This window comes from Cupriavidus sp. GW822-FHT03E04 (assembly GCF_058801495.1).
The window spans coordinates 111132-222367 of the sequence record NZ_JBXANI010000007.1 but is presented as its reverse complement, the minus strand read 5'-3'; the positions used below and the strand labels follow the sequence as shown (position 1 = coordinate 222367).

The 111236-nt window shown below is 66.5% G+C and carries 105 protein-coding genes and 3 pseudogenes (2 of these 108 cut by a window edge); 58 read left to right on the top strand and 50 right to left on the bottom strand.

Annotated features, from left to right (window positions below; all coding sequences use genetic code 11):
- The 9 genes from AC1RQC_RS11995 to AC1RQC_RS11955 form a co-directional block, all read left to right on the top strand.
- Positions 1-2754 carry the 3' portion of a tetratricopeptide repeat protein gene (locus AC1RQC_RS11995; protein ID WP_492883453.1) on the top strand. Its footprint begins 1473 nt before the window's first position, so 2754 of the gene's 4227 nt are visible here — the last part of the coding sequence; its start codon lies off the left edge, out of view; it ends in the stop codon at positions 2752-2754.
- Positions 2755-2813: 59 nt separating this feature from the next.
- On the top strand, positions 2814-3371 hold the full coding sequence (locus AC1RQC_RS11990; protein ID WP_492883451.1) for a penicillin-binding protein activator LpoB: 558 nt from the start codon (positions 2814-2816) through the stop codon (positions 3369-3371).
- A 13-nt stretch (positions 3372-3384) separates the two neighbouring features.
- The gene (locus tag AC1RQC_RS11985) at positions 3385-4830 is read left to right on the top strand and encodes a PelD GGDEF domain-containing protein (protein ID WP_492370552.1); all 1446 of its coding nucleotides are present in this window, start codon (positions 3385-3387) and stop codon (positions 4828-4830) included.
- Positions 4823-5809 carry a tetratricopeptide repeat protein gene (locus tag AC1RQC_RS11980; RefSeq protein ID WP_492808308.1) on the top strand — a complete coding sequence of 329 codons (987 nt, stop codon included), beginning with the start codon at positions 4823-4825 and terminating at the stop codon, positions 5807-5809. The genes AC1RQC_RS11985 and AC1RQC_RS11980 overlap by 8 nt, the downstream gene beginning before the upstream one ends.
- A complete protein-coding gene (gene pelF, locus AC1RQC_RS11975) occupies positions 5806-7407 on the top strand; it encodes a GT4 family glycosyltransferase PelF (RefSeq protein ID WP_492883449.1) in 1602 nt (533 codons plus the stop codon). Before AC1RQC_RS11980 ends, pelF begins: the two co-directional genes overlap by 4 nt.
- 1 nt (position 7408) lies before the next feature.
- A complete protein-coding gene (pelG, locus tag AC1RQC_RS11970; protein ID WP_492370549.1) occupies positions 7409-8779 on the top strand; it encodes an exopolysaccharide Pel transporter PelG in 1371 nt (456 codons plus the stop codon).
- Between the two features lie 202 nt (positions 8780-8981).
- Positions 8982-9737, top strand: coding sequence for a response regulator transcription factor (locus AC1RQC_RS11965; RefSeq protein ID WP_492826036.1), 756 nt, complete (start codon positions 8982-8984; stop codon positions 9735-9737).
- Between the two features lie 4 nt (positions 9738-9741).
- Positions 9742-11484: a FecR domain-containing protein gene (locus tag AC1RQC_RS11960; RefSeq protein ID WP_492883447.1), complete on the top strand. Its 1743-nt coding sequence runs from the start codon at positions 9742-9744 to the stop codon at positions 11482-11484.
- Between the two features lie 52 nt (positions 11485-11536).
- Positions 11537-13930: a CHASE2 domain-containing protein gene (locus AC1RQC_RS11955; RefSeq protein WP_492883524.1), complete on the top strand. Its 2394-nt coding sequence runs from the start codon at positions 11537-11539 to the stop codon at positions 13928-13930.
- 15 nt (positions 13931-13945) lie between these two features.
- On the opposite strand, the gene AC1RQC_RS11950 is transcribed toward AC1RQC_RS11955, so the two are convergent.
- Entirely contained in the window at positions 13946-14158 is a 213-nt protein-coding gene (locus tag AC1RQC_RS11950; protein WP_492883445.1) for a hypothetical protein, read from the bottom strand.
- Positions 14159-14387: 229 nt separating this feature from the next.
- On the opposite strand from AC1RQC_RS11950, the gene AC1RQC_RS11945 reads away from it, so the two are divergent.
- Positions 14388-15365 (top strand): helix-turn-helix domain-containing protein, encoded by a 978-nt coding sequence (locus AC1RQC_RS11945; RefSeq protein ID WP_492883443.1) that lies wholly within the window; start codon positions 14388-14390, stop codon positions 15363-15365.
- 140 nt (positions 15366-15505) lie between these two features.
- Here the strand turns inward: AC1RQC_RS11945 and AC1RQC_RS11940 are convergent.
- Positions 15506-15742, bottom strand: a pseudogene (locus tag AC1RQC_RS11940) (GPW/gp25 family protein); the annotation flags it as partial.
- A 71-nt stretch (positions 15743-15813) separates the two neighbouring features.
- On the opposite strand from AC1RQC_RS11940, the gene AC1RQC_RS11935 reads away from it, so the two are divergent.
- Positions 15814-16083, top strand: coding sequence for a type VI secretion lipoprotein TssJ (locus AC1RQC_RS11935; RefSeq protein ID WP_492883441.1), 270 nt, complete (start codon positions 15814-15816; stop codon positions 16081-16083).
- Between the two features lie 108 nt (positions 16084-16191).
- Entirely contained in the window at positions 16192-17373 is a 1182-nt protein-coding gene (locus AC1RQC_RS11930; RefSeq protein ID WP_492883439.1) for an XAC2610-related protein, read from the top strand.
- A gap of 66 nt (positions 17374-17439) precedes the next feature.
- Here AC1RQC_RS11930 and AC1RQC_RS11925 read toward each other — a convergent pair whose 3' ends face one another.
- The 7 genes from AC1RQC_RS11925 to AC1RQC_RS11895 form a co-directional block, all read right to left on the bottom strand.
- On the bottom strand, positions 17440-18897 hold the full coding sequence (locus AC1RQC_RS11925; RefSeq protein ID WP_492883522.1) for an amidase: 1458 nt from the start codon (positions 18895-18897) through the stop codon (positions 17440-17442).
- Positions 18898-19198: 301 nt separating this feature from the next.
- Positions 19199-19684 carry a cytochrome C gene (locus tag AC1RQC_RS11920; protein WP_492883437.1) on the bottom strand — a complete coding sequence of 162 codons (486 nt, stop codon included), beginning with the start codon at positions 19682-19684 and terminating at the stop codon, positions 19199-19201.
- A gap of 1 nt (position 19685) precedes the next feature.
- The gene (locus AC1RQC_RS11915; protein WP_492883435.1) at positions 19686-20141 is read right to left on the bottom strand and encodes a c-type cytochrome; all 456 of its coding nucleotides are present in this window, start codon (positions 20139-20141) and stop codon (positions 19686-19688) included.
- Complete coding sequence (locus AC1RQC_RS11910) at positions 20138-20659, bottom strand: methylamine dehydrogenase light chain (RefSeq protein ID WP_492883433.1); 522 nt, start codon at positions 20657-20659, stop codon at positions 20138-20140. Before AC1RQC_RS11910 ends, AC1RQC_RS11915 begins: the two co-directional genes overlap by 4 nt.
- 19 nt (positions 20660-20678) lie before the next feature.
- Positions 20679-21266, bottom strand: coding sequence for a methylamine dehydrogenase accessory protein MauD (gene mauD / locus AC1RQC_RS11905; protein WP_492883431.1), 588 nt, complete (start codon positions 21264-21266; stop codon positions 20679-20681).
- Positions 21267-21273: 7 nt separating this feature from the next.
- A complete protein-coding gene (locus AC1RQC_RS11900) occupies positions 21274-21897 on the bottom strand; it encodes a MauE/DoxX family redox-associated membrane protein (protein ID WP_492808295.1) in 624 nt (207 codons plus the stop codon).
- Positions 21894-23111, bottom strand: a complete 1218-nt coding sequence (locus tag AC1RQC_RS11895) for an amine dehydrogenase large subunit (RefSeq protein WP_492883429.1) — start codon at positions 23109-23111, stop codon at positions 21894-21896. Before AC1RQC_RS11895 ends, AC1RQC_RS11900 begins: the two co-directional genes overlap by 4 nt.
- Positions 23112-23556: 445 nt before the next feature.
- Between AC1RQC_RS11895 and AC1RQC_RS11890 the strand changes: the two genes are divergently transcribed.
- Positions 23557-23733, top strand: a complete 177-nt coding sequence (locus AC1RQC_RS11890) for a hypothetical protein (RefSeq protein ID WP_170301757.1) — start codon at positions 23557-23559, stop codon at positions 23731-23733.
- Between the two features lie 62 nt (positions 23734-23795).
- On the opposite strand, the gene AC1RQC_RS11885 is transcribed toward AC1RQC_RS11890, so the two are convergent.
- The 4 genes from AC1RQC_RS11885 to AC1RQC_RS11870 all read right to left on the bottom strand — a co-directional run bounded on the left by AC1RQC_RS11885 (position 23796) and on the right by AC1RQC_RS11870 (position 27871).
- Positions 23796-24158, bottom strand: coding sequence for a translation initiation factor Sui1 (locus tag AC1RQC_RS11885; protein WP_492370536.1), 363 nt, complete (start codon positions 24156-24158; stop codon positions 23796-23798).
- 130 nt (positions 24159-24288) lie between these two features.
- Positions 24289-25155, bottom strand: coding sequence for an isocitrate lyase/PEP mutase family protein (locus AC1RQC_RS11880; protein WP_492826050.1), 867 nt, complete (start codon positions 25153-25155; stop codon positions 24289-24291).
- Between the two features lie 882 nt (positions 25156-26037).
- Positions 26038-26736, bottom strand: a complete 699-nt coding sequence (locus tag AC1RQC_RS11875) for a YceH family protein (protein ID WP_492370535.1) — start codon at positions 26734-26736, stop codon at positions 26038-26040.
- Positions 26737-26839: 103 nt separating this feature from the next.
- Complete coding sequence (locus AC1RQC_RS11870; RefSeq protein ID WP_492883427.1) at positions 26840-27871, bottom strand: LysR family transcriptional regulator; 1032 nt, start codon at positions 27869-27871, stop codon at positions 26840-26842.
- 91 nt (positions 27872-27962) lie between these two features.
- Here AC1RQC_RS11870 and AC1RQC_RS11865 point away from each other — a divergent pair, with 91 nt between their 5' ends.
- The 3 genes from AC1RQC_RS11865 (at position 27963) to AC1RQC_RS11855 (ending at position 31891) form a co-directional block, all read left to right on the top strand.
- Positions 27963-28967 carry a Bug family tripartite tricarboxylate transporter substrate binding protein gene (locus AC1RQC_RS11865; protein ID WP_492883425.1) on the top strand — a complete coding sequence of 335 codons (1005 nt, stop codon included), beginning with the start codon at positions 27963-27965 and terminating at the stop codon, positions 28965-28967.
- A gap of 7 nt (positions 28968-28974) precedes the next feature.
- A complete protein-coding gene (locus AC1RQC_RS11860) occupies positions 28975-30087 on the top strand; it encodes a CaiB/BaiF CoA transferase family protein (protein WP_492370532.1) in 1113 nt (370 codons plus the stop codon).
- 196 nt (positions 30088-30283) lie between these two features.
- A complete protein-coding gene (locus AC1RQC_RS11855) occupies positions 30284-31891 on the top strand; it encodes an alpha/beta hydrolase family protein (protein WP_492883423.1) in 1608 nt (535 codons plus the stop codon).
- 70 nt (positions 31892-31961) lie between these two features.
- On the opposite strand, the gene AC1RQC_RS11850 is transcribed toward AC1RQC_RS11855, so the two are convergent.
- Complete coding sequence (locus AC1RQC_RS11850) at positions 31962-33308, bottom strand: MFS transporter (RefSeq protein WP_492370530.1); 1347 nt, start codon at positions 33306-33308, stop codon at positions 31962-31964.
- A 147-nt stretch (positions 33309-33455) separates the two neighbouring features.
- Between AC1RQC_RS11850 and cyoA the strand changes: the two genes are divergently transcribed.
- The 5 genes from cyoA (at position 33456) to AC1RQC_RS11825 (ending at position 38500) form a co-directional block, all read left to right on the top strand.
- A complete protein-coding gene (gene cyoA, locus AC1RQC_RS11845) occupies positions 33456-34535 on the top strand; it encodes a ubiquinol oxidase subunit II (protein WP_492370529.1) in 1080 nt (359 codons plus the stop codon).
- A gap of 78 nt (positions 34536-34613) precedes the next feature.
- Positions 34614-36617 (top strand): cytochrome o ubiquinol oxidase subunit I, encoded by a 2004-nt coding sequence (cyoB, locus tag AC1RQC_RS11840; protein WP_492370528.1) that lies wholly within the window; start codon positions 34614-34616, stop codon positions 36615-36617.
- The gene (gene cyoC, locus AC1RQC_RS11835; RefSeq protein ID WP_492370527.1) at positions 36610-37266 is read left to right on the top strand and encodes a cytochrome o ubiquinol oxidase subunit III; all 657 of its coding nucleotides are present in this window, start codon (positions 36610-36612) and stop codon (positions 37264-37266) included. Before cyoB ends, cyoC begins: the two co-directional genes overlap by 8 nt.
- The gene (gene cyoD / locus AC1RQC_RS11830) at positions 37263-37676 is read left to right on the top strand and encodes a cytochrome o ubiquinol oxidase subunit IV (protein WP_492370526.1); all 414 of its coding nucleotides are present in this window, start codon (positions 37263-37265) and stop codon (positions 37674-37676) included. Before cyoC ends, cyoD begins: the two co-directional genes overlap by 4 nt.
- Positions 37673-38500, top strand: coding sequence for an SURF1 family protein (locus AC1RQC_RS11825; RefSeq protein ID WP_492883421.1), 828 nt, complete (start codon positions 37673-37675; stop codon positions 38498-38500). Before cyoD ends, AC1RQC_RS11825 begins: the two co-directional genes overlap by 4 nt.
- 15 nt (positions 38501-38515) lie before the next feature.
- Here the strand turns inward: AC1RQC_RS11825 and AC1RQC_RS11820 are convergent, their stop codons facing one another.
- The 6 genes from AC1RQC_RS11820 to AC1RQC_RS11795 form a co-directional block, all read right to left on the bottom strand.
- Positions 38516-39700 carry a dipeptidase gene (locus AC1RQC_RS11820; RefSeq protein WP_492883419.1) on the bottom strand — a complete coding sequence of 395 codons (1185 nt, stop codon included), beginning with the start codon at positions 39698-39700 and terminating at the stop codon, positions 38516-38518.
- Positions 39701-39856: 156 nt separating this feature from the next.
- Complete coding sequence (locus AC1RQC_RS11815) at positions 39857-40210, bottom strand: copper-binding protein (RefSeq protein ID WP_492808280.1); 354 nt, start codon at positions 40208-40210, stop codon at positions 39857-39859.
- Positions 40211-40245: 35 nt separating this feature from the next.
- Positions 40246-43389, bottom strand: a complete 3144-nt coding sequence (locus tag AC1RQC_RS11810) for an efflux RND transporter permease subunit (RefSeq protein ID WP_492883417.1) — start codon at positions 43387-43389, stop codon at positions 40246-40248.
- Positions 43386-44954 carry an efflux RND transporter periplasmic adaptor subunit gene (locus tag AC1RQC_RS11805; RefSeq protein WP_492808277.1) on the bottom strand — a complete coding sequence of 523 codons (1569 nt, stop codon included), beginning with the start codon at positions 44952-44954 and terminating at the stop codon, positions 43386-43388. Before AC1RQC_RS11805 ends, AC1RQC_RS11810 begins: the two co-directional genes overlap by 4 nt.
- Complete coding sequence (locus AC1RQC_RS11800) at positions 44951-46252, bottom strand: TolC family protein (protein ID WP_492883415.1); 1302 nt, start codon at positions 46250-46252, stop codon at positions 44951-44953. Before AC1RQC_RS11800 ends, AC1RQC_RS11805 begins: the two co-directional genes overlap by 4 nt.
- 71 nt (positions 46253-46323) lie before the next feature.
- Entirely contained in the window at positions 46324-46854 is a 531-nt protein-coding gene (locus AC1RQC_RS11795; protein ID WP_492808274.1) for a copper resistance protein, read from the bottom strand.
- A 136-nt stretch (positions 46855-46990) separates the two neighbouring features.
- Here AC1RQC_RS11795 and AC1RQC_RS11790 point away from each other — a divergent pair, with 136 nt between their 5' ends.
- Positions 46991-48292, top strand: coding sequence for a UDP-N-acetylglucosamine 1-carboxyvinyltransferase (locus tag AC1RQC_RS11790; RefSeq protein WP_492370521.1), 1302 nt, complete (start codon positions 46991-46993; stop codon positions 48290-48292).
- Between the two features lie 72 nt (positions 48293-48364).
- Here the strand turns inward: AC1RQC_RS11790 and AC1RQC_RS11785 are convergent, their stop codons facing one another.
- Together AC1RQC_RS11785 and AC1RQC_RS11780 are read right to left on the bottom strand one after the other, a co-directional pair.
- Complete coding sequence (locus AC1RQC_RS11785) at positions 48365-49084, bottom strand: Crp/Fnr family transcriptional regulator (protein WP_492883520.1); 720 nt, start codon at positions 49082-49084, stop codon at positions 48365-48367.
- A gap of 210 nt (positions 49085-49294) precedes the next feature.
- On the bottom strand, positions 49295-49654 hold the full coding sequence (locus AC1RQC_RS11780; RefSeq protein WP_492883413.1) for a hypothetical protein: 360 nt from the start codon (positions 49652-49654) through the stop codon (positions 49295-49297).
- 97 nt (positions 49655-49751) lie between these two features.
- Here AC1RQC_RS11780 and AC1RQC_RS11775 point away from each other — a divergent pair, with 97 nt between their 5' ends.
- Positions 49752-49967 (top strand): hypothetical protein, encoded by a 216-nt coding sequence (locus tag AC1RQC_RS11775; RefSeq protein ID WP_492370519.1) that lies wholly within the window; start codon positions 49752-49754, stop codon positions 49965-49967.
- Between the two features lie 108 nt (positions 49968-50075).
- On the opposite strand, the pseudogene AC1RQC_RS11770 reads toward AC1RQC_RS11775, so the two are convergent.
- Positions 50076-50276 (bottom strand): annotated as a pseudogene (locus AC1RQC_RS11770) (PRC-barrel domain-containing protein); the annotation flags it as partial.
- Positions 50277-50440: 164 nt separating this feature from the next.
- Positions 50441-51736: an NRAMP family divalent metal transporter gene (locus AC1RQC_RS11765; RefSeq protein WP_492370598.1), complete on the bottom strand. Its 1296-nt coding sequence runs from the start codon at positions 51734-51736 to the stop codon at positions 50441-50443.
- Positions 51737-51932: 196 nt separating this feature from the next.
- Between AC1RQC_RS11765 and AC1RQC_RS11760 the strand changes: the two genes are divergently transcribed.
- The 3 genes from AC1RQC_RS11760 (at position 51933) to AC1RQC_RS11750 (ending at position 54368) form a co-directional block, all read left to right on the top strand.
- Positions 51933-52880, top strand: a complete 948-nt coding sequence (locus AC1RQC_RS11760; protein ID WP_492370518.1) for a DnaJ C-terminal domain-containing protein — start codon at positions 51933-51935, stop codon at positions 52878-52880.
- A gap of 4 nt (positions 52881-52884) precedes the next feature.
- Positions 52885-53202: a chaperone modulator CbpM gene (locus AC1RQC_RS11755; protein WP_253930597.1), complete on the top strand. Its 318-nt coding sequence runs from the start codon at positions 52885-52887 to the stop codon at positions 53200-53202.
- Positions 53203-53366: 164 nt separating this feature from the next.
- Positions 53367-54368, top strand: a complete 1002-nt coding sequence (locus tag AC1RQC_RS11750) for a tripartite tricarboxylate transporter substrate binding protein (RefSeq protein WP_492808270.1) — start codon at positions 53367-53369, stop codon at positions 54366-54368.
- Positions 54369-54437: 69 nt separating this feature from the next.
- Here AC1RQC_RS11750 and AC1RQC_RS11745 read toward each other — a convergent pair whose 3' ends face one another.
- The gene (locus AC1RQC_RS11745) at positions 54438-55619 is read right to left on the bottom strand and encodes an MFS transporter (RefSeq protein ID WP_492808269.1); all 1182 of its coding nucleotides are present in this window, start codon (positions 55617-55619) and stop codon (positions 54438-54440) included.
- 213 nt (positions 55620-55832) lie between these two features.
- On the opposite strand from AC1RQC_RS11745, the gene AC1RQC_RS11740 reads away from it, so the two are divergent.
- The gene (locus AC1RQC_RS11740) at positions 55833-56330 is read left to right on the top strand and encodes a cupin domain-containing protein (protein WP_492883411.1); all 498 of its coding nucleotides are present in this window, start codon (positions 55833-55835) and stop codon (positions 56328-56330) included.
- Here the strand turns inward: AC1RQC_RS11740 and AC1RQC_RS11735 are convergent.
- Positions 56327-56827 (bottom strand): GAF domain-containing protein, encoded by a 501-nt coding sequence (locus AC1RQC_RS11735; RefSeq protein WP_492370513.1) that lies wholly within the window; start codon positions 56825-56827, stop codon positions 56327-56329. The two genes, AC1RQC_RS11740 and AC1RQC_RS11735, sit on opposite strands and share 4 nt — an antisense overlap.
- A gap of 76 nt (positions 56828-56903) precedes the next feature.
- Between AC1RQC_RS11735 and eno the strand changes: the two are divergent.
- A pseudogene (eno, locus tag AC1RQC_RS11730) lies at positions 56904-57203 on the top strand (phosphopyruvate hydratase); the annotation flags it as partial.
- A 42-nt stretch (positions 57204-57245) separates the two neighbouring features.
- On the opposite strand, the gene msrA reads toward eno, so the two are convergent.
- From msrA to msrB, 3 genes are all read right to left on the bottom strand, one after another.
- A complete protein-coding gene (msrA, locus tag AC1RQC_RS11725; protein WP_492883409.1) occupies positions 57246-57986 on the bottom strand; it encodes a peptide-methionine (S)-S-oxide reductase MsrA in 741 nt (246 codons plus the stop codon).
- Between the two features lie 88 nt (positions 57987-58074).
- On the bottom strand, positions 58075-59892 hold the full coding sequence (locus tag AC1RQC_RS11720; protein ID WP_492883407.1) for a cytochrome c biogenesis protein DipZ: 1818 nt from the start codon (positions 59890-59892) through the stop codon (positions 58075-58077).
- A gap of 47 nt (positions 59893-59939) precedes the next feature.
- Complete coding sequence (gene msrB / locus AC1RQC_RS11715; RefSeq protein ID WP_492883405.1) at positions 59940-60452, bottom strand: peptide-methionine (R)-S-oxide reductase MsrB; 513 nt, start codon at positions 60450-60452, stop codon at positions 59940-59942.
- Positions 60453-60677: 225 nt separating this feature from the next.
- Between msrB and AC1RQC_RS11710 the strand changes: the two genes are divergently transcribed.
- Both AC1RQC_RS11710 and AC1RQC_RS11705 read left to right on the top strand, forming a co-directional pair.
- The gene (locus AC1RQC_RS11710; RefSeq protein WP_492370597.1) at positions 60678-61400 is read left to right on the top strand and encodes a response regulator transcription factor; all 723 of its coding nucleotides are present in this window, start codon (positions 60678-60680) and stop codon (positions 61398-61400) included.
- Complete coding sequence (locus AC1RQC_RS11705; protein WP_492370509.1) at positions 61397-62914, top strand: sensor histidine kinase; 1518 nt, start codon at positions 61397-61399, stop codon at positions 62912-62914. The genes AC1RQC_RS11710 and AC1RQC_RS11705 overlap by 4 nt, the downstream gene beginning before the upstream one ends.
- Before the next feature lie 12 nt (positions 62915-62926).
- Here the strand turns inward: AC1RQC_RS11705 and AC1RQC_RS11700 are convergent, their stop codons facing one another.
- Entirely contained in the window at positions 62927-63826 is a 900-nt protein-coding gene (locus tag AC1RQC_RS11700; protein WP_492808260.1) for a LysR family transcriptional regulator, read from the bottom strand.
- A gap of 189 nt (positions 63827-64015) precedes the next feature.
- Between AC1RQC_RS11700 and AC1RQC_RS11695 the strand changes: the two genes are divergently transcribed.
- Entirely contained in the window at positions 64016-64468 is a 453-nt protein-coding gene (locus tag AC1RQC_RS11695; RefSeq protein ID WP_492370507.1) for a DoxX family protein, read from the top strand.
- Here the strand turns inward: AC1RQC_RS11695 and AC1RQC_RS11690 are convergent.
- Genes AC1RQC_RS11690 through AC1RQC_RS11680 form a run of 3 tightly spaced genes read right to left on the bottom strand, consistent with a single transcriptional unit; the run spans position 64465 to position 67437 of the window.
- On the bottom strand, positions 64465-65808 hold the full coding sequence (locus tag AC1RQC_RS11690; protein ID WP_492808258.1) for an MFS transporter: 1344 nt from the start codon (positions 65806-65808) through the stop codon (positions 64465-64467). The genes AC1RQC_RS11695 and AC1RQC_RS11690 overlap by 4 nt on opposite strands.
- The gene (locus tag AC1RQC_RS11685) at positions 65805-66902 is read right to left on the bottom strand and encodes an MBL fold metallo-hydrolase (protein ID WP_492883403.1); all 1098 of its coding nucleotides are present in this window, start codon (positions 66900-66902) and stop codon (positions 65805-65807) included. Before AC1RQC_RS11685 ends, AC1RQC_RS11690 begins: the two co-directional genes overlap by 4 nt.
- Before the next feature lie 31 nt (positions 66903-66933).
- Positions 66934-67437 (bottom strand): ester cyclase, encoded by a 504-nt coding sequence (locus AC1RQC_RS11680; protein WP_253930605.1) that lies wholly within the window; start codon positions 67435-67437, stop codon positions 66934-66936.
- Positions 67438-67849: 412 nt separating this feature from the next.
- Here AC1RQC_RS11680 and AC1RQC_RS11675 point away from each other — a divergent pair, with 412 nt between their 5' ends.
- Positions 67850-69031, top strand: a complete 1182-nt coding sequence (locus AC1RQC_RS11675; protein ID WP_492883401.1) for a collagen-like triple helix repeat-containing protein — start codon at positions 67850-67852, stop codon at positions 69029-69031.
- Between the two features lie 236 nt (positions 69032-69267).
- Here AC1RQC_RS11675 and AC1RQC_RS11670 read toward each other — a convergent pair whose 3' ends face one another.
- Complete coding sequence (locus AC1RQC_RS11670) at positions 69268-70587, bottom strand: DUF2325 domain-containing protein (RefSeq protein ID WP_492883399.1); 1320 nt, start codon at positions 70585-70587, stop codon at positions 69268-69270.
- A gap of 223 nt (positions 70588-70810) precedes the next feature.
- Between AC1RQC_RS11670 and AC1RQC_RS11665 the strand changes: the two genes are divergently transcribed.
- The 3 genes from AC1RQC_RS11665 (at position 70811) to AC1RQC_RS11655 (ending at position 72272) form a co-directional block, all read left to right on the top strand.
- Positions 70811-71167 (top strand): gamma-glutamylcyclotransferase family protein, encoded by a 357-nt coding sequence (locus tag AC1RQC_RS11665; RefSeq protein ID WP_459374363.1) that lies wholly within the window; start codon positions 70811-70813, stop codon positions 71165-71167.
- Positions 71168-71305: 138 nt separating this feature from the next.
- Positions 71306-71734, top strand: coding sequence for a TOBE domain-containing protein (locus tag AC1RQC_RS11660; protein WP_373887609.1), 429 nt, complete (start codon positions 71306-71308; stop codon positions 71732-71734).
- 211 nt (positions 71735-71945) lie between these two features.
- A complete protein-coding gene (locus tag AC1RQC_RS11655; RefSeq protein WP_492808417.1) occupies positions 71946-72272 on the top strand; it encodes a winged helix-turn-helix domain-containing protein in 327 nt (108 codons plus the stop codon).
- Between the two features lie 9 nt (positions 72273-72281).
- Here AC1RQC_RS11655 and AC1RQC_RS11650 read toward each other — a convergent pair whose 3' ends face one another.
- Positions 72282-72779: a hypothetical protein gene (locus tag AC1RQC_RS11650; RefSeq protein ID WP_492883397.1), complete on the bottom strand. Its 498-nt coding sequence runs from the start codon at positions 72777-72779 to the stop codon at positions 72282-72284.
- Between the two features lie 187 nt (positions 72780-72966).
- Here AC1RQC_RS11650 and AC1RQC_RS11645 point away from each other — a divergent pair, with 187 nt between their 5' ends.
- The 7 genes from AC1RQC_RS11645 to arsH all read left to right on the top strand — a co-directional run bounded on the left by AC1RQC_RS11645 (position 72967) and on the right by arsH (position 77175).
- Positions 72967-73470, top strand: a complete 504-nt coding sequence (locus AC1RQC_RS11645) for a GyrI-like domain-containing protein (protein WP_492370499.1) — start codon at positions 72967-72969, stop codon at positions 73468-73470.
- Positions 73471-73501: 31 nt separating this feature from the next.
- Positions 73502-73897: a hypothetical protein gene (locus tag AC1RQC_RS11640; protein ID WP_492370498.1), complete on the top strand. Its 396-nt coding sequence runs from the start codon at positions 73502-73504 to the stop codon at positions 73895-73897.
- A 147-nt stretch (positions 73898-74044) separates the two neighbouring features.
- A complete protein-coding gene (locus AC1RQC_RS11635; RefSeq protein WP_416051034.1) occupies positions 74045-74425 on the top strand; it encodes a VOC family protein in 381 nt (126 codons plus the stop codon).
- Between the two features lie 113 nt (positions 74426-74538).
- Positions 74539-74892 carry an ArsR/SmtB family transcription factor gene (locus tag AC1RQC_RS11630; RefSeq protein ID WP_492370497.1) on the top strand — a complete coding sequence of 118 codons (354 nt, stop codon included), beginning with the start codon at positions 74539-74541 and terminating at the stop codon, positions 74890-74892.
- Positions 74879-75973 (top strand): ACR3 family arsenite efflux transporter, encoded by a 1095-nt coding sequence (gene arsB, locus AC1RQC_RS11625; RefSeq protein WP_492370496.1) that lies wholly within the window; start codon positions 74879-74881, stop codon positions 75971-75973. The genes AC1RQC_RS11630 and arsB overlap by 14 nt, the downstream gene beginning before the upstream one ends.
- A 6-nt stretch (positions 75974-75979) precedes the next feature.
- Entirely contained in the window at positions 75980-76405 is a 426-nt protein-coding gene (arsC, locus tag AC1RQC_RS11620; protein ID WP_492370495.1) for an arsenate reductase (glutaredoxin), read from the top strand.
- Positions 76402-77175: an arsenical resistance protein ArsH gene (arsH, locus tag AC1RQC_RS11615; RefSeq protein WP_492883395.1), complete on the top strand. Its 774-nt coding sequence runs from the start codon at positions 76402-76404 to the stop codon at positions 77173-77175. Before arsC ends, arsH begins: the two co-directional genes overlap by 4 nt.
- A gap of 50 nt (positions 77176-77225) precedes the next feature.
- On the opposite strand, the gene AC1RQC_RS11610 is transcribed toward arsH, so the two are convergent.
- From AC1RQC_RS11610 to AC1RQC_RS11580, 7 genes are all read right to left on the bottom strand, one after another.
- Complete coding sequence (locus AC1RQC_RS11610; RefSeq protein WP_150984336.1) at positions 77226-77663, bottom strand: ester cyclase; 438 nt, start codon at positions 77661-77663, stop codon at positions 77226-77228.
- 98 nt (positions 77664-77761) lie between these two features.
- On the bottom strand, positions 77762-78739 hold the full coding sequence (locus tag AC1RQC_RS11605) for a Bug family tripartite tricarboxylate transporter substrate binding protein (protein ID WP_492826094.1): 978 nt from the start codon (positions 78737-78739) through the stop codon (positions 77762-77764).
- A gap of 63 nt (positions 78740-78802) precedes the next feature.
- Entirely contained in the window at positions 78803-79609 is an 807-nt protein-coding gene (locus AC1RQC_RS11600; protein WP_492883393.1) for an SDR family NAD(P)-dependent oxidoreductase, read from the bottom strand.
- Positions 79610-79833: 224 nt separating this feature from the next.
- On the bottom strand, positions 79834-80931 hold the full coding sequence (locus tag AC1RQC_RS11595) for a LacI family DNA-binding transcriptional regulator (protein ID WP_492883391.1): 1098 nt from the start codon (positions 80929-80931) through the stop codon (positions 79834-79836).
- A gap of 92 nt (positions 80932-81023) precedes the next feature.
- Entirely contained in the window at positions 81024-81644 is a 621-nt protein-coding gene (locus AC1RQC_RS11590; RefSeq protein WP_441636324.1) for a flavodoxin family protein, read from the bottom strand.
- Positions 81645-81776: 132 nt separating this feature from the next.
- Positions 81777-82304: an Rv1443c family protein gene (locus tag AC1RQC_RS11585; RefSeq protein ID WP_492370489.1), complete on the bottom strand. Its 528-nt coding sequence runs from the start codon at positions 82302-82304 to the stop codon at positions 81777-81779.
- A gap of 83 nt (positions 82305-82387) precedes the next feature.
- Complete coding sequence (locus tag AC1RQC_RS11580) at positions 82388-82936, bottom strand: P-loop nucleotide/nucleoside kinase family protein (protein ID WP_492883389.1); 549 nt, start codon at positions 82934-82936, stop codon at positions 82388-82390.
- Between the two features lie 344 nt (positions 82937-83280).
- Between AC1RQC_RS11580 and AC1RQC_RS11575 the strand changes: the two genes are divergently transcribed.
- The 10 genes from AC1RQC_RS11575 (at position 83281) to AC1RQC_RS11530 (ending at position 95510) form a co-directional block, all read left to right on the top strand.
- On the top strand, positions 83281-84561 hold the full coding sequence (locus tag AC1RQC_RS11575; protein ID WP_492808236.1) for a S1 family peptidase: 1281 nt from the start codon (positions 83281-83283) through the stop codon (positions 84559-84561).
- Positions 84562-84686: 125 nt separating this feature from the next.
- On the top strand, positions 84687-87107 hold the full coding sequence (locus AC1RQC_RS11570; protein ID WP_492370486.1) for a penicillin-binding protein 1A: 2421 nt from the start codon (positions 84687-84689) through the stop codon (positions 87105-87107).
- A gap of 305 nt (positions 87108-87412) precedes the next feature.
- Positions 87413-88081 carry a CDP-alcohol phosphatidyltransferase family protein gene (locus tag AC1RQC_RS11565; protein WP_492808235.1) on the top strand — a complete coding sequence of 223 codons (669 nt, stop codon included), beginning with the start codon at positions 87413-87415 and terminating at the stop codon, positions 88079-88081.
- 8 nt (positions 88082-88089) lie between these two features.
- Entirely contained in the window at positions 88090-88932 is an 843-nt protein-coding gene (locus AC1RQC_RS11560; protein WP_492370484.1) for a HalD/BesD family halogenase, read from the top strand.
- A complete protein-coding gene (locus AC1RQC_RS11555) occupies positions 88929-89936 on the top strand; it encodes an HpnL family protein (RefSeq protein WP_492370483.1) in 1008 nt (335 codons plus the stop codon). The genes AC1RQC_RS11560 and AC1RQC_RS11555 overlap by 4 nt, the downstream gene beginning before the upstream one ends.
- A 32-nt stretch (positions 89937-89968) precedes the next feature.
- Positions 89969-90733, top strand: a complete 765-nt coding sequence (locus AC1RQC_RS11550; RefSeq protein WP_492370482.1) for a phosphocholine cytidylyltransferase family protein — start codon at positions 89969-89971, stop codon at positions 90731-90733.
- 53 nt (positions 90734-90786) lie between these two features.
- On the top strand, positions 90787-92436 hold the full coding sequence (gene aepX, locus AC1RQC_RS11545; protein ID WP_492883518.1) for a phosphoenolpyruvate mutase: 1650 nt from the start codon (positions 90787-90789) through the stop codon (positions 92434-92436).
- Positions 92433-93614 (top strand): phosphonopyruvate decarboxylase, encoded by a 1182-nt coding sequence (aepY, locus tag AC1RQC_RS11540; RefSeq protein ID WP_492370481.1) that lies wholly within the window; start codon positions 92433-92435, stop codon positions 93612-93614. The genes aepX and aepY overlap by 4 nt, the downstream gene beginning before the upstream one ends.
- Positions 93615-94679, top strand: a complete 1065-nt coding sequence (locus AC1RQC_RS11535) for a 2-aminoethylphosphonate aminotransferase (RefSeq protein WP_459374330.1) — start codon at positions 93615-93617, stop codon at positions 94677-94679.
- 318 nt (positions 94680-94997) lie between these two features.
- Entirely contained in the window at positions 94998-95510 is a 513-nt protein-coding gene (locus tag AC1RQC_RS11530) for an MlaC/ttg2D family ABC transporter substrate-binding protein (RefSeq protein ID WP_492370595.1), read from the top strand.
- Between the two features lie 38 nt (positions 95511-95548).
- Here the strand turns inward: AC1RQC_RS11530 and AC1RQC_RS11525 are convergent, their stop codons facing one another.
- The 5 genes from AC1RQC_RS11525 to AC1RQC_RS11505 all read right to left on the bottom strand — a co-directional run bounded on the left by AC1RQC_RS11525 (position 95549) and on the right by AC1RQC_RS11505 (position 102260).
- Complete coding sequence (locus AC1RQC_RS11525) at positions 95549-97633, bottom strand: putative bifunctional diguanylate cyclase/phosphodiesterase (RefSeq protein ID WP_492370479.1); 2085 nt, start codon at positions 97631-97633, stop codon at positions 95549-95551.
- A 201-nt stretch (positions 97634-97834) separates the two neighbouring features.
- Positions 97835-99160: an MFS transporter gene (locus AC1RQC_RS11520; RefSeq protein WP_492826104.1), complete on the bottom strand. Its 1326-nt coding sequence runs from the start codon at positions 99158-99160 to the stop codon at positions 97835-97837.
- 101 nt (positions 99161-99261) lie between these two features.
- On the bottom strand, positions 99262-99477 hold the full coding sequence (locus tag AC1RQC_RS11515; protein ID WP_492370477.1) for a DUF2783 domain-containing protein: 216 nt from the start codon (positions 99475-99477) through the stop codon (positions 99262-99264).
- Positions 99478-99512: 35 nt separating this feature from the next.
- Entirely contained in the window at positions 99513-101246 is a 1734-nt protein-coding gene (locus AC1RQC_RS11510) for an FAD-dependent oxidoreductase (protein ID WP_492883386.1), read from the bottom strand.
- A gap of 54 nt (positions 101247-101300) precedes the next feature.
- Complete coding sequence (locus tag AC1RQC_RS11505) at positions 101301-102260, bottom strand: MBL fold metallo-hydrolase (protein WP_492370475.1); 960 nt, start codon at positions 102258-102260, stop codon at positions 101301-101303.
- 302 nt (positions 102261-102562) lie between these two features.
- Here AC1RQC_RS11505 and AC1RQC_RS11500 point away from each other — a divergent pair, with 302 nt between their 5' ends.
- A complete protein-coding gene (locus AC1RQC_RS11500; RefSeq protein ID WP_492883384.1) occupies positions 102563-103390 on the top strand; it encodes an IclR family transcriptional regulator in 828 nt (275 codons plus the stop codon).
- Between the two features lie 11 nt (positions 103391-103401).
- Positions 103402-104274: an IclR family transcriptional regulator gene (locus AC1RQC_RS11495; RefSeq protein ID WP_492883382.1), complete on the top strand. Its 873-nt coding sequence runs from the start codon at positions 103402-103404 to the stop codon at positions 104272-104274.
- A 7-nt stretch (positions 104275-104281) separates the two neighbouring features.
- Here AC1RQC_RS11495 and AC1RQC_RS11490 read toward each other — a convergent pair whose 3' ends face one another.
- On the bottom strand, positions 104282-105277 hold the full coding sequence (locus tag AC1RQC_RS11490) for a LysR family transcriptional regulator (protein WP_492883380.1): 996 nt from the start codon (positions 105275-105277) through the stop codon (positions 104282-104284).
- A gap of 290 nt (positions 105278-105567) precedes the next feature.
- On the opposite strand from AC1RQC_RS11490, the gene AC1RQC_RS11485 reads away from it, so the two are divergent.
- From AC1RQC_RS11485 to AC1RQC_RS11475, 3 genes are all read left to right on the top strand, one after another.
- Positions 105568-106605, top strand: a complete 1038-nt coding sequence (locus AC1RQC_RS11485) for an aromatic ring-hydroxylating dioxygenase subunit alpha (protein ID WP_492883378.1) — start codon at positions 105568-105570, stop codon at positions 106603-106605.
- 6 nt (positions 106606-106611) lie between these two features.
- Positions 106612-107577, top strand: a complete 966-nt coding sequence (locus AC1RQC_RS11480; protein WP_492883376.1) for a PDR/VanB family oxidoreductase — start codon at positions 106612-106614, stop codon at positions 107575-107577.
- A gap of 84 nt (positions 107578-107661) precedes the next feature.
- Positions 107662-108819, top strand: a complete 1158-nt coding sequence (locus AC1RQC_RS11475; RefSeq protein ID WP_492883516.1) for an ABC transporter substrate-binding protein — start codon at positions 107662-107664, stop codon at positions 108817-108819.
- A 124-nt stretch (positions 108820-108943) separates the two neighbouring features.
- Here AC1RQC_RS11475 and AC1RQC_RS11470 read toward each other — a convergent pair whose 3' ends face one another.
- Both AC1RQC_RS11470 and AC1RQC_RS11465 read right to left on the bottom strand, forming a co-directional pair.
- Positions 108944-109786, bottom strand: a complete 843-nt coding sequence (locus tag AC1RQC_RS11470; RefSeq protein WP_492808216.1) for a transporter substrate-binding domain-containing protein — start codon at positions 109784-109786, stop codon at positions 108944-108946.
- A gap of 74 nt (positions 109787-109860) precedes the next feature.
- On the bottom strand, positions 109861-110880 hold the full coding sequence (locus AC1RQC_RS11465) for a succinylglutamate desuccinylase/aspartoacylase family protein (protein WP_492370467.1): 1020 nt from the start codon (positions 110878-110880) through the stop codon (positions 109861-109863).
- Positions 110881-111172: 292 nt separating this feature from the next.
- Between AC1RQC_RS11465 and AC1RQC_RS11460 the strand changes: the two genes are divergently transcribed.
- On the top strand, positions 111173-111236 hold the 5' portion of the coding sequence (locus tag AC1RQC_RS11460; protein WP_492883374.1) for a MetQ/NlpA family ABC transporter substrate-binding protein. Its footprint extends 749 nt past the window's final position; only the first 64 of its 813 coding nucleotides appear in the window; it begins with the start codon at positions 111173-111175; its stop codon lies off the right edge, out of view.

The window sequence follows — 111236 nt, the reverse complement described above, 5'->3', positions numbered from 1 at the left end:
CGCCTGGCACCCGGCCTGAACGACGACCGCGCCTACCTGGCCGCGCTGCGCCACCGCGCCGGCACGGGCGATCTCGCTACCGTCGACCAGGTGGTCGCCACCTACGAACGGCTGGGCGAGCCCGAGCAAGGCCTGGCCTTCCTGCAAAGCCTGAGCCACGGCCCGAACGCGCGCCCGATCATGGAGCGCCAGGCGGAGCTGGCCGAGCGCGCCGGCAAGGATGCCCGCGCCTTCGAGCTTTACACCGAATTGCAGCAGCGCTTTGGCCCGCGCCCGCAATACGCGCTCAAGCAAGCCAACCTGCTCTATGTGCGCGGCAAGCTGGCCGAAGCCCTGCAGGCCATGGTGCCGTCCATGCGCACCGCGCGTTCCACCGACATCGAATTCTGGCGCACGCTGACCGAGCTGGCGCGCCTGAACCAGCGCAGCGACCTGCTCGAGCAAGGCTACCGGCAATTGATGCTGGCCATGGCCGAGTCGCATGACGACCACTGCATGGCCATGCCCCCCGGCGCCGGCCGCAACGACTGCCTGGCCGAAGTGCGCGATACCGAGGAATCGGATTTCTCGAACCTGATGGATTTCTACGACAGCTCGCCCATCGATGCCGGGCGCATCGCCGAAGCCAGCTGGCGCAAGGGCGGCAAGCTCGTGTCGCTTGAGCTCGCCATCAATTACTACACCCGCGCGCGCGCCTACGGCCGCGTCGCCACGCTGCTGCAAGGCATGACCCCTGCCCAGCTGAAGCAGGCCGAGCAATCCAGCCGCTTCCTGGCCATGCGCGCCGAGTACCAGCGCGCCCGTGGCGAGCGCGAACTGGCCCTGGCCGACCTGCGCCGTGCCGCCGGCATGCCCGACGCCGGCAGCGAGACGCTGGCCGCGCTGATGTGGGCGCTGGTCGATCTCGGCTCGGATACCGAAGTGCGCGCCATGATGCTGCGCCTGAAGGGCGAGGCCGAGGGCAACCCGGACTTGTGGGGTGCCTTTGCCGCCGGCAGCATGCGCTTCCAGGACGGCCGCGCCGCGCTGCATTACCTGCGCAAGATGGCCGACGGCAAGAACGCCGATCCGCTCTGGCTGGGTCTTGCCGCCGATGCCTACGACGCCATCGGCCAGACCAGCACCGGGTGGCGCCTGCGCCGCCAGGCCTGGGTCGACCTGCACAAGGACCAGTCCGCGGCCGGGCGCCGCGCCTCGGATCCCCGCAGCGTGGATCCGGCCGCCGAGGAGGAGGACGCGCAGGGCGGCCCCGCCCCGGCCGAGCTGCGCCGCCAGACCGTGGCGCTCGGGCAGATCTTTGCCTCGGGCGATGTGTCCCAGCGCCTGGTGATCGAGATGCTGCGCGCTGACCGCACCGTGATGGCCGGCACCAATGCCGCGAACTGGACCGGTCCCACCAATCCGGCGTCGCGGCTGGGCGAGATTCCCGGCCTGCCGGCGCTCGATCCCAAGACGCCGCCGGGCGTGGCGCAACGCGAGGCGCGCCAGCAGGCCGTGGTCTCGTCCGCTTCCAAGGAAGTGGCGCTGGCCTGGGCCCTGTCGAACGAATCCAACGAACTGGCGCGTGCCTGGCTGGCCCGCCAATATGCCCGCCAGTTGCTGCGCCCGGCGTATGCCGAGATCACGCTGGCGCTGGCCAACCAGGACCTGGCCGCGCTCGACCGCGTGCTGGAGCGCCAGGCTGGCCGCATTCCGGTGGACAACCAGATCGAAGCCAACGTGCAGCTCGACCGGCTCGGTGCCGCGCAGACGCTGGCCTACGAAACCCAGGAGACCACCCGTACCGACGACAGCCTGCAGGAAACCCTGCAGGACACGCTGCTGTTCAACGCGCAAGCCATCGAGCCACGCGTGACGTACCAGCGCCAGAGCCCGCTGAGCTATTTCGACTACAGCCTGGCTGGCGGCGTGCGCCTGTGGGATGGCTACGACCTTAACCTGCGCGGTGCCTGGCGCACCCAGCGCAGCGTGGACCAGACCCAGCTCACCGGCGTGCCTTCGTCCGACAAGCGCGGCGAGCTGTCGCTCGGCTACCGCGACCAGCACCTGCGCTGGCGCCTCGGCGTGGGCCGGCGCGACGGCCTGGATAGCGTGACCACCGCGCGCTTCACCGGCGAGTGGCGCGAGAGCAGCCGCTTGAGCTTCACCACGCTGGCCGGCATCAACCAGAGCGCCGACGAATCGGCGGCGCTGCGGGTCGGCGGCGTCAAGGATGTGCTCGGCCTGGGTGCGACCTACAACTTCAGCCTGCGCGAATTTGCCGGCGCTCGCATCGAGTACGACCGCTTCCGCGGCCAGGACGGCTCGCAGCTGGGCCACGGCCTGGTGTACGACCTGGAACTGGGCTACCGCATCCGTACCGCGTACCCGGACTACACGGTGCGCCTGGTGGGCACCCATGCCACCTACAACGCGCGCGGCGGCACGCTCGGCAACAAGCTGGCCACGCTGGTGCCTGCCGACGACGAAGCCACGCCGGGGTTCTACATGCCCCAGGGCTTTACCCAGGCCGGCGTGACATTCGGCTTCGGCACCGAGCTGATCGACGACTACACGCACAAGTGGCGGCCGTTTGCCGAAATCGGCCTGCTGCACGACACCCGCGCCGGGCAGAACTTCCGGGCGCAACTGGGCGTGGCCGGCAAGGTGTTAGGCAACGATCACCTGTCCATGTATGTGCAGCACGAAACCGCGGCGCGCAATGGCGGCACGCCGCTGACCGAAGTGGGTGTTCGGTACAGATGGCTTTTTTAATCCGGGCAGGCACGCGGGCGTGCCGGTTCACTGTATGCAATCGAGAAGGGGAGAGAGTCATGGAAACAACTAGCACGAAGCAGAACCGCGCAGCACGACTGCTGGGCTGGTGCGGTGCGCTGGGCGCAGCGCTGTGGCTGGCCGGATGCGCGGTGACCGATATTGGTCGCGCGCCCGCGCTGCCGGCCGGTGAGTCGGTGGCGATACTGCCGATCGTCAACTACACCGAGACGCCGCAGGCAGGCCTGCGCGCCGAGGCGATCGCGGAAAGCCTGCTGAAGACCGGCGGCATTGCCAACGTCAAGCGCTATCCCGCCAACCTGAACCCGGAAACGCTGTTCGAGCCCGCCGAGCGCGAGTCGGTGGGCAAGGCGCTGGAGTGGGCACGTACGCAGAAGATGCGCTACGCCCTCACCGGCGCGGTGCAGGAATGGCGCTACAAGGTGGGCGTGGATGGCGAGCCGGCCGTGGGCATCTCGCTGCAACTGCTGGACGTGAGCACGGGCGAAGCCATCTGGTCCGCCACCGGCAGCGACAGTGGCTGGAGCCGCGAGTCGCTGTCGGGCACCGCGCAAAAGTTGCTGCGCCGCCTGCTGGCGCCGCTGCGCCAGGGTTGAACTGCAGGAGAGCATGATCGTGGCCAATACAGCCGACAAGATTCGGGAAGGACAGGGCATTGGCGCGGGCGGCCGCTATTTGCGGTTGCTTGCGCCCGCCACGAGCGGACCGGTCTCTGCGGTCGAGCTGGTGGTGACGATGGCGCTGGCGATGGGGCTGGGATACCTGCTCCTGCCCAACAACCCCCTGCTGCTGGGACTGGGCTTTCCCTGGGCATGGCTGCTGCCGGTCATCCTGGCGCTGCGCTATGGCACGTTGATTGGCGTGGGCAGCGTGCTGATGATGCTGGGCGGCTGGTTCTTCTTCCACCAGATCGGTGCGCAGCCGGGTGAGTTCCCGCGCCTGTTCTTCCTGGGCGGGCTGCTCATGGTGCTGGTTGCCGGGCAGTTCGGCGATGTCTGGGGCACGAGGCTGGCGCGCGCGCGCGCCGTCAACCGCTACCTGGAAGAGCGCCTTGCGGCCCTGACCAAGAACCACTACCTGCTGCGCGTGTCGCATGCGCGGCTGGAGAACGACCTGCTGGCCAAGCCCACCACGCTACGCGACACGCTGTCGCAAATGCGGGCGGTGACGCTGGAAGATGCCGCACCGGGTGGCGTGCTGGTGGGCGCGCGCCCCATGCTGCAAGTGGTGGCGCAGGCGTGCCAGCTCGAAGCGGCCGCGCTCTACGCTGTCGATGGCGAGACGGTATCCTCCACGGCGTCGGCGCAGATCGGCCCGGCATTCGAGTTCGATCCCGACGATGTGCTGGTGCGCCACTGCCTGGAGACGCGCCAGCTGGCGCACCTGCAGGCCGACGGATTGTCGCGCCAGTCGCCGGACTATCCGCAGACCCGCTACGTAGCGGTGGCGCCGGTGCTGTCCGGGGCCGACAAGCTGGTGGGCCTGCTGGTGGTCGAGCGCATGCCGTTCCTGTCGCTCAGCTACGAGAACCTCCAGTTGCTGATGGTGCTGATGGGCTATTACGCCGATGGCGTCGAGCACGCCGTGTCCACGCGCGCCATCGCTGCCGCGATTCCCGGCTGCCCTTACGACTTCTCGCTGGACTACGCCCGCCTGTCGCGCCTGCGCCGCGACAGCGGCATCGACAGCACGATCGTGGCGCTGGTGTTCGATCTCGACGAATCGCGCGATGCGCTGTTCGACCAGGTCATCCGCAGCCGCCGCGCGCTCGACGTGGCCTGGCCGCTGACCAGCGCGCACCAGCGTGCCCTGCTTACCTTGATGCCGCTGTCGGGCAACGAGGCGGCCTCGGCCTACCTGGTGCGTATCGAAGACATGCTGCGGGCCCAGTTCGGTACCGATTTCGAAGCGGCGCGCATTGGCGTGCATACGCTGGCCGTGCCTGCCAACGCGCCGGTGGAGCCGTTGATCCGCCTGCTGCATCGCTGCCATGTGGATGTTCAGCCGGCGCCGGTACCGGTGCCGGTGGCACTAGGCGAGGTTGGCCGTGGGTAAGCTCGGCATCGGCGGCATCGCCGCGCAAATCGCCGCCCTGGCGCTGCTGGCCCGCGCCGGGAACAGCACCGCGCTGCTGCTGACCTTCCTGATGATGCAGGGGCTCGCCGCGGCGATGATCGCGATGGTGCTGTGGCGCCTGCTGCCCCGGCGCTTTCGCGTGCCGTTCGCGTGGAGCTATGGCTACCTCTTCGTATTCTGCTTCCTGGTGCCGCTGGCCGGCGGCATGATCTGCGTCGGCAGCCTGCTGATCGCGCGCTTCTTTCCGGGGCGCCGTCCCACGGCCGGCATCGGCCTGGTCGGGCTGCCGGTGTTCGTCACCCACCTGATCTCGCGCGTGACCCACGGCGGCGGCGCGCGCTTGCGCGCCCAGTTGGGCAACACGCGCGCGCCGTTGCCCGAGCGCATGACCGCGCTGGTGGCCATGCAGTCGATGCCGGCGCGCACCTCCAGCCCGGTGCTGCGCGACCTGCTGGCCGACAGCGCCGACGACGTGCGCCTGCTGGCCTACGGCATGCTGGACGGCGCGGAGAAGCAACTGACGCAGAAGATCCTTCTCGAGCTGCCGCGCCTGGAAGCCGCGCAGGACGATCGCGAGCGCGGCGAGATCAACAAGCGCCTGGCCGACCTGTACTGGGAATTGATCTACCAGAACCTGGTGCAAGGCGACGTCTATCGCTACACCGCCGACCAGGTGGAGCGCCATGCGCGCGCCGCGCTGGAGGTTGACGCCGACCAGGCCGGCTTGTGGTACATGCGTGGCCGCCTGGCCCTGACCCGCGACGAGCCCGCGCAAGCGCGCGGGTGGCTGCAGCGGGCCGAGGCGCTTGGTTTTGCGCGCGAGCGCACGCTGCCGCTGCTGGCCGAAGCCGCCTATCTGGAGCGCGACTACGCCGCCGTGCGCGCCATCTTGCTGTCATTCGACAGCCCATCGCCGCTGCCATTGGTACGGCCCCTGCTGCGTTACTGGCAATCATGAGCGATACCCCTTTGCCCCGCGCCGACTCCGCCGATGTGGCCCTGCTGCTAGAGGGCACCTTTCCGTATGTGAGCGGTGGGGTGTCGAGCTGGGTCAACCAGATGATCCGGGCGTTTCCGGACGTCCGCTTCGCCATCGTCTTCATCGGCAGCCGCCGCGAAGATTACGGCGACATGGTCTACGCGCTGCCCGACAACGTCGTGCACCTGGAAACGCATTTTCTCTACGATTTCCCGCCGCCTCCGCTGGTGCATGGCAGCGACGGCGATCCCGTCACCTTCGCCGCCTCGGCGCAGTTGCACGAGGTGCTGCGCCAGCCTGGCCGCGAGCAGGAAGCCGGCGAGCTGATCCGCGAGCTGATGCCCGAGTTGACCGATGGCGGCAGCCTGTCGGAAGACGCGTTCCTCTACAGCCGCAACGCGTGGCGGACCATCACCGAGCAGTACCGCCAGTACTGCACGGACCCGTCCTTCACCGATTACTTCTGGACCGTGCGCATCATGCATAAGCCCCTGTGGCAGCTCGCGCGCATTGCCGAGGGGCTGATCCCGGCCAAGGTCTACCACACGGTGTCCACCGGCTATGCCGGTTTCCTCGGCGCCATGCTGCACTACCGCACGGGACGCCCCTTGCTGGTGTCCGAGCACGGCATCTATACCAAGGAACGCAAGATCGACCTGTTCCAGAGCCAGTGGATCCGCGACAACCGCAACGTGTTCGAGCGCGACATCTCGCAGATCAGCTATTTCCGCGAGCTGTGGGTGCGCTTCTTTGAAACGCTGGGCCGCGTCTGCTACGACGCCGGCGACACCATCGTCGCGCTCTACGAAGGCAACCGCCTGCGCCAGGTTACGGACGGTGCCCGCGCCGAGCGGACCCGCAATATTCCCAACGGCATCAACCTGCCACGGCTGGCCGCGCTGCGCGCGCAGCGCGCACCCGGCGTGCCGCCGGTGCTGTGCCTGATCGGCCGCGTGGTGCCGATCAAGGATATCAAGACCTTTATCCGTGCCATGCTGACCGTGGTGCGGCATTACCCCGATGCCCAAGGCTGGATCGCCGGTCCGGAGGACGAAGATCCGGAATACGCACGGGAATGCCGCAGCCTGGCCGAAAGCCTGGGCCTTGCCGACAAGGTGAAGTTCCTGGGCTTCCAGCGCATCGATGAACTGCTGCCCAAGGTGGGCGTGCTGGTGCTCAGCTCCATCAGCGAGGCATTGCCGCTGGTGGTGCTGGAAGGCTTTGCCGCCGGCGTGCCGTGCGTGACCACCGATGTCGGCTCGTGCCGGCAACTGATCTTCGGCCTGCCCGGCGAGGATGCGGCGCTGGGCGCGGCGGGCGACGTGGTGCGCATCGCCGACCCGGCCGCGCTGGCCGAGAAGGCGATCGGCCTGCTGGGCTCGCCCGACGCATGGCATGCCGCGCAGCAGGCCGGCATCCGGCGCGTGGAGCGGTATTACACGCAGGAGATGATGGTGGGTAGCTACCGTGACCTGTACACGCGCCTGATGGCGCAGCCACGGGTGGAATCGTCCGCCGGCGGATCCCCCGCCAGGGCGGCGCAGGCCGCGGGCTGCCCCATGAAGGGAGGTCGCTGAGATGGCGGGGATTGGATTCGAACTTCGCAAGATGTTGCGGCGGGACAACCTGTCGGGCATGCTCGGCGCGTACGCCTATGCGGGCATCATCAGCTCCGGGCCTTGGGTCCTGTCGATCGTCGGCATCTTGCTGATCGGTGTGCTCAGCCTGCCGTTCGTGGTGCCGGGCAGCCTGGTGACGCAGTTCCAGGTCTCGGTGACCTACCTGATTGCGGTCAGCCTGATCCTGACCGGGCCGATGCAGCTGGCCTTTACCCGCTTTACGTCGGACCGCCTGTTCGAGAAGCGCGATGGCCTGGTGCTGTCGAACTACCACGCGGTGGCCCTGCTGGTCACCGCGCTCGCGGGCACCATCGGCATCGGCTGCGCGCTCTTTGCGTTCCCGGCGCAGTCGGTGCTGTATCGGTTGTTGATGACCGCGGGCTTCGTGGTCATGAGCAATATCTGGATCGCGGTGATTTTCCTCACGGGCATGAAGCAGTACAAGGCCATCGTCTGGACCTTCCTGCTGGGCTATACGCTGACGGTGGTGGCGGCGCTGGCGCTGCGCAACTATGGCCTGGAGGGCCTGCTGCTGGGGTTTGTTGCCGGCCAGCTGTGCTTGCTGACAGCCATGGTGGTACTCATTTACCGCAACTACACCAGCCAGCGGTTCATTTCGTTCGAGGTGTTCCAGCGGCGCTATGCCTATCCGAGCCTGATGCTGATCGGGCTGCTGTACAACCTTGGCATCTGGCTCGACAAGTTCATGTTCTGGTACTCGCCGTCCACGGGGCAGCAAGTCATCGGGCCGCTGCACGCGTCGATCATCTACGACATCCCGGTGTTCCTGGCCTACCTGGCAATCATCCCGGGCATGGCGGTGTTCCTGGTGCGCATCGAGACCGACTTCGTCGAGTACTACGACGCCTTCTACAACGCCGTGCGCGGCGGCAGCTCGCTCGAGCATATCGAGGATATGCGCAACACCATGGTGCAGACGATCCGCCTGGGACTGTACGAGATCGTCAAGGTGCAGGCCATTGCGGCGCTGGTGCTGTTTGTCCTGGGCAGGTTCGTGTTGGCGGCGCTCGGCATTTCGGAGCTCTACCTGCCGCTCCTGTATGTGGACGTGATCGGCGCCAGCCTGCAGGTGGTGCTGCTGGGGGTGCTCAATATCTACTTCTACCTGGACCGCCGGCGTGAAGTGCTGCTGCTCAGCGGCTTGTTTGTGATCCTCAACCTGGTGTTCACTGCCGTGACCCTGCAACTGGGGCCGGCCTGGTATGGCTACGGATTCGCGGTATCATTGCTGATCGTCGTGGCCCTGGCGATCTACCTGCTGGACCGCAAGCTGGACCGCCTCGAGTACGAAACCTACATGCTGCAGTAAAGGCGCGCGCGCCGGCTTTTGCGCCGGCGCGCTGCAATACCCTCCCGCACCGTCCTTGGCGCGGCGACGCCGGATTCTGTACCATTCCCCTTTTGCGTACCTGGCGCCCGGCCTGCCCGGGTTATTGCGCGTTGCCTTTGCGGCGGCGCAGGAAGCGCGCGGTGGCATCTGGAAGAGAAGACGTGGCAAGCAAGAGGTAAGTATGAGAATCGCTTCGGTGGAAGACGACAAGAGCCAGTCCGAGCTGATCCAGCAGATCCTGGTCTCGGCCGGCCATGAGTGCGAGTGCTTCGCCAGTGGCAGCACGTTCCTGCGGGCCCTGCGCGAGCAAGCGTTCGACCTGCTGGTGGTGGACTGGCAACTGCCCGATACCAGCGGGCTTGAGGTGGTGACCTGGGTGCGCCAGAACTCCGGCCGCAATCCCCCCATCCTGTTCCTGACCAGCCGCTCACAGGAAGAGGACATTGTCGCCGGGCTGGGCGCGGGCGCCGACGACTACATGATCAAGCCGATCCGCCGCGCCGAGCTGGTGGCGCGCGTATCCGCGTTGCTGCGCCGCACGTATCCGCAGGCGCAGCAGGACAGCGCGCTGATCCGGGCGGGCAACTACGCTGTCGATCCGCAGGCGCGCACCGTGACCTGCGGCGAGAGCCGGGTGGACGTGTCGCCGCGCGAGTTCGACCTGGCGTTGTTCCTGTTCCGCAACCTGGGGCGCCTAGTGTCGCGCGAGGTGGTCGAGCAAGCCGTGTGGGGCCGCGCCATCGGAATCGGCTCGCGCACGCTCGATACCCATATCTCGCGGCTGCGGATCAAGCTGGCATTGCGGCCCGAGAATGGTGTGCGCCTGACTTCCGTGTATGCGCACGGTTACCGGTTCGAAGCCGCGGGCGACGGGGATATGCAGGGCCAGCAGGATTCGCAGGATTCGCAGGATCTGCAGGACAAGAAGGAAGACTGAGTTTATGAAGCGGTTCGACATGGCGGCAGGCAGGAAGGCAGGCGTTGGAGCGCACTCGCGCGCGGCATGCACGAGGGGCGCGAGGGGTGCGATGGGTGTGGCCGGCACGATCGGCATGGCCGGATTGGTTGGCGTGCTGGGTGCCGCATGGTCCGCCAGCGCTGTGGCGCAGGCTGCAGGCGCCGAGGGCGCCAACTTCATCTACCAGGTGCGCCCGGGCGACACGCTGATTGGCGTGGCGGACCGCTTCATGGCCAATCCCGCCGGCTGGCGCGAACTGCAGGCACTGAACAAGGTGGCCGATCCTTACCGGCTGCCGCCCGGCATGCGCCTGCGCATCCCGCTGGCGCGCATCCCGGTGACCGAAGGCACCGCCCGCGTGGTCTTCGTAACGGGGCAGGCGAGCGCCGATGGCCGCACGTTGCAGGCTGGCATGGAGCTGCGCGAAGGCGCCCGCATCGAGACTGGCGCCGGCGGCACCGTCACCATGGAACTGGGTGACGGCTCACGCGTGACGTTGCCGCCGGTGACAGCCGTGGAAGTCAAGCGGCTGCGCGCGTTTGCCCGCACGGGCCTGACCGATGCCGTGATCGGCATCGGCCAGGGCGAGGTGGAGTCCCGCGTGGCGCCGCGCGGCACCGGCGTAGGGCGGTTCGAGATCCGGACCCCGTCGCTGGTGACCGGTGTGCGCGGCACGCGCTTTCGCGTGGGCACCGAGGACGGCGCCAGCCAGAGCGCCGTGCTCGAAGGCCAGGTGCAGGCCCGCTCGCGCCGCGGCCAGCAAGCGGTGGTGCATGCCGGCTACGGCGTCAGCGCATCGGCCACGGGCGCCCTGACGCGGCCCGCCGCGCTGCTGCCGGCGCCGGCGCTGGTGCCGCTGCCCCAGCCGCTGCTGGCAAGCCATGCCACCGTGAGCTGGGGGCCGGTTGCACGGGCCGCCAGCTACCGCGTGGTGGTCTCGCGCGATGCAGCCCAGACGGAGTTGCTGTCCTCCCAGGCCGTAGGCGGCACGCAGGCCGCGCTGCAAGACCTGCCCGAGGGCGAGCTCTACGTGGGCGTGAGCGCGCTCGATGCCCGGCACATTGGTGGCGCGGGCGCGGTGATGCCGTTGGTGGTGCGCTTGAATCCGCCCGCGCCCTTTACGCTGGCGCCCGAGCGCGATGGCACCGCCTACGGCGAGACGCCGATGTTCACCTGGGCCGAAGTCGCAACCGCGGCGCAATATGAATTCGAAGTGGCGGCCAATGCGGATTTCACGCAAGGCCTCATGCAAGTGCGCGGTGCGGCGCCCTCGGCCAGCCAGGCGCTTGCGCCCGGCCGCTGGTGGTGGCGTGTGCGCTCGGTTGACGCCGGCGGGCAGCCGGGCCCCTGGAGTGAACCGGTGGCGTTCGCGCTCGAGCCGGCACCGCCGCAGCCGCGCCTGGAGGACGATGGCGGCGACGCCTTGCGGCTCGCATGGCCGGCCGCCGGCGCAGCCAGCGCCAATGGCGCGGCGCAAGCCTACCGCGTGCAGATGGCATCCGACGCCGCCTTTACGCAGATCGTGGCCGACGTCAGCACCGAGACCAATGCGGCCCGCCTGCCGCGGCCCGGCAGCGGCACGTATTTTGTGCGGGTGGCTCGCCAGGACGCGGCCCGCGAGCCGCATTTCTCAGCGCCCCAGCGCATCGAGGTGGTGCAGTACATCCGCGATTCGCAGGGCCAGCCCGTGAGCGCCGGCTCACGCTGGCTCAATCGTGCCAACTAGCCTGGCGCAATTCGCCGCGCGCGCTCGCTCGTTGCGCCGGGTGCCCGGACGCATGATGGCCGGCTACCAGCGCCGTACGCTGGTCGAATGGGGCCTGTTGACGGCCGCCGTGCTGGCGCTGGTGGCGGCGTGCGCCGTGCTGGGTTGGAGCGAACGCGCCGACAAGGCGGTCTACGACCTGTCGGTCGCGGCCCAGCATCACGCGCCCAGCGACGAGATCGTGATCGTCGCTATCGACGACCCCAGCATCTCCGCCATTGGCCGCTGGCCCTGGCGCCGCTGGGTGCTGGCCGACCTGATCGATCGCATTGCCGCCGACGCGCCGCGCGTGATCGGGGTTGACGTGATTCTCTCCGAGCCGGACGCCTTGCATCCCGAGGACGACCGCGCGCTGGCAGGCAGCATGGCGCGCGCCGGCAACGTCGTGCTGCCCGCGCTGGCCGAAGCGGGGCGGGGCGGCTTGCTGGTGCGCTATCCGCTGACGGGCCTGGGCAGCGAGGTGGGGCACATCAATATCGCGGTGGACCTCGACGGCATTGCCCGCCAAGTGTTCCTGCAGGAAGGGCTGCCGGGCCGCCAGCTCAACCATTTCTCGGCTGCGATGGTCGGCTTCGGCAAGCCGCCGCGGCCGGTGTCCGCCTACCGTCACGACGGTCCCGCGGATGACAGCGGCGCCGACGGCTGGACCCGGGACTACCGGTTGCGCATTCCGTTTGCCGGGCCACCGGGGACGTTCCGGCAGGTCTCGGTACTCGACGTGCTGGGCGGCACGTTGCCGCGCGACTTCTTCCGCGGCAAATCCGTGCTGGTAGGCGCCACGGCGAGCGGGCTGGGCGACGTGTTCCCCACGCCGGTATCGCGCAACGGCCATGGCATGAGCGGCGTGGAAATCATCGCCAACACCATGCAGACGCTGCAGCGCGACACGGCCATCGTCACCCTGCCGGCGCCCTGGTTCTGGCTGTGCACGTTGCTGCCGGTGTTGCTGGCGAGCCTGGCCTCGCTGATGCTGACGCCGCGCAACGCGCTGTTGGTCACGGTGGTGCTGCTGGCCGGCACGCTGGCCGCCAGCCTGCTGCTGGTCGTGTTTGGCCACTTCTGGTTCGCGCCGGCCAGCGCCGTGCTGGGTTGCAGCCTGCTCTATCCGCTGTGGAGCTGGCGGCGCCAGGAAGCGGCGCTGCAGTTCCTCACCGACGAGCTCGCACAGCTCGAGCAAGAGCCCGGCCTGCTGGCCATGCCTGCAGGCGAGGGCGAGTCGGGCCGCAATTCGGGCCGCAATTCGGGCCGCAATTCGGGCCGCAAATCGGGCCGCAACCTCGATACCCGCATGCGTGCGGTCTACCGCATGACCACGCGCCTGCGGGACTTGCGGCAATTCCTGGCGGACGGGCTCGAAGGCTTGCCCGAAGCCACCGTGATCTGCGACCCCGGCGGCCGCGTGCTGCTGGCCAATCGGCGCGGCCTGCTGCTGGCGCCGCGCACGCTCGGGTCGCTGGGCGACATGAACGCACCGCGCCCCGGCATTCGCGAACTGATCAACGAAGTATTCGTCCAGCCCAAGGCCGGGCTGGACTATTGGGACCAGTTGCGCAGCGTCTATGCCGAGGGCGAGGCCGACGCCGCGCACCCGGTGCAGGCACCGCCCGGGGTGGAGCTCGAAGCGCGCGACGAACACCCGATGCTGCTGCGCGGCGCGCCGCTGCGCAGCGACACCGGCGGTGTCGCCGGCCTGATCGTCAGCGTCATCGATATCACCCAGGTGCGCATGGCAGAGCGGCGCCGCGAGGAGTCCCTGCGCTTCATCTCGCACGACATGCGGTCCCCACAGTCCTCCATCCTTGCCCTGATCGACCTGCAGAACGAGCCTGGCCGGGCGCTGCCGGAGGCAGCCCTGCTGGCCCGCATCGGCGAGCATGCCAACCGCACGCTGGACCTCGCGGACGACTTTATCCGGCTGGCCCGTGCGGAAGCGACGCACCTCAACTTCATCGAGGTCGACCTGGCCGGCGTGGTGCTGGATGCCACCGACGAGCTATGGGCGTTGGCCAGCGCCGCACGGATCGAACTGAAGGTGGAAGTCGACGTGGAAGAGGAGCGGTCGCAACTCCTGGCCGAGCCGGTGCTGCTGGTGCGGGCGATTGCCAACCTGGTGAGCAATGCCATCAAGTTCAGTCCGCCGCAAACGACCGTGACGGTGCGCCTGTATCGCGTGCCGCAGGGGCTGGCGATCGATGTGGCGGACCAGGGCCGGGGCATCGCCGAGGAAGACCAGGGCCGCCTGTTCCAGCCCTTCGCGCGCCTGCGCGACACCGAGCAGGATGCGCCCGCCGGCAGCGGGCTGGGGCTGGTGTTCGTCAAGACCGTGGTGGAGCGTCATGGCGGAGAAATCAAGCTGACCAGCGCCGCGGGTGCCGGCGCCACCTTCACGATCTTCCTGCCCTGCTGATCCGCTCGCTGGCGCTCAGCGTGATGCGCGCGTGGCCGCTGGTTGTCCAGCGTGACCTGCTGTGGTGACGGTGGCCGTGGCGCGGCTGTCCATCTGGCGGACCTTGCGCGCCGCGCGCTGCTCGTTGTCGTCCTGCAGCGTCACGCATAGCACGGTGATGAGCGCGAACGCCACCATGCAAAGCGCGACGTAGCCCAGCAACCTGTACCGTTCGGATCGCGATCCCATATCTAAGCCTGCAATGAATAGCGCAGCATTCTATGGCGAGGCCGCGTCGGCTACTGTCAACAAATGCAAGGACGCTCACCCAAGGTCCGCCGGACCTGCTGCGCCGCGCATCGACGCTGGTCAGGCCTGGCGATACAATCAGCGCGCAGTGCCTGCACAAGAGCCCTTGCGCGCCGGGCCACGCCCACCCGCCGCCGATGGTGTCAATCGCCCCAACAGGCTGCCACCGATGCATAGCAACACCGAGCCCCTCGACACAGGCGCCAGCGGGCGCCCGGTACGCCACTTGGTCGTCACCGAGGCCGCCATGGCGGCAGCGGGCCTGGACGGCTGGCAGCAACGCTACCAGCAGCTCACGCCCGGGCATTTTCTTGCGCAAGTGCAGCAGGCTACCTATGGCGACGTCCACGTCTTCCGCGAACGCACCAACCAGGCGTTGCTGGAGGAAGGCGAGGCACGGCGCGGCTATCTTTCCATCGCCTTGCCCCACCGCGAGTGTGCCGATGGCTGGTTCTCCGGCTACCGGATGAGCGGCGACACCGTGCTGCGCGCCGGCAACGGCCAGCCGCTGGCCATGCGCACCCCGCCGTCGCTGGACCTGCTCGGCGTGACGTTGCCGCTGCCCGCGCTGCAACGCGTGATGGAGCGCGAGGGGGTTCCGGAGCTGATCGCGCGCTTGCAGCCGGCCACGGAGGTGAGGCGCGCCGCGTCCGAGGATTTCCGGGCGGCGATGCTGGCCGTGCTGGCTGCGTCAGCCATGCAGAGCGAAGTATTCAACCAGCGCTTTGTCGAGAGCGCCATGCGCGATGCGTTGCTGATGGCGGTGGTGTCCACGCTGACCCATGACATTGGGGATGCCCTGCTGCCTACGCCGCCTGCGCGGCGGCGGTTGGTCGCACAGGCGTATGAGATGGTGCGCGCTGCGCCCGAGGCACCCTGGAGTGTTCTGGCTCTGTGTGACCGGCTTGGGGTTTCAAGGCGCACGCTGCAATACAGCTTCAATGAAGTGACCGGGTTGGCGCCGCTGGAGTTTGTTCGGGCCTTGCGGATGAATGGGGTGAGGCAGGCGTTGGGTGGACGGCAGGCGCAGGAGCCGGTGGGCGTGGTGGCGGCACGGTGGGGGTTTAACCATCTGCCGCGGTTTGCTGCGCAGTATCGGGCGTTTTTTGGGGAGTTGCCGTCAGAGACCGCGGGCAGGGGGAGGTGAGTCGTTGAAGGGGTTGAGGGAGCCGGATCTGGATCTGGATCTGGGACTGGAACCGCACGATGCCATCGGTTGTGGCGCGATTGCCTCTGACGGCCGTCATGTTCGTGGCCAGGATTCCATGACAGGCCGCTATGCCTCGGTCACTCACGGTCACGTTCGGCTTTCAGCAGCTTGAGGCGCGTCTGCCCATCGGGCGTGAAGTGGGTGCCGAATCGCACCAGCCCGGCCTGATGCAGCTGACAACTCATGGTAAAGCTGAGCAACATGCCCGGTTCGGTTTCTTCGATCGTGATGTCGATGGATTTCAGCCTCGGCTCATAGCGCAGCAGCGTCGTTTCGAACCATTCAGCCGCGAGACGGTGTGGGCTTCTTGGTATTCGGACAGGTTGATGGTGACAAGTGAACGCTCGCCGCCGAACATCAGGTCATCCTGCGCCCCGATGCGAGCGTGAGCCTGAGCGAGCCGATGCATGCCGAGGCGGAGTATGTCGGGGTCATCGCGCTCTTCCGCAGTCCCGGCAAGGATACGGTCTGGAAGCTGGTGGTGCCGAAGAAACAGTGGAAGAAGACCGATCCGGTGAGGATCGAGGTGCGAGGCAGCACGCTGGAGCTGGCGGGGGCCAGCTTTGACGGTCCTGGCGCCGTGGATGGCGCTGTCATTGTGCGTTTCGCCAGCACGCTCCGCAATAGTGAGTACGTTGCACCACATGTAAGTTAAGCTGCGGCTTGCATTCCTGCAATTTCCTGACATATCGCTGTGCTACTCCCCATTCGCTATAAGGCCACTTCTGCCGCTTCCGCCGCTCTGGCCCTTGCTCTCGCGTGCATGCATTCGGCTTTCGCGACTGACTTCCTGGCGCCAGGCATTTATCGTGTCGAGCCAGACTCCTATCTGAGCCCGCCCAACAGAGTGCCGGAAGCCGAGACAAGCCGCTTCAAGGAGCGTTTCGAGCACGCCCTGCCCAAGTCGGCGGATATCACCTATGCGGTGGTGTCGCACGAACCCGGTTCGGGCGGCAACAGGGTGCACTTTCTTGTAGACAAGGACTACAGAAACTACAGGACCGACGTGAACTCCGCGAACAAGCTATGCGTGGCCTACGCCTTTCCGGGCTGGAACGACTACTCGGCATCCCAGCCGTTCTGCCGAACCAACATCAGTAACGAGTCTGAGGCACTGCTGAAACAGCGGACGGCGGCGGCGTTCACCGTGACCTGGCAGCCCAGGAAGACGTACCTGAGCACCGAGACCATTCGGCCGCAACGCAAGCCAACGGCCGACGAGGTCGGCGCTTGCGCGCTTGGCGTATGCAGCCCCGAGGCGTATGGCAAGGGGGTCAACCATTATGAGATGGCTTACTACGCGGATCGCTTTGCCCTCGACAGGGTCCGGCCTTACCAGACAATCTTGTATCTCACCAAGGCGGTGCCACTGTTTGCCCGAGCCGATCGTGAGACGATCCTGACCCGTCTCGACGCGGGGACTTATGTTCCTGTCCTCTCCACGGATGCGCAATGGTACGAAATCGAGCGCGTCGGGCGGGACGGCTCGATCACCCACGGCTGGGTCGACCGGGACGATGCTGTCGCGGTGAATTGGGTTGCGCAACGCGCCAGAACGCGCAATTTCCTGTTTCGCGTCGCATTTATCGAAGGCGAGCTCACATCCGACTCTCCGCACGCGGTCGCCATTGAAATCATCGATCGGAAATCCAGCGTTCGTACTCAGGTCATTCGTGACTTCGATTCCGATCCCGGCTTTGCGGCGCCCGCGGACGCCTTGCGCGTGGTCGACGCCAATTTCGACGGCCATCCGGACATTGCGATTTTTGGCATGTCGGGAGGTGCCGGGCCGAACAGCACCGAGAATTTCTTCTTGTTCGACGCCGCCCGGCGACGGTTCGTTTTTGATGAGACCTTGTCGGGACTGTCGCAGATCGTCACCGACTCCCGCTCGCGCAATGGGAAGCTGAATTACCAGACACGACGAACAAAGCCGGAGCGCTGATACAGCAGAGGCGGCGTGGCGCACCCCGCCTGCGGTTTGCGGGATGGCCAGTTGAATACGCAATCCTCAAGCGGTCCTTGACCCCATCATCGCCGACGGCAACCGCTTGCCCACCCAATCCCGCTCTTCTTCATAGGCCCGCGCCAGGCGCAACACCGACAAGTCGTCCCGCGGCCGCCCAATCAACTGCATCCCCATTGGCAACCCCTGCGGCCCAAATCCCACCGGCACGCTGATTGCCGGACATCCCGACAGCGTCCAGGGAAACACCACTTCCATCCAGCGGTGATAGGTATCCATCTCGCGGCCGGCGATCTGCTTCGGCCAGGGCTGGTTCACATCGAATGGGAAGACTTGCGCCGTCGGCACCGCGATGTAGTCGAACTGCTTGAACACGCCTAGCAGCGCTTGATACCAGGCGCTGCGCTCCATGCTGGCGGCGTAGATGTCGCTTGCGCTGAGCTTGAGCATGCCTTCGATCTCCCAGATCGCGGAGTCCTTGAGCAGCGCGCGCTTGGACGGGTCCTGGTAGAAGGGCAGCATGCCGTTGCCGACCAGGAAATGACGGTGCACCAGCCAGGTCTTCCAGAGCCGTTCCGGCGAGAACGGGGGCTTGATGGCTTCCACCTGCACGCCAAAGGCCGGAAAAGTGTTGAGGGCATCCTCGCACAGCGGCAGGATGCCGGCTTCCATGGGCAGGTAGCCGTCCCAGTCGCCCAGCCAAGCCACGCGCTTGCCCTTGAGGTTGGTCTTCAGCACGTCGGCCACATTGGCCGGGGTGAGCGTGGCCAGCACCGGGTCCTGCGCGAGTGCCTGCGGCGTGCGCGCATCGGGGCCGGCCTGCGTGGCCAGCAGCAGGGCCACGTCGGCGACGGTGCGTGCCATGGGCCCTTCGTAGCCGAGTTGCTGGATAAAGACTTCCGGGGCCGGGCCGTAGGGCACGCGCCCGGCGCTGGGGCGCATGCCATAGACGTTGCAGAAGCCGGCAGGGTTGCGCAGCGAGCCGCCGAAGTCGCTCCCATCCGCTACCGGCAGCATGCGCAGCGCCAGCGCGGCGGCCGCGCCGCCGCTGCTGCCGCCGACGGTGCGGCTGGCGTCATAGGGATTGCGGGTGGCGCCGTAGACAGGGTTGAAGGTTTGCGAGCCCAGGCCGAACTCCGGCGTGTTGGTCTTGCCGAGCAGCACGGCGCCGGCGGCGCGGGCGCGCTCCACGATGATGGCGTCCGTCGTGGGCACGTTGTCCCGAAAGATGGGTGAGCCGAAGGTGGTGCGGATGCCGCGCGTGAGCGCCAGGTCCTTGGGGGCTTGCGGCATGCCGTGCATCCAGCCGGCGGAGCCGCCGGCGGCGAGGGCCTGGTCGCAGGCGGTGGCTTCCTGCAGCAGCACTTCGGGCTCACGCAGCGCGACGATGGCGTTGGCGCCGGGATTCACCCGTGCGATGTGGTCCAGGTAGGCCGCCATGACTTCGCGGGCCGACAGCCTGCGGGCATGGATCTCGCGCGAGAGTTGCCAGGCCGGCATCATGACGATGGGATTCGGGCCGCCAGCCGTGGTGGTGGGGCCGGATGCGTCCGGTGCCCCATTCTTGCCGGCGGGAGGCGCCGCGCTGGCGCTGCTGGCAGCGACGCCCGCGGCGATGCCGGCTAGCGTGGCGCCTGCCAGGTGGCCCAGCAAATGGCGCCGCGAAGGTTGTCCGGGGGCGGGGCCATTGACGGCGTTGCGCGCATTGCCGCTATCACGGTCACGGTCTGTGTTGCCTGTGGGGGTCATCGTGTCGTTCCTTGTTCCGGTTTTTTTGTCCCGCGTATTTGTTTGCGTGAGTTTGTCACATTGGCCCGGCGCTCGCGCGGGCGGTCTTGTCGGGCGTCGGCGTTGCGCCACTGCCCAGGATCGCCGCGCGGTGCGCGCTCACGTCGTCGAGCGGCTGGCGGCGATAGCGGCCCACCTCCTCGGTGCTGAACGCCTGCACGTCGTTGTGGCCGGTGAGCGCGGGCATCAGCCAGTTCATCAGCCCTGCGATCTCTGCGTCGCTCAGGGCTGAGGCGGAGGTGCCTGGCACCTGGATCAGGAACGCGCGCCCGGCCGGCGTGGCAAGCAGCAAGGGCACGGTCTCGCGCATGTCGGGGATGCCGGCCGAGGGCTTGCCGCGCGCATCGGGCTGGTGGCAGCCGGAGCAGTGCAGCAGGTAGTTGTCGCGCGCGTGGCGCAGCTCGGCCTGTGCGCTTGCGGTCGTGGCCAGCGTGGCCAGCGCCAGCAGGCACAGCCCGCGCCGCGCGGCCGCGCGCAAGGTGCGTGCTCTGCGCGATGCCATGCTACTGCCCCGCCTCGCGCAGCTTGCGCACGGCGCCCGGGGTCTTGCGCTCGGCGCGTGCGCGGGCCAGCGTATCGGTGTTCACGGCCTGCTCGGGCGCGCCGTTGCTCACCGCCAGCCACGACAGCACGGCGGCCAGCGATGCATCCGGCAGTGTGGCGAAGCTGGGCATGACGCCGTTGAACGACTGGCCCTGCGACTGGATCGGGCCAGCGAGGCCGTGGGTCAGCACATTGGCCAGGTAGTCCTGGCCCGCCGGCGTGGCGAGCCGCTCGCGCAGCGCGCCGGCCAGTGGCGGCGCCACGCCGGCGATGCCGGAGGCATCGGCATTGTGGCAAGCGGCGCAGTGCGTGCCGAACAAGGCCTTGCCCTGGTCAACCAGCGACTCGGCAAGGGCGATGCTTGCAGGCGCCACGCATGCCAGGCACAGCGCTAGATGTGAGAGAGACCGCTTCATTCCTGGACTCCGAGAATGATCGAGGTGGTGCAATGGAACATGGTGCTGTCGTTGCTCATGCACCAGTTCACATCGTTGTGCACGCCCAGCCGGTAGCCCGGCCGTTCGCGCTCGTTGGTGTTGCACTCGCAGCGCCCGCACGTGGTCTTGCCGCAGCAATCGTTGTAGCTGACCATGTAGTTCCTGCCGTCGGCCGGGTTGTGGCAGGTGCCGACCCACGACACGCGCGAGGGCTCGGTGCCGGGCGGGCAGGAGGTGGAAGTGCCGCCGCAGCATGCGCACAGAAAGCCATCCACCGCGCAGTACTTCCAGTAGTCGCAGGCGGTTTCGTCCTGCGCTTGCGCGCCGGCGGCCTTGCGGCCGTGTGCTCCCGCCGCGTGCGCGCTGCGGTCGAAGGGCAGCACCGGCAGCGCCATCGTCCCCACCATGACCTTGCCGAGCGTGGCCAGCACGCTGCGCCGGCCCGTGCGCTGCGCCGCGCGCCGGGTCTGGTGTTCGAAAAATCGGTCAATCCACATGGGTTTTCTCTCCCTGCCTTCAGGCACGCGTTTCCAGGAACTGCTGCACCGAGCCCACGTCAAGGTCCATCGCGGTGAACAGGCTCTCCAGCTGCTCGCGCGAATTCACCAGGCCCTTGGCGCGCAGCGTACCGCGCTCGTCCATCAGCACGCCGTACGGCAGCTTGCCGATCTGCAGGTGCATGCCGAGCTCGGGCGATAGCACATAGGGGAAGGCTTCCAGCCCTGCCTGGCGCAGGAAGGCCAGGTGCTCGGGCTGTTCGCCGTCGGAGGCGAGCACCACGCGCAGCCAGCCAGCCTCGCTGGCCTGCATCGACTTGAGTACCGGCAGCAGCTTCTTGCAGACCGGGCAGGTCGGCGAGAGAAAGAACAGCAGCGTGCTGCGCGGCTGCGCGCCGCCCACCGCCACCGGGCCGCCGCGCACATCCTGCAAGGCAAAGGGCGGCAGCGCCTCGCCCACGCGTGGGCCGGCGTCGATCACCAGCGCGCCCATCGGCGCGACGCGCTCGAACAGGATGCCGACCTGGCGGGCCAGGGCATAGAAACCGAAGAGCAGCGCCAGCACGGCGATCCACAGCACGATATTGGCAATCACAAGGGCAGTCATGGGAGTCTCACGAGAGGGGGGAATGCGTAGGGTGGCTGGAAGCCCGGTGGCCGGTGCGGTGGGCAGCGCGGTCGGCATTGACCAGCAATTGCGTGGCGCCGAGCCAGAGCAGCAACAGCGCGAGCGCGCAGAAGCCGGCGGCGAGGGTGTCGAGCAGGTTGAACGCCCGGGGTGCCGTGCCCGCCGCCAGTCCGGCAGCAGCGATCGCGGCCAGCACCAGCACCGCGAGCAAGCCAAGGTTGCGCAGCAGCAGGCCGTGGGATAGCCGCAGGTTGTCGGCGTCGCTGCCGCAGCCGCAGCGGATGTCGCGCCGCCCGCGCAGCAGGTTGATGCCCACTGCACCGCTGGCTGCCGCCACCACGCATGCCGCCAGCAGCGCCGCGCCCGGGTGCAGCGGCGCGGCAACCAGCGCCGCCACGCTGGCCGTCTCGGCGCCCAGGTAGGCAAGCGCAACCGGGCGCGACCATGCGTCGGGCACCAGCCGGTAGGCGCTGACGGCGCCCCAGAAGCCGGAGAAGTCGCGCAGCTTGGGCCACAGGGCGTGCGCCAGTACCAGTGCGGCAGCGGCGGAACATGCCGCTGCCACGACCGGATCGCGCAGCACGTCGGAGACCACGGCGGCGGCGCTCATTGATGCAGCTCCAGCTGCACCGCGTTCTCCGCCACCTGGTCCAGGCGCGCCACGGGCTTGAGGCTCCGGGCCGGGTCCAGTGACACCACGCCGGCCCTGGCGGCGTCCAGCACATACAGCGTCGGCTGCGGCCCTTGCGTGATGGTGAGCGCCAGCGCGTTCTGCCCCGGCGCGCGGGCGATGCGCTTGTGCTGCGCCAGGTCGATGGTCCAGATCTCGGCGGCGGGGGTCTTGTGCGATCCCTCCTTGCTGCGCGGATGCATGCCCAGGTACAGGCGGCCCGTGGCCGCGTGCAGCGCGAACAACTGGTAGCCGCCCGGCTTCCAGCCCGCCTTGCGGTCCGCCGCGTCCACCACGGGCCAGGGCTGCGCGAAGACTGGCGTCTCACCCGCGAGATCCGCGCTATAGACGTTGCCGTTGAAGGACACGAAGGTCAGCGTGTTGCCCACGCGCTCGCTGTGCAGGAAGACCGGATCAGCATCGGGATCGAACATGCGCGCACTGCGCTTTTGCCCGCTGGGCTGGCCGGCGGCGTCATGCGTCACCGTCAGCATCGTGCCGTCGCTGCACAGGGTGCGAAAACGCTGGCTGGACGCCTCGGTGGCAAATATGCCCCAGCAGCCCGGGGTTTGTGCCTCCGCCACGAACTTGCCAGCCTGCAGGTCGACGATGCTGACCGAGGTGGCGGGCGTGGCATTCTGCACATAAAGAAAATGGCCGTCGGCGGATACCGCGGCGATGCCCCGGTAGTTCAGGGACTGTGCGTGCTTGGGCGGGATCACGATCTCGCTGCGGTAGGCCAGCGTGGCGGTGTCATACAGGCTCACCACATCAGCCCGCTCGCCGCGCGCGAGCCGCGTGTAGAACGTGGAGATCACATACAGCGTGCGCTTGTCCGGGGACAGCACGCTCTGGCCGCCGAACGCGGTGGGCACCAGCCCGAGGTAGCGCATGCGCTTGCCGTCCACCACGTGCAGGCGCCCGTCCACCATGTGCTTGAACGCCACATCGGAGATATAGAGCCGGCCATCGTCGGCTGGCGCGAGCGGTTGCACGGAGAGGGTTTCCGGCTGCAGTTCGGCGGTGCTGGCGGCATCGCTGGCATTGGGGGCGGCGGCCGCTGGCAAGGCTAGCACGCTCAACATCGTCGCTGCGGCTACTCTGCGTACCACGCCGGGCCGTCGGGTGATGGCCCTGGTGCTTACCTCGTTCACTGGATGGCTCCTTGGGATGCGCTTTGCAATGGGGCCAGTCTACGAACGGGGGCGCGCGGGCGTTATCCGAAATCGGCAACGGCGGCACGGGGATATTCACCAATGCCGGCCGGGCTGCGCGGCACGCCGGCGTGTGCCGTCATGGCGGCTTGCGGTGCCTGGCGCTCACATGCCACGGCGGGTGCGCCTGCCGGCGGTGCGCGCCATCAGGCTTCAGGGCGAACCTGCACTGCTGCTGTGCACGCAGCGCCATGCCAGGGGGTAAACGCCAAGGCGCAGGCTTATCCGTTTTCGGAAACGGAGCAGAATGGCCAGTGGGGATGAAGAGGGCGAAGGCGGTGCAGCCGGGGCGGCAAAAGCGGCAGCAAAAGCGGCTGCGCAGCGGCGCCAGAACGGGCTGAGGCTGCCACCATGCTACGATCCGCGCCTAATACGGAGAATGAAGATGTTTTATACCTGCCAGAACCAGTCGTGCCAGACGCGTTGGGACCCCAAGGACGTCACGGTCAAGGACGAAGGCCAGGGCCCGCTGTTTCGCTGTCCGGTGTGCAACTCCCGCAACCCGGTCGTGCCCCAGCGCAAGTCCGACGGCACCATCGTCTACAAGCAGCGCACCCGCTAGGAGGCTGGCTAAGAGGCTGATCAAGGCCTTTCACGGCCTGTTGACGCGCGGCCCAGGGGCGCTTAGCCGCCGGCCCGCTTGACGGTCATCCCGCGCTGCTTGAGTTTCTCCACTACCGTGTCGCAGTGGTCGCCCTGGATTTCGATCACACCGTCCTTGACGGTGCCGCCCGAGCCACAGGCGGCCTTCAGTTCCTTGCCCAATTGCGCCAGCGACAGCGCGTCCAGCGCCGCGCCGCGCACCAGCGTCACTCCCTTGCCCTTGCGGCCCTTGGTCTCCCGCGACACCCGCACGATGCCGTCGCCTTGCACGACCGGCCGCGCCTTGCCGCAGGTGCAGGCCGCCAGCGCATGGCCGCAGCCGGGGCACATGCGGCCGTGTTCGGTGGAGTAGACCAGCGAGCTGGCGGGTTTCGGGTGAGACATGACAGGCGTTCCGGGTGACGGGCTGGCTGGCGCAGCCCGGGGCAGGCAGCGTACGACAAGCGCGCGGCGCCTGCAAGAGGGCGACGGCGCATTTCAGGTGCCGCTTGCTGCCCTCGCCAACAGCCGTGGCTCACTCACCGTAGCTCTGCCCCTGCGCGATCAGCTCCGGCGTACCGATGACGCCGTTCAGCCCGTCGAAATCCAGCATGGCATCGCGCATCGGCGCGGTGGTGCCATGTTCGAGCAGGCTGCCGTAGTAGCGCTTCATCTGCGCGCCGATGAAGCGCACCACGCCACCGGGGAAAATCACGATGCGAAAGCCCCGGCCGGCGAGTTCGGCGGCGCTCTGCACTGGCGTCTTGCCGCCCTCCACCATATTGGCCAGCAAGGGAATGCGCCCGGCAAAGTGCGCGCAGACGCGAGCCATGTCTTGCTCGGTGCGCAAGGCCTCGATAAACAGCGCGTCGACTCCGCATGCCACATAGGCCTCGGCGCGCTCGATCGCCGCGTCCAGTCCCTCGATGGCCACCGCATCGGTGCGGGCCAGGATCAGGGTTCGCGACGATGCGCGCGCGTCCAGCGCGGCCTTGAGCTTGCCGCACATCTCGGCTGCTGTGACAACGCGCTTGTTGTCCAGATGGCCGCAGCGCTTGGGAAAGGTCTGGTCTTCGAGCTGGATCATGGCCGCGCCGGCGCGTTCCAGCGTGCGCACGGTCCGTATCACGTTGAGCGCATTGCCGTAGCCGGTATCGGCGTCGACGATCAGCGGCAGGTCGACGCGGTCGGTGATCCTGCCGACGATATCCACCGTCTCGGTGGCGGTGGTCAGGCCCACGTCCGAGCGCCCGAGCTGCGTGTAGGCCACGGCGGCGCCAGACAGGTAGAGCGCTTCAAATCCCGCTTGCGCGGCGACCAGCGCCGAGAACGCGTCGTAGACGCCGGGCACCAGCAGCACGCGCGGTTGGCGCAGGCGCTCGGCGAGGGATGGAGTTGTCATTTTTTTTGCGGTGTGGCGGCCCATGGCCGGCGCGGAAAACGCCGGCATGGTGCTTGCCCTTCGAGGGGATGTGGTGCGGCATGATAGCGAATAACGAGCGAGCGCTCAGCCACTGGCGCGATGTGCGCCATGTCCATACATTAGGGGGCGAAAGTGTCAGAGCGAAAGATGCCCGGGCCTTCGTTGAAGGCGCTCGCAAGGCACGCAATGTCTGCATCGGGCCCGGGTGCTTGACGGTGGGGCGCTTGTGCGGCGCCCCCTTGCGCACTGTCGATGGCGCTGCCTAGCGCCCGGCAGGGCTCCCGTAAAACGCACCAGTGCGGGGATTCGAAACGATGTAGGTATTGCGTCTTGCCCAAGTCTGGGCAGCCATGAAGACTTCAGGCTCGCGCTGGCTCCAGTCACTCGTCATGAGTGGTGCAGCCTCCTGTTCCGTCGTGGCATACACAACGGCCTGGTGAAGGGCGGCCCGGCCTTGGCTTCCTGGAATGGTAATGGTGCGAATCGTCACGCGCATCGTCAAAGGCCTCAACGTGTTTGGACTGCAAAGTATGGCTGCCATTCAAGGACAGATTTGTGACAGCGTAGTGTCCTGGTCTGCCCTGGAAGGCTGCGCCATGGGAGCTTGGCGAAGCCGTGACAATCTGGTTTGCGGCCTCGCGGTGAATAGGGAGCATCCATGCCCGATCATACGCGCAAGCACTAATCGGGCCAACGACATCTGTTGTGGCGCGTCGACAGGCTGGGAACCGCGCGCGGCGGGCACCGCGGCCATTCGGTTTCAGGCTCCAGCGGGTTCGCGGACGGTCTGGGCGAAAAATAGATTACCCGGCACATTTCCACTGGCTGCAGAATGCGCTCTCCCCGCGCCTGCGCTCGCGACTAAAGCGCCGCTTTGTCGATCGCAATGCCGAGTTCGCCCGCCATGCGCTCCACCAGCGCCTGAAGCCGGTTCACCTTTTCCGCCAGTTCCTTTTGCTCGGCTTTGAGCGACTCGAATTCGGAGGGCGAGATGTTGTCGTCGGCACCGCCGCGCTCGGCGATGTCATCGACGCTGACTTCGCCGCACAGCAGGTGCATCCAGCGGTTTTCGCGTCCGCCGGGAGCACGCGGCAGCTTGACGACAAAGGGTGGCTCGGCGGCGGCCAGCTCTTCCAGGAACACCTCGACCGACGAGATGTCGGCAAAGGCGTGCAGGCGCGCGGAGTTCAGCCTCAGCTCCGCGGCCGTCTGGGGCCCGCGCAGCAGCAGCGTGGTGAGCAACGCGACCGACTGGCTCGGCACGCCCAGCACGCGTTTCATATTCTGCTCGAATCGCGGCACGCGGCTGCTGCTGCCTTCCATGGCCAGGCTCAGGCGTTTCAGGCCATCGATGGCGGTGAGGATCTCGGCCTCGGAGGCATTCATCACCGGTGAGCGCGCGGTCTTCTGGTTGCAGCCGGATGTCAGCGCGTTGAGCGATAGCGGATAGGTGTCCGGCACCGTGTGCTGCTTTTCGACCAGCACGGCCAGCACGCGCCCTTCAAGCTGCGTCAGGGAACGGATGGCCGGGCGTGCGGGGGTGTCGGGATTGGGATTCATGAGTGGTATCGCTAGGTGAAGCTGCTTGCCCCGGGCCGATGCGCGGATCCGCTGATCGTGGGCCGGCCGGGAGCGCCTTGTTTGGTGGGCATATGATATCCGGTCAGGGGGCGGGGCAATGTGAGTTTGCGTGAACCTGGCGCCCATCCGGCGCCCATCCGGCGCGCCCCAAAGGGTTGCCGGCTTGCCGCAGGGCGTTGGCGATCAAGGTGACCGCCGGCGCAACTGCTGCATCCCGTTGGGTAATGAACACCATCCGCCCGGAGGCGAACGGCGTGCGCAAGCGCACCTGGCGCACCATGGACGTCTCGCCGTAGTGGCGCACGGCGCTGGCCGGCGCAACCGTCAGGAAGCCACTCGCGGCAACCATCGACAAGCTGCTGTGAAATGAGATCGATTCGATATGCGGCACGGGCGGCAACCGGCCGCTATCGAGAAACGGCTGCTCGAAGATCTCACGCGTGTGAGTGCCGCGCGGCGGCAGGATCCAAGGCCCTTCATGCAGCGCCGGCAGGCTTACCTCGCGGCGCCTGGCCAGGGGGTGGTCCCGCGCGCAGGCAATGGCCAGGTGTTCATCCCATAGCGGCGTGATGTCCAGCCGTTCCCGCGATTGCGCGGGATGATCGGTTTCCAGCCGCCCTATGACGCAGTCGAGCTCGCCACTGGCGAGCAGCCCGAGCAGGCCGCTGACGGTGTGCTCCCTAACCTGCAAGCGCGGCAGCACACCTTGCTGGCTCAGCGTGGCGACCAGCCTTGGCAGCACGTTGACCCCGACCAGCGGCAGCACGCCCATGCGCACCAGCGGGATCTCCGGCCGGGCCGCCAGGGCTTCGCTGGCCGCATCCAGGGCGCCCAGCGCAATGCGCAGGCGCTCCAGCGCGCGCTCGCCCGCCGGGCTCAGGCGGCCGCCTCGCGTAGTGCGCTCGATCAGCGTGCAGCCGAAGGCTTGCTCCAGCTCCTGCAGCATCTTGGTCACCGCCGGCTGGCTGATGTGCATGACCTCGGCGGCAGCGGTCAGGGAGCCGGTTCGCGCCACCAGGTCCAGCAGCCGCAGATGGCGGATACGCAGGCGGTCGATCCGATTCGGATGGGCGGCGCGCGCCGCAGCCACGCGCGAAGGGGAAACCGTTGCCATAACCAATCCTGATGGATTCATAAGAACTGGATCATTGTCTCGAATGATGGCGCGGCGTGACAATCGGGCAAAACCAGAAAGGAGACCTGAGATGCCTGCATCCACCCGCCGCACGCGTCGCCTGATGCTGCGGACCCTGCTGACGTTGCCCGTTGCGGCAGCATCCGGCCTGCCGGCTTCGGCGTTTGCCGCGGACAACTACCCCAGCCGCCCGATTCGCCTGGTGGTGCCGTATGCCGCTGGCGGCGGCCCGGATATCCAGGCGCGCAAGCTGGCCGAAGTGCTGGGCAGGGAGCTTGGCCAGCCCGTTGTGGTGGAGAACAAGGTGGGCGCGGCAGGCATCCTTGCCGCCGAATCCGTGGCGCAGCAGCCGGCCGATGGCTACACCTTGCTGCTGGGCGCCTCCACCCATGTCGCGCAGAAACTCTTGCAGCCATTCGTCAAGTTCGATCCGGCGGCGTTCACCCATGTGATCCGCATCGGCGTCAGCCCCGCCGTGCTGGTGGTGGTGGCGAATTCGCCGTACCGCACCGTGGGCGAACTGGTGGCCGCCGCGCGGCGCTCGCCCGGCTCGCTGAACTATGCATCGGGCGGCATCGGCTCGGCCGCGCATATCTGCGGCGCGGCCTTTGCATCGGCGACAGGCATCAACGTGGTCCATATCCCCTACAAGGGCTCGGTGGAGATCGTGCCGTCGCTGATCAAGGGCGACACGCAATTCGGCTTTCCGGTAGCGGCCACCGCCGTGCCGCAGATCGGCAACGGCAAGGTGCGCGCGCTCGCCGTGACCTCGGCGCAGCGGATCCCCGGGCTGCCAGACGTGCCGACCCTGAACGAGGCGCTTGGGCGCAGCGATCTCACGCTGGATTCCTGGAGTGGCATCTGGGCCCCGGCAAACCTGCCGAAGCCCCTGGTGGCGCGCTTGCATGCCGCCATGCTGAAGGCACTGGCGGATCCCGGGCTGCGCCGCTTCTATGCCGAGACGGGAGCGCTCATCGAACCGAGCCCCACGCCCGAATCCTTCACCCGCCTTGTCGCCGAGGAAACCGCCAGGATGCGGCAGGTGATCGAGAAAAACCACATCACGATCGAGTGAGCTTGCCATGCCTGTCACCGCTACCCATTCATTCACCCCGCTCGCGGGCATCCGCGTGCTCGATTTCTCGCACGTCATCGCCGGTCCCTTCGCCACCTTCCTGCTGGCGCAGCTCGGGGCCGACGTGACCAAGGTGGAAAACGCCAACGGCGGCGATGTCATGCGCCGCGCCGGACGGGGCCGCGAGGGCTTCGTGGCGCTCAACGCTGGCAAGTCGTCGCTTGCCCTCGACCTTGGCAGCGAGCAAGGGCGCCAGCATGCGCTGGAGCTCGCCACCACCTGCGATGTCTTCGTCGACAACCTGCGGCCGGGCGTGCTGGAGCGCTTCGGGCTCGGCTTCGAGGCCGTGCTTGCGCTGAATCCGCGCGTGGTCTATTGCAGCATCTCCGGCTTTGGGCGCGGCGCGCCGGCATGGCGCGGCCGGCCCGCTTATGACCACGTGGTGCAGGCCGCCACCGGCATGGCCTACATGGCGGGCAACGAGGGCGACCCGCCCATCAAGACGGGGTTCCCGGTCATCGACTCCGCCACGGGGCTGCTCGCCGCCTTCGCCATCCTTGCCGGTGTACGCGACAGCGAGCGCACCGGGCGCGGCATGCTGCTCGATATCTCCATGGCCAGCGCCGGCATGCAGCTGATGTACCCCATGGCCTGCGACGCGCTCACACGCGGGGCCACGCCGCCCCGGCAGGGCAACCAGGGTTACTCCGGCAGCCCCTCCGCCGATTTCTTCCGCACGCGCGATGGCTGGCTGGCCATCGGCGCGAACACGCCAGGCCAGTTGCTGGCATTGCTCGAAGCGCTGGGCCTTGGCCATCTGGCGCGGGATCCCGCTTTGTTCAATCCGCCGCTGGAACGCAACGGCCTGCCTGCCTTTGTGCGCTCGCTCGATCCGGGCGCGCTCAAGGCGGCGCTCGCCGCCGCGCTGGCCGATGGCCTGGCCGCGGAGCTGGAAGCGCGGCTTAGCGCGTGCGGCATTCCGGCCGCGCGCCTGCGCAACATCGCAGAGTTTGCCGCTGAATCCCGGGACAACGGCAGCCTGGAAACCATCGAGCTGCGCGATGGCGATGCCGCCGTGGTGTCGCCGGGGCTGGGCTTCCGGGTGCGCACCGGGCACTAGGCCGGGCCGCTTGGCTGCAACCGCGCGTTACCGGTCTTGACCCTCGGGATGAATGGGCATCATGACCAGTTCATCCCTTTTTCACAATACGAGATCGTGCGCTATAAGGCTGGCGGGTGGTTGATCCGTTTACCTACACTCCGCTAATTGTGTGGATCAGGCTAACTGACGTAGTCCACAGGCGGGGGGATGGAAGATGCGATTGACCATGGCGAAGGCGGGCTTTGCGGGCTTGACGTGTCTGGCGCTGAGCGCGGGGGCTTATGCGCAATCGGCGAGTTCTTGCAGCGGGGGCAGTTGTAATGGCAACGACAACTACAACAGTAGTCGCGGCCAGCTTCTCGATCACAGGACCACGCTGCGCCTGAGCGCGGCCGCGCTGGCCGGCGTTCTCAACGCGAGCGATTCAGGCCGCCAGCTATTGCAGGTCGCTGGCACCCCTGCGTGCGACCTGGAGATCGTCTATTTCCGCTACCGCACCATCGGCGGCGCCAATGAGCCCACCACCGCGAGCGGCGCGCTGATGATTCCAAGCGGCGGGCGCGCATGCAGTGGGCCACGCCCGGCGTTGATGTACGCGCATGGCACCACCACCTACCGCAAGTACAACCTTGCGGACCTGACGCAGAAGGACCCGGGTAATGGTGATGGCGCCTCGGAGGGCATCAGCGTTGCGGCCATGTATGCCGCGCAGGGCTATATCGTGGTGGCGAGCAACTATGCGGGTTACGCCGGCTCCGAGCTTTCCTATCATCCCTACCTGAATGCCCAGCAGCAATCGGCGGACATGATCGACTCGCTGCGGGCCGCACGGGTTGCGCTGGCCCGGGCGGACTCGGGCAAGGCGGCGCGGGAGAATGGCAAGCTCTTTGTCACCGGATATTCGCAGGGCGGCCACGTTGCCATGGCCACGCATCGCGCGCTTCAGGCGGCGGGCATCAACGTGACGGCGGCTTCCACAGGTTCGGGGCCCTATGCCATGGCGGCCACCGGGGACGCGCTGATCGCGGGTGAGGTGGATGTGGGTTCCACCATCTTCACGACCTTGGTGGCGACCAGCTACCAGAACGCCTACGGCAACATCTACCGCAGGCCGGGCGACCTGTTTGAGGCAACCTACGCGCGTGGCATCGAGGATCTCCTGCCGAGCGTGACACCAATCGACACGCTGATCGGCAACGGAAAATTGCCCGCCACGGCGCTCTTCAACCCCGATCCGCCGGCTGCGCAGTTTGCCTCGCTGACGCCGCCGACTTCGCCCCCGCTGGCGCCGCCTGAGCTGACGCCGATCTTTGCCCTCGGGTTTGGCAAAGGCAACCTGGTGCGCAACAGCTTCCGCCTCGGCCTGCTGGAAGACGCGCTGGTCAATCCGGATGGCGCGTTCCCGTACACCACGGTGGCGATGGCGCCGGCGGCCAACCCGGTTGCGCCGCTGCGCCAGGCGTTCAAGCGCAATGACTTGCGCAACTGGATCCCGCGTGCCCCGGTGCAGCTTTGCGGCGGTCGCTTCGACCCGACGGTGTTCTTCTTCAACGCGACCGTGCAGCAGGCTTACTGGCGCAACGCCAAGGTGCCGGTGGGGCTGACTTCGGTGCTGGATGTGGATGCGCCAGTGGCCGGGCCTGCCGATCCGTATGCCCCGATCAAGCAGGGCTTTGCGCTGGCCAAGGCTACGCTCGCCGCGCAGGCGGTGGCGGCGGGCGCGACCGATGGCGGTGCGTCGGCGGTGATCGAGGCCTACCACGGGAGCCTGGTGGCGCCGTTCTGCATGGTCGCCGCGCGCGGGTTCTTCGGGAATTTCTGAGCAAAGCGGCGCGGAAAAGACAGCGGCCAGTCATTGCGCATGACTGGCCGTTTGTTTTGTCGTGGCCGGGTCAGTCGCGCGCTTCCATCTTGCGATTGATCCACAGCGCCAGCAACGTGCACGCCACGCCGGACAGCAGGTAGCCGCTGACGGCAAACAAGCCGAACTCCGCCGACAGTCCCAACGCCACCAGCGGCGCAAAGGCGGCGCCGAACAGCCACGCAAAATCGGAAGTCAGCGCCGCGCCGGTATAGCGAAAGCGCGATCCGAAGTTTGCCGTGACAGCGCCCGCGGCCTGCCCGTACGACAAGCCCAGCAAGCCGAAGCCGATCAGGATGAACAGGTCTTGCCGCGCCGGGGTACCGTTCATCAGGTACGGCGCGAACAGGCCGAAGATGCCGATCAGGACTGCCATCAGCGCCAGCGTGGTGCGCCGCCCGATGCGGTCGGCGATCCAGCCGGAGGCGATGGTGGCCGCCATGGCGATCCCCGCGCCGATGATCTGGATGATCAGCACGTCATTGATGTCCTGCGTGGCGTGCAGCGCGACCCACGACAGCGGGAACACCGTGACCAGGTGGAACAGCGCGTAGCTGGCCAGTGCGGCGAAGGCACCGATGAACAGGTTGTAGCCCTGGGCGCGCATTATCTGCACCGGGCTGATCGGCTCCAGCTCGCCTTCTTCAAGCAACTGCGTGTACTCCTGGGTCACCACCAGCCGCAGGCGCGCGAATAGCGCGACCACGTTGATGGCGAACGCCACGTAGAACGGATAGCGCCAGCCCCAGTCCAGGAACTCATCGAAATCCAGGTTGGCGCGCAGGTAGAGGAACAGCGAGCCGGCAAGGAGAAAGCCGATCGGCGCGCCGAGCTGGCCCAGCATCGAGTACCAGCCGCGGCGGTGCGCCGGGGCGTTCAGTGCCAGCAGCGATGGCAGCCCGTCCCATGAGCCGCCCAGCGCAATGCCCTGCAGGATGCGCAGCGCCGCCAGGATGACGATGGCGTGGTTGCCGAGCGCATCGTAGCCCGGCAGGAACGCCATGCCCGCCGTGGCGGTGCCCAGCAGGAACAACGCGGCCGTCAGCTTGATGCTGCGTCCCCAGCGGTGCTGGATCGCCATGAACAAGGTGGTCCCGAATGGCCGGGCGATGAAGGCGAAGGAAAAGATGGTGAAGGAGAGCAGCAGCCCTTCCAGTTGCCTGACGAACGGGAAGAACACGCTGGGGAAGATCAGCACCGAGGCGATGCCGTAGACGAAGAAGTCGAAATACTCGGACGCTCGCCCGATGACGACGCCGGCGGCGATCTCGGCTGGCGCCACCTGCGCCCGGTGCGCCGCGTCTTGCGCGGGCGTGGGGGAAGACGGTGACGGCTGGTGCTGGTGCGCAACGCCGCTGCTGCTGCTGCTGCTGGACATCGTCAGGCCCTCTCGTCTCTCGTTGTTCGGGGTGGCGTTTTGTGTCACTCCTTTAAGAATGGCACTTCTTTGACTACAGTGCCATAGGAAATGTTGAGTTTCCGCGGCCAGCCCACCGGCGTAGTTCCAACGATCACTTCCACGGCTATGCAATTTCGCATTCGGATAGTGCCATCCCGCTACGCGACGCGCGGGTGTCTGTTGTTCGCTGCCATCCTGCTGCTGACGGGCTGCAATGCTGTCTTGCTAGCCCCGGCCGGGGATCTCGCGATCCGACAGCGTGATCTAATCATCATTTCAACCGGGCTGATGCTGTTGATCATCGTGCCGGTGATCGCGCTGACGCTGCTCTTCGCCTGGCGCTACCGCGAGGCCAACAGGGAGGCCATCTACGAGCCCGACTGGGACCATTCGACCTTGCTGGAGCTGGTGATCTGGGCCGCGCCGCTCTTGATCATCATCGCCCTGGGCGCGTTGACCTGGGTCAGCACGCACAAGCTCGATCCCTACCAGTCCTTGAGCCGCATCGATGCCGGGCGCCCGGTGCCCATGGCCATGGAGCCACTCACCGTGGAGGTGGTGGCGCTGGACTGGAAGTGGCTTTTCTTCTACCCCGAGCAAGGCATCGCCACCGTCAACGAGCTGGCGGCGCCGGTGGATCAGCCGATCCGCTTCAAGATCACGGCGTCCACCGTGATGAACTCCTTCTTCATTCCTGCGCTGGCGGGGCAGGTCTATGCCATGCCGGGCATGGAGACCAAGCTGCACGCGGTGATCAACCAGCCGGGTGTCTACGAGGGCTTCTCCGCCAACTACAGCGGCGCGGGCTTCTCCGGCATGCGTTTCAAGTTCCATGGCATGAGCGCGGAGGAATTCGCGCGATGGGTGCAGCAAGCCAAGGCCGGCGGCGGGGCCCTGACGCGCGACGCTTACCTGCAGCTGGAGCAACCCAGCGAGCTTGAGCCGGTGAGGCGCTACGCCAGCGTGGCGTCGGGTTTGTACGACGCGATCCTGAACCGCTGCGTGCAAGCCAACCGGCCTTGCATCAAGGACATGGCCATGAGTGCGAGGCAGGGCCAGGGCAAGGACAAGCCGCGGACCCTCAACGTGGCGGCGCTCGAACGCGGCGCTGCTGGCGCGAGCCTGGGCGCCATCTGCACGGCAGGCGACCCTGCCGGCATTGGCAACGGTCCCCGTGTGGCGTCCGCCAGGACGTTGCCGCAATGACATTGCCCAATGACGTTGCAACAATGACCCGCTGCTCCCCGATTCCTGAAACAACGCCCTTGCGGCCCTGGTGACACAATGCCCGAGCACCTCGACCTGACGCAACTGGTATTCGGCCGCCTCACCTGGGAGGCAATCCCCTATCACGAGCCCATCCTGCTGGCGACCTTCGCGGCCGTCGCGATCGGGGGGCTGGCGCTGGTTGGCGCACTGACCTACCTGCGAGCGTGGGGCTACCTCTGGCGCGAGTGGTTCACCAGCATCGACCACAAGAAGATCGGCATCATGTATGTCGTGCTAGGCATCGTCATGCTGCTGCGCGGCTTTGCCGATGCGGTCATGATGCGGTTGCAGCAATCGGTTTCCTTTGGCGATTCGCTGGGCTACCTGCCGCCGCACCACTATGACCAGGTCTTTACCGCGCACGGCGTGATCATGATCTTCTTCGTGGCCATGCCGCTGGTCACCGGGCTCATGAATTTTGTCGTGCCGTTGCAGATCGGCGCGCGCGACGTTGCCTTTCCCTTTCTCAACAACTTCAGCTTCTGGATGACGGTTGGCGGCGCCGTGCTGGTGATGATGTCGTTGTTCGTCGGCGAGTTCGCGCGCACCGGCTGGCTGGCGTATCCACCGCTGTCGGGCGTGCTGCAGAGTCCGGACGTGGGCGTGGACTATTACATCTGGTCCTTGCAGGTTGCCGGGCTGGGCACGTTGTTATCGGGCATCAACCTGCTCGTGACCATCGTCAAGATGCGCGCGCCCGGCATGACCATGATGAAGATGCCGGTGTTCACCTGGACCGCGCTGTGCACCAACGTGCTGATCATCGCCGCTTTCCCGGTGCTCACCGCCGTGCTGGCCCTGCTGGCGCTCGACCGCTACGCAGGCACCAACTTCTTCACCAACGATCTTGGCGGCAACGCCATGATGTACGTGAACCTGATCTGGATCTGGGGCCACCCGGAGGTGTATATCCTGGTGCTGCCCGCGTTCGGCATCTTCTCGGAAGTGGTTTCCACGTTCTGCCGCAAGCGCTTGTTCGGCTACGCGTCGATGGTGTACGCCACGGTGGTGATCACGGTGCTCTCCTACCTGGTCTGGCTGCACCATTTCTTCACCATGGGCTCGGGCGCCAGCGTCAATTCGTTCTTCGGCATCACCACCATGATCATCTCGATCCCGACCGGGGCCAAGATGTTCAACTGGCTGTTCACCATGTACCACGGGCGCATCCGCTTCGAGGTGCCGATGCTCTGGACCATCGGCTTCATGGTCACCTTCGTGATCGGCGGCATGACCGGCGTGCTGCTCGCCGTGCCGCCGGCGGATTTCTCCTTGCACAACAGCCTCTTCCTGATTGCGCACTTCCATAACGTGATCATTGGCGGCGTGCTGTTCGGGTTGATGGCCGGCATCACCTACTGGTTTCCCAAGGCCTTCGGCTACCGGCTGGATCCGTTCTGGGGAAAATGCTCGTTCTGGTTCTGGCTGGTTGGCTTCTACGTTGCCTTCATGCCGCTTTATGTGCTCGGGCTGATGGGCGTGACCCGCCGCATGAGCCACTTCGAGGATGCGTCCCTGCAGATCTGGTTCCAGCTGGCGGCATTCGGCGCGTTCCTGATCGCGCTAGGCATCGGCTGCTTCCTGATCCAGCTGGTGGTCAGCTACCGCCGGCGCGAAGCCCTGCGCGACACCACGGGCGATCCGTGGGACGGCCGCACGCTGGAGTGGTCGACCTCCTCGCCACCGCCGCAATACAACTTTGCCTTTACCCCGATCATCCATGACAACGACGCGTGGTGGCAGATGAAAGAGCACCAATACCAGCGGCCACAGCACGGCTTTATCCCGATCCACATGCCGAAGAACACCAGCGCGGGCATCATCCTGGCTGGGTTAAGCACCGTGCTCGGCTTCGCCTTGATCTGGCACATGTGGCTGTTTGTGATCGTGTCCTTCGCTGCCATCCTGGTCGTGGCGATCGGCCATACCTTCAACTACAAGCGCGATTACTACGTCCCAGCCGACGACGTCGTCCGCACCGAGGCAGAGCGCACACGCCTGCTTGCCAGCCATGGTTGATACCACCGCCCCCTACGGCCCCGGCGACGTGCGCATGCCGGACACCACGCGCCAGAGCGAGCTGCGTTTCTACGCGACCAGCGAGGTGCATGCGCAGAACGGCACGTTGCTCGGATTCTGGCTGTACCTGATGAGCGACTGCCTCATCTTCGCCAGCCTGTTTGCCGTGTACGGCGTGGTGGGGCGGCGCTACGCCGGCGGCCCCACGGGCGCCGAGCTGTTCGAGCTGCCGCTGGTGGCGCTGAACACCACCATGCTGCTTTTGTCGTCGATCACCTACGGCTTTGCCGTGCTGGAGATGCAGAAGGCGCAGGTGCGCACCACCCTGATCTGGCTCGGCATCACTGGCCTGCTGGGCGCGGCGTTCATCAGCCTGGAGCTCTACGAGTTCGCGCACCTCGTCCACGACGGCGCGGGGCCGCAGCGCAGCGCCTTTTTGTCCTCGTTCTTCACGCTGGTGGGCACCCACGGGCTGCACGTGACGGTCGGCATCGTCTGGCTCATCACGCTGATGGTGCAGGTGGGGCAGCACGGGCTGATCCCCGAGAACAAGCGCCGCCTGATGTGCCTGTCCATGTTCTGGCACTTTCTGGATGTGGTCTGGATCGGTGTGTTTACCTTCGTCTACCTGATGGGAGTGCTGCCATGAACGCGCATGACAATGCCCTTGCAGGCGATCCCCATGGCCACGGCCATGGCCATGACGACCATGGCCACGGACACGATGGCGAGGTCAGCCATAGCACCTTCAAGGGTTACATGACGGGCTTCGTGCTCGCGGTGGTCCTCACGGCGATCCCGTTCTGGCTGGTGATGGCCAAGGTTTTCGATAAATCCAGCACCACAGCGTTGTTCCTGCTGGGCTGCGCCGCGGTGCAGATCGTCGTCCACATGATATATTTCCTGCATATGAATGCGAGATCCGAGGGCGGATGGACCATGCTGGCGTTGATCTTCACGATCGTGCTGGTGGTCATCGCGCTGAGCGGCTCGCTTTGGGTAATGTTCCACCTCGACCAGAACATGATGCCAATGCACGACATGAAGAACCTGCCTTGACGGCCCGGCAGCAGGGCGTAGCCCAATCCAACCCGCCTTCCCGCAAGCGCGCCACCGGCGCGCTTGCGGCGTTTTCCCTGCTCGCCATCGTGGCGGTAGCCGGGCTGCTTTCGCTTGGTGTCTGGCAAGTCGAACGCCGCGCGTGGAAGCTCGACCTCATCGAACGCGTGAACGCGCGTGTGCATGCTCCCGCCACGGCCGCGCCCAGCGCCGATCAGTGGCCGCGGCTCACCAAGGCCGCCGACGAGTACCGCCGCGTGCGGCTCACCGGCACCTTCCTGAACGACAGCGAGACCCTGGTGCAGGCCGTCACAGAGCTGGGTGGCGGCTTCTGGGTGGTGACGCCGTTGCGCACGGCGGACGGCAATGTGGTGCTGGTCAACCGTGGCTTTGTGCCGCCTGAGCTGAGCGAGCGCGCCAAGCGCGGCGGGGGCGACCCCACCGGCGAGACCACCGTCACTGGCCTGTTGCGCTTTAGCGAGCCAGGCAACGGCTTTCTGCGCACCAACGATCCGGCGGCCGGGCGCTGGTACGCGCGCGATGTGCCGGCCATTGCTGCCGCGCGCGGCCTGCGCAACGTGGCGCCTTACTTCATCGATGCAGACGCGGCTGTGCCGCTCGGGGACGCCAGCAAGCGCACCTGGCCGGTGGGCGGGCTGACTGTAATCACGTTCAACAACAACCACCTCGTTTATGCGATCACCTGGTTTGCACTGGCGCTGATGTTTGCCGCTGGTGCCGTCTACGCCGGGCGGGAGGCGTATCGCCGGTCGCGCGCCGGTGATACGCAGGGTGAAGGCAAGCCGGGACAGCGTACGCGGTAGGCGCGCACGCCGGCGCTAGCCGACGGATGCTTCGAATACCCGGCGGTAATTGCCGCCGAGCAGCTTGCCCACTTCCTCGTGCGTGAAGCCCGCCGCCAGCAGCGCGGCGGCTAGCGCTGGCAACTGGTCGTAGGCGCGCAATACCGGCGGCGTGATGAAACCGAGCATGTCCGTGCCCAAGCCCACATGATCCACGCCAACCACGTCGGCCATCCGCTTGAAGCCAAGCGCCATTGCGGTCAGGTCGCGGAAGGTGCCCGCGCTGGGCCAGACCCCGATCACGCCACCGGTGCCCGCGATCACGCGCGCGTGGTCGGGCGTGATCAGCCGGCTGCGCAAGCCGGGGCGCGTGGCCAGCGCGGAGTGCGAAATCACCAGTGGCTTGGTGGAGATGGCGGCGGCACGCTTGACGAGGTCATAGGTGCCGTGCGCGACATCGACGACGATGCCCAAGGCATTGCAGCGCCGCACTACATCCGCGCCGAAATCCGTCAGGCCCCCGTGCACCGGCGCCTCCGTCTGGATGTCGCCCAGCTCGTTGACGCGGTAGTGCGTGAGCTGCAGGTGCCGCAACTGGTGCATGCCGTACGCTTCGTCCACGCGCTCCAGCCTGCCTTCCAGAAAGTCCGCGCCTTCCGACGCGATGATCACGCACGGCCCGGCCGGCCCCCGTGTGGCCAGCGTAGCCGCGTCGGTCACCACTTGCATCTGCTCACGCTCCACCAGCTTGTGCGCGCGCGCGAATTCGGCCACGCCAAGCGCGTAGAGTTCGCCTTCGGACGGGGTTCGCCAGGATTCGAAGCGCGTGCGATCGGCGGACACGCGCGTGACGATGGTATCCGTCACGATTGCCAGGCAGATCACGTTCACGCCGCCCGCGCGCATCGGCGCGGCCAGCGGAAGAAAAGGCCGGTCCGCGCCGATGGCGGGATCGCGCGACACGATCACGCGCCCGGCATGGCTGTGCATGTCGATGACCAGCGCGGTAGGGGAGGGCTTCCAGGGGGAGACGTCCTGGGTGGCTTTCGTGCCGGGCGAAGCCGGCGGCTCGGTGTGGCTGGCAAAGCGTTCCGGCGCGCAGGCGGCCAGCCCGAATGCAGCACCTGCTGCCAGGAACATGCGGCGGCTGATCATGCCTGGTGCCTGCCCGAGCCGCGCATCGGCATCGCCCGTACGGTTGGTGGTCCAGTCAATCTGCATCGTTGCTCCACGCTGCATCGTTGCTCCACGCGCTTGCGTTCGGGCCTGACCCGGGATGGCTGTCAGGCTTGGTGTGCCTGCCGGCAAGCCCCATGATATCGCGGCGCAAAGTGGAGCGCGCGCGGCAGGCCGCATTGCCCAAGCCGTAGGGGGTGCTTATTCCGGCTCGATATTCGTCACCGTTGCCACGCCGTTGACCTTGTCGAAGGTTGCACGGACCCTGCTCCCTTCTCTCAGCCTGGCCAGGCTGGCCTTGTCCTTCACGGGAAAGCTCATCGTCATGGCCGACATGCCGAGATTCTCGATGGGGCCGTGCTTGAGGGTGACCTTGCCGTTAGCCGTATCCACCTTGCGTACTTCCGCTTGGACGGGCTTCGGGGCGGACGTCGGGGCGGATGTCGACGCCGCCGGCTTCATCTGCATGCCGGCCATGTCGTCAGCCGCCCGGGCGGGCAGCGTGAAGGCGAAGGTGGCGCATACGGCTGCAAGGCCAATCAGATTGTGTTTCATGGTGAACTCCTTCTTCGATGTTCAAGGTACAAGGTTCAAGGTTTTGGGAATGTGGACTCCGCCTTTGGACGGCGAAGCAAAAAGAAAACCGCGGGAATCACGAACAGCGACAAGAGTGGCGCGGTGACCATGCCGCCGACCATGGGCGCGGCAATGCGCTGCATGACCTCGGAGCCGGTGCCGCCGGACCACATGATGGGCAGCAGGGCTGCCAGGATGACCGCCACGGTCATGGCTTTGGGGCGCACCCGCAGGACGGCGCCCTCCTGGATCGCCTCAAGCAACGCGGGCACATCGGCCTGGTCACTCTCGACTGTCTTGAGCCAGGACTGTTTCAGGTAGAGCAGCATGATCACGCCAAACTCCGCCGCCACGCCGGCCAGGGCGATGAAGCCGACGACGCTGGCCACCGACAGGTTGTGGCCGAGCAGGTATAGCAGCCAGAACCCGCCCACCAGCGCAAATGGCAGCGTCGCCATGATCAGCAACGCTTCATCGAAGCGTCCGAACGTGACGTACAACAGCAGGAATATGATGAGCAACGTGAACGGCACGACCACCTTCAGCTTTTGCGTGGCGCGCTCCAGGTACTCGAACTGCCCCGACCAGCTGACGGCGTACCCCGCAGGCAGCGGGACCGCCTTGCCGACGACAGCCTGCATCTCCTGCACGGCAGAGCGCAGGTCGCGCCCCCGGATGTCCACGTAGACCCAGCCGGAGAGCCTGGCATTCTCGCTGCGCAGCATGGGCGGGCCTTGCGTCACCTGGATGCGGGCCACATCCGACAACAGGATCTGCTGTCCGCTGCTGGTCACAACGGGAAGCTTGCGCAATTGCTCGACCGAGTCGCGGTAGTCCCGCGGGTAGCGCACGTTGATGGGGAACCGCGCTAGTCCATCGACCACCTCGCCGATGTTGTCTCCGCCCACGGCCGATGCCACGATGCCCTGGACGTCGTCGATATTGAGGCCATACCGCCCGGCCGCCGCCCGGTCGACATCGACATCGACATAGCGCCCGCCCGTGAGGCGTTCGGCCAGTGCGGAGGTGACGCCCGGCACGGACTTCACGGCCTGCTCGATGCGGCTGACCAGCCGGTCGATCTCCTTGAGGTCGGTCCCGGCCACCTTGATGCCGACCGGGCTCTTGATGCCGGTAGCGAGCATGTCGATGCGGTTGCGTATGGGCGGCACCCAGATATTGGACAGGCCCGGCACCGTGACGGCGCGATCGAGTGCTTCCACCAGCTTGTCGGGCGTCATGCCCGTGCGCCACTGGTCGCGTGGCTTGAACTGGATGGTGGTCTCGAACATCTCCATGGGCGCCGGGTCGGTGGCGGAGTCCGCTCGTCCGGCCTTGCCGAAGACCGTGGCGACCTCCGGGACGGTCTTGATCAGGCGATCCGTTTGCTGCAGCAACTGCGCGGCCTTGCCTGCCGACAGCCCGGGCAGGGCAGACGGCATATACAGCAGGTCGCCTTCGTCGAGCGGCGGCATGAACTCGCCCCCGACCCGCAGGATCGGCCATGCGGTTGCGGCGAGCAGCACCGCGGCGACCACCAGCGTGGCCTTGGGAAAGCGCAGCACCCGAGCGAGCAATGGCTGATAGATGCGGATGAGCAACCGGTTGAGCGGATTGGACTGCTCCGGCGGAATCCGTCCGCGGATCAGAAAGCCCATCAGCACAGGAATCAGCGTCACCGCCATGCCCGCCGCCGCCGCCATGGAATAGGTCTTGGTGAAGGCCAGGGGCGCAAACAGGCGGCCTTCCTGCGCTTCCAGCGTAAACACGGGGATAAACGACAGCGTGATGATCAGCAGCGAAAAGAACAGGGCGGGGCCCACTTCCGCCGCCGAGTCGCTGATCACGCGCCATTGCTCGTCGCCGGCCAGATGCCGGCCGGGATGTTCGGCCCGCCAGTGCTCTATGTGCTTGTGCGCGTTCTCGATCATCACCACGGCCGCGTCGACCATGGCCCCTATGGCAATGGCGATGCCGCCGAGCGACATGATGTTGGCATTGACGCCCTGGTACCGCATCACCAGGAAGGCGGCGAGGATGCCAAGCGGCAGCGACACGATCGCGACCAGCGCGGAGCGCAGGTGGAACAGGAACACGAGGCAGACCACCGCCACCACGATGAACTCTTCCACCAGCTTGTGCGTGAGGTTGTCCACTGCCCGGTTGATGAGGCTCGACCGGTCATAGACCGGCACGATCTCCACGCCGGGCGGCAGGCTGGGCTTCAGCGCCGCAAGCTTCGCCTTGACCGCTTCGATGGTCTCCAGTGCATTCTTGCCGGAGCGCATGATGATGACGCCACCAGCGACTTCGCCCTGGCCGTCCAGCTCGGCAATGCCGCGCCGCATCTCCGGGCCGAGCTGGATGGTGGCCACGTCGCCAAGGCGCACGGGGATGCCTGCACTGTTGACGTTGAGCGGTATCTGCCGGAAATCGTCCAGCGTCTTCAGGTATCCGGAAGCGCGGACCATGTACTCGGCTTCCCCGAGTTCCAGCACGGAGCCGCCTGTCTCCTGGTTGGCCCCCTTCAATGCGGCCAGGATCGTCGCTTGCGGGATGTTGTAGGCGCGCAGCTTGTCAGGCATCAGGACGATCTGATACTGCTTGACCATCCCGCCGATGGATGCTACTTCGGAGACATTGGGCAGCGACTTCAGCTCGAAGCGCAGGAACCAGTCCTGCAGCGCCCGCAGCTGTGCCAGATCGTGGTGGCCGGTCTTGTCGATCAAGGCGTACTCGTAGATCCAACCCACGCCGGTCGCATCCGGCCCAAGCGCCGGCCTGGCGGCGGCAGGCAGTTTCGACTGGACCTGATTCAGGTATTCCAGCACGCGCGAACGGGCCCAGTACAGGTCGGTGCCGTCCTCGAACAAGACATAGACAAAGGAGTCGCCGAAGAACGAGTATCCCCGCACCGTCTTTGCCCCTGGCACCGACAGCATGGTCGTTGTCAGCGGATACGTGACCTGGTTCTCGACGATCTGCGGCGCTTGCCCGGGGTAGGGCGTGCGGATGATGACCTGCACGTCGGAGAGGTCAGGCAAGGCGTCCAGCGGCATGCTGCGCGCCGCCCACATGCCCCAGGCCGTCAGGATGACCGTGGCAAGCAGTACCAGGAAGCGGTTCCGGATCGACCAGCGGATGAGGTTGGCGATCATGGCTTGTCCCCCGCGCCAGCGGTGGCTGGCTGCACGGAAGACAGGACCGGCACGCCGTCATCGTTTATCCGGAAACGGAAGCGCACCTCCTGGCCCGCCTTCAGGTTTTTTGGCAGGCCCGCTGCCGGCGCTGCGAAGTCCATGGTCATGGCGCCCCACTGGAGCGTGGGGATCGGTCCGTGAGACAGCGTCAGGCCCTCCGGCGTGACGGCTTCGATACGGCCGGCGCCTTCATGCTCCGCGCCGGCTGCCGATGGTGCCAATGGTGCCAATGGTGTCGATGGCGCGGATGGCGCGGATGGCGCGCTCGCGCTCTCCATGCGTGTCGTGGTGCCGCGCAGGCTCGCCTCGGAGTCGAGCAGGAACTGGCCAGAGACCACCACCGCCTGGCCTGCCTTCAGGCCTTCGGTCACCTCGGTCTGGCCACCAGCTTCCGCGCCGGTTCTTACCTCCACCGGACTGAAGCCGCCGTTGCCGGTCGCGACCATGGCCACCGTGCGCGAGCCGGTACGGATCAGCGCTTCGGTCGGGACCAGCAACTGGTCGGCACCCGGCCTTGCGCCGAACCTGGCACTGACAAACATGCCGGGCAGCAACTGCCGGTTCTTGTTGGCGAGCTCGATGCGCACCTTGAGCGTGCGCGTGCCTGGATTCACGTCGGGCAGGATGGCGTCTATCTTGCCGGTTAGTGTCTGCCCCGGCAGTGCCGGCGCGGTAGCCGAAACCTGCTGTCCGGGCCGGGCGGCTGCAGCCTGGCTCTCCGGCAGTTCCGCCAGGACCCAGACGGTGGAGAGATCGGCCACGCGGAACAACGTCATGCCGGGCGAGACAGTCATGCCATCGCGCGCGCCGACTTCCGTGATGACTCCATCGACGGGGCTCGTGATGGTGAGCCGGGGCTGCAGCTTGCCGGTGGTCTCCACCAGCCGGATCTGGCTATCGTCCATGCCAGCCTGACGCATGCGCGCGCTGGCGGCGCCGCGCAAGTCGCCGTACAGGTTGCCGCTCATGCGCGCGACCGCAAGGTACTCCTCCTGCGCGGCGACCCACTCGGGCGCATAGAGGACGATCAACGGCTGGCCACGCTTGACGGGGTCAAGGGTGGTCCTGGCATAAGCGTGCTCGACGTAGCCCGCGGTGCGCGCCTGGACGACGGCGATACCGCGCTCGTTGATGGCCACGTTGCCCGGCACCTCCAGCACGGCATCGAGCCGGCCGGGCTTGACCTGCGCGGTCCTGATGCCCAGGTTCTGCGTGACGCGGCTGTCGATGGTGACCGCCGCGGCGCTGGTGCCGGCATCCTCAAACACCGGCACCAGCTGCATGTCCATGAAGGGGGATTTGCCGGGCTTGTCGAACCGCTGGCCGGGCACCATCGGGTCATGCCAGTACAGGATCTTCCTGCGGGCCCGAGGATCCGCGTCACCGGCCGCGGATGGGTTTCGCGCTGCCGTCGAGGGTGGCTTGCGTGCTTCGCCCCGGCTGACGCCCAGTTGATAGGTGCCATAGAGGACGCCCCCGGCGGCAGCGAGTGCCAGCAGGGAGAAGATGACTTGTTTCTTCATTTGGAATCCCTCGCGGCGGGTTCGGTCTGCGCGGTGGGTAGCGGGACGAGGAAGGCCAGGTCGGCCCAGCCCCTGGCTGTCTTCGCTTCAAGGGTCAGCCGGTCGAGCGCCGTGTCGATGACCCGGTGGTTGGCTTCGGCCACCGCCTGCAGCGATCCGGTGTTGGCCCGGTAAGCCGTCAATGCCGCGTCCGCCTGGGCGTTTGCCAGCGGCAGGATGGATTCGTCGTAGCGCTTGAGCCGATCAAGGTTGCGCCGCAACTCAGAGAGTTTCGCCCCAAGCGCGGCCTTGGTATTGCGCGCAACGATCTCGGACCTGGCACGGGCTTCCTGCGCCTGCGCCAGCTTGGCCGACACTTCGCGGTCTTGCCGGCTGCCCCGGTCCCATGGCACCGGGAAGCTGACGTTCAGCGAACCCATATTGGAATAGGCGGAACCCCGTTGGCTGTACATCAGTTCGACGGTCACGTCCGGCTTGCTGGCCTCGGTTGCCGCCCGGACGTCGGCTTCGGCCAACGCGATTTCGCGCTGCGATGCCACCATTTCCGGCACCGCGTCCAGTTCGGACCCGGCCAGCGCTTGCACGCGCGGGGGAATGGCAAGGGTTGGCCTTTCCGATAGGGGGCGACTGGCTGCCTGCCCGACCCAGCGGGCGAGCGCCACCTGGGCGGCGTCGATGGCGGCCTGGTTCTCGTCGAGCCGGTCCTGCAGTTTCTGGATTTCCATCTCCGCGGCCAGTACGTCCGCCCGCGTGCCACGACCGCTGCGATAGGCGGCCTTGGCGGCCTGCAGCTCTAGTTCCAGCGGATGGCCGTGGTGCCCGAGCAGCACGCCGGCCTGTTCGGCGTACCAGCGATCGAGCCAGGCCGTGACCGCGCTGCGCTGCACATTGGCCAGGCTGACCGCGCGCCGCGCCTGCGCTGCCGCGGCTTCTGCCTCGAAGCGCTCCGCGCGGGCGCGGCGCTTGTCCGAGCGCGTGAACTCTTGCATGACGCTAATGGAGCGCATGGTCATGAAGTCGCGGGTCAGGGAGAACTGGTCCGGTCCGTTGACCGGCACATTGTTGAACCCGAGCTTGAGCACCGGGTCAGGCAACTGGCCGGCGGCCACGGCCATTTGAACAGCAGCTTCAACGCTGCCGTGGGAAGTCTCGCCATTGCCGGCGCGCGTGGTGGCCAGCGCAACGGCTTCCTCGACGGACAAGGTGGGTGCTGGCTGGGCGTGCGCAGCAAGTGGCGCGCCCAGGCCAAATGCAGGCGCGCACAGGAGCGCCTGCATGAAACGACGAAGGAAATGCATAAAGCCTCCGGGAAGCAACGACGACCCGGCCGCTCAGGCGGCAGGGCACGAAACAAGCGTGGCTTCGGAGGCTAGGTTCGGAAACAGCAGTGCAGGATCGGGATGGGCGGCGGTGGCGCGCGCGCGATGGCTTCGCCTAGCAGAACCGTGTGCCGGGTGAGTTCGGCAACGGGAGCGGGTTCAACAAGGCTGACAAGGACCGGCAGGAAGCCGGGGATCTGCGGGGTGGCGTGGTCGACCGACTTGGCGCCTAGCTGGCAATGTTCGAGGCAAAGCCCGTCATGGCTGCCGAGCGTTGTCTGTTTGGACTGCTCGGCCATTTCGGGACACGACGCCATCATGCCCGCCATGTCTACCATCTGGCCCGCCGATACAGGCGAACCGGGCGAACCAGACGAGTAACGGCTTCCCATGCAGGCGTAAGCCGCCGCTGCCAGTTGCACTGTCAGGAAGGCGGTAAGGAGGAGTCCGGTAATCCAGAACCGGCGGGGAAAGGCGCGCACGCGAAAGGTCGGTGAATTGACGACGATATTATCAGCCTTCAGCGATTTCAAACGCGCCTTTACCGTGGCACGTTGTCGCAAGGATGCGGCATCGGTCACAGCGGCGTCCTCCGTGCGCCTTGACCCGGATCCCCGGGCTTGACCGGGGCGGGTGCCGGTCGCACCGTTCGCAGTGCAAGTACAATGCTGGGCGTTGTTCCATCCTGTCCGGGCTCGTCTCGCAATATCCCATCCCATGTCCAATCTCATCGTGCACGGCGGCAAGCCGCTCCGGGGGCGTATTACCCCTTCCGCCAACAAGAATGCAGTGCTTCCTGTGCTCTGCGCCACGCTTCTGACCGATGAGCCCTTGCGCCTGCACGGCGTGCCCGACATCACCGATGTGCGCAAGATTCTCGACATCTTCCGCGCGCTGGGCAGCAAGGTGCATATGGATGACGCAAGCGGCACGCTGTCGCTGCACCATCAGGAGACCGTGTTCGACGCGGCCCGCCATCGCCTGCCGGAAGAGATGCGCTCGTCCATCATGCTGGTGCCGCCGCTGCTTGCCCGCTTCGGTGTGGCCCGGCTGGAGGACAACGTCAAGGGTTGCACGCTTGGCGTGCGCGAGATCGATCCGCACGTCGATGTCTTCCGCCGCTTCGGTGGCGAGGTGGAGCGCGCCGACGGATCGCTGCTGGTGCGCAGCGCCGGCCAGCTGACGCCCATCGACCACTGGCTCGACTATGCATCGGTCACCACCACGGAGAACTTCGTGCTGTGCGCCGCCGCCGCGGGTGGCACCTCCACGCTCACCAATGCTGCATCGGAGCCCCATGTGCAGGAATTCTGCCGCTTCATGGCAATGATGGGCGCGCGCATCGAAGGCATGGGCACCTCGCGCCTGACGGTGCATGGCGGCAACAAGCTCAAGGGGGGCGACTTTACCTTCGACGAGGATTTTCACGAGATCACCACCTTCCTGGCGCTGGGCGCCATCACCGGCGGCGATGTCGTGGTGCGCAACAGCGCGCCGGGGAATTTCCCGCTGATCGACCGCACCTTCGCCAAGTTTGGGGTGCAGATCACGCACGAAGATGGCTGGTCCCGCGCCACCAGCGCTGGCCCCCTGAAAGTGCAGACGCCGTTTACCAGCAACGTGCTGACCAAGGTCGAGGCTGCGCCGTGGCCTTACTTCCCGGTTGACCTGCTGCCCATCTTCATCGCGCTGGGCGTGCGCGCGCAGGGCAACGCCATGTTCTGGAACAAGGTGTACGACGGCGCGCTGGGCTGGACCGGCGAGCTGTCGAAGTTCGGCGCCCATGTGTTCTCGTCCGACCCGCACCGGCTCATCACCTTTGGTGGCAATCCCCTGACGCCGGCGGTGGTGGAAAGCCCGTACATCATCCGCGTGGCCATCGCCTTGCTCATGGTGGCCGCGAGCATCGACGGCCGCTCGGAGATCCGCAACGCCGCGCCCATCCGCCGGGCCCATCCGCGCTTTGTCGAGAACCTGCGCAGCCTTGGCGTCGAGGTGGAGTGGACCAGCGAGGAGTAACGGCTACCAGCTTCCGGCTATCGGCGGCTGGCAGCGACTACTAATGGCTGCCAACCGCTGGTGTGGCGAGGTTCAGGTCGCCGGCGTGGCAGGCAACAGGCGGTCGAACTCACGCTTGACCACCGCGTAGCATTCGCAAGCATGTTTTTCCAGCGCTGGCCGGTCGAGCACCGCGATATGGCCATGGCTGTATTGGATCAGGCCGGCGCTCTGGAGTTTCAAGGCCGCTTCGGTCACGCCGGAACGGCGCACGCCAAGCATGTTCGAAATCAGCTCCTGCGTCATCGTCAGTTCATTGGACGGCAGCCGGTCGATGCTCAACAGCAGCCAGCGGCAGAGTTGCTGCTCAATGGAGTGATGCCGGTTGCAAACCGCGGTCTGGGCCATCTGGGTGATCAGCGCCTGCGTGTATCGCAGCAGCAAATGCTGGATGGGGCCGCCGCGCGTGAATTCCTGCTTCAGCACTTTGGCACTCAGGCGATAGCCATGGCCGGCACTTTGCACGATGGCCCGGCTGGGCGTTGTCTCGCCGCCCATGAACAAGGCAATGCCGACAATGCCCTCATTGCCGACGACGGCGATCTCGGCGGAGGCGCCGTCCTCCATCACGTAGAGCAGGGAGACGATCGACGTGGTCGGGAAATACACATAGCCGAGCTGGTCACCCGACTCATACACCACATGGCCCAGGGGCAGCTCGGTCAGGATCAGGTGTGGTGCAAGACGCAACCACTCCTCTTCGGGCAATACGGCAAGGAGATGATTGGCCCTCGGATCGTGGGTGGATGTCATCTTTTGCCTCCCAATGCTGAGTTGGGTTATGAGGGTTATGTGCCAGGCAATTTGCGCCAGCCGCGCAAGTGAGAACCCCGGGACGATCCCGGAGCCACCTGCAAAAAAAATATAGGTCAGCAATGTGGGAGATCAAAGGCGCTGGCAGCGGGCGTCCGGGCAACGTATTCGTTGCCCGGGAGGTTTGCCGCTTGCCCGTGCCTTGCCTGGCTAGCGGATCTGCAGGGGGAAGAACAGGCTGATGCCGGGCGCCGGCTGGGGCACGTAAGCTACCGGCGGTGGCGCGTAGATATAGCGCTGGTTGTCATGGTAGTTGCCGCGATAGCCGCGATAGCCGCGATAGTTGTGATGGTCACGGGAGTGATCGTAGTGTTGGTTGCCCTGCCCGTTGCCGTTGTGTCCCTGATGGGACGAAGCATGCTGGTTGCCTTGGTTCTGGCCGAAATGGTGGTCGTCGCCGAGGGCCGGTGCCGTCGACACGCCGCCGAGTGCCAGCGCCAGGCCGAATGCCGCGGCGGCCTTCATGGTCGCCGCGCGCATCCAGCGCGAGCGCGTTGTTGAGGTGTTCATCTTGCTCTCCTGTTCTTGAGCGAAAGCCCGAACCTTGCCGCGTTGCTTGTACCTGCGCATGCCGTCCGGGCCCGGGGCTTCAGTTCTTCATCGACGCATGCTGCTGCCGGTTCCGGAAGATCAGGTCGGCATTCTTCTTTTCGATGCGATCCTGCTTCGCGACTCCCACGGACAGCACCTTTCCCCAGTCCAGATCCACATCCAGGCCGCCAAATCTGTCCGCGACGTCCGGCGCATGGCCGATCGAGCCGGCGCAAATGCAGTTGGCTTTCTCCGCTGGCGCTTCCTGGCGAGTCTTGTTCAGCCGCCGTAATCAAGGCTGGATCCAAGGCTGAATGTCGCCTGGCACCGCCCTCGCTGCGTGCTGGAAGTTCCCGCGCGCAGCGATGCGCTTTCCGCGTTCAATCCATGGCGCCTTGCGGCCCGGCCCGGCCTCTAGCACTTCTTTCTCGATGCCCAGCACAAAGCTCTTGCGCTGGACGTCGAGCGTGAGCGCGGACCAGGGCACGGCGAAGAGCTTTCCGCCCATGCCGAGGAATCCGCTAAAGGACAGCACCGCATAGGCGATGCGCCCGCCCGGTACGTCCAGCATGATGTGGTCAACTTTGCCAAGCTTGTCGCCGCCGCGGCCGATGTCGCTCATAGCATCGCCAACCGGCTCATGGGTGGGATTGATCAACGACATGGATCGGCCATGGCGTCGGTACGATGGCGGACACGGAGATGTCTTTCATCGCACTTCGCTTTGCGCAAGCACTTGCCGGACAGGCGCCGCTCAAGCGTGGCTCAGGCGCGCATGGTCACCAGCATCGCGCAGACAGCCAAGGCCATCATCAGCGTGGCGAGCCACCCCAGCACCTTCAGCCTTGTGCTGACGACGAACTCGCCCATGATGTCGGTGCGCGCCGCCATCAGCATCGTCACCGCCATGATCGGCACGGAGATCACGCCGTTGATGACGGCGCTCCAGTACAACGCCTTGATCGGGTCGATCGCGGTAAAGCCCAGCGCGATGCCGATCAGGGTGGAGACGGCGATGATGCCGTAGAAGGCCTTTGCCGTCATCGGCGTGCGCTCCAGGCTGTTTTTCCATTTGAAGGCGCCCGCCATGGCATAGGCGGAGGATCCGCCCAGCACGGGAATCGCCAGCAAGCCGGTGCCGATGATGCCGGCACTGAACAGCATGAAGGCGAAATCGCCGGCAATCGGGCGCAGCGCGGTGGCTGCCTGTGCCGAGGTCTGGATATCGGTGACGCCATGCAGGTTGAGCGTCACCGCTGTCGTCAGGATGATGAAAAACGCCACCAGGTTCGAGAAACCCATGCCGACATAGGTATCGATCTTGATGCGCCGCAAATTGGATTGCGCCTGCCAGGGCGCATTGATCAGGGGCCGGGCCTGGGGGTTGGCGAGCTGATCCTCGACTTCCTGCGATGCCTGCCAGAAGAACAGGTAGGGGCTGATGGTGGTGCCGAACACCGCCACCACGGTCGTGACGTACTCGGGCTTCCAGGACATATGCGGCAGCAGCGCCTTCGACAGCACCTGCGACCACGGGATATGCACGACAAACGCCGTGGCCACGTAGGCCAGCAAGGCCAGCGTGAGCCATTTCAGCAAGCGGACATAGCGCCGGTAGGGCACGAACACCTGCAGCAGCAATGAGATCATGCCGAACACCACGGCATAAAGCTGGGCCGGCCCGCCCACGATCAGCCGCAGCGCCTCGCCCATGGCCGAGACGTCGGCCGCGATATTGATCGTGTTGGCAACCAGCAAGAGGCTAACCACGGCATACAGGAGCCACGCGGGGTAATGCCTGCGGATATTGGTGGCCAGCCCATGGCCGCTCACCCGCCCGATCCTGGCGCTCACCACCTGGATGCCCACCATCAGCGGGTAGGTGAGCAGCACCGTCCACAACATGTTGAAGCCAAACTGCGCGCCCGCTTGCGAATAAGTGGCGATGCCGCTGGGATCGTCGTCCGCCGCGCCGGTGATCAAGCCCGGGCCGAGCTTGCCGAGCCATGATTGTTCAGCGTCTTGCGGGGCGGATGCCACATCTTTCACCGATGCCTCCATTAGCTGGCTTGCCGCTAACATAGCAGGTTCCGCAGTTGCGCACGCCACGTTATGGATACGTGTGCGGACAGCGCGCGCAGGGCGAACCGCATCGAACCGCATGCCCGTGCCTTTGCCTATACTGAGAGCCGCAGGTCGAGCGCATCATTCGCCAAGCGCCGTGCGCGTTCCGCACGCCAGTTGCCCGGGGGCATTCATGGAGTACAAGGATTACTACGCGATGCTCGGGGTGGAGCCCACGGCCACGCAGGATGACATCAAGCGCGCCTACCGCAAGCTGGCGCGCAAGTATCACCCGGACGTCAGCAAGGAGCCGGATGCGGAGGCTCGCTTCAAGGATGTGGCCGAGGCGTATGTGGCACTGAAAGACGAGGAGAAGCGCGCCGCTTACGACGACGTGGGGGCGCGGTACAAGAGCGGCCGCGAGTTCACCCCGCCGCCGGGATGGGATAGCGGCTTCGAATACAGCGGCGGCGAGGCGGATTTCGAGCAAGACCTGGATCGCAGCGACTTCTTCGAGTCGCTCTTCGGCGCCAGGCATGCGCAGTCTCGCGGCGGGCGAGGCGCTGCCCGCATGGCAGGGGGCGATCACCATGCCAAGGTGCAGATCGATCTGCAGGACGTCTACCGGGGCGGGCGCCGCACCATCACGCTGCGCGCGCCCCAGGCAGACGCCAGTGGGCACGTGCGATTGCAGGAGCGGCAGCTGGAAGTCAATATTCCCAAGGGCATTCGCAGTGGACAGCATCTTCGGCTTGCAGGCCAGGGTGGCCCCGGACTTGGAGACGCTCCCGCCGGCGACCTCTATCTCGAAATCGAGATCGCGCCGCACCCGCTGTTCCGCGTAGTCGATCGCGACGTCTACCTCGACCTGCCCGTGGCCCCATGGGAAGCCGCCTTGGGCGCCAGCGTCGGCATACCCACGCCGGACGGCAGCGTGCAACTGAGCGTGCCGCCGGGCTCGTCGGCGGGCCGCAAGCTGCGCCTCAAGGGCAAGGGCCTTCCCAGCACGCCGCCCGGCGACTTGTACGCGGTGCTGTCGATCGTCTTGCCGCCCGCGGACACGGAAAAGGCCAATGATGCGTACCGCGAAATGGCCAAGACCTTTAGCGGCTTTGCCCCGCGCCGTTCACTGGAGGCTTGATGCGATGAGCGATCAAGGCATATCGATGCTGCATGGCGTCCTTGTCGAAGAAGAGGTGCAGTTCACGCTGGTGGAGCTGAGCGTGGCCTGTCATGCCGACATTGGACAGGTGGTGGCACTGGTGGAGGAGGGCGTGCTGACGCCGCGCGGAGAGGACGCGCCGCGCTGGCGTTTCGACGGCGCCACGCTCAAGCGTGCCCGCACGGCGCTGCGGCTCGCGCGCGACCTGGAGCTCGGGGTGGCCGGCGCGGCCGTCGTGCTCGACCTGCTGGACGAGATCGAGACGTTAAGGGCAAAGCTGCGGCGGGCGAACCTGGCTTGAAGAGGAGTGCTTCGCACTCCCAGTTAATTGATTACTTTTTCTTCTGAAAGGATAGAAAAAATAAGCTGGACGCAATCGGTCCGGCAGAGAAGAATCCGCCCACGCGGCACGTGGCGTTCAGGTTCCCGCGGCCATACCAACAGGCATCAACCGAGGAGACATGGATGTCATTTACTACATTGACCACGCGCGCGGCCAACCGCAGCAGGTTCGTACTGGCGGCGTTGGCAACCGTTTGCCTTCCCGCACCGGCCCTTGCGCAAGCCGCTCCTTACCCCTCCAAGCCGATCAGCCTCGTCGTCGGCAGTGCGCCGGGCGGCTCTGTCGATCTCTTCGCGCGTGCCATCGGCAAGCATCTGCAGGACGCATTGGGGCAACCCGTGCTGGTCGAGAACAAGCCAGCGGGTGGCGGGGTCATTGCGGGTACCTATGTCGCGAGGGCGCCGGCGGACGGCTACGCCTTGCTGATGGTGACGTCGACCTTCACGACAGGGGCGGCCATCCGGACCAACCTGCCTTATGACGCAGTGAAGAGCTTCAAGCCCGTGGGCATGCTCGCCAAAGGCCCCTTGCTGGTGACGGTGTCCGCCAATTCGCCGTTCAAGTCGGTGGCCGATCTGGTGGCCAACGCAAAGGCCAATCCGGGCAAGCTCAACTACGGGACTTCGGGGGCGGGCAGCATCAACCAGTTCGCCAGCGAACTGTTCGCGGACGCGGCCGATATCAAGCTGACCCATGTCCCATACAAGGGTATCTCGCCGGCAGTGACCGACATGGTAGGCGGCCAGATCCAGATGATGGTGGCCAGCGCGCCGTCCATCCTCTCACAGGTCAAGAGCGGGCGGGTCAGGGCGCTGGCCGTTACCACGGCCGAGCGCTCACCCGTGGCGCCGGATCTGGTGCCGCTGGAGCAGGCCGGCTACAAAGGCAGTGCCGTGGAATTGTGGTGGGGCATACTGGCGCCTGCCGGCACGCCGCAAGCCCTGGTGGACAAGCTCAATGGTGAGATCGGCAAGATCGTCCAGTCGCAGGACATGAAGGCGTTCCTGCTCAAGGAAGGCGCGGAGCCGGCGGTGATGAAGCCGGCTGAGTTCGCCGCTTTCATTGCGTCCGAGGTGGAGCGCTGGAGGAAGGTCGCCAAGGTGGCGGACATCCGGCCCGAGTAGGCGCCGGCGCGCATCGCGGCGTTATGCCCGCCATTACGTGCGCCATTACGTACGCCATTACGTACGCCATTACGTACGCCATTGCGCCATGCTCGCCTGGCGTGCCTCATGCGCCTGCAGGGCAAGCGCCGCCGCAAGGCCCGCGCCGCAAAGCGCAGCCGTGAGCAAGAAGGCGCGGCCGCCCACGCTGGCAAACAGGTAGCTGCCGAGGAACACGCAGGCAGCGGTCAGCAAGCCGGCACAGGCCGAGTAGAGGCCCGTGCCGCTGGAGATGACCTGCGCCGGCACCCGGGTGCGGATGTACTGCGCCGCGCCCAGTTGCGTGAAGCCTAGCGTGGCGCCCTGCAGCAGTTGCGCCAGCATGGCCACCCCGGCGCTCTCGGCCAGGCCGATCATCGACCAGCGCAGGATGCCCGCCGCGCAGGCCAGCGCGATCAGCGCTGGCGCCGATACCCGCGCCAGCAGCCGCGAGCCGAAGGTGAACGCCGTGATCTCCGCGATCACGCCCAGCGCCCACAGGTAGCCGATGGTCGATGCCGGGAACCCCACGCTTTTCCAGTACAGCGCGCTGTAGCTGTAGAAGAAGCCGTGGCACGCTTGCGACAGCGCGGCGCTGGCCAGGAACAGCGAGAAACCGGGCAGCCGCAGCACCTGTTGCAACGGCGCTTTCACCGCATGGCGCGCCGCCAGCGTGTCGTTGGGCAGCGCCAGCGCCAGCAGGCCCTGTGCCAGGTACGCCGCCACGAACACGATCGCGATCACCTCGGTCCCCGCGCGATCCACCAGCCAGCCAAGCACGATCGACATGGCCACCACCGACATCGACCCGGCGCTGCGCAAGCGGCCAAAGTCAAAGCCATAGCGCGGCATGCCGGCCAGCGCCATGGATTCGCTCAGCGGTATCAGGCCCGCCGAGCAGGCCTTGATGGCCAGGAAGACCAGCAGCACGCCGATGAAGCCCTGCGCGCTGAACAGCAGCCCGGCGCTCAGCGCGGAACTGGCCACCAGCGCCAGCAGGATCACCTTGCGGCTGCGGTACTGGTCCGCCATGGCGCCCACGGCCGGATTGACCAGCACTGCCAGCGCGGCGCCGAGCGCCAGCACCATCCCGGTCTGCTGCTCGCTCAGGCCCTGGGCTCGGATCCAGAGGGGGAAGAAGCTGATGGTGATCGCAACCGGGGCATACAGCGCGACGTAGTAGAAATAGAACGACGCGATGGCGTTCCGGGAGGGTTGGGCGTGGGCGGTCACGGGTAAAGGCCGGGTGGCTTGGAGGGAAAGCTGCGATAGGTCGGGGGAATGCGCAGCATGCATCATCGTGCCAGAGTGGGCGCAGTGCAAGCCATTGCGCCGCCCGCCTCCCGCTTCCCGTTCGGCGATGGTCCTGTCGCAAGCATCCACGCTGACCTAGAATCGCAATAGCGGCACGGGCGAGCGGTTCTTTGAATTGGTGGGAGACTGAAAATGGCGCTTGATGGCGGGACTCCGGGCGATTCGATCCAGGTGGGTCAATTGCACATCCAATACCTGATCGATGGCGCCGCAACGGGTGGGATGGGCGTATTCGAATTGACGGTGCCGCCCGGCTCGCAGGTGCCGCCAGCGCACAGCCACACGCACAACGAAGAGTGCGTCTATGTGCTGGCGGGCAGGCTTCGGTACGCTGTCGACGGGGTGGCCCGAGACCTGGCGCCGGGAGAGTGGATGCATACCCCGCGCGGATCGGTGCATCAGTTCAGTAACCCGCACGGCGATGTGGCTCGCGCACTGGTTGTTCTCACGCCGGACATCGGGGCCCAGTACTTCCGCGACGTCGCCGATGTTGTCAATGCCGGCGCGCCACCCGACCGCGCGGCGCTGGTTGCGGTCATGTCCCGCTACGGGCTCATACCGGCGGCACCACCGGCGGCACCACCGGCGGCACCACCGGCGGCACCGGGTCAAGCGCAATCCATTGCCTAGGCCTGCGTCCAGCCCATCTCCACAAACACCCGGCACAGTGCTTCCATGCCCGCCGCGTCTTCGTCATCGAAGCGGGCAATCACGGGGCTGTCCACGTCCCACACGCCGATGAGCGTGCCGTCAGCAGCGATCAGCGGCACGACGATTTCCGATTCGGAGGCCGCGTCGCAGGCGATATGGCCGGCAAATGCATGCACGTCCCGCACGACCTGCGTGCTGCGAGTTTGCGCCGCAGTGCCGCAGACACCCTTGCCCAGGCCGATCCGCACGCAGGCGGGCTTGCCCTGGAATGGCCCCACTACCAGTTCGGTGCCGTCGTAGAAGTAGAAGCCCGCCCAGTTGAGATCCTTCAGCGCGTGGTAGACCAGCGCCGAAAAGTTGGCGGCATTGGCGATGCGGTCGGTCTCGTCCGCCAGCAGGGAGCGCGCCTGTGCGGCCAGTTCTTCATATTGCGCGGCCTTGGAGAGTGGGGCGGTGTCGCTGGATAGCTGAAACATGGTGCGGGTCCGGTGGCCTTGTCATTGCGGGGTCGAAGCCGAGATCCTAATCCCAAACCGAAACCTGCGCGCGGGTGGCATTGCCAACGCCATCCTGGTCAAGCCCAACCAGATCGGCACCCTGAGCGAGATGCTCGATACCGTGGGCGTGGCGCACGCGGCCGGGTACAGGGCGGTGATGTCGCATCGCTCGGGCGAGACCGAGGACGTGAGCATCGCGGACCTTGCGGTGGCGACCCGGTGCGGCCAGATCAAGACGGGGTCCATCTCCCGCGCGGATCGCACCGCGAAGTACAACCAGTTGATCCGCATCGAGCGCACGCTGGGGGCGCAGGCGCGCTACGCCGGCAGCGCAATCCTCAAGGGCCGGGGCTGAGCGGCGGCGCTGCACCGCGCAATACGGCGCAGCGCGTGGCCATCACGAGCCCGCCACCTTCAGCAGCACCGGGTCGTTGCGATACAGGTCGGGGAACATCTGCTTCAGGTAGCCGATCTTGGGCATGTCGTTGATGACGATGTACGGGTGCGAAGGATGGAGGGTCAGGAAATTCTGGTGATAGCTCTCCGCCGGGTAGAAGGCTTTGTAGTCCTCGATGCGGGTAACGATGGGTGCCTTGAACGCGTTGGCTTTGCCCAGTTGCGCGATATAGGCCTGCGCCACGCTGCGCTGCTCGGCGTTGAGCGGGAACACCGCCGAGCGGTACTGCGTGCCGTGGTCCGGGCCCTGGAAGTTGAGCTGCGTAGGGTTGTGCGCGACCGAGAAGAAGATCTGCAGCAGGCGGCCGTAGCTGATCTGCGCCGGGTCGAACGTGATCTGCACCGATTCCGCATGGCCGGTGCCGCCGCCGCTGACGGTCTCGTACTGGGCAGTGCTGGCTGCGCCGCCGGCATAGCCGGACGTGACCTGCTTCACGCCGCGCACGTGCTGGAACACGCCTTGCACGCCCCAGAAGCAGCCGCCGGCGAACACGGCCGTTTCCGTTGGCGCCGCGCTGGCTTTTTCATCGAGCGCGGGCGGGGGGATCTTGACGGCGTCTTCAGCCGAGTTGGCCACGCGCTGCCAGGCCAGCAGGCCCGCCGCCAGCATGACGAGGCCAGCGATTTTTGCGGCGGACGAGCGCGTCCACCAGGAGAAACCGGTTGATGTTTGCGTGGTCATGATTGCCTGTCCTTGAACGTTGCAGTGTCGTAATCAATGCGTGGAATATGGGTGGAATATGGGTGGAATAGGGCGGCTTGCGCGCGCATCAACCGAAGGTAAAGGCATAAGCCTCCACGCCGGGGTCCAGGAATTCGATCGTGAACGTGCGGTCGGCCACCTTGCCCGTCTGCCGTACCAGTTGATATAGCCGCTGCTCGGTCACCGTGCCGCTGCCATCCGCCGCCACATCGGTGCCGTGCGCGCTGCCTGGCGCGCCGCCGTCCACGCTTACCCGGAACCGCACTGGCTTGCCGTCCTTGCCCGGCCCCAGCACCAGATGCAGGTCGCGGGCGTGAAAGCGGTAGACGATCCGCCCGGAAGCGCCGGCCAGCGTGGCGTGCTCCGCACCCACCTGCCAAGTGCCGGCCAGGCCCCAGTCGTTGAGCGCGGGGCTGGCGGGCGCGGTATAAGTGTGCGCCTTGTCTTGCGCCTCGCCGCCGGGCGAGGCGAAGTTTTGCGCCCGCTCATAGCCAAGGTAGGTTTCGCCGGACTGGATTTCCGCTTTGTCGGCAGCCATCTGCACGCCTTGTACGCTTTGCGCATCGGCATGGCTGACGCCCATCGCCACTTTCGCCGCATCGGCATGGCCCGCTTGCGCCAGCAGTTGCTGGATCACCTGCTCGGATTTCGCGTACTCGCCCTCGCCGAAGTGGTGAAAGCGGATCTGCCCCTGCGCGTCGATGAAATAGTGCGCCGGCCAGTACTGGTTGTTGAAGGCGCGCCAGATCACATAGTTGTTGTCGACCGCCACGGGATAGTCGATGCCGAGGTCGCGCGTGGCCTTCTTCACGTTGTCGAGGTTGCGCTCGAAGGCAAACTCCGGCGCATGCACGCCGATCACCACCAGCCCCTGGTCGCGGTACTTCTGCGCCCAGGCCTTCACGTAGGGCAGGGTGCGCAGGCAGTTGATGCACGAGTAGGTCCAGAAATCGACCAGCACCACCTTGCCGCGCAGCGCCTCGGCCGTGAGCGGCGGCGAGTTCAGCCACGCCACGGCGCCGCCCAGCCCGGGCAGCTGGCCTTCCACGGGGAGTGCCGCGGCGGCGCTCTCGCTGGTCTTGCCGGTCTTGAGGCTGGTGGCGCGCATCATCGCGCCGGACGACGTGGCCATGGCCGCGCCATTGCCGGCTTCGGCCTGTTTAGCGGAAAGCTTGTCGACCAACTGCTGCTCGATGCCGCCCGTGGCCACGGTCGAGACGCGGGCCAGCACACCTGTGTCCAGCCCCAGCCCGATGGCAACCACGCCGAGCAACATGGCCGCGCCAAGGCCGCGCCGGACCCATTCCCCCGCGCCCAGCGAGCGCTTCATCGCGGTAAAGACCCGGCCGCCGATCAGCAAGGCCACCGCCAGCGACGTGGCCGCGCCCCCCGCGTAGGCCACTAGCAGCAGCGTGGTGCCGACGCTGGCGCCGCGCAGCGCCGCACCGGTCAGCACAAGGCCGAGGATCGGGCCAGCGCAAGGCGCCCACAGCAGGCCGGTGGCAATGCCGAGCAGGAACGACGAGCCGGGCCGGACCTGCCCGCCTTCGGCCTGCGCAAACGCGGAGAGCCGGCTGCCCGCGCTTACCAGCGGCTGCATCAGCCGCTCGGCCAGGCGCGGCAGCAGCAGCGTCAGGCCGAACACGGCCAGCAAGGCAATGGCCAGCCAGCGTCCGTACTGGTTGGCCTGGGTTACCCAGCCGCCGCCCACCGCCGCCAGCGTTGCCACCGCCGCGAAGGTCAGCGCCATGCCGGCCAGCAGCGGCAGGCCGCTGCGCACAAAGGGCTGGTCGGCCCGCGAGAACACGAAGGGCAGCACGGGCAGGATGCACGGGCTGAGGATGGTGAGCGCGCCACCAAGGTAGGCGAGGATAAGAAGGAACATGGAATGCTTCACTCTGGTTGTTGTCGGCGTTGGAGGCCCGCGCGGGCTCAGGCGGCTTGCGGCTTGAACGTCATCGCCACGCCGTTCATGCAGTAGCGCAGCCCGGTCGGCTTGGGGCCGTCGTCGAACACATGGCCCAGGTGGCCGCCGCAGCGCCGGCAGTGCACCTCCGTGCGCGATATGCCGAAGGACCGGTCCTCGTTCGTGCGCACGGCGTTCTCCAGCGGCGCCCAGAAGCTGGGCCAGCCGGTGCGGCTGTCGAACTTGGTGCGCGACGAGAACAGGTCGAGCTGGCATCCGGCGCAGGCGAAGATGCCGGCGCGATGCTCATCGTTCAGCGGGCTGCTGTAGGGCCGCTCCGTGCCTTCCTGGCGCAGCACGTTGTACTGGCTTGCGCTGAGCATCTGGCGCCACTGGGCGTCGGAGCGTACTACCTCGAAGGTTTCGGCGGGCTTGCCCGCGTTCGCCGTGCCGGCGGCCAGCGCGCGCCAGCCGCTCGCGGCCGCGAGCGCCGCCACGGCGGCGCCGCCCGATACCAAAAAGCGCCTTCTGCTTCCCATGATGTGCTCCTTGCCTCAATGTATCGATCGCTGCGACCGACTTGCCGTCGATCGCTGCCATGGATCGTTGGCCGCATCGTATGGCTGGCACCATCCCGGAGTCCTCACCAAAGGTTAAATTAAATGTGATAACTCGCCGCCTCAAAATTTTGCACAATAGCCAGGCCGGCGCTTTTCCTGTGCCCCCCTGTCACGCGCGAGCCGGCTCGCGCCTCTAGGCTGAACATGGATCACCCCAAGCGCATCCTGATCGTCGAAGACGACGTCGACATCGCCAACGTACTGAGCCTGCACCTGCGCGACGAGCGCTATGAAGTCGTGCACAGCGCCGACGGCAACGAAGGCCTGCGGCTGCTGGCGCAGGGCAACTGGGACGCGCTGATCCTCGACCTGATGCTGCCCGGCGTGGACGGGCTGGAGATCTGCCGGCGCGCCCGCGCCATGACGCGCTACACGCCGATCATCATCACCAGCGCGCGCGCAAGCGAAGTCCACCGCATCCTTGGCCTGGAACTTGGCGCCGACGACTACCTGGCCAAGCCGTTCTCGGTGCTCGAGCTGGTGGCCCGCGTGAAGGCGCTGCTGCGCCGCGTGGATGCGATGGCCAAGGACCTGCGGATCGATGCGGGCAGCCTGGAGCTGGGCGGCCTGTCGATCGATCCGCTCACGCGCGAGGCCAGCGTGGACGGCCGGCGCATCGAGCTCACCCCGCGCGAGTTCGACCTGCTGTATTTCTTCGCCAGGCATCCCGGCAAGGTCTTCTCCCGCATGGACCTGCTCAACGCCGTCTGGGGCTATCAGCACGAGGGCTACGAACATACCGTCAACACCCATATCAACCGGCTGCGCACCAAGATCGAGGCCGACCCGGCACAGCCCAGCCGCATCCTGACCGTATGGGGGCATGGCTACAAGCTCGCGGCGGGAGCCCAAGGAGGCGCGCCGTGAGCCTTGACCTTGGACTGAACCTGAGCCGCCGCCTGACCCTGACGCAGCGGCTGTCCCTGGTGTTTTCCGTGCTGCTGCTGGCCTGCTGCGGCGCCTCCGCGTGGCTGCAGGTCCGCTCCAACGACATGCGCGAGAAGGAGGTCATCCAGGACCTGTCGCGCGGGCTGGCCGGCCATATTGCGCGCAATGCGTCGCTGATGGACGCCAACGGGCTCAAGCCGGATGCGTTGCGCCGCCTGTTCGGCCAGTTGATGGTGGTGAACCCGAGCGTGGAGGTGTACCTGCTGGACAGCCAGGGCCGGATCCAGGGGCACGATGCGCCGGCCGGGCACCTGCAGCGCCAGCAGGTAGACCTCAAGCCGGTGCAGCGCCTGCTGGCCGGCGAGCCGCTGCCTATCCTTGGGGACGATCCGCGCAGCGCGGGCGGGCGCAAGGTGTTCAGCGCCGCGCCGCTGCGCGTGGGCGGTGCCGAGCCCGCCGGCTACATCTACGTGGTGCTGCTGGGCGAGGCGCATGACGAACTGGCGGCGCGCGCCTCCGCCAACTCGGTGCTGCGCACCACGCTGTGGTCGATGGGGCTGGTGGCGCTGCTGGGATTGCTGGCCGGGTTGATGGCGTTTGGCCTCATCACGCGGCCGCTGCGCCGCCTGACCGAGGCGATGCGGCGGTTTGATGCCGATGGTGCGCCCGAGACGCAGCCGCGCGTGCCGCGCTCGCCGTGCGGCAATGCGCGCGATGAAATCGTCGCGCTGGAAGCGGCCTTCGCGCAAATGGCGGACCGCATCGCCGAGCAATGGCGCGCGCTGACCAAGCAGGACCAGGAGCGGCGCGAGCTGGTTGCCAATATTTCCCATGACCTGCGCACGCCGCTGACCTCGCTGCACGGCTACCTGGAAACGCTGTCGCTCAAGGCCGATACGCTTAGCGAGGCCGAGCGCCAGCGCTACCTGGCCATCGCGCTGGCGCAAAGCGTCAAGGTGGGGCGGCTGGCGCAATCGCTCTTTGAGTTGGCGCGGCTGGAGCACGGCATTGTGCAGCCGGCGCTGGAGGATTTTTCGCTGGTGGACCTGGTGCAGGACGTGTTCCAGAAGTTCGAGCTGCCGGCCGAGGCGCGCCATGTGCGGCTGCGCGCCGGCATCCCGCAGCGCCTGCCCGCCGTCACGGCCGATCTCGGCATGATCGAGCGCGTGCTGACCAACCTGCTGGACAACGCGATCCGCCATACACCCGCCGAAGGCGCCATCGATGTCGATCTCGCCCTGCGCGACGGCAAGGTGGCGGTCACCGTCAGCGATACCGGCCCCGGCATTCCGGCGGAACTGCGCGAGAGCCTGTTCCAGCGGCCGTTCAGCGCCGGCGGCGCGCATCGCGGCGGCGGGCTGGGGCTGCTGATCGTGCAGCGCATGCTGCAGCTGCATCACAGCCAGATCCGGCTGGTGGAGCGCGCCGGCAGCGGTACGGTGTTCAGCTTTGAGTTGCCGGTGTCCAGCGTCGCTGCCGGCAATGCCCGCTAGCGGCGGGCAGGTTCAGCCCGCTGCCTGGCCGGAGAAGCGTTCGATCAGCCATGCGGCAGCGGGGCCGGGTGGCGTGTCGGTCCGGTAGATCGCATCGAAGGGGTAGAAGTTGCCGTGATTGTCGGGCAGGTCGAGCAGCACCAGACGGCCCGCGTCTAGGTCTTCCTGCACCATGGGCATCGGCATATTGCCCCAGCCTATGCCTTCTCGCAGCAGCATGTGCTTGGCGCCAAGATCGGCCAGCCGCCAGGTATGCGTGCTGACCACCGCGAAATCCATGCCGCGCGTCAACGCCGAGCGGTCCGACAGCACCAGTTGCACATGATGGCGCGCGGCGCCCGGTGGATTCGGGTTGCCGCTGGCCAGCGGATGGCCCGGCGCCGCAACCGGCCATAGCATCACATTGCCGATCCGGATGCGCTCGATTCCCGCTACGCCCGAGCTGAGCGGCCCGCTAACGCCAATGGTGGCGGCGCGGTCCAGCACCATCTGCGTCACGGCGCCAAGTGCCTCCATGTGCAGGTGCAGCGCTACCGTGGGAAATGTCTCTCGAAAGGCCTTCAGCGCGTCCACCACCCGGGATGCCGGCAGCATCACGTCCAGCGTCAGGTGGACCTCGGCCTCCAGGCCTTGCAGCAAGCCCTTGACCTTCGCGCGCAGCCCGTCGATGCCCATGGTGACTGTGCGCGCCTCGGCCAGCACGGTGCGGCCCGCCTCGGTCAGTTGCGGTTTTTTGGTGGTCTTGCGGTCGAACAGCGCCACGCCGAGCTGATTCTCCAGGTTGGCGATCGTATAGCTGATGACCGAGGTCGCCCGGCTGAGCTTGCGGGCCGCGCCGGCAAAGCTGCCGACGTCCACCACGGTCAGGAACACCTTCAGTTGATCCAGCGTGGGCGTACCGGGATTTGGCATCTTATCGATTTTATCGAACGTTTCGATCCATATTATCCCAGTTTCGCGGACGTAAAAATCCGCCTACATTTAGGCCCATCGGTTGCAGTACCCGATTCAGACCCTGAACCCGAACCTGAACCCGAACCCTGATCCCCTGACTCAACCGGCCTGCCATGACCGTGCGGCCGTATCAAATGGAGAACCACCATGTCCCAAGCCGCCCAACTCAACGCCCAGGCCAACTCCCAGGCCAACTCCCGTGCCGACACACCCGCCGCAGCCGGCGTGGCAGTGCTGGGCCGTGTTCTGATTAGCGCCATCTTCTTGCTCTCCGGCGCGTCCAAGCTGGCCGCGCCGGCCGCCATGATCGGCTACATTCAGTCGGTCGGCCTGCCGCTGCCGCAGGTGGCGCTGGCCATTGCCATCGTCGTGGAAGTGGTGGGCGGCATCGCCCTGGTGTTGGGATACCGCACCCGCCTGGTGGCTGCCATCCTGGCTGTCTTTAGCGTGGCGACCGCGCTGGCCTTCCATGCCAACCTGGCGGACCAGAACCAGTTCATCCACTTCTTCAAGAACATTGCGATGGCCGGCGGCCTGCTGCAGATCGTGGTCTACGGTGCAGGCCGCTTCAGCCTGGATGCTCGCCGCGGGAACGCTTAACGCGCGGGGCGGGTTTCAAGCGCAGCCATGCGCATGGGAAACGCCAGCACGAAGAGCAGCGCGGCCAGCACCAGGGCCGCGCTGAGGATGTACAGGCTATCCGTGAAGCCGCCGGTGGCCGCCTTGATGGTGCCCACCATGACCGGCGCCACCAGGCCCGCGCTACTGCCGATCGTGCTGATCATGGCGATGCCGGCAGCCGCGCCCCGGTCCGCGAGGATGCTGCCCGGCACGGACCAGAGAATCGTGAAGGCGCTGGAGATGCCCGCCGACGACAGCGCCAGGCACAGCACCGCCGCCAGCGGGTTGTGCATGAACAGCGTGGTGAGCGACAAGCCCAGCGCGCCAACCAGCGCCGCCACGGCAAAATGCCAGCGCCGCTCCCCCGTGCGGTCTGAATGGCGCCCCACGACGATGGACGCCACAATCCCGGTGACCGCCGGCACCACCGCGTAAAACCCCACCTGCAGCACGCTCAACCCCATCATCTTCAACAGCGTGGGCTGCCAGAACGACAAAGCATAGATGCCCAGGATGGCGAGAAACGAGATCAGGCCGAGCATCCACACGCGCCGGTCGCGCATCGCGGCGCCAAAGCCGTGGGTCGCGCGGATGCCGTTGGCGGCCTGGTCCTCCTCCAGCAGCCGGGCGACGCGTTGCCGCTCAGGGGCGCTGAGCCACCGTGCCTGCGCAGGGCCGTCCGACAGGATGAAGAAGGCCAGGATGCCCAGCAGCGCGCTCGGTATCCCCTCCAGCAGGAACAGCCACTGCCATCCCTGCAAGGACCACGCGCCATTGAGGAACGTCATCACCAGGCCCGCCAGCGGCCCGGCCACGATTGGCGCGGCGCCATAAGCCATGAAAAACAGCGCCGTCACCTGTGCCCGGCGGCGCGACGGGTACCAGAGCGTGAAGTAGAACAGCACCCCCGGCGCGAACCCGGCCTCCAGCACCCCGATCAGGAACCGCAACGCATAGAACTGTGTGGGCGTGCTCACGAAGATCATGGCCGCGCACGCCAGTCCCCACAGCCCCATGATGCGCAGCAGCGTGGCCCGCACGCCGATCTTTGCCAGCATCAGGTTGCTGGGCACCTCGAACAGCGCATAGCCGAGAAAGAAGATGCTCGCGCCCAGGCCAAAGACGGCATCGCCAAAGCCGAGGTCCTCGCGCATCTGCAGCTGCGCATAGCCAACGTTGGTCCGGTCCAGGTAATTGAAGACATAGCACACGCATAGCAGCGGCAGCAGCCGCCATGTGATCTTGCGGAACAGTTCGGCGTCGCTGGCCGGATCGGCGGCGGCCGTGCCGGCGGGCTTGGTGAGGGTGGCGGTGTTCATTGCGCGGGCCCCCGGTCTGCCCGCGTGCTGGTCGGGTGGCCGAACTCGGTCTCGCCCCACAAGTGGCTGGATGGCGCGCCTGGGAACAGCCAGTACGGCGTGCACTCGGACGACGGCACGACGTTGCAAAACGGATGCGCTTCGGAGGCGCCCGCGATGGTTTTCTCCAGCACCATGGACAGGTACTGGTCGTTGCTGCCCTCCTGCGTATTGCCATTCAGGATCACCTCGGCGCCGGTGGCGCGCGCAAAGCGCCGGATGCCGTTGTGGCGCGAGTGCTCCGGCGACCAGCTGTCCGCGCTGACACCGTTCTCGCTACTCACGCGGATGCCGTCGGGCGTGCGATAGACCAGCGAGTGATTGCCTTCGGTGTGCCCCGGCGTGTGCACCAGCGCCAGGCCGTGGCCCAGGTGCACGCTGCCGTCGAAAGCGACGATGCGCTCCCGCGGCACGTCCGCGAGGCCATTGGGGCAGTACCAGTCGGCCTGCACCGGCAGCAGGCCGTGCACGCTGGCCAGTTCCTGCCGGTGCACCAGAAGCCTCGCGTTGGGCAGCAATCCGCGGCTCGCGCCGCTGCCGAGCCAGCGGCGCACGTCCTGCGTGTGCAGGTGATCGTAGGTGATGTAGTCGATCTGCTCGGGCGCCACGCCGCAGCGTGCCAGCGCTTGCAGCACCGTGCCGTAGACGGGGGCGATGGTGTTGTGCAGGAACCGCGGCGTCTGCGTGCTCATGCGCTTGAAGTAGGGCGTCTCGGCGCCGGCCTCGAAGTCCGCGGGGGTGAACAGCAGCGTGCGCAGGCACCCCGCGAAGTCCTCGTACTGGATCAGCACCATGCGCGACAGCAGGTGGATCAGGTGCGGCTTGAGCATCTGCTGCGAGTACACGCCGTTAAAGGCGTACCAGGCCGGGTAGGGAACCCGCAGCAGGTTGAAGCTGCGCGCGAACCGGACCGGCGGCGCGTCCAGGAACTGCTCGCGGAAGCGCGCTGCGCCGCGGCGCAGCGCGCGCAGGCGGTCCTGTGGCGCGCTGGCGCTGCGGGCGCCGTCAAAGTCGGAGATCGGCAGCAGGCCTGTCGGGTCGGGTTCGCGTTTCATGCGTTGTCTCCTGTGGTTCTTGTCTTTCTTTTTATGCGGCTTCGGCCTGGCGCGCTTGTGGCTGGCCCAGCAGGCCGCCGATCAGCTGGGGCAGCATGTCCGGCGGCGTGCCGGCCAGCAACTGGCGCAGCATCGTCAGCGTGTCGAAATACACGCGCTCGCAAACCAGGCGCTCGCCCTCGAAGATGAATAGCGCGATCATGCGGCAGCGAAACGCATTGCCCGTCGGCGGCAAGCCGCGCAACGGGCCACGGTGCGTGCCCAGCAGCCAGAACTCCACGATCACGGCATCGTCCGTGTGGCGCAGCTGGATGATCTCGTGGCGCTGGTCGGGGAAGGCCAGGCGGCTGTCGATGTAGTACTGGCGCACGGTGTCGATGCCGTCATGCACTTCGCCACTGGGAATCAGCTCGTAGTGCGGGTGCGGGAAGGTGGCGAGCACGGCGTCGAAATCCTGCCGGGTTTCATCGGCGAAGTGGTCAAGCACCAGGCGCTCGCGGCGCGCCTTGAGATCGGGGGAGAGGGTTGTGGTCATGCTGAAAGCTCCGTGGCGGGCAATCTGCGGAACACCGCGGCCGATGCCGCAGTCCGTTGCCTGGAGCGATTATCTGCAGCGTGCCGGCGCAAGACTGTCGCCGCTTGGCAGTTGCCGATCCGGATAAACCCCGGGTTTGGCGCGCGTGTGCCAGGCGCCCATTTCTTCTGTTTGATGGGCGGTGGAGCCGGGGGCGTTACGTAACGCGTAACGGAACAGGCGGGCGAAGGGCGCGCTTCAAACGCGCGATCCCGGCTTCATCCATTTCCTGCAAAGCCAATCCGCAAGCGGGTTCCTGGGCTGTGAGCACGGTCGCGTGCGGCACGGGAAAAGGCGCTTTTCACCTCGGGCATAACTATTGCGTCCAGGCCACTACTTGACGATTCAACGCAATAACCAGAGAGGTCTGACCGTGCGCAATCAGCAATATTTCCTTGGTATCACATTGGGCACGTTGGTGCTGCTTGGCGGCTGTGCCAACGGATCCGACGGCGCCATGGGCAAGACAGGCGCCACAGGCCCGACGGGCAATACGGGAGCGGCTGGCAATGCCGGTGTCACGGGGGCGGCCGGTAGCGCAGGTGCCAAGGGCGATGCCGGGGCTACCGGCGCCACGGGGACCAACGGATCGGTGGGCGCAGCGGGAGCTACAGGCGCCACCGGCGCCACTGGCACGAACGGAGCGGGCGGCGCTACGGGAGCCACAGGGGCAACTGGCACGACGGGTGCCAACGGCCCCTCGGGCGCCACTGGCGCTACCGGGCCTGCGGGGTCCACGGGCGCCACCGGCGGCACGGGGCTCACCGGCGCGACTGGCCCCTCGGCACTGAATCAGCTCGGCACGGCAATCAGCGGCGTGGGCAGTGCCGTCGGCGCGGTGGGCACCGGCCCGCTGGCTGCCGTCACCACGCCTGTGGGATCCATCGTCAGCCAGGTTGGCCAGATCGTGGGTGGCGCGGGACCACAGGCCATCACCAATCCGGTGACACAGATCACTGGCACGCTAGGCCAGGCGATCGTGCCGTTGACCTCCACGCTGACCGGCGCCACGCAGACCCTGGGCGCAGCGACCGGGCTGGGTTCCGTCGTCGACAATTTGCTGCGCACGGTTGGCGGTACGGTGGGCACCGTTGGCACTACGGTCACGCAGACCAACGCGCCGGTGGTATCCGGCCTGGGGGGCATCGTGACGTCCACCGGCAATACGGTCTCCGCGCTGGGCGGACTGGTCAACGCCCCCACGGGTGGCACTGGCACTGGCACTGGCACTGGCAATAACCCGCTGGCTCCGGTCACGAACCTGCTTGGCGGGCTGACGGGTGGCCTGGCACCGGGCAATACGCCGGCGTCGGGCCTGCTCGCGCCAGTGACCAGCCTGCTCAACAACACCCTCGGCACAGTGACGCATGCCACGGGCAGTGGCGGCGGCGCGCTGCCTGGTGCCTTGCCTGGCTCGCTGACCAGTGCATTGGCTCCGGTCACCAACGTGCTGACAGGCGCCACTGGTGCAACTAGCGCGGCGGGCGGTGGCAACGCGGGCACGGGTGGCCTGCTCGGCGGACTGCTTGGCGGGTTGGGCGGCACCAAGCCCTGATACTTGCCGACAAAGCCGGATCTGCCTTGCCGTGCTTCCCGCTCCCGCGTGGGGGAGCGGGTGAGCGCTCGTTACGCCTGCGTGCTGGAAAACACCAAAGGCTTCGCTTCAAGTGGCTCCTAGCTAAGCCACCCCTCTCCCCGGCCCTCTCCCCCTGAGGGGCGAGGGAGAGACAGCCGTCGTCATGGCGCGCGGCGTTTGCCCGTTCGGCGGCTTCGGCTAAAGCTTCAGGTTTGTCAGCCCCCCGAAGCCGATACCATGGCGCCGGCTTCTTGCCACGCCGTTGTGCTGACGCGCGTGGTCAGCTCGACAAAGCTGGCCACGCTGGCGGTTCGCAAGGGATAGTAGGCCACCTGATGGCGCGCGCAGACGCGCTTGAGCATGCTCATGGAGTCATGGTCGATGCAGTCGACGGGAAACACCACCATGTCCGCGCGGGCCACGGTTGCCGCCAGCAGGCCCTTCCTGTCCTCGATGCCGCCGTCGTGCAGCACGAGCTGGCCGCCGGTGGATTCCACCAGCGATTTCAGGGTGTGGTTGGAGCCAGGGCGTCCGCCGACATAGACAATGCGTTTTCCCTGTAGCTGGCGCAGCCCGGCGTGGCGCTCCTCCCCTTGTGCCGCGGCGGGGAGCACGGCGCGTTCCATGGCTTCGGATTCGGCGCGGCTGATCTTCAGCTGGGCCAGTGCGTCGTCAAGCTGCGCGCGCACCGCTTGCATCTGCTCGTGTTCGCGCATGGCGCGTTGCTCCGCGGCTTCGCGGCGGCTTGCCTGCAGTGCGAGTTCCGCGTCGCGTGCCGCCAAGCTCTCTCGCAGCATCTGCAATGCCGTATCCGTATCCGTGTCGCGCGGCCCCGCTTGCCGGTCCGCGCGCACGTTCAGCTGGCTGAGCTGATCGCTCATCTGGCGGATCGCCATTTCATGCCGTGTGCTCAACGTCTGCAGGCGCTCCTGCTGGCGCTCGAGCTTGTCCCGCAGCGTGGCGTTTTCTTCTTCCAGCGCGATCAGCCGGCGGATGTCGGCGCGATTCGCCGCACCCACCAGGTGCGACAGCATGTGCACCTCGCCAAACGCCGCCTGGCGAACCGCGGTGCTGGCTTCAGGGTGCGTCATCACCGCCCAGTAAGCCGGCGGGATGTCGCCGCTGCTGACGGCGTCGTCCCAGAGCTTGCGCACGGCATCCGCATCCTTGGCTGCGCCGAAACGCTTCAATGTGCTCGCGTAGCGCTCATCGAGCGCTTTCTGGAACGCCTTGCAACCCTCGCCGCCTGCGCTGGAAAGCTTGACCGCTTCGTGGTGGATTTCGAGGTCGGTGGCGCGTTGCCGGTCCAGCGTGGTGAAGCGCGGTACCAGCTTGCGCAGCTCGCTGGTGGTCATGCAGGTGCCGATCACCGAGCAGTGCAGGTGCGAGTCCAGTTCGGCAAGGCGCGTGCGCCGCCGGACTGCGCGGCCCTGCGGTTCGGCTGGCGAGCGGCAACCGGAGGCCGGTGGCTGCTCGTGGCCAAGCGCGGCCCCAATGCCATTGGCGCGAGCAAGGCGAAACGGTGGCGTGTGCATGCGGACCTCGCGTGGGAGAAGACGGACAGGGTGGCGCGTTGCCATGCCTCGAGGAGGGGCAACGTCGGGATTCCCGTTTGGTCAGCGAAATATATCATTGAATATAACGGGTGTGCGGCGGCGCAGGCGCGTAAGGCACCAAGGCACCAAGGCCGCGCTGCCGGCAACCACCGGGTATGCCCTAGAATTGCAGCGCCAGACAGGCAGATCAAAAGGAGCGGCAATGATGGTGGATGCGAAAGATACGGCTGTACTGCTTTTTTCCTACGGGACGCTGCAAGACAAGGCGGTGCAGATCGCCAACTTCGGCCGCGAACTGGCTGGTCGCCATGACGCCATCCCCGGCTACTCGCAATCGATGGTCGCCATCGATGACCCTGCCGTGGTTGCTACCAGCGGAAAGACGCATCATCCGATTGTCCAGCCCAGCCCGGATCCCAACGATGAGGTGGCCGGCATGGTCTTCGAGATCACCGCGCAGGAATTGGCATCCGCCGATGCCTATGAAGTCTCGGACTACAAGCGCGTCGCGGTGACGCTGAAATCGGGCGTTCAGGCGTGGGTCTACGTCCGGGCCTGAGCCAGAGTGGTTATCAGGAAGGACGGCATGGCGAAGGGATGTGAACGCGCTATGATCTGCCGATCAGCCACCCGGGCGCCACAGGCCGGGACCCATGCGGCCGGGCGATGGCCGCGGACATGACGAGGCGAGGACAAGATGAAAACCAGCGCAAGAAACCAATTGAGCGGCAAGGTCAGCGCAGTCCACAAAGGCGCGGTGAACGACGAAATCGAGCTGGAGATTGCCGGCGGCGTGCGGATCGTGGCGACCATCACCGCCGAGAGCACGAAGCGTCTCGGACTGGCTGTCGGCAAGGAAGCCGTTGCGCTGATCAAGGCATCGTCCGTGATCGTGGGTGTGCCCGACCCGGACATCCTGCTCTCCGCGCGCAACCAGCTTGCCGGCACGGTATCGGGCATCAAGATCGGGGCGGTGAATGCGGAGGTTTCCATCGGCCTGGCGCAGGGCGGCGAGATCGTGGCCATCATCACCAATGACAGCGTGACCAGCCTCGGACTGGTGCAAGGTGGCGCGGCCGTCGCCATCTTCAAGGCCTCCAGCGTCTTGCTGGCTGCGCGCGCATAAGCCTGCCGCGCAATGGTGCCTATTGGGCGGCAGGCGCCGCGAACACTTGTAACGCTTTGCGGATCGTATGGTGCTACCCGCATAGGCGCTAGCGCTATTGCAAAGCGCGCATATTCCGCTGGGGATGCCGCCGGGGTACCATGCCGCCATGGTCAAACTTGCTCGCTCCCGAACCTCGGTCAGCCCGGATACGCCGCAGGCGCTGTTTCGCATGCGCGTGATGCTGGGCGATACCATCGCCATTGGCCCCGGCAAGATCGCGCTGTTGGAAGCGATCCGCGAATGCGGCTCCATTTCCGCCGCGGCGAAACACCTCGACATGTCCTACAAGCGGGCCTGGGATCTGCTCAACGAAATCAACCGCTCGATGGCCAGGCCGGCAGTGGATTCCGAGCATGGCGGCGCGCAGGGCGGCGGCACCGTGCTCACGCCGGTGGGCGAGGAAGCGATCCGGCTCTACCGCGCCGCGGAGCTACGCGCGGCCAAGGCCTGCGAGGCCGAGATCAACGGCCTGATCAAGCTGCTGGCCAAGCCTTGAGCTTGCGGCCTACGCCTGCCACTGCCGAACCTCGATGCCACTGACCGCCAGCGCCTGGCGCGGGCCAAGCTTGAGGTCGCGCAATGACACCAGGTGCAGGCCGCCAAGGTCGGGATCGAACGCCACGCCGTCCTTTTCCACCACCAGGATCACGCCGCTGCCCACGGCCGTGTTGTACAGCTCGTGCCAGGTGAACAGGCATCGGTAGCCGTCTTTCGCGACCACGGCGACCACGCTCTGCTTGCGCCGCCCGATGGGCAGCGCCTGCATGCCGGCGAGGTCAAGCAACTGCGTCACGCGCACGCCGCGCCAGTGCCGCACTTCGCGGACATGGCGCCCCGAATAGCATTGGATGGTTGCCGGCCCGCCCACCACATCAGCGCATCCCGCCAGGGCTGCCGCGTCCAGGCTGAGCGTTTGCGCCAGCCCAGAAATCGTCAGTGCATCGGACTGGTATTGCCGCACCTTGCTCTCGTCGCCAGTTCTGGCGGGCAGCGCTTCATTCACGGAACTCTCTCCTTAGGTGGGCAGGGCGCCTGTTTTGACCCGCGTTATATACATCGCTATATTTCGCTAACCGAGGCATGGTACGAGGTTCGAATAGGCGTATCAAGTGCCGGCGGCGTTTGCGCTATGCTTGGCGCCGCGCACGCCGCACATCTCCCATGGACTGCTGTTTCTCCGAGCCCAACGCATGCAAGAACCGAACTCCACCGCTCTGCCCACCCCACGTTTTGAAGCCGGCCGCACATTCTGGATAGCGGGCCTCGGCGGGCGCTTCACGCTGGAAACGAACGGCGGCATCCCCGCGCTTTGGGAAGCGTTCGGCCCCTCCATTGGCGAAGTCCCTGGCCAGGTGGGCGGTTTGACCTACGGCCTGTGCTGCAATCCCAGGGACGATGGCAGCTTCGAGTATGTGGCTGGCGTGGAAGTGAGCAGCCCGGACGGACTGCCGTCATCGTTTCGCTGCATCAAGGTCGAGCCGCAGCGCTACGCCGTATTCGTGCATGCAGGCGATGTCTCGACGCTGCATGAGACGTTTCACCGCATCTGGCATCAATGGCTGCCCGCGTCCGGGTTCCAGGCCGGGCATGCGCCTGAGTTTGAGCGCTACAGCGTGGACTTCGATCCGGTGGCGGGAACGGGCACCGTGGAAATCTGGCTGCCGGTCAGGGGTGGGGCGGATGCGGCGGCCTGAGGCGGTACCCGTCACGCGCGCGAACACCACCATGCATATAAAGACCGTCAACGCATTGATCCTCGCATTGTTTTCCGCGAGCAGTTTTTCCACCACGCCGTGCCCGCCCGATGCGCCGTGCGGCCCGTTGCCGCCGGAATTCAAGGTGGCGATGTACGCCTCCATCGTTGCCTTCCCAATGGCTTGCGCGAAGCTGGATCCCGCGAACGCGCCGCGCTACGAGGCAGCCTTGTCGGCGGAGCTTGGCAAGCTGGGTGCCGACGATCAGGCGGCCATGGATGAGGCAAGACGCGATCCTGCCTTGCCCGCAATGCTGATCTCCGCGTCAAAGGCGCTTGAGGCGGAGCAATCGCCCGCGCGGCTTCTGCGCAAATGCAGCCGTGCGCTCCAGCGCACCGAGGCGGCGGAGCCGGCAAGCCCGAAGTGAGCGCAGGCAGGATTGCGCGCCGTGCTTTGTTACCTCGCCCGCCTTGAGTCCCCCGCCGCGATGAACAATACTGGCCCGTAGGCCGCTGCGGCGCGAGCGGGCCGGTTTTGTTTCCGCATGCGCGGAAGTGATTTCAAGGAGTAAGCCATGTTGCGCGACAGTCATGCATTCAGCGGATTCTCCGTCGACGACATCGCCAAGGCCACGAATTTCTATGGCGGTACGCTGGGGCTGGAAGTGTCCGCGAGCGGGGGCTTGCTGACCCTGTATATCGCCGGCGGCAACAACGTGCTGCTTTATCCCAAGCCGAACCACGTGCCTGCGACGTTCACGGTGCTGAATTTCCCGGTGAAGAGCGTGGACAAGGCCGTGGAGGCACTCGGCAAGCTCGGCGTGCGCTTCGAGACCTACGACCTGCCCGGGCTGAAGACCGACGAGCGGGGCATCTGCCGCAGCGAGGGCGGCCCCGTCATCGCCTGGTTCAAGGACCCGGCCGGCAATATTCTCTCTGTGCTTGAGGCGACATAGGCTGTTTTGGCCGGGCACCGGGCACCGGGCGGCTCGCGGGCCGCCTAATGTGCCTATCCGCATTATTTCAATGATTGTTGAAATATTGAAATGATGGCGTTATGATCCGGGGCATGAACCCGAACCTGGTCGTACGCGCCCTTGGCGCCCTTGCCCACGAATCCCGTCTTGCCATCTTCCGCGCGCTGGTGGTGGCAGGCCCCAGGGGCATCGCCGCCGGCGACATCGCCCAACAGGTCGGCATTTCGCCCTCCAGCCTCTCGTTTCACCTGAAGGACCTGTCCCACGCGGAACTGGTGGCTTCCCGCCAGGACGGCCGCTTCGTGATCTATTCGGCCAACTTCGCCGCCATGAGCGGCCTCGTTGCCTTCCTGACCGAGAACTGCTGTGGCGGGGCGCCATGCGAGGTGCCCGCCGCGCCGGCGTGCTGCGACGCCAAGCCGGAGGCCTCCGATGCGGCACGCTGAATCCGCGCGGCTCGCTGTGGCGGATGCGCCCGCCCAGGCCATTGGTTTTTTCGAGCGCTACCTGACGCTGTGGGTGGCGTTGTGCATCGTCGCGGGGATCGTGCTGGGGCAGGCCATGCCCGGCTTTTTCGCCGCCGTGGCCAGCATGGAGGTGGCGCAGGTCAACCTGCCGGTTGGCGCGCTGATCTGGGTGATGATTATCCCGATGCTGATCCGGATCGATTTCGGGGCGATGGGCCAGGTGGCCGGCGTTTGGCGTGGCATTGGCGTGACGCTGTTCGTGAACTGGCTGGTGAAGCCGTTCTCGATGGCGCTGCTGGGCTGGCTGTTCGTGCGGCACGTCTTTGCCGGATGGCTGCCCGCCGGACAGCTCGACAGCTACGTCGCCGGGTTGATCCTGCTGGCGGCCGCGCCGTGCACGGCGATGGTGTTCGTGTGGTCGCAGCTCTGCAAGGGCGATCCGTATTTCACGCTGTCGCAGGTCGCGTTGAACGATGCCATCATGGTGGTCGCCTTCGCGCCGGTGGTGGCGCTGCTGCTGGGCCTGTCGTCCATCGCGGTGCCGTGGGACACCCTGGTCACCTCCGTCGCGCTCTACATCATCGTTCCCGTGGCCGTGGCGCAGGTCATCCGCCGGGCGCTTCTCGCACGAGGAGACGCGGCGTATCAGCGGGCGGTGGCGGCGCTCGGCCCTTACGCCATCTGCGCGCTGCTGGCCACGCTGGTGCTGCTGTTCGGCTTCCAGGGGCAGGCCATCGTCAACCAACCCCTGGTGATCGCGATGCTGGCCGTGCCGATCCTGATCCAGGTGTTCCTCAACTCGGGGCTGGCCTATCTGCTCAATCGCAAGCTTGGCGTCGCGCATTGCGTGGCCGGCCCGTCCAGCCTGATCGGCGCGAGCAATTTCTTCGAGCTGGCCGTTGCCACGGCCATCAGCCTGTTTGGCTTCCAGTCGGGCGCGGCGCTCGCTACCGTGGTGGGCGTGCTGATCGAGGTACCTGTCATGTTGCTGGTGGTGCGCATCGTCAACCGCTCGCAGCCCTGGTACGAAGCCGGCATCCAGAAGCATCCATCAAGGTAGTCAAGCATGCACGTCCAGATCTATCACAACCCCGACTGCGGCACGTCGCGCAATACGCTCGCGATGATTCGCAACGCCGGGATCGAGCCCGAAGTCATCGCGTACCTCGCGCAACCGCCGGAGCGCGCGGTGCTCAAGGCGATGATTGCCAGTGCCGGGCTGACGGTACGCGAAGCGCTTCGTGAGAAGGGGACACCCTACGCCGAACTCGGCCTGGGCGATCCGGCGCTCACTGACGACCAGTTGCTCGACGCCATGCAGGCGCACCCGATCCTGATCAACCGGCCGTTTGTGGTGACGCCGCTCGGCGTGCGGCTGTGCCGGCCATCCGAACTGGTGCTGGACATCCTGCCATCGCCGCAGCGCGGTGCCTTTGCCAAGGAAGACGGCGAGCGCGTGATCGATGCCGACGGCCGGAGGGTCGGCCGATGACGGATGCGTTGCGTAACGTCGCGCTGCCGCTGCTGGACATACCCACCGAGCAAAAGCTGGAGCCGCGCAGCGTCTCAACGCATGCGCCGCGCATTCTCCTGCTCTACGGCTCGCTACGCCCGAACTCCTATAGCCGCCTGCTTACGCTCGAAGCCGAGCGGATCCTTCGGCACCTCGGCGCGCAAACCAAGGTCTTCGATCCGCATGGCCTTCCCATCACGGACAGTGTGCCGGCGGATCATCCGAAGGTGGCCGAGCTGCGCGCGCTGTCCGCATGGTCGGAGGGCCAGGTCTGGTGCAGCCCCGAGCGGCACGGCACGCTGACCGCGGTGTTCAAGAACCAGATCGACTGGTTGCCGCTGGAGATTGGCGGCATTCGTCCCACGCAGGGCCGCACGCTGGCCGTCATGCAGGTTTGCGGCGGCTCGCAGTCCTTCAATGCCGTCAATGCGTTGCGTGTGCTCGGGCGCTGGATGCGCATGGTGACGATCCCGAACCAGTCATCCGTGCCGAAGGCCTACCAGGAATTCGACACGGATGGCCGCATGGCACCTTCCGCGTTTTATGACCGGGTGGTCGACGTGATGGAGGAACTGGTCAAATTCACCTTGCTGGTCCGGGACCGCTCCGCTTACCTGACGGACCGGTACAGCGAGCGCAAGGAGAGCGCGCCGCCGGTTGCAGCGGCGCTTGCCCAGGCCGCGATGGATCATGAGCGCGCTGCGCAGGCGCTGGAAGGCGACGACAGCGAAGAAGGCGAAGTCGAGTAGCGTCGCCGATGTGGCTGCGGCGCGGGAAGCATGGCCTGAGGTGCGATCCGCTAGGCGGCGGCCAGCCCAAGCGAGCGCAGCTTTGCCCCCTGGTCGAAGTACGGCCGCTCGCAAACGATCTTGTCGCTGTCGGGCGCGAACTCGAACGACGCGGCCATGCGCACGCGAAACGCGCGGCCCGTGGGCGGGTAGACGGTGCCGTTCGCCTTCAAGGGCCCAAGGTGGGTGCCGGTGAGCCAGAACTCCACCAGCACCGTGTCGCCGGCCGCGGCGATGCTGATGATCTCGTTGGCCTGGTCGGGGAAGGGCGTGCGCGAAGACGCGAAGTAGCCGCGCACCGCTTGCTCGCCGTCGAAGACCGCGCCGCCTCCGTGCATCTCGTAGCGCGGATGGGCAAAGGTGGCGATGACGGCGTCCCATTCCTGGGTGCACTCCAGGGCCATATGGTCGCGTACGGTCTGGATGCGGGCGAGAGACAGACTATCCATGTTCAGGGCTCCGTGATTTGGGTTCTGTGGTTTTGGGGTTTGCAGGTTTGTCGAGTGATTGATGCATTGAAGCGTGCATTGACGCGTGCATAAGGCGCTTAGTCCTGCGTCACGCCGGCGTTTTTTGCCACTTCCTTCCACGCCGGGATATCGCGTGCATTCAGCTTGCCGAGTTCCTCGCCGCTCATCGGCGTGGCCGCGATGCCCATCTCCAGCAGGCGGGCCTTGATCTCCGGCGTGGCCAGCACCTGGTTCAAGGCGTCCGACAGCTTCTGTACGATCGGCCTGGGCGTGCCGGCGGGCACATACAGGCCCCAGCGGAATACGCGGTCAAAATCGATGCCTTCGTCGACATAGCTCTTCACCCCGGGCAGGCTCGGCGAGCGCGAGGTGCAGGTGCCGATCGCCTTGACCTTGCCGGACTTGACGAAGGGCGTGCCCGAAGTCATGTCCACATAGCCCAGCTTGATATGCCCGGCAACGATGTCGTTGAGCACCTGCGGCACGGTCTTGTAGGGGATATGCGTCATCGAGGCGCCGGCCAGTTGCTTGAGCACCTCGCCGCAGAATTGCCCCGTGGAGCCGGAGCCCCAACTGGCGTACTGCACTTCGTTGGGATGGCTCCTGGTGTACGCCACCAGCTCCTTGATGTCGTTCGCGGGAAAATCATTGCTGGCCACCAGCAGGATGGCGGCCGTGCCGACCTGACCGATGGCGGTGAAGTCCTTCACCGGGTCATACGGCAGCTTGGTGTAGACCGCGGCGTTCAGCATATGCGTGGTGGCGCCGCCGAGCGTGAAGGTGTAGCCGTCGGGCGCCGCGCGCGCGACCGCTTGCGTGCCGATGATGCCGGAGGCGCCACCCTTGTTCTCCACCACGATGGGCTGCTTCAGGATGGCCGACATGCGCTGCGCGAGCACGCGGCCAAGGATGTCGCCGCCGGAGCCGGCCGAGATCGGCAGCAACAGGCGGATGGGGTGGGAGGGATAGTCGGCGGGGGATTCACTGGCCTGCGCTGCGATTGCGGGCGCGGCAAGCGCGACGACGAGCGTGGCGGCGGCTAGGTGGCGGGGCATGGGGCGTCTCCTGATTCATTGTTATGTGCCGCGGCGCGGCCTTTGATTCGCTGTCTGTTTCCGTCAAAGCCCCAGTCCGCCATCTACCACCATCTCCAGCCCCGTCACATAACGCGACTCATCGGAGGCAAGGAACAACGCCGCGTAGGCGATATCCCACGGCGTGCCTTGCCGGCCCATGGGGCAGCGGCTGTTGCGAAACTCGCGCGCGGCCTGCACGGCGGCTTCGTCGCCATCGGTCAGGTGGGCCGCATGCGGCGTATCGATCAGGCCGGGCAGGATCACGTTGCAGCGCACCTGGTCCGCGGCGTAGCGGCGCGCGAGGATCCGCGTCATGTGGTTGAGCGCGGCCTTCGATGCGTTGTAGGAGAGAAAGGGCATCGGGCCCCATTTGCGGCTGGCGATCGACGAGATGTTGATGATCGAGCCGCCGCCCTGCGCGATCATGTGCGGCATTGCCTTCTGGCAGGCGAGCATGGCGCCTTTGAGGTTGATGTCGAACACCCGGTCCCAGGATGGCTCCGTGATGTCCTCGAGTTCGCCGATTTCCTCGATGCCCACATTGTTGTGCAGCACGTCGATGCGCCCAAAGCGCTCGCGGCAAGCCTCCACCATGGCCGCCAGCCGCGCGCCGTCGCGTACGTCGGCCTCGAAGGCGCTGGCGCTTCCGCCCGCATCCTCGATCTGGCTCGCGGTCCTGCGGGCCAGCGCCAGGTCGCGGTCCACGCACAGCACCCGCGCGCCTTCGCGGGCGTAGACGATGGCGGCCGCTGCGCCGTTGCTGGTCTCGGCGCCGATCGATCCCGCGCCTACGACGATGGCTGCCTTGCCGGCAAGCCGGCTCATTCCTTTGCGATTGCTGTCCGGCATGCGATGGCTGTCTCCGTGGTGATCTTATGGTGATCTTTGGGTGATCGTTCTTATGGTCCCCGCTACGAGGGATGGGAAAAATATAGCATGGAATTGAAACGTTTCATATAAAGGGTAAACGACCGGCTGCAAGGGGCATGAGCTTGGGGAGGGGATGCTGCAAGGGCGGCATTGCGCCGCCCGGCAGGTGCTTGCGCGATGGGTCTGGCGATAACGCTGCAGTCTTAGCTGGCGAGGCTCTTCGCTCGGCCTCGCGCCGGTTTTCTGCCTGCCCCCGTGTCGACGGCGGCGCAGGACTCGCGCAGGATCAGCTCGCAGGTCAGCATCAGGTGCCCGGTTGCGCCAGGGCTGCCTTGCGGATCGATGCCGGGCTCCATCTCGGCAAGGAGCAGGCGGGCGGCATGGCGCCCCAGGTCCTGCAGGTTCCAGGTGAGCGTGGTCAGCTCGGGTGTGTGCACCTGGGCCAGTTCGGTATCGCCCACGCACACCACCGACAGGTCGCCTGGAATGTCCCTGCCGGTCTGGCGTGCCGCCTTGAGCGCGCCGGCGAGCAGGGTGGTGCCCAGCCCAAAGATGGCGGTCGGCGGCGCGGCCTGCTGGAACAGCGCCAGGCATTGCGAAAAGGCGACGTCCATCGAGCTGGTGTCGATGCGCACAAGCTCCAGCGCATCGCCGATGCCGCGCGCGGCGGCAGCCGTTTCGAAGGCGTGCCAGCGCGCGCGCGCGGGGCGCAGGTGCGAGCTGGGGAAGAGCAGGGCAATGCGGCGGTGGCCAAGATCGAGCAGATAGTTGGCGGTCTTCAGCGCGCCGCTGAAGTGGTCCACCTTGACGCTGGGCCGATCCGGGGCGATATCGCGGTCCAGGATCACCAGCGGCACATCCACCTGCGCGATCTGCTGCTGCAGCTTTCCGGAGCTCTCGGAGCCGGGCGCGAACAGCACGCCGTCAACGCCGACGCGGGTCACGTCCAGCAGCAGCTCGCATTCGCGTTCGGTGTCGTTATGGGTGTCGACCAGCAGCAAGGTGTAGCCGGCTTCGCGCAGCACATGTTCGGCCGCGCGCACGATCACGCCGTAGAAGCGGTTGGTGATGTCCGGCACCAGGCAGGCCACCAGGCGCGAGCGCCGCGAGCGCAGGCTGCGGGCCGCGGCGTTGGTGACATAGCCGATCTTGCGCGCCACCTCGAACACGTGGGTGACGGTCTCGGCGGACGGGCCACCTCGCCCCGCCATCACGTTGGAGGCGGTGCCAACCGAGACGCCCGCTTGCTCGGCCAGGTCCTTCAGGGTCGGCTTGCGCTGCGCTGCGGCTTTTTTCTGCATGGCACTCCACGGATATCGTCGTTTCCTGTGGCATGCAGTGTAGCACGCCATGAAACGTTTCAATCACGTGGAGCGCATGGGTGCGCAAGCCCTCAGGCGGCCTTCTTCAGCGACGCCAATGCCGCGCGGCCAGCCGCCAGTTGCTGCGCCACTTCCGCCACGCGCGCACCCAGATGCTCGGCCGTGCGCAGGTCTGCCAGCGGCGGCACCACATCAGCGCTTTCGTCCGCATTCGACTGCGCTGCCGCACCCAGGAAGAAGCCGTGGCGATTGAGCGAATCCTCGGTCGACTTCGAGTTGTTGTGGCCCGGGGGCAGGCCAAGGTTGACCCAGTGCATGCCGTGTTGCGCGGAGAAGATTGCGATCTGCTGCAGCGTGGCAAGCTTGTCGCCCGAACGCGAGGCCGAGTTGGTGAAGCCTGCCGCCACCTTGTTGGCCCATTTGCCGCCCTTGGCGAACACGTTGCGCGAGGTGGCGTCCATAAAGCCTTTGAACTGCGCCGACGCGCTGCCCATGTAGGTGGGCGCGCCGAAGATGATGCCGTCCACGTTTTCGAGCGTGTCCCAGTGCTGGTCGATGTCGTCGACGCTGATCAACAGGCTCTCCACGCCATCGACGCTGGCGGCGCCGCGTGCAACGGCCTGTGCCTGCCTGGCGGTGTGGCCGTAGCCGCTGTGGTAGACGATAGCGATTTGGGTAGCGTTGGGGTTCATGATGCGGTGCCTCGAAAAATTGGAAATATTTGAATTTGGCTCGCATCGCGTGGATCACTGGATCTGCTTGATTGCTGGGCCGGTGAAGCAAGTCTAGGCGCCGGCCAATCGCGTTGGTGACTGAAATCTCAATTATTCATTGAAATATTTTGAATTATCGGGCGAGGCGGGAGATTCGGTTCGCCTGGCATTTCGTGCCCACCGTGCCAGGCGCCGATGCCGGTGGCGAAACAGCCATTTCACGACGGCTGCCATCGCGCAGCCACCGCCTGGCAGCCAGGCCGCGGGTCCGCGCAAGGCAAAGGTGAGCCGGTCGCGCACCTCGCAGCCGCCGGGGGTGTCTCGAACCGTTCGTTCGTGCACCCAACTGCGCATGCTCAGCATCCGCGACGTTTCCTTGAAGCGGTAGCCCGGCCCTACCTCCGCCAGCATGATGTCGTCCGCGTCCACGGGAAACACGCCGAACGCCAGTAGCCAGCTGCGGCCAAGCCGCTCGCCAAGCGGCAGCTCGCTGATCGCCTTGCCGCGCATGGCGGGCGGCGCCGTCATGCGCAGCCAGGGAAACAGCTCGTCGTTGATGCCTTCAGACGTGGTCGCGCGCTGCCATGCCTGGCAGGCACTGATCGGCAGGGTGGATGCAAGCTCGAACATCAGGGACATGGCGGATTTCGATTAGCGGGTGAGCGTGTTCGCCATGATAGCGAGCCGAGCCATGCGCTCCGCTGCCTCCCCGGCTTTGCCTGTCAGGTTGTCGCCGCGCTGGCCTCGCATGGCACATGCCGAATCACATTGAAACCCTCGTCCGCCGAGGGCGCCACGAAGTAACGCGTGATGGCATCGAACTGCGCATCAGTCGTCTCGAACGGATGCGTGCCGCTGGCGTTGCGCGCGCGCAGGCGGGCCTTGCACACGGCGTCAGGCACGTCGAGGTAGTGGAGTTGATGCGCCACGCCCGCCTGCTCGAAGATGGCCCTGGCCCAGGTTCGGGTGGCCGGCGTGTTGGCAGGGAAATCAAGCACGACCGACATGCCCGCCAGCAGCAGCGCGTCGATGTGGCTGGCCATGGCGTCACGCAATCTTCCGGCACAGCGGGCATAGTCGGCGACCTCCCGGATCTCGCCGGGATACAGGCGTGACAGCCAGTCGTCCTCGCTGATCCGCACGGTGGCTGGCCGGGCAGCGAGCTGCCTGGCCAGTGTCGATTTGCCGGAGCCGATCTTGCCGCAGACCATATAGAGGACGGCGGGTGCTGCTACTTGTGCTGCTGCTGCTGCGGGGCGGGCTGGCTGCATCTTCAGGCTCCTTGGTGTTTGCAGGCCCCAAGGAGGCGGGCACAAAAAACCCGCCTCGTTGGGCGGGTCGCTTTGTGTGCTCAGTCCACGTGCGCTAACCCACCATCCCAGGGACGGTGCGAATAATCGACGGGTTTTGCGCGCGGGTCATGGCGCAGATGTTAGCGGATTGCCGGCTTGCCCGCAATCGCGTTCGCGCGGCGCCGCCGCCCTTGTCCTATCGGTCCGGCCATTGCAGAATACGGCCACACCAGAACAGATATACCTTCTACCGCCGCCGCGCGTTTGCGCGCAGCCTGTCCGCCTCGCCACGCGGACAGGCAACCCCTCCCGGCTTCCTGCTCATGACAACGTCACCGCAACCGATGCGCCGCTTCGCCCTGATCGCTACTCCTGTCTTCCTGGCGCTCGCCGCCGCCAATGCCAGCGCGCTCGATGCCCCGCAGCTGCTCGCCAAGCTCACGCCAAGCATCTATGCCGTGCGGGCAATGGGCGCCAACAATGCGCCGCTGGCGTCGGGCTCCGCCGTGGTGATCGGCCCGGGACAACTGGTCACGGCTTGCCACGTGCTGGCCGGTGCGCGCGCGATTGCCGTGCGGCGCGACAACGTGAGCTACGACGCCACGCTGGACGCGCCGGACGTGGATCGCGACCTGTGCCTGCTGCGGGTGGCGAACTTCAATGCGCCGGCCGTCAGCGTGTCGGCGGCGGCGGCACCGTCGTTCGGGCAGAAGGTGCTTGCGGCAGCCAGCCCGGAGGCCACGGGCGTGGTCGTGCTGGACGGCAGCGTGTCCGGGTTGCGCGCGGGCTTGGACGGCAAGCTGGACCGCATCGAGCTCACGCTTGATTTCCCGGCGGCGGCCAGCGGTGGCGGCCTGTTCGATGAGACGGGCCGGCTCGTGGGCATCCTGTCGGCACGGCGCGCGCCCGGCGAAAAGCTCAAGGCGTTGCCCGCCAGCTGGATCGCTCAGATCAAGGCGCGCGGCGCGGCGGCGATGGCCAGCTATCGCTCGTCCGCGCCTGCGCCAGTGGCTGCAGCGCCGGTGGTGGACGAGGCCGGCGCTGCCCCGGCTGGCGGCGAGTCGCCCCGTGTTGGCGAGGTCTGGCGCTACGAGCTGGTCGACAAGCTGACGCGCAAGCGGCGCGATGTGGTCTACCGTGTCGACCGCGTCGAAGGTGAGCGCATCACGTTCAACCAGGGCGCCCGTGTCGAGACGCTGGACGGCCGCGTCGAGCGGATCAGCACGCCCAGCGGCGGCGAGTTCGATGGCGCATCGCCGCCGCGCGGCTGGGTGCCGGAAGACGTCAAGCCGGGCGCCCGGTGGAAAACCAGTTACAAGCAGGCCGGCACCGACTTGCGCACGGAACTCACCGGCGAGGTGACCGGGGAGTCCACCATCACGGTGCCCGCCGGCAGCTTCCGCGTCTTGCGCCTGGCCTACAAGGGCTATGTGGCGCGACCGTTCTACGGCGTCTCGTATGGCGCACCATCCTCCGTGCCTTACACGGCGGTGGCGTGGTATGCCCCGGAGCTCAAGCGCGTGGTGCGATTCGATGCCAGCTTCGCGTCCAAGTACGAGCGCCTGGACGAGAGCCTGGTGCTGAAGGAGCACCGCTTCGACTGAAGTGGGCCCGATCCGGCCTTGATTCCCAGGCGCGGGACGATATGCCGGGGTGCGGCAAGCGATTTTGGTAGGATGCAGGCCTTTCTTCGTGCCGGAACGTGACTCCGCCCCATGCTGCTTGCTTCATGAATCTGGCCCAGATCAAAACCCTGGCCGCCGAGCGGCTTGCCCGCCTGCGGCGCCCCACGCGCCGCGGCGTGGCCAAGGCCGTGGCCGCCGTGCCGGTGCTGTTCCTGCTCTATGTGCTGGTGCTGATTCCGTTCACCCCGGGCATCAGCGATATCCGCAAGGCCAAGTCCGACCAGCCCGCGCAGATCCTCTCTGCCGATGGCAAGCCGCTGGCCGTGTTCAAGTGGGCCAACCGCGAATGGGTCCGCCTGGCCGATATCTCGCCCAATGTGACGACCGCGCTGATCGCCACCGAGGATCACCGCTTTTACCAGCACTTCGGCCTGGACTGGCGCCGCATGGGCTCGGCCGCGCTGCATACCTTCTCCGGCGACCGGCAAGGTGGCTCCACCATCACGCAGCAGCTGGCCCGCAATCTCTATCCCGACGAGATTGGCCGCGCGCCTACGCTCACGCGCAAGCTCAAGGAAGCTATCACGGCGCTGAAGATCGAGGCGCTCTACACCAAGGACGAGATTCTCGAGACCTATCTCAACACCGTGCCGTTCCTGTACAACGCTTACGGCATCGAGATGGCGGCGCGTACCTACTTCGATAAATCCGCGGGCCGGCTGGACGTGCTGGAAAGCGCCACGCTGATCGGCATGCTCAAGGGCAACAGCTACTACAACCCGGTCATCAACCCCGAGCGCGCCGTGCAGCGGCGCAATACCGTGCTGGCGCAGATGGTCAAGTACCAGAAGCTGGAGCCGGCGAAGTACGAGTTGCTGAAGAAGCGCCCGCTGCGCATCGACTTCGAGCGGCAGACCGAGCCGCCCGGTCCGGCGCCGCATTTCGCCCAGCAGTTGCGCAAATGGCTGATCGCCTGGGCGGACCGCAACGACTACAACATCTACACCGACGGGCTGGTGGTGCGCACCACCATCGATTCACGCCTGCAGGCGCTGGCCAACCAGGCGGTGGCGCGCCAGGGCAACCAGCTGCAAGGGATTGCCGACGCGGCGTGGGCGCCGCGCTCCGGCTGGGCGGCCAACAAGGACCTGGTACAGGCCTTTGTGCGCGAGACGCCGGCGTACCGCGCGGCCAGGGAAGCGGGGCAGACGCCCGAGGCGGCCATGAAGCAGCTGCTGGCGGACACCGCTTTCATGCAGGCGCTGCGCCAGTCCAAGACCCGCATCCAGGCCGGCTTCCTCGCGCTGGACCCGCGCACCGGCGAGATCAAGGCATGGGTAGGCAGTCGCGACTTCACCCTGGATGCCTTCGACCACGTCCAGCAGGCGCAGCGCCAGCCGGGTTCCACGTTCAAGCCGTTCGTGTATGGCGCTGCGTTCGAGCAAGGTGCCAAGCCCGACGACACCTTCGTCGACCAGGCTGTGGAAATCCCGCTCGCCGGCGGCGAGGTCTGGCGGCCCTCCGACGATGGCCCCCCGAGCGGGCGCGCCATGAGCCTGCGCGATGGCCTGGTGTATTCCAAGAACACCATCACCGCGCAACTGATGCAGAGCGTTGGCCCGGCCAAGGTGGCCAAGCTGGCGCGCGCCATGGGCGTGCGGCAAAGCCGGCTCGATCCCGTGCCCTCGCTGGCGCTGGGCACCAGCCCGGTCACCTTGAAGGAAATGGTCAGCGCCTACGGCACCATCGCCAATCAGGGCGCCTACCTGGAGCCGGTGATGGTATCGCGCATCGAAGACCGCAAGGGCGAGGTGCTGGAGACGTTCCGTCCCGCGTCACCCGAGCAGGCACTGCCGGTTGCCACCGTGCAGACGCTGCTCGGCGTGATGCGCGGCGTGATCGACCGCGGCACCGGCGCGAGCATTCGCACGCGCTTCGGCATTCGCGCGGACGTCGCCGGCAAGACCGGCACCACGCAGGACAACGCCGATGGCTGGTTCATCCTGATGCATCCGCAACTGGTTGCCGGCGCCTGGGTCGGGTTCAACGACAGCCGGGTGACGCTGCGCAGCGACTACTGGGGCCAGGGCGCGCACAGCGCGCTGCCGATGGTGGGTGACTTTTTCCAGCGTTCGCTCCGGTCCCGCATGATCGATGCGAACGTCCGCTTCGTGGAGCAGAAGGAGACCGGCCTCTTTGAAGCCTTGGGCTGGACGATACGCGGCTGGTACCAGCGGTGGTTCGGGCCGGCGGCCAAGCCGGAAGCCCCGCCCGCGCCCAAGCGGGCCGCGCGCCCCGCACCGGAGCCGGCGGCGGCTGCCGAGCCAGACACCAGCGTGGCGGCATCGGCGGTGCCGCCCGCGTTGCCGGGCGTGAGCAGCCCGGCCGTTGAGCAAGGCGCCGTCGATGTGGCACCGGCCAGTGCGCCGGCGCAGGTGCCGGCCAGCGCGCCGCCAGCCGCGGCGGCGCCATCCTTCACGCAAGACGATGCCAGGGCACGGGCCAGCGAAGGTAGCCAGCCCTGACCGGGCCGGGCCCGACGCGACGCTGACCGCCGCAACCCCGGGCTCCCCTGCGCCAGGTTCGGCCTGCCGGTATGCGGAAGGTAAAACGCGTCTGCGACGGCGTGGAGGCCACTTCCAGGTCGCCGCCGTGCATGCGCGCTTACCGTTGCGGGTCACATCGCTTAACATAGCGGTTTGACTGGCGTATGCCCCCAAAAGCGGCCCGGCCGGCCTTTCGGCGTTGCGCCCGCGCAATGCAAGGTGCGCAAACCAGCGCTAGTATGCGAGCCGTGCGGCAGCTTTCCTGCCGGTGGACCTTTTTCCAGATGAACAAAAATCCAAAGAATTCTCGTGGCGAGCCTCCCGCTCCGCGTACCTGGGACGCCCGTCTGGCGCGCGCGCTTGTCCGCCCGCTCAAGGACTCCTGGATCACTCCGAACCACTTGACCACCCTGCGGCTCGTGATCGGCCTTGCCGGGGTAGCGTGCCTGATGCAGGGCGGTTTCGCGTGGACCAACGCCGGTGCGCTCCTGATCGTGGTGTCCAACTTCGTTGACCACACTGACGGAGAGTTGGCGAGAATTAGCGGTAAATCGAGCAAGATAGGCCATTTTTATGACCTGGCGAGCGATGCGCTGATTACCGTCCTGCTCTTCGTGGGCATGGGCGCAGCCATTTCCGGGCAGGCCGCGGCAGATACGATGTCGCCGGTGCTGCAAGGCACGCTGGCAGGCGTGGCGGTGGCGCTGATCTTCTTCCTGCGCATGCGGATCGAGTCGCGTGTGGGGAAAAGCGGGACGAAGCAAGCCTCTGCCGGCGGTTTCGAGACAGAAGACGTGCTTTACCTGCTTCCGCTCGTTACGCTGACCAGCGGCATCGCGCCCTTCCTGATGGCGGCGTCGATCGGCGCTCCCCTGTTCGCGGCCTGGGTCATCATCGATTACTGGCGTGTGATGCGGCGGCCCCTGCCGGCCACGGCTTCGACGGAGATCTGAGAAACCCGATGAGCGAGCAAGCCAACGACATCACGCTGGACGACCCGTCCCCCGCTTCAGTTCCCTCCCGCCAAAGGCCGGCCGCGGAACCCGCCCCCGGCGCCATGCTGCCCAACCCCGATGCCTGCGTGGCCGAGCGCACCGCCCGGCTCGACAGCAAGCAGCTGCGCGCCGATTTCGTGCGCCAGGGCGCTTTCCTGCACCTGGAGGATTTCCTGGCGCCGGAAGTCACCGCGCAACTGGTGGCCAGCGCCCGCGCGCTGGTGCCGCAGATCAACCGCAATTACCTGCCCGGCCACAAGCAGGGCGGCAGTGTCAGCCGGCACACCATCGACGAGCTCGCGCCGTTTATCGCCGAGCTGTACCGGTCGAAGGCGCTGATCGGCTGGCTGGAGCAGATGTGCGGCGAGAAGCTGCTGCTCTCCCCCGACTCCGATCCCCATGCCTACGCGCTGTATTACTACACGCGCCAGGGTGACCACATTGGCTGGCACTACGACACCTCTTATTACGACGGCCGCCGCTACACGCTGCTGCTGGGCGTGATCGAGGAATCGTCATGCCGCCTGGACTACGAACTGCACACGCGCGACGCGCAAGTGCCCGATGAGCCCGGCTCGGTGCAGACCACGCCCGGCGGGCTGGTGTTCTTCGATGGCGACAAGCTGCGCCACCGCATCACGCCGGCCGGCGCCAACGAAATGCGCGTGTCGCTGACGTTCGAATACGTGACCGATCCGGGCATGCGTCCGTGGCTGCGCTTCATCTCCAATATGAAGGATGCGGTCGCCTATTTCGGCTTCCGGCAAGTGTTCAAGAGACTGGTGCCGGGCCAGAAGCCCCGCCCATGACCCGTGCTGCCATGCTTTTCCTGTCGATCGGCGCGGCGCTCTTTGTCGCGCTGCTCGCCTGGCAGGGATTCGGCTCAGTCGCGTCGACGTTCATGTCGGCCGGCTGGGGCCTGGTGCTGGTCGCCGCGTTCCACCTGCTGCCGCTGGTGCTGGACGCCGGCGCCATCTACGTGTTGTTCGACCGCCGGGCCGGCCACGGCACCATGCGCGACGCGCTGCTGGCGCGCTGGGCCGGCGAGTCCGTCAACAGCCTGCTGCCGGCGGGGCAGATCGGCGGCCCGGTCCTGATGGTGCGCTACCTGGCGCAGCGCGGCACGCGCATGCGCGACGCCGCCGCGGCCATCACGGTGAGCACCACCATGCAGGCGCTGGCACAGATGGTGTTCGCCTTTATCGGCCTGGCGCTGTTTGGCCTGTATGGCGGCCACGACGCGCTTGCGGACCTGCGCACGCCGACCCTGGTCGCTACCGCCGTGCTTGCGCTGTGCATAGCGGGCTTCTACGTGGTGCAGAAGCGTGGCCTGTTCGGCCGGGTGCTGCGCCTGCTGTCGAAGGTATTCGGCAAGCGCGACTGGTCGGGGTTGACCATGCGCGCCGATGCCGTGGACGCGGCCGTGCAAGGCATGTACCGCGACCGCCGCAAGGTGGCGTCCACCTTCGCGCTGAGCCTGGTGGGCTGGCTGGTCGGCACGGGCGAGGTCTGGCTGGCCCTGCATTTCCTCGGGCATCCCGTCAGCTGGCTCGACGCCTTGCTGCTGGAGAGCGTGGGGCAGGCTATCCGTGGCGCGGCGTTTGCCATTCCCGGCTCGCTGGGCGCGCAGGAAGGCGGCTACCTGCTGCTGGCGCCCATCGTCGGCCTGCCGCCCGATGCGGCGCTGGCACTGTCCCTTGCAAAGCGCGCCCGCGAGATCGGGCTCGGCGCGCCGGGGCTGCTGTATTTACATTTGAGTGAACGAAAATTCCAACGGCGGCGTGCAGCAGGTGTGCAGCAGGCCGCCGATTGATCGATGGCAATTTGCATGGGTGCGGAGAACGAATGCGAGCAATCATCCTTGCCGCGGGCCTAGGCCTGCGACTTCAGCAACAACCCGGGGCGCAATTCCCCAAATGCCTGCTGCGTTTTGAGGGCATCACCCTGCTGGAGCGGCATCTGCGCATGCTCGACGCGGCCGGGGTGGACGAGATCGTGCTGGCGCTGGGCTTTCAGCCGGAACACGTCGAGGCCGAACTGGTGCGGCTGGGGCGCGACCCATATCCGGAGATCGTGCTGAACCCGCGTTACGACCTGGGCAGCGTGCTGACCGTGCACACGGTGGCCGATGCGCTCACGCGCGGTGGCGACGTGCTGCTGATGGATGCGGACGTGCTCTACGACGAGCGCATCCTCAGCGCGCTGGTGGCGGGCACCACCACCAACCGCCTCTTGATCGACCGCGATTTCGAAGCCGGCGACGAACCCGTCAAGCTGTGCCTGAAGGACGGTGTGCCGGTGGAGCTGCGCAAGCAGCTCGCGGTTGGCCTGGAGTACGACACCATTGGCGAGTCGGTCGGTTTCTTCCGCTTTCAAGAGCAAACCGCGCGCCGCCTGGCGCAGATCGTCCAGGGCTATGTCGACAGCGGCCGCTCGAACATGCCGCACGAAGAAGCGGTGCGCGACCTGCTGCTCGAAGGCGGCCACGTATTCGATGTCGCCGATGTGAGCGGCGCACCGTGGATCGAGATCGATTTCCCGAACGACGTGGCGCGCGCGCGCGACGAAGTCCTGCCCGAACTTCAGCCGATTGTGGGAGTAGCACAGTGAACGCGATTGACCCGATTTTCTCGACTGCCTCGCGCAGCGCCCGGCTGCGCCAGATGATTGTCGGCAACGAGCTGGAATTCATGATGGAAGCCCATAACGGGCTGTCCGCGCGCATCGTGCGCGAGGCCGGTTTCAAGGCCATCTGGGGTTCGGGCTTGGCGATCTCCGCCCAGTACGGCGTGCGCGACAACAACGAAGCCAGCTGGACCCAGGTGGTCGACACGCTGGAGTTCATGGCCGACGCCAGCGACCTGCCGATCCTGCTGGACGGCGACACCGGCTACGGCAACTTCAACAATGTGCGCCGCCTGGTGCGCAAGCTCGAGCAGCGCGGCATTGCCGGCGTGTGCATCGAGGACAAGCAGTTTCCCAAGACCAACAGCTTCATCGACGGCGAGCGCCAGCCGCTGGCCGAGATCGATGAGTTCTGCGGCAAGATCAAGGCCGGCAAGGATTCGCAGTCGGACGACAACTTCTCCATCGTCGCCCGCGTGGAAGCCCTGATCGCAGGCTGGGGCATGGACGAAGCCCTGCGCCGCGCCGAGGCCTATCGCCAGGCCGGCGCCGACGCCATCCTGATCCACAGCAAGCTGTCGCGCCCGGACGAGATCCTGCAGTTCGCGCGCGAGTGGGCGGGCCGAGGCCCGCTGGTGATCGTGCCGACCAAGTACTACAGCACCCCGACCGAAGCCTTCCGCAAGGCCGGCATCAGCGTGGTGATCTGGGCCAACCACCTGATCCGCGTGGCGGCATCCTCGATGCAGGCCGTGGCCAAGGAAATCCACGACAGCGAGACGCTGGTCAACGTGGAAGACCGCATCGCCACCGTCAACGAGATCTTCCGCCTGCAGGACGCCGACGAATACTCGACCGCCGAGAAGATCTACCTGTCCGGCTCGCAAGCGCCGGGCGCGGCGGTGGTGCTGGCGGCTGGCCGCGGCACCGGCCTGGAGCCCCTCACCGAGGACCGTCCCAAGGTCATGCTGCCCGTGGCCGGCAAGCCGCTGCTGCGCTGGCTGGTGGACGCGTTCAAGAAGCAGTCGATCAACGACATCACCGTGGTGGGCGGCTACCAGGCCAAGGCCATCGACACGGCCGGCATCAAGCTGGTGGTCAACGAGCAGTACGCCCAGACCGGCGAGCTGGCCTCGCTGGCATGCGCCGTCGACGGCTTGCAGACGGATGCCGTGATCGCCTATGGCGACCTGCTGTTCCGCAGCTATATCCTGCGCGACCTGCTGGAGAGCGACGCGCTGTTCAGCGTGGTGGTGGACTCGTCGCTGACCACGGAGTCGAACCAGAGCGTGCGCGATTTCGCCTCTTGCTCCGCGCCCGATGACCGCGACCTGTTCGGCCAGAAGATCCTGCTGCGCCATGTGTCGAGCAAGGGCCAGGAGCCGGGCGCCGCCCAGGCCCAGGCGCCGCACGGCCGCTGGATCGGCCTGCTGAACGTGCGCGGCGAGGGCCGCGTGCGCCTGCAGAAGCTGGTGGCCGAACTGCGCAAGCGCGACGACTTCAACACGCTGGACATGCCCGCGCTGCTCAACGCGCTGGTCGAAGCCGGCGAAGAGATCGAAGTGAAGTATGTGCATGGCCACTGGCGCGGCGTGAACGACCTCGACGACTTCCGCCGCGCGGGCGATTTCGCGCATACGCAGACCCCGTTCGCGGTCGGCGGCACGGACGCAGAGGAAGCCCGATGATCGAAGCGGCACAGTTTGTCGAGGCCGCGCGCGTGCGCGGCTTCGACTGGTATGCCGGGGTGCCCTGCTCGTATCTCACGCCGTTCATCAACTACGTGATGCAGGATCCGTCGCTGCACTACGTGTCAGCGGCAAACGAAGGCGATGCGGTGGCGCTGATCGCCGGCGTGACGCTTGGCGCGCAGGGTGGCCGCCGTGGCGTCACCATGATGCAGAACTCCGGCCTGGGCAATGCGGTCAGCCCGTTGACCTCGCTCACGTGGACGTTTCGCCTGCCGCAGTTGCTGATCGTGACCTGGCGCGGGCAGCCGGGCGTGGCTGACGAACCGCAGCACGCACTGATGGGCCCGGTCACCCCGACGATGCTCGACACCATGGAAATCCCGTGGGAAACCTTTCCGACCGACCCGGCCGAGGTTGGCCCGGCGCTGGATCGCGCGGTGGCGCATATGGATGCCACCGGCCGTCCGTACGCGCTGGTGATGCAAAAGGGCAGCGTCGCGCCGTATGCGCTGAAGCAGCAGGAGCGGCCCATCCCGCGCCCGAAGTGCACGCCGCAGTCGGGGGGGCAGGGTGCTTCGCGCGATGGCCTGCCTACGCGCCGCGACGCGCTGCAACGCGTGATCGCGCATACGCCGATGGACAATACCGTGGTGCTGGCATCGACCGGCTTCTGCGGGCGTGAGCTGTATGCGCTCGACGACCGCGCCAACCAGCTCTACATGGTGGGTTCGATGGGCTGCCTCACGCCCTTCGCGCTGGGCCTTGCGCTCGCGCGTCCGGACCTCAACGTGGTCGCCGTGGACGGCGACGGCGCGGCGCTCATGCGCATGGGCGTGTTCGCCACGCTCGGCGCCTATGGCCCGGGCAACCTCACGCATGTGCTGCTCGACAACGGCGCCCATGACTCCACCGGCGGACAGGCGACCGTCTCGCATCATGTCTCGTTTGCTGGCGTGGCGTCCGCCTGCGGCTATGCGTCGGCGGCCGAAGGCGACCAGCTCGACCTGCTCGACCAGACGCTCACGGCCGCGCCTGCGAGCGCCGCCGGCCCGCGCTTTGTCGCGCTGACGATCAGCGCCGGCACGCCGGATGGCTTGCCGCGCCCGACCATTACCCCGGTCGATGTGAAGACGCGCCTGGCGCGACACATCGGTGCCGACCAAGGAGGGAAGTAAATGCTGCTACTCAATCCGGGCCCCGTTACCCTGTCGGAACGTGTTCGCCAAAGCTTGCTGCAGCCCGACCTGTGCCACCGCGAAAGCGAGTTCTTCGACCTGCAGGACGAAGCCCGCGCACGCCTGCTGGACATCTACGAACTGGATCCCGCCGAGTGGGCCGCGGTCCTGATGACCGGCTCCGGCACGGCGGCCGTGGAGAGCATGATCGCCGCGCTGGTGCCCGAGCAAGGCAAGCTGCTGATCGTCCAGAACGGCGTGTACGGCGAGCGCATCACGCAGATCGCCACGCAGTACCGCATCGCCCATGAGGTCGTTGCGCACGACTGGATGCAGGCGCCCGATCTTGCCCGCATTGCCGCCGCGCTCGACGCCGACCGCGCGATCACGCACGTGGCGGTGATCCATCATGAAACCACCACCGGCCGCCTGAATGATCTCCAGGCACTGGACGCACTGTGCCGCGCGCGGGATGTGCGCCTGCTGGTGGATGGCGTGAGCAGCTTCGGCGCCGAGGCGATCGATTTCGGCGGCAGCATTGCCGCGGTGGCGGCCACGGCCAACAAGTGCCTGCATGGCGTGCCGGGCGCATCGTTCGTCATTGTGCGGCGCAGCGCGCTGGAGCAAGCCGCCAGCCGGACGTACTACCTGGACCTGGGACGGCTCGCGCGCTTGCAGGACCAGCGCAATACACCGTTCACGCCGTCGGTGCATGCCTATTACGCACTGGTGGAAGCGCTGCGCGAACTGGCAGACGAGGGTGGCTGGCGCGCCCGCCATGCGCGCTATGCGGCCCTTGCGGAACGCGCGCGTGCCGGGCTTGAGGCCCTGGGCATGCCGGCCCTGTGGCCGTCGGACCAGTCTTCGGTGGTGCTGCGGGCCTACCGCTTGCCGGCCGGTTTGTCGTATCCCCAGCTGCACGACGGCCTGAAGGAACGCGGGTTTGTCATCTATGCGGGGCAGGGCGGGCTGTCGGCCGAGTTGTTCCGCATTTCCACGATGGGCAATATCCAGATGGATGACATCGAGCGCTTACTGCAGGGTTTCAAGGCGCTGACGCAGTAATTGCCTGTTGGCCGGTGCGCGGTGCGTGCCGGCCACTGTCGTTTTCGTCATTTTATTTTTGGCGGCAAAGCACTAGCATTAGGCAAGAGATGCGGGTACCCCGGGCCCCGGGCGAGCGCATCTTGTTCGTGGAGGATCATTGCGATGCCTCGCCGTTTGCGCCTTCGCTTTGCCCGTACGGGATGCAACGCCGCCGTGCTCACGGTTTCCGCCGGCTTTGCCTTTGTCCTTGGCGCATCCTTGCCTATCACCGCGCCGGCAGCGACACCTGGCGAGAGTCCCGCAGCCGTGAGCGTTGACCGCTCCTCACCGGACCGCATGGTCCGCGCCGCCGTCGAAGGCGTACTCACCACCATCCAGGCCAACCCCGACACCCGCAACGGCGATCTGGACAAGATCACGGCCGTGGTGCGCCGGCAGTTCCTGCCTTATACCGACTTCCAGCGCACTACCCGGCTTGCGGTCGGCAGCGCCTGGCGCAGTGCCACGCCTGAGCAGCAGAAGCAGCTTTACGAGCAATTCCAGACACTGCTGGTGCGCAGCTACGCCTTGTCCCTTTCACAAGTGCGCGAGCAGACGCTGAAGTTTCGCTACAAGGCGCCGCGGACCGCGGGAAAGGATGTGGTGGTGGAGACCAGCGTGCTGAACAACGGGGATGTGGTGCAGATCGATTATCGGCTGCAGAAGGGCGCGGCGGGGTGGTCGATTTACGATATCAATATGAGCGGGGCTTGGCTGATTGAGGTTTATCGCAAGCAGTTTGCGGATATTGTGGCTAAGGGGGGGATTGAGGGGTTGGTCAAGTATTTGGCTAGTCATAATGCGGCGTGAGGTACCCCGCGTCATTGAATGACCCTATCGAGCCTTCTTCATCTGGCATCCGATAGCAGACTGTCGTTGGACAGCGATTCAATCAGGTTCTCCGCGGACATCGGTCGTCCGAGCAGGAATCCTTGCAGCGAATTGCATCCAAGCCGCGTCAGGAACTCCTGCTGCTTCGCCGTTTCGACCCCTTCCGCAACGATATTCAAATTCAGCGTGCGCCCCAGCGCCACAATGGCCGAGACAATCGCCGCATCCTCGGTATCGCGTGACAGGTCCCGGATGAACCCGCGATCGATCTTCAGCTCGCTCGCAGGCAGCCGCTTGAGATACAGCAGGCTCGAGTAGCCGGTGCCGAAGTCGTCGATCGAGATGCGCACGCCCATGTCGTGGAGCTGCTGCAGGATCTGCAGGCTGGCGTCCGCGTCGCGCATGGCCGTGGATTCGGTGACCTCCAGCGTCAGGCAGCACGGCTCCAGCGCATGCCGGGCCAGGGTGTCGCGCACGGTCGCGATCAGGCTGGCGTGCCGGAACTGCAGCGCCGAGAGATTGACCGCCATGGTCCACTCGGGGCGGCCCTCGTTGCGCCACGCCCGCATCTGCCGGCAGGCTTCGTCCAGGATCCAGTCCCCGATCGGCACGATCAGGCCGGTTTTTTCCGCGAGGGGGATGAACTGGTCCGGGGCGATCAGGCCACGCGTGGGATGCACCCAGCGCACCAGGGCTTCCACGCCGACTATCGGGCCGTTGGGGGCGGTGAGCTTGGGCTGGTACTGCAGGATCAGCTCACGGCGCTCCAGCGCCATGCGCATGTCCTGCACCAGTTGAAGCTGCTCGTGCACGTTGGCGTTCATCGATGCTTCGAAGAAGCAGATGGTGTTGCGGCCCAGCGCTTTGGCGTGATACATCGCCGCGTCGGCGTTGGTCAGCAAGTCGTGCTGGAGTTCGCCATCGCCAGGGTACATGGCAATGCCGATGCTGGTGGAGACGCGCAACTCGCGGCCGGCTACCTGGAAGGGCTCGCGGATGGCGCTCAGCACCTTCTCGGCAAGGGTGGCGGCATCCGCCGGCTCGCTGACGCTGGCCAGCAGCACGAACTCGTCGCCGCCCAGCCGTGCGATGGTGTCTTGCGAGCGGACATTGGCGCCGATGCGCCGCGCGACTTCCACCAGCAACTGATCACCAATGGGATGGCCGTAGGCGTCGTTGACCGCCTTGAAGCCGTCCAGGTCCATGAACATCAGGGCGAAGCGGCTCTTCTCCCGCGTGGCCCCCTGGATGGCCTGCTCGAGCCGGTCTTCCAGCAGCACGCGGTTGGGGAGCTTGGTGAGGTTGTCGTGCAGCGCCAGGTAGGTCAGCTCCTGGTTGGCTTCGGCGAGCGAGATGGCCAGCATGGAGGTGCGGGCTTCCAGGCGCATGTCGAGCACCGAGGTGATCAGGGCAATCGCCAGTACGGCCAGCGTGACGATGATGATCACCACGGCCAGCCAGCCGGTGTCCATGCCGTCGCGCGCCGCGCCGCAGACGGCGCCGATCGGAAATTCCGCAGCCGCCATGCCGGTGTAGTGCATCCCGGCGATGGCAAAGCCCATCACCACCGATGCGCCCGCCCGCAAGGGCCGCACCCAGACGGACTCGCGCCGCAGGTTGAACGCGATCCACAGCGCCGTGCCCGATGCCGCGACCGCAATGACCACGGACAGGACGAACAACGATGGGATGTAGTGGATGCCCGGCACCATGCGCAGTGCAGCCATGCCGGTGTAGTGCATGCCGGCAACGCCGCTGCCGATCAACAAGGCGCCGCCTGCCAGGCGCCGCCACGGCAAGGTTTCCCGGCCCACCAGCCAGAGCGCGAGCGCGGATGACGCGATGGCGATCAGCAGCGAGGCTACGGTGATGGGCAGGTCGTAGCCCAGCGGAATCGGCAGGTGGAACGCCAGCATGGCGATGAAGTGCATCGACCAGATGCCGGTGCCCATGGCGCAGGCGCCGCCCGCCAGCCACCAGTGGGCCGCGCGCCCTTGCGCGGTGGCAATGCGCCCGGCCATGTCCAGGGCAGTGTAGGAGGCCAGCATCGCCACAAGCAGTGAGAACAGCACAAGCAAACTGTTGTAGCTACCGGCGTGCATGGAAGACCTTTCTGGATATTGACTTGGAACTACCTGGAGGCCGCCCGGCGCACACGCGCCAAGCGAGCGCGCTTAGGAAAGCGCCAGTACGCCCCTCATATCGACAAGATGGGGGGCAAGTTTAGTCGAAACCCCAAAAAGATGGGCGCCCCGGGGGCCAACCGGCCCCCGGGCTAATGCTGGCCAGCCGCTGGCCGGCAATCAGTGCCGTGGCTCGGCCTTCGGCACGCCCGCCCACATGGCGACGCCGCTGGCCAGCAGCAACCCCGCGAGCAGGTACAGCGCGTTGTCCATGCTGCCTGTGTGCGTCTTGATCTGCCCGATCACCCACGGGCTGACGATGCCGCTGGTAATGCCGATGCTGCTGATAAAGGCAATGCCGGTGGCGGCGGTGTGGGCTGGCAGGTGGCTTGGCGGCAAGGACCAGAAGATCGGTAGCGCGGCAAAGATCAGCACGCACGCGGCGCACAGCAACGCGAGCATCGCCGCGAAGCTGGGCAGGTGCAGGGTCAGCAGCGCCAGTGCTAGCGCGCCGCCTACCGTGCAGGCTACGAAAGGGCGATGCCGCTCGCCGTGCCGGTCGGAGTGGCGGGCAATCAGGATCAGGCCGACGGCGCCGACGGCGTTCGGGATGACGGAGTAAAGACTGATGGACATCACATCGGTGATGCCGAAGTCCCGGATCATCAGGGGCATCCAGAAACTCAGCGTCAGCGAGCCGCAGGTCAGCGCGAAGTAAATGAAGGCAAAGAGGTAGATGCGCGGGTTGCGCAACGCCTCGATGAGCGCGCCAAACGAGTGCGCGCGCGTGGCTTGTCCGGCTGGCCCGTTATGCGCGGCGAGCAATGCCTTCTCCGGGTCAGTGAGCCAGCGCGCCTGCTGCGGGCCATCGACCAGGAACACCGAGGCGGCGAGCCCGAGCACGATGGCGGGCGCACCCTCGATGGCAAACATCCACTTCCAGCCATAGAGGCCGAGCACGCCGGCCATGTCGCGCATGATCCAGCCCGACACCAGCCCGCCCAGCACGCCGGCCACGGCAACGCCCGCGAAGAAGATGGCCATCACGGCCGCGCGCCGCCGCGCCGGGAACCAGTATGTCAGGTAGAGCACGATGCCGGGGAAGAAGCCGGCTTCGAACACGCCCAGCAGGAAGCGCAGCGTATAGAAGTGCGTGGGCGTTGACACCCACATCATGCCGACCGATGCCAGGCCCCACAGCAACATGATGCGGGTGAAGGTGCTGCGGGCGCCAAAGCGGGCCAGCAGCATGTTGCTAGGCACCTCGCACAGCACGTAGCCCACGTAGAACACTGCGGCGCCCAGCCCGTACATCGCATCGCTGAAGCCCAGGTCCTGCTTCATCTGCAACTGGGCAAAGCCGATATTGATGCGGTCCAGGAAGGAGATGACGTAGCAGACAAAGAGGAAAGGAATGATGCGCAGCCAGATCTTTCGATAGAGCGCGTCTTCGTCGCGGGCAGCACAAGCCGGGGGCGCAATGGCCCCTGCAGAGGGATAGGTCATGGATTGTCTCCGGGAACGCGGGCCCGGCTGGGCCCTGGATGCCGACGTCTGGCGCGTATTGGCAATGAGTGGAAGCGGGCAGCGGGCCGCGCCCGCTGCAATCAGGCTTGCGCGCTGATCTCCTCGCCCGCGCCCTGCCGCGCGAGCTGCAGGGCGGCGGCGAGCGTGTCGTGGTCGCCGATATGATTGGCGAGCAACAGGATCAGTTGCGCATTGGCCGCCTGGCTCTGGCCGTCGTCGAGATTGCGATGCATGTCGATCAGGGCTTCGTAGAAGTCGTCGGCGCGCGCCAGGTTGGGTTGGGTGTTGAGTGCCATTGCTGTCTCTCTGACTCGGAATGTCCCAGTGGGATTCATGCGGGCATCGGGGCGGCCGCCTTCGCTGCCGGAGCGCGGGCTAGCGTGCCCTGCGCGTTGCCGGTCGCGCGTGACATGGCCTGCTGGACGGCGGCGATGTCGACCTGCCGCCAGCGCGCGCAGACATGCTGGTCGGGGCGGATCAGGTACAGCGTGCCGGGCCGCGCGTCGTAGCGCTGCGCCGCGAGTCCCTCGGCGTCATGCCACACCGATATGCCGGGCGATGCTGCGGACGGTGCATCCGCACTGACCACAACCAGCCTGAGCGGCAGCGTGCCTTGCTGCAGCCGTTGCAAGGCGGCCAGGCTGTCGGCGTCGGGTGTGCCGAACAGCAACGCGGTGAATTGCCCGCCTAGTTGCGCCAGCAGCCATCCTTGGCCTTGCGTACCGCGGACCGGTGCATCCACGCAGGCCGTGCCCGGCTCCATGGTGCCGGCAAAGTCGCCGGTGTCAGGCGTGTTGAGCGTCGAATCGCGCAGCACCGATGGCAATGACAGCCGCCCGCTATTCACCAGCTGCCGGGCGAACGCATGCTTCTTCGACAGTGCCAGCACGGCATCGCGAAACACCTTGCTGACCGCACTCTTCGGCGTGATGAAATCCGTCGAGCGCGTCGAGTTGCGGATGTTCTCGTCGGCGGCGTATTCGCGCTCGCTCGCATAGGTGTCGAGCAGGCTGTCCGGCGCGCGGCCCTGGATCACGTACGCCAGCTTCCACGCAAGGTTCTCCGCGTCCTGCACGCCGCTGTTGGCGCCGCGCGCGCCGAATGGCGAGACGCCATGCGCGGAGTCGCCGGCAAACAGCACGTTGCCATGGCGGAAGCTGTCCATGCGCAGGCAGGAGAAGGTATAGACGCTGACCCATTCCAGCTCGAACTTCGCGTCCGGCCCGAGCAGCGCCTGCACGCGCGGAATCACGCGCTCCGGCGTTTTCTCCAGCACGGGATCGGCGTCCCAGCCGAGCTGGAAGTCGATGCGCCAGACATTGTCGGGCTGGCGGTGCAGCAGCACCGACTGGTTCGGATGGAAAGGCGGGTCGAACCAGAACCAGCGCTCCGTGGGGAATTCGGCTTCCATCTTCACGTCAGCGATCAGGAAGCGATCCTTGAACGTGCGGCCCTTGCTGTCCAGGCCCAGCAGGTTGCGCAGCGGGCTGCGCGAGCCATCGGCCGCCACCACGTAGCGTCCGGTGAGCGCATAGGGGCCGTCCGGCGTGTCGACGGTCAGCACCACGGTCGCGTCCGGCGTGCCGGCGTGACGCTGATCGATGCCCGTCACCTTATGCTTCCAGCGGATCTCCAGGTTCGGCAACTGGCGCGCGCGGTCGAGCAGGAAGCCTTCGACGTAATACTGCTGCAGGTTGATGAAGGCCGGCCGTTGATGGCCGGCCTCCGGCAGCAGGTCGAAGGTGTAGACCTGCTCGTCGCGCACGAAGACCTTGCCGACGTGCCAGCGCACGCCCTTGTCCACCATGGGTTCGCCGCAGCCGAGCCGGTCGAAGACATCCAGCGTGCGCTTGGCAAAGCAGATCGCGCGGGATCCGCTCGACAGCGTGCAGTCATCGTCCACCAGCACGACCGGCACGCCGTGCTGGGCCAGGTCGATCGCGGTGGCCAGGCCGACGGGCCCGGCGCCGACGACGATCACCGGGTGCGGCTCGCCTGCTTGCGCCTGCCTTTGCTCGGGGCAGGGCTGGTACTCAAATGACTGGTTCTGGTAATCGTTGCTCATGCTTGTGTCTCCATCCACTCTGTACGGCCATTCCATCTATGCGGCGATTGGCCTTCAGTTTTGCAGCGCGGCCCACATTTCCTTGTCGCGCTGCGCGGTCCAGATGCGCGGATGCTGGATGCCGCTGGCCTCATCGAAGGCGCGCGACACGTCGAACGGCAGGCAGTGCTCGTAAATGAAGACGTGGCCGAATTTCGGGTCCATCGATTTGCGCGTATGGGCCATCGCGCTCTTCAGGTCCAGGCGGTCCACCACGGCTTGCTTGCCAGCCTGGAACAGCGTGGTGACGAAATCCTTGGTGTACTCGATGCCCTTCTTGACCTCTTGCGGATTGGTCAGGGCCGGGCCGCGGCCGGGGACGAGCTTCTCGGCGCCCAGCGCCTGCAGGGCGTCGAGCGTGGCGGGCCATTGCTCGAGTTGCGCGTCGCCGCAGTAGCAGGCCGCGTCGTACTCCACCAGGTCGCCGGAGAACAGCACCTTCTGCGACGGCAGCCAGACCACGGTATCGCCCTTGGTGTGGCCCGAGCCCAGATGGGCGATGCGCACTTCGAGCTTGCCGAGGTACAGGGTGATTTCTTTCTCGAACACCAGCGTCGGCCAGGTCAGGCCCGGCACGGTTTCCACGCCGGCGAACAGGCGCGGGAAGCGTTCGATCTCCGACTTCATGTCGGCCTCGCCGCGCTCCACGATCATCTCGTAGGTGCCGCGGCTGGCGATGATCTGCTGCGCGCCTTCGGCGAAATAGGCCGAAGCACCCAGCACGCGCACCGCGTGGTAGTGCGAGAGCACGACGTACTTGATGGGCTTGTCCGTCACCGAGCGGATCCTGGCGATCAGGTCTTGCGCCATGGCGGGCGTGGCGGTGGTGTCGACGATCAGCACGCCGTCGTCGCCAATGATCACGCCGGAGTTGGGGTCGCCCTCGGCGGTGTACGCGTACGCGTTCTCGGAGAGTTGGGTGAAGGTGACTTTCTTGGCTTCCAGGTCGGCCTGGGATGCGAATGCCTTGCTCATGCTTGCCTCATCTCTTTGTCTTGCGTGGGGAAAAGACGAGACAGCAGGCGCCGGAGCGGATCACTGCATAGCGGGGACTGTCTCGCCCCGTATTCACTCTATAGCTGCACCGGTATCGGGGTAAGGCCATCTTAGGAATCTCAGTTAAATTAGTCAATAACAAATCGTATTGTTTTTGACTAACTTGCATGGCGAGGCGGGTAAGGCACAAGCAAGACGCAGAAATCCGAGGGGAAACCCTTGGTCTCGCCAGGTGGATGGCGTCGGGTCGATTACTATCTGGGTTTTCAAGCGGGGGCCGAATGCCACGACCAGCACGATCAGCGCGATCCGAGGACCACATGGCGGACGCCGGCGGCGAGGAGAAGGCGCAGCGCGGCATCCAGAGCGTGGAAGTCGGCGGCCGCTTCCTGCGCGCGCTGGCCGATGTCCGTGCGCCGATGGCCCTGGCCGAGCTTGCGGCCAGCGCGCAGATTGCGCCCGCGCAAGCACACACTTACCTGGTCAGCCTGGTGCGGCTTGGCCTGATCAAGCGCGACCACCTGTCCGGGCGCTACGAGCCAGGCCCGCTGGCGCTGCAGCTCGGCATGCTGTATCTGGATCACGATCCGGCCTACCGGGCGGCGGTGCCGCTGGTGGCCGCGCTGGCTGGCTCGTGCGGGTTCAGTGTGGCGATCTGCGCCGACGGCCCGCAGGGCCCCACCATCGTGCGCTATGCGCACGCGGGCTCGCCCTTGCACGTGAACCTGCACGTTGGCACGGTGATGTCGCTGTCGGCAACGGCGACCGGCCGCGTGTTCTGCGCGTTTCTCCCGCCCGGCCAGTGGCAGGCGATCTGGGCGCAACAGCACGCGGGCGACACGCCTGCCGTGGACGCCACCGCGTTCGCTGCGGATCTTGCCGCCATCCGCGAGCGCGGCATCGAGCGCAGCATCGACGCGCCAAGCCCCGCCGTCAGCAGTCTGTGCGTGCCGGTGCTGGACGCCAGCGGGCGGCTGCGCCTGGCGCTGACCGTGGTGGGATCGACCGGCGCCATCGATGTGGGCTGGCGCGGCCCCGTGGCTGTCGCATTGCTAGACACCGCCGCCGCCATCCGTGACGCGATCGCCGCCACTACCGAAGCCGAATGACACCCGCCCCCATGCCAATCGACGACATCCTGGGCGAAGCCGCCAAGCCGCAACGCGGCATCCAGTCGCTGGACAACACCGGCCAGTTGCTTGCCGCGCTGGTCGCGGCCGGGCGGCCGCTGCCCTTGCGCGACCTTGCACGCGCGGCCGGCATGCCGCCCGCTAAAGCGTTCCCGCATCTGGTCAGCCTGCAGAAGATCGGCTTGCTGGCGCGCGACGCGGCGGGCAATTTCCTGTCCGGCTCGCTGGGCCTTGAACTCGGGCTGATCGCCTTGCAGCGGCTCTCGCCAACCCGCGAGGCCGAGCCGGAAGTGATCGAACTGGCGGGCGCGACCAGCCTGAGCGTGGCAATGGCAGTGCTTGGCCCGCTGGGGCCGACCGTGGTCCGCCTGGAGGAAGCCGCGCGGCCGCAGCACGTCAGCCTGCGGGTCGGCACTGTGCTGTCGCTGGTCAATACGGCGATCGGCCGGCTGTTCGCGGCGCACCTGCCGGAGCCTGTGCTGATTGGCCTGCTGGGCCAGGACGCGCTGCGGCTCGCAGGTGTACGGAAATCGGAAGTCGTCGAAGCGGACGGCGGCGCGGGCGAAGCGCTTGTGCCAGCGTACGCGGCCCGGCTGGCGCAAATCCGCGCGCAGCGGATCGACAATGCGCTGAGCCGGCCCGTGCCCGGCATCGACACTCTTGCGGCGGCCGTGTTCGACCACACCGGCAGCATTGCGCTCGTCATCGCCCTGATTGGCACATCGGGCAGCTTCGACAGCGGTACGGATAGCGCAACGGCCGGGACCCTGTTGCAGGCGGCGCGGCGATTGTCGTGGCGGTTCGGCGCGATGGAGCCGATGGAGCCGATGGAGCCGGTAGAGGCAGCCGCCGCGAACGGATAGCCGCCGCTTACTTTCCTTTTGCCACGCGCCGGGGCCGCTTGGGTTGCGGCGCAGGCGCCGCCGCCGCCGCCTCATCCTCGCCATCGTCGACCCGTGGATAGTGTTCGAAGGTCCGCTTCACCAGCTCGCGCAGCCAGATGATTGCCGGGTCATGGTGGAAACGCGGATGCCAATGCTGCTTGATGGCGAATTCCGGCAGTGCCACCGGCGGCTGCATCACGCGCACCGTGCCGTAGCGGGCAAAGACGTTGGCGAGCTCCAGCGGTACCGTGGCGATCAGGTCCGGCTGCTGCTCCATCAGCAGCGGCACTACCAGGAAGTGCGGCGTCGACAGGTAGATATTGCGCTGGATGCCATGGTCGTCAAACGCGCTGTCATACGCCGCGCTGGCGCGCCCGGACAGCGTGACCACAATCTGCGGCATGCGCTGGAACTGCTCGAGCGTCAGGGCGTCGCCAACCTCCTGGTTGCGCGCGCTCACGATGGTCACGAACGAGTGCATGAACAAGCGCTGCTGGAACAAGCCTTCCGGCGCGGCGCGAATCGATCCCAGAGCCAGGTCGGCCTCGCCCGTGCTGAGCATGCCCTCGATCTGCTGTAGTGGAACCTGCAACGTGCGCAGCTTGCAGTGCGGTGCCTCGCGGCGCAGCCTGCTGATCAGCGGCGGCAGGAAGACCAGCTCGCCCATGTCGGTCATGCACAGGTTGAACGTGCGCCGTGCCGCTAGCGGATCGAAGCGGGACTGCGATAGAACTTGCTGCCGCACAGTGGCCATCACGCCCACAATGGCCTCGGTCAGCTCCTGCGCCTTGTGCGTGGGCATCATGCCTGCTGGTGTCTTGACGAACAACTGGTCGTCGAAGAAGGCGCGCAGCCGGTTCAACGCGTGGCTCATCGCGCTTTGCGTCAGGGCCAGCTCTTGCGCGGCCTTGGTCACGCTGCGCTCGCGCAGCATCGCATCGAACACCGTAAGGAGGTTGAGGTCCAGCTCATCTGCATGCATGGCGTACATTCTCGCTATTAGGTGGATGACGTTGACGCATGTTTCCTCCAAATCTATTCTGCAGTCAAGGACCCCGGAGATGGGTCGCCGCACTGGAGACAAGACATGACACCCCACGCTCGCACGCGACGCCACCTGCGTCCCGGCCTGCAAGGCGCATTGCCGCCATCCTGACTCCCCGCTTTTTTTTAACGCCCGCGACACGCATCGCTTGCAAGCAATGCGTGCATGGCAACGTGCGCCCTGAATCTGCGCGCCGGGCGCAAAGTGAACGCTCCAAGGAACCCCGCATGTTCATCAAAAACACCTGGTATGTAGCCGGCTGGGATAAGGAAATCCCTGGCGAAGGCATGTTCTCCCGCACCATCATCGGCGTGCCTGTCGTGATGTACCGCAAGGAAGACGGCAGCATCGTCGCGCTGGAGGATCGCTGTTGCCATCGTGGCGCGCCGCTGTCGGTCGGGCGCAGGGAAGGCGATTGCATCCGCTGCATGTATCACGGCCTGAAGTTCGACAGCGCGGGTAGATGCATCGAGGCGCCCGCGCAGGAGCGCATTCCGCCGCAGGCCAAGGTGCGCAAGTTCCCCATCGTCGAGCAACACCGCTGGGTGTGGATCTGGATGGGAGACCCGGACAATGCCGATCCATCGCTGATCCCGGATACGCAGTGGCTGGACCATCCGGAATGGCGCAGCCTGGACGGCTACATCCACTACGACGTGAATTACCTGCTGATCTGCGACAACCTGCTGGACTTCTCGCACCTGCCGTTCGTTCACCCCACCACCTTGGGCGGCAGCGAGGACTATGCCGCGGTGCGGCCCAAGGTGGAGCGTATCGAGGGCGGCGTGCGGATCACGCGCTGGGCCATCAATACCGAAGCGCCCGCCTTCGCCAAGGCCGTCAAGGATTATCCGGGGAAGGTCGATCGCTGGAACATCTACAACTTCACGATCCCCGCCATCCTGTTAATGGATTCCGGCATGTCTCCCACCGGCACGGGCGCGCCGGCGGGCATGCGCGTCGATGCCGCCGAATTCCGTGGCTGCCAGGCCATCACCCCCGAGACGGAAAACTCCACGCACTACTTCTTCGCCCATCCGCACAACTTTGCCATCGACAAGCCGGAAGTCACCGCGTCGATTCACCAAAGCGTAGTCACCGCGTTCGACGAAGACCGCGAGATCATCTCGGCGCAGCAGCGAAGCCTTGAGCTTGAGCCCAGCTTCAAGATGATGCCGTTTTCCATCGACGCCGCGCTTTCGCAATTCCGTTGGGCGGTGAACCAGAAGCTCGAAGAGGAAGCGGCGGCGTCCGCGCAGAGGTAGCCCGGCATGCTCGAACTGATCGTATCCAGGGTGACCGCGGAGGCCGAGGGCATACTCGGCATCGAGCTGCGGCGCCCCTGCGGCGGCGCCTTGCCGGCGTTCACCGCGGGCGCGCACATCGATGTGCACCTTCCCGGCAATATCGTCAGGCAATACTCGCTGTGCAACGACTCCGCGGAAACCGACCGCTACTGCCTTGGCGTGGGGCTCGCGCCCTCGTCGCGCGGGGGCTCGCAGTATGTCCACGAAGGACTCAAGGAGGGCGACGCGCTCGCCGTGAGCGCGCCGCGTTCGCTCTTCGGCATCGACGCGGCTGCCTCGGCGCATCTGTTCATCGCCGGCGGCATCGGCATTACGCCGATTCTCAGCATGATCCGTTGGTGCGAGGCCAACGGCCGGCCGTGGAAACTGCTCTACTGCATGCGCTCGCGCCAGCGCGCGGCCTACCTGGATACGTTGTCGCGCTACGGGGAAAGGGTGCAACTGCATGTCGATGACGAGAGCCAGGGTGCGCTGGCGGATCTTGCCTCCTTTCTTGGCGGGCTGCACGAGGGCGGTCACGTGTATTGCTGTGGGCCTTCGCCACTGATGGATGCGGTGGCTGCCAAGGCGGAGGCGGCAGGTGTGCCACGCGCTGCCACGCACTTCGAGCGCTTCAGCGCGGATCCGCGGCAGGCCGCTGCCCATGCCGATGCCGATGCGGACGAGGCTTTCACGGTTGTCCTGCACCGGCACGGCGGCCGTTTCACCGTGCCCGCCGGTTCCACCATTCTCGAAACGCTTGAGCACAATGGCGTGCCGTTGCCGTTCTCCTGCCGCGAGGGGCTGTGCCGCAGTTGCGAGGTGCCCCTGCTGTCCGGCAAGGCGGACCACAGGGACTACGTGCTGAGCGACGCAGAGCGCGAGGCCAACACCGCCATCATGATCTGCGTTTCCCGGGCGCTGACTCCCGAGCTGGAACTGGACATCTGAGCACGCCGCGCAGCCCCGCCGCCTGGCAAAAGCACCACAACACGCGCCACCCAGATGGCCGCGATCATCCAAGGAGACAAGACCATGTTCCATCCCATTCGCTCAATACTGGCTGCCGTGCTCGCCATGGCCGGCCTGGCAGCAACCCCCGCACGTGCCGATATCAACGTCGGTGTCACCCTGTCGCTGACCGGTCCGGCGGCGTCGCTCGGCATGCCGGCAAAGCGCGCGATCGACCTTCTGCCAAGGGAGGTCGCCGGGCAGAAGCTGAACTTCATCCTCCTCGATGACACCTCGGATCCGAGCGTCAGCGTGCGCAACTTTCGCCGCCTGGTGGATGAACACAAGGTGGATGTGGTGATGGGCTCCTCGGTTACGCCGTCCACCATTGCGCTGGTCGACGTTGCCGCCGAGACCAAGGTGGCGTTGATGAGCCTAGCCGCCAGCGCCAGGATCGTCGAGCCGCAGGACGAGAAACGACGGTGGGCATTCAAGGCGATCCAGAATGAGAACCTGATGATCGGCGCCACGCTTGACCATATGCAACAGGCTGGGACGAAGACGCTGGCATTCATGGGCTTCTCGGATGCCTATGGCGACGCGTGGCTGTCCGCACTCCAGCCGCTGGCGGACAAGGCCGGCATCAAGCTTGTGGCGACGGAGCGCTATGTCCGCACGGACACCAGCGTCGTTGCGCAGACACTGAAGATCATCGCCGCGAAGCCGGACGCCGTCCTTGTCGCCGCATCCGGCACACCCGGCGCTCTGCCGCAGAAAACGCTCACCGAGCGCGGGTACAAAGGAAGCGTCTACCAGACCTACGGCATTGCCAACCGGGACTTCCTGCGCGTTGCCGGAAAGGATGCGGAGGGCGCAATCTTCGCGGTTGGGCCGGTGCTGGTCGCGGACCAGCTTGAACCAGGCAGCCCGATGCGACCCGTGGCGCAGGATTTCGTCAAGCGCTACGAGGCTGCGTACGGCCCTAACTCAGCCTCGATTTTCTCGGCTAATGTCTGGGATGCGGGCCTGGTGCTGCGCGCGGCGATTCCCGCCGCCCTTGGCAAGGGCAAACCGGGCACCGAGGCGTTCCGCATTGCGCTGCGCGACGCGCTGGAGAGCACCAGCGGCGTCGTGACGACCCAAGGCGTGACGACGATGTCCCGGACCGACCATGTTGGCTACGACAAGCGGGCCGCGGTGCTGGTCCAGATCCAGAATGGCGTATGGAAATACCTGAAGTAGATCGTTGCCAAAGTGGCTGTTTCAACATGAAGCGAAGCGGTTCTGGCAAGGCGCGCGGGCGCAGACAGTACAAGCGGTACGGCCAAGGCCGCGCAACGACGCCAGAATCTCTTTGAAACGGCCTCTAAGGCTTGCCGCTGAACTTGCGGTGCAATTGCGCCAGCAGCGGCGAGCGCGGCAGCAGATCGGCCTTGCTCTCCAGTTCGATCAGCCGGCCGGAGCGGTGCAGGTCTTGGATGATGCGGTCCACCGCCGCCGCCGTGTCTTTCTCGCCCTTGCGCACCCAGGCCACCTGCGGGGCGGGATCGACCTCGTCGGGCAGCACCGCGTAGTCGCGCCATTCCGGATCGCGCGCCACCAGCGTGTTCAGTGTCACGCTCTCATGCACGGCTGCCACGCATGAGGCGCCGCCGCGCAGCGCCAGCAGCGATTCGGACATGCCTTTGAAGCCTTTGAGCTCGGCGCCGTATTGCGCGCTCAGCGGCTTGGCATAGCTGCTGCCCTGCGAAAGGCAGACCGGCTTGCCGCGCAGATCCTCCCAGCGCCTGATGCCGCTGCGCTTGAGAAAGACCGCGGTGCCGCCGTTGCGATAGTACGGCGTGGGTGCGTAATCCATCTGCGTGGCACGCTCTGGCGTGAGCAGCATGCTGGCAACCAGCAGGTCCACCTTGCCTTGCTGCAGGAACTGTACGCGGTTGGCTGGCAGCACGGGTACCAGTTCGGCTTGCACGCCCAGGTCCCTGGCGATCTGCCTGGCCAGATCCGGGTTGAAGCCGATCATCTCGCCGCTGGCCGGATCGATCGAGCCGAAGCCGCCCGTGCCGTTGACGATGACGCCGATGCTGACTTTATTGCGCTGGTGGATGCGATCCAGCGTGGGGTCGGCGTGGGCGGCGGCGCTGCCGAGCAGGGTGGTGAGCACTAGCGCAAGGAGGGTGCGGCGTGGTGAGTCAGATAGCCTGGACATGGGAATGCATACTGGTGAGGTGTAGAGCGACGGCGTGATGCCGGCATGCGCGCCTTGTGCGGAGCAAGCGCTTGTCAATCGTCGGCCAGCTGGAACAGGCAATCGCCGCGCTGCGTGAGCGCGGGCACGCGCTTGCAGATCACCTGCCCGCTTGCCGGGAAGCGGGCGATCGCCGGCTCGCGCGCGAGGCTGTGCGGCGTATGCAGCAGCGCCGCAGGCTGGCCGGCGACCACGCGATCGCCAAGCTGCACCAGTGGCTCGAAGATGCCGTCTTCCCGCGCGTAAACATAATGGCGCTCCCGGTCCACGCGCAGCAGGCGGGTGGTGTGCGGCGCCGCGGCAGGCACCAGCGGGCCGCGCACAACGCCAAGGTGCCCGAGCAGATGCAGCAGGCCTTGCCACGCATCTTGCAGGGCCACGGCATCCACCATGCCCGCGCCACCGAGTTCGGTCAGTAGTGCCAGCACGCCCTGGCGGCGCGCCGCCGCCAGCAAGCCGACCGGGTTGGGAACCTCATTGATGAAGGTGTGCGGCAGGCCGAAGGCATGCACCGCGTCGAGCAGTCGCGCCTTGGCGGCAGCGTCTTGCGCAGCCTGGGCAAACAAGGTGGCGCCGTGGTATTGCAGTGAACTGCCGCCGGAGTGCAGGTCGATAGCCAGGCTCACGCGCGTGAGCAGCGAACGCTCGATATAGTCGGCGATGACTTGCGTCGGCGTGCCGCGCGCATCGCCAGGGAAGCTGCGGTTGAGATTGCCGCCGTCCAGCGGCGATGCGCGCAGGCCCGCTTGCGCGGCCGGATAGTTGGCCATCGGCAGCAGGATCACCTGGCCCTGCACCATCTCCGGCGTGAGCGCGCGGATCAGCCGCGAGACCAGGATCTGGCCTTCGTATTCGTCGCCGTGGTTGCCTGCCATCACCAGCACGGCGGGGCCTTCGCCGTTGCGTACCGAGGCGATCGGGATGGGCAGCCAGCCATAGGCGGAGCGATGCGCGGAGTGCGGCAGGCGCAGGTAGCCGGTGTGCTTGCCCGGCGCGCCGAAATCGACTTCGCTGTGGATGGGGGAGGCGGGCGCGTGCCCCGGGGAGGAAGCCATGGAGAAGCCTTCGGGTGATGGCCGCGCGAGCCGTGCAGCTCGCGCGGCGTACGGAAACACGTCACTGTACGCAGCCGGCCCGGCGTGCGGAAGGAACAATTCGGCGCATGGATATGCGTACGGCGCGCGCACGCTTTGACTTCCGGTCGCCACGGCTGCCATGCTGGCAGGTTTTCCGGATTTGCTACTGCGGTTTTATTCTTGGACCGGCATGCCGTCGCTTACCTAGACTGGTTGCCTGGCATCTCGCCAGCTCAATCAATGCCAGCAACGTCTTCAAGGTGAACGGCTTATGAACCTGCGTGCAATTTTCTCCACGGTCCTCGCCGCCACGACGGCGCTCGCCATCGGCGCGG

Coding starts and splice junctions, on each gene's coding strand:
- AC1RQC_RS11990 (WP_492883451.1), top strand. CDS start 2,814: ATGGAAACAACTAGCACGAAGCAGAACCGCGCAGCACGACTGCTGGGC.
- AC1RQC_RS11985 (WP_492370552.1), top strand. CDS start 3,385: ATGATCGTGGCCAATACAGCCGACAAGATTCGGGAAGGACAGGGCATT.
- pelF (WP_492883449.1), top strand. CDS start 5,806: ATGAGCGATACCCCTTTGCCCCGCGCCGACTCCGCCGATGTGGCCCTG.
- pelG (WP_492370549.1), top strand. CDS start 7,409: ATGGCGGGGATTGGATTCGAACTTCGCAAGATGTTGCGGCGGGACAAC.
- AC1RQC_RS11965 (WP_492826036.1), top strand. CDS start 8,982: ATGAGAATCGCTTCGGTGGAAGACGACAAGAGCCAGTCCGAGCTGATC.
- AC1RQC_RS11960 (WP_492883447.1), top strand. CDS start 9,742: ATGAAGCGGTTCGACATGGCGGCAGGCAGGAAGGCAGGCGTTGGAGCG.
- AC1RQC_RS11955 (WP_492883524.1), top strand. CDS start 11,537: ATGATGGCCGGCTACCAGCGCCGTACGCTGGTCGAATGGGGCCTGTTG.
- AC1RQC_RS11950 (WP_492883445.1), bottom strand. CDS start 14,158: ATGGGATCGCGATCCGAACGGTACAGGTTGCTGGGCTACGTCGCGCTT.
- AC1RQC_RS11945 (WP_492883443.1), top strand. CDS start 14,388: ATGCATAGCAACACCGAGCCCCTCGACACAGGCGCCAGCGGGCGCCCG.
- AC1RQC_RS11930 (WP_492883439.1), top strand. CDS start 16,192: ATGCATTCGGCTTTCGCGACTGACTTCCTGGCGCCAGGCATTTATCGT.
- AC1RQC_RS11925 (WP_492883522.1), bottom strand. CDS start 18,897: ATGATGCCGGCCTGGCAACTCTCGCGCGAGATCCATGCCCGCAGGCTG.
- AC1RQC_RS11920 (WP_492883437.1), bottom strand. CDS start 19,684: ATGGCATCGCGCAGAGCACGCACCTTGCGCGCGGCCGCGCGGCGCGGG.
- AC1RQC_RS11915 (WP_492883435.1), bottom strand. CDS start 20,141: ATGAAGCGGTCTCTCTCACATCTAGCGCTGTGCCTGGCATGCGTGGCG.
- AC1RQC_RS11910 (WP_492883433.1), bottom strand. CDS start 20,659: ATGTGGATTGACCGATTTTTCGAACACCAGACCCGGCGCGCGGCGCAG.
- mauD (WP_492883431.1), bottom strand. CDS start 21,266: ATGACTGCCCTTGTGATTGCCAATATCGTGCTGTGGATCGCCGTGCTG.
- AC1RQC_RS11900 (WP_492808295.1), bottom strand. CDS start 21,897: ATGAGCGCCGCCGCCGTGGTCTCCGACGTGCTGCGCGATCCGGTCGTG.
- AC1RQC_RS11890 (WP_170301757.1), top strand. CDS start 23,557: ATGTTTTATACCTGCCAGAACCAGTCGTGCCAGACGCGTTGGGACCCC.
- AC1RQC_RS11885 (WP_492370536.1), bottom strand. CDS start 24,158: ATGTCTCACCCGAAACCCGCCAGCTCGCTGGTCTACTCCACCGAACAC.
- AC1RQC_RS11880 (WP_492826050.1), bottom strand. CDS start 25,155: ATGACAACTCCATCCCTCGCCGAGCGCCTGCGCCAACCGCGCGTGCTG.
- AC1RQC_RS11875 (WP_492370535.1), bottom strand. CDS start 26,736: ATGAATCCCAATCCCGACACCCCCGCACGCCCGGCCATCCGTTCCCTG.
- AC1RQC_RS11870 (WP_492883427.1), bottom strand. CDS start 27,871: ATGGCAACGGTTTCCCCTTCGCGCGTGGCTGCGGCGCGCGCCGCCCAT.
- AC1RQC_RS11865 (WP_492883425.1), top strand. CDS start 27,963: ATGCCTGCATCCACCCGCCGCACGCGTCGCCTGATGCTGCGGACCCTG.
- AC1RQC_RS11860 (WP_492370532.1), top strand. CDS start 28,975: ATGCCTGTCACCGCTACCCATTCATTCACCCCGCTCGCGGGCATCCGC.
- AC1RQC_RS11855 (WP_492883423.1), top strand. CDS start 30,284: ATGCGATTGACCATGGCGAAGGCGGGCTTTGCGGGCTTGACGTGTCTG.
- AC1RQC_RS11850 (WP_492370530.1), bottom strand. CDS start 33,308: ATGTCCAGCAGCAGCAGCAGCAGCGGCGTTGCGCACCAGCACCAGCCG.
- cyoA (WP_492370529.1), top strand. CDS start 33,456: ATGCAATTTCGCATTCGGATAGTGCCATCCCGCTACGCGACGCGCGGG.
- cyoB (WP_492370528.1), top strand. CDS start 34,614: ATGCCCGAGCACCTCGACCTGACGCAACTGGTATTCGGCCGCCTCACC.
- cyoC (WP_492370527.1), top strand. CDS start 36,610: ATGGTTGATACCACCGCCCCCTACGGCCCCGGCGACGTGCGCATGCCG.
- cyoD (WP_492370526.1), top strand. CDS start 37,263: ATGAACGCGCATGACAATGCCCTTGCAGGCGATCCCCATGGCCACGGC.
- AC1RQC_RS11820 (WP_492883419.1), bottom strand. CDS start 39,700: ATGCAGATTGACTGGACCACCAACCGTACGGGCGATGCCGATGCGCGG.
- AC1RQC_RS11815 (WP_492808280.1), bottom strand. CDS start 40,210: ATGAAACACAATCTGATTGGCCTTGCAGCCGTATGCGCCACCTTCGCC.
- AC1RQC_RS11810 (WP_492883417.1), bottom strand. CDS start 43,389: ATGATCGCCAACCTCATCCGCTGGTCGATCCGGAACCGCTTCCTGGTA.
- AC1RQC_RS11805 (WP_492808277.1), bottom strand. CDS start 44,954: ATGAAGAAACAAGTCATCTTCTCCCTGCTGGCACTCGCTGCCGCCGGG.
- AC1RQC_RS11800 (WP_492883415.1), bottom strand. CDS start 46,252: ATGCATTTCCTTCGTCGTTTCATGCAGGCGCTCCTGTGCGCGCCTGCA.
- AC1RQC_RS11790 (WP_492370521.1), top strand. CDS start 46,991: ATGTCCAATCTCATCGTGCACGGCGGCAAGCCGCTCCGGGGGCGTATT.
- AC1RQC_RS11785 (WP_492883520.1), bottom strand. CDS start 49,084: ATGACATCCACCCACGATCCGAGGGCCAATCATCTCCTTGCCGTATTG.
- AC1RQC_RS11780 (WP_492883413.1), bottom strand. CDS start 49,654: ATGAACACCTCAACAACGCGCTCGCGCTGGATGCGCGCGGCGACCATG.
- AC1RQC_RS11775 (WP_492370519.1), top strand. CDS start 49,752: ATGCTGCTGCCGGTTCCGGAAGATCAGGTCGGCATTCTTCTTTTCGAT.
- AC1RQC_RS11765 (WP_492370598.1), bottom strand. CDS start 51,736: ATGGAGGCATCGGTGAAAGATGTGGCATCCGCCCCGCAAGACGCTGAA.
- AC1RQC_RS11760 (WP_492370518.1), top strand. CDS start 51,933: ATGGAGTACAAGGATTACTACGCGATGCTCGGGGTGGAGCCCACGGCC.
- AC1RQC_RS11755 (WP_253930597.1), top strand. CDS start 52,885: ATGAGCGATCAAGGCATATCGATGCTGCATGGCGTCCTTGTCGAAGAA.
- AC1RQC_RS11750 (WP_492808270.1), top strand. CDS start 53,367: ATGTCATTTACTACATTGACCACGCGCGCGGCCAACCGCAGCAGGTTC.
- AC1RQC_RS11740 (WP_492883411.1), top strand. CDS start 55,833: ATGGCGCTTGATGGCGGGACTCCGGGCGATTCGATCCAGGTGGGTCAA.
- AC1RQC_RS11735 (WP_492370513.1), bottom strand. CDS start 56,827: ATGTTTCAGCTATCCAGCGACACCGCCCCACTCTCCAAGGCCGCGCAA.
- msrA (WP_492883409.1), bottom strand. CDS start 57,986: ATGACCACGCAAACATCAACCGGTTTCTCCTGGTGGACGCGCTCGTCC.
- AC1RQC_RS11720 (WP_492883407.1), bottom strand. CDS start 59,892: ATGTTCCTTCTTATCCTCGCCTACCTTGGTGGCGCGCTCACCATCCTC.
- msrB (WP_492883405.1), bottom strand. CDS start 60,452: ATGGGAAGCAGAAGGCGCTTTTTGGTATCGGGCGGCGCCGCCGTGGCG.
- AC1RQC_RS11710 (WP_492370597.1), top strand. CDS start 60,678: ATGGATCACCCCAAGCGCATCCTGATCGTCGAAGACGACGTCGACATC.
- AC1RQC_RS11700 (WP_492808260.1), bottom strand. CDS start 63,826: ATGCCAAATCCCGGTACGCCCACGCTGGATCAACTGAAGGTGTTCCTG.
- AC1RQC_RS11695 (WP_492370507.1), top strand. CDS start 64,016: ATGTCCCAAGCCGCCCAACTCAACGCCCAGGCCAACTCCCAGGCCAAC.
- AC1RQC_RS11690 (WP_492808258.1), bottom strand. CDS start 65,808: ATGAACACCGCCACCCTCACCAAGCCCGCCGGCACGGCCGCCGCCGAT.
- AC1RQC_RS11685 (WP_492883403.1), bottom strand. CDS start 66,902: ATGAAACGCGAACCCGACCCGACAGGCCTGCTGCCGATCTCCGACTTT.
- AC1RQC_RS11680 (WP_253930605.1), bottom strand. CDS start 67,437: ATGACCACAACCCTCTCCCCCGATCTCAAGGCGCGCCGCGAGCGCCTG.
- AC1RQC_RS11670 (WP_492883399.1), bottom strand. CDS start 70,587: ATGCACACGCCACCGTTTCGCCTTGCTCGCGCCAATGGCATTGGGGCC.
- AC1RQC_RS11665 (WP_459374363.1), top strand. CDS start 70,811: ATGATGGTGGATGCGAAAGATACGGCTGTACTGCTTTTTTCCTACGGG.
- AC1RQC_RS11660 (WP_373887609.1), top strand. CDS start 71,306: ATGAAAACCAGCGCAAGAAACCAATTGAGCGGCAAGGTCAGCGCAGTC.
- AC1RQC_RS11655 (WP_492808417.1), top strand. CDS start 71,946: ATGCGCGTGATGCTGGGCGATACCATCGCCATTGGCCCCGGCAAGATC.
- AC1RQC_RS11645 (WP_492370499.1), top strand. CDS start 72,967: ATGCAAGAACCGAACTCCACCGCTCTGCCCACCCCACGTTTTGAAGCC.
- AC1RQC_RS11640 (WP_492370498.1), top strand. CDS start 73,502: ATGCATATAAAGACCGTCAACGCATTGATCCTCGCATTGTTTTCCGCG.
- AC1RQC_RS11635 (WP_416051034.1), top strand. CDS start 74,045: ATGTTGCGCGACAGTCATGCATTCAGCGGATTCTCCGTCGACGACATC.
- AC1RQC_RS11630 (WP_492370497.1), top strand. CDS start 74,539: ATGAACCCGAACCTGGTCGTACGCGCCCTTGGCGCCCTTGCCCACGAA.
- arsB (WP_492370496.1), top strand. CDS start 74,879: ATGCGGCACGCTGAATCCGCGCGGCTCGCTGTGGCGGATGCGCCCGCC.
- arsC (WP_492370495.1), top strand. CDS start 75,980: ATGCACGTCCAGATCTATCACAACCCCGACTGCGGCACGTCGCGCAAT.
- arsH (WP_492883395.1), top strand. CDS start 76,402: ATGACGGATGCGTTGCGTAACGTCGCGCTGCCGCTGCTGGACATACCC.
- AC1RQC_RS11610 (WP_150984336.1), bottom strand. CDS start 77,663: ATGGATAGTCTGTCTCTCGCCCGCATCCAGACCGTACGCGACCATATG.
- AC1RQC_RS11605 (WP_492826094.1), bottom strand. CDS start 78,739: ATGCCCCGCCACCTAGCCGCCGCCACGCTCGTCGTCGCGCTTGCCGCG.
- AC1RQC_RS11600 (WP_492883393.1), bottom strand. CDS start 79,609: ATGCCGGACAGCAATCGCAAAGGAATGAGCCGGCTTGCCGGCAAGGCA.
- AC1RQC_RS11595 (WP_492883391.1), bottom strand. CDS start 80,931: ATGCAGAAAAAAGCCGCAGCGCAGCGCAAGCCGACCCTGAAGGACCTG.
- AC1RQC_RS11590 (WP_441636324.1), bottom strand. CDS start 81,644: ATGAACCCCAACGCTACCCAAATCGCTATCGTCTACCACAGCGGCTAC.
- AC1RQC_RS11585 (WP_492370489.1), bottom strand. CDS start 82,304: ATGTCCCTGATGTTCGAGCTTGCATCCACCCTGCCGATCAGTGCCTGC.
- AC1RQC_RS11580 (WP_492883389.1), bottom strand. CDS start 82,936: ATGCAGCCAGCCCGCCCCGCAGCAGCAGCAGCACAAGTAGCAGCACCC.
- AC1RQC_RS11575 (WP_492808236.1), top strand. CDS start 83,281: ATGACAACGTCACCGCAACCGATGCGCCGCTTCGCCCTGATCGCTACT.
- AC1RQC_RS11570 (WP_492370486.1), top strand. CDS start 84,687: ATGAATCTGGCCCAGATCAAAACCCTGGCCGCCGAGCGGCTTGCCCGC.
- AC1RQC_RS11565 (WP_492808235.1), top strand. CDS start 87,413: ATGAACAAAAATCCAAAGAATTCTCGTGGCGAGCCTCCCGCTCCGCGT.
- AC1RQC_RS11560 (WP_492370484.1), top strand. CDS start 88,090: ATGAGCGAGCAAGCCAACGACATCACGCTGGACGACCCGTCCCCCGCT.
- AC1RQC_RS11555 (WP_492370483.1), top strand. CDS start 88,929: ATGACCCGTGCTGCCATGCTTTTCCTGTCGATCGGCGCGGCGCTCTTT.
- AC1RQC_RS11550 (WP_492370482.1), top strand. CDS start 89,969: ATGCGAGCAATCATCCTTGCCGCGGGCCTAGGCCTGCGACTTCAGCAA.
- aepX (WP_492883518.1), top strand. CDS start 90,787: ATGATTGTCGGCAACGAGCTGGAATTCATGATGGAAGCCCATAACGGG.
- aepY (WP_492370481.1), top strand. CDS start 92,433: ATGATCGAAGCGGCACAGTTTGTCGAGGCCGCGCGCGTGCGCGGCTTC.
- AC1RQC_RS11535 (WP_459374330.1), top strand. CDS start 93,615: ATGCTGCTACTCAATCCGGGCCCCGTTACCCTGTCGGAACGTGTTCGC.
- AC1RQC_RS11530 (WP_492370595.1), top strand. CDS start 94,998: ATGGTCCGCGCCGCCGTCGAAGGCGTACTCACCACCATCCAGGCCAAC.
- AC1RQC_RS11525 (WP_492370479.1), bottom strand. CDS start 97,633: ATGCACGCCGGTAGCTACAACAGTTTGCTTGTGCTGTTCTCACTGCTT.
- AC1RQC_RS11520 (WP_492826104.1), bottom strand. CDS start 99,160: ATGACCTATCCCTCTGCAGGGGCCATTGCGCCCCCGGCTTGTGCTGCC.
- AC1RQC_RS11515 (WP_492370477.1), bottom strand. CDS start 99,477: ATGGCACTCAACACCCAACCCAACCTGGCGCGCGCCGACGACTTCTAC.
- AC1RQC_RS11510 (WP_492883386.1), bottom strand. CDS start 101,246: ATGAGCAACGATTACCAGAACCAGTCATTTGAGTACCAGCCCTGCCCC.
- AC1RQC_RS11505 (WP_492370475.1), bottom strand. CDS start 102,260: ATGAGCAAGGCATTCGCATCCCAGGCCGACCTGGAAGCCAAGAAAGTC.
- AC1RQC_RS11500 (WP_492883384.1), top strand. CDS start 102,563: ATGCCACGACCAGCACGATCAGCGCGATCCGAGGACCACATGGCGGAC.
- AC1RQC_RS11495 (WP_492883382.1), top strand. CDS start 103,402: ATGCCAATCGACGACATCCTGGGCGAAGCCGCCAAGCCGCAACGCGGC.
- AC1RQC_RS11490 (WP_492883380.1), bottom strand. CDS start 105,277: ATGCATGCAGATGAGCTGGACCTCAACCTCCTTACGGTGTTCGATGCG.
- AC1RQC_RS11485 (WP_492883378.1), top strand. CDS start 105,568: ATGTTCATCAAAAACACCTGGTATGTAGCCGGCTGGGATAAGGAAATC.
- AC1RQC_RS11480 (WP_492883376.1), top strand. CDS start 106,612: ATGCTCGAACTGATCGTATCCAGGGTGACCGCGGAGGCCGAGGGCATA.
- AC1RQC_RS11475 (WP_492883516.1), top strand. CDS start 107,662: ATGTTCCATCCCATTCGCTCAATACTGGCTGCCGTGCTCGCCATGGCC.
- AC1RQC_RS11470 (WP_492808216.1), bottom strand. CDS start 109,786: ATGTCCAGGCTATCTGACTCACCACGCCGCACCCTCCTTGCGCTAGTG.
- AC1RQC_RS11465 (WP_492370467.1), bottom strand. CDS start 110,880: ATGGCTTCCTCCCCGGGGCACGCGCCCGCCTCCCCCATCCACAGCGAA.